The 98,288-nt window shown below is 64.7% G+C and carries 83 protein-coding genes and 1 pseudogene (1 of these 84 only partly in view); 66 read left to right on the top strand and 18 right to left on the bottom strand.

Translation table 11 applies throughout. The features are described 5' to 3' along the window. Window positions 1-693 precede the first annotated feature (693 nt). The 4 genes and pseudogenes from QZ634_RS19185 (at window position 694) to mscL (ending at window position 5,989) form a co-directional block, all read left to right on the top strand. Window positions 694-849: a hypothetical protein gene (locus QZ634_RS19185; protein WP_291991086.1), complete on the top strand. Its 156-nt coding sequence runs from the start codon at window positions 694-696 to the stop codon at window positions 847-849. Window positions 850-4,488: 3,639 nt separating this feature from the next. Next, the gene (locus QZ634_RS19180) at window positions 4,489-4,683 is read left to right on the top strand and encodes a hypothetical protein (protein WP_291991085.1); all 195 of its coding nucleotides are present in this window, start codon (window positions 4,489-4,491) and stop codon (window positions 4,681-4,683) included. Window positions 4,684-5,169: 486 nt separating this feature from the next. Further along, window positions 5,170-5,487: an aminotransferase class I/II-fold pyridoxal phosphate-dependent enzyme gene (locus QZ634_RS19175; protein WP_291991084.1), complete on the top strand. Its 318-nt coding sequence runs from the start codon at window positions 5,170-5,172 to the stop codon at window positions 5,485-5,487. A 70-nt stretch (window positions 5,488-5,557) separates the two neighbouring features. Continuing rightward, window positions 5,558-5,989, top strand: a pseudogene (gene mscL / locus QZ634_RS19170) (large conductance mechanosensitive channel protein MscL). A gap of 521 nt (window positions 5,990-6,510) precedes the next feature. Here mscL and QZ634_RS19165 read toward each other — a convergent pair. Both QZ634_RS19165 and QZ634_RS19160 read right to left on the bottom strand, forming a co-directional pair. After that, window positions 6,511-6,783 (bottom strand): insulinase family protein, encoded by a 273-nt coding sequence (locus QZ634_RS19165; RefSeq protein WP_291991083.1) that lies wholly within the window; start codon window positions 6,781-6,783, stop codon window positions 6,511-6,513. Continuing rightward, window positions 6,783-8,795: a M16 family metallopeptidase gene (locus tag QZ634_RS19160; RefSeq protein WP_291991082.1), complete on the bottom strand. Its 2,013-nt coding sequence runs from the start codon at window positions 8,793-8,795 to the stop codon at window positions 6,783-6,785. Before QZ634_RS19160 ends, QZ634_RS19165 begins: the two co-directional genes overlap by 1 nt. A 429-nt stretch (window positions 8,796-9,224) precedes the next feature. Between QZ634_RS19160 and QZ634_RS19155 the strand changes: the two genes are divergently transcribed. Next, complete coding sequence (locus QZ634_RS19155) at window positions 9,225-9,503, top strand: hypothetical protein (protein WP_291991081.1); 279 nt, start codon at window positions 9,225-9,227, stop codon at window positions 9,501-9,503. A 35-nt stretch (window positions 9,504-9,538) separates the two neighbouring features. Here the strand turns inward: QZ634_RS19155 and QZ634_RS19150 are convergent, their stop codons facing one another. Further along, complete coding sequence (locus QZ634_RS19150) at window positions 9,539-11,332, bottom strand: SulP family inorganic anion transporter (protein ID WP_291991080.1); 1,794 nt, start codon at window positions 11,330-11,332, stop codon at window positions 9,539-9,541. A 260-nt stretch (window positions 11,333-11,592) separates the two neighbouring features. On the opposite strand from QZ634_RS19150, the gene QZ634_RS19145 reads away from it, so the two are divergent. The 7 genes from QZ634_RS19145 to QZ634_RS19115 all read left to right on the top strand — a co-directional run bounded on the left by QZ634_RS19145 (window position 11,593) and on the right by QZ634_RS19115 (window position 19,152). Next, window positions 11,593-12,357, top strand: a complete 765-nt coding sequence (locus tag QZ634_RS19145; RefSeq protein WP_291991079.1) for a FadR/GntR family transcriptional regulator — start codon at window positions 11,593-11,595, stop codon at window positions 12,355-12,357. 70 nt (window positions 12,358-12,427) lie between these two features. Further along, entirely contained in the window at window positions 12,428-13,906 is a 1,479-nt protein-coding gene (locus QZ634_RS19140) for an FAD-linked oxidase C-terminal domain-containing protein (protein ID WP_291991078.1), read from the top strand. Next, window positions 13,906-14,976: a glycolate oxidase subunit GlcE gene (gene glcE, locus QZ634_RS19135; RefSeq protein WP_291991077.1), complete on the top strand. Its 1,071-nt coding sequence runs from the start codon at window positions 13,906-13,908 to the stop codon at window positions 14,974-14,976. The genes QZ634_RS19140 and glcE overlap by 1 nt, the downstream gene beginning before the upstream one ends. A 13-nt stretch (window positions 14,977-14,989) precedes the next feature. After that, window positions 14,990-16,243, top strand: coding sequence for a glycolate oxidase subunit GlcF (gene glcF / locus QZ634_RS19130; RefSeq protein ID WP_291991076.1), 1,254 nt, complete (start codon window positions 14,990-14,992; stop codon window positions 16,241-16,243). 50 nt (window positions 16,244-16,293) lie between these two features. Continuing rightward, on the top strand, window positions 16,294-17,964 hold the full coding sequence (locus QZ634_RS19125) for an AMP-binding protein (RefSeq protein ID WP_291991075.1): 1,671 nt from the start codon (window positions 16,294-16,296) through the stop codon (window positions 17,962-17,964). A 1-nt stretch (window position 17,965) separates the two neighbouring features. After that, window positions 17,966-18,268, top strand: a complete 303-nt coding sequence (locus tag QZ634_RS19120; protein ID WP_291991074.1) for a hypothetical protein — start codon at window positions 17,966-17,968, stop codon at window positions 18,266-18,268. A 104-nt stretch (window positions 18,269-18,372) separates the two neighbouring features. Further along, a complete protein-coding gene (locus QZ634_RS19115) occupies window positions 18,373-19,152 on the top strand; it encodes a protein phosphatase 2C domain-containing protein (protein WP_291991073.1) in 780 nt (259 codons plus the stop codon). Between the two features lie 29 nt (window positions 19,153-19,181). Here QZ634_RS19115 and QZ634_RS19110 read toward each other — a convergent pair whose 3' ends face one another. Beyond that, window positions 19,182-20,660 (bottom strand): DEAD/DEAH box helicase, encoded by a 1,479-nt coding sequence (locus QZ634_RS19110; protein ID WP_291991100.1) that lies wholly within the window; start codon window positions 20,658-20,660, stop codon window positions 19,182-19,184. 144 nt (window positions 20,661-20,804) lie between these two features. Continuing rightward, a complete protein-coding gene (locus QZ634_RS19105) occupies window positions 20,805-22,748 on the bottom strand; it encodes a DUF1631 family protein (protein WP_291991072.1) in 1,944 nt (647 codons plus the stop codon). Between the two features lie 3 nt (window positions 22,749-22,751). On the opposite strand from QZ634_RS19105, the gene QZ634_RS19100 reads away from it, so the two are divergent. Both QZ634_RS19100 and QZ634_RS19095 read left to right on the top strand, forming a co-directional pair. After that, a complete protein-coding gene (locus QZ634_RS19100) occupies window positions 22,752-23,147 on the top strand; it encodes a hypothetical protein (protein WP_291991071.1) in 396 nt (131 codons plus the stop codon). Further along, complete coding sequence (locus QZ634_RS19095; RefSeq protein WP_291991070.1) at window positions 23,144-24,181, top strand: aldo/keto reductase; 1,038 nt, start codon at window positions 23,144-23,146, stop codon at window positions 24,179-24,181. The genes QZ634_RS19100 and QZ634_RS19095 overlap by 4 nt, the downstream gene beginning before the upstream one ends. Window positions 24,182-24,199: 18 nt before the next feature. Here QZ634_RS19095 and QZ634_RS19090 read toward each other — a convergent pair whose 3' ends face one another. Next, window positions 24,200-24,634 (bottom strand): hypothetical protein, encoded by a 435-nt coding sequence (locus QZ634_RS19090; RefSeq protein ID WP_291991069.1) that lies wholly within the window; start codon window positions 24,632-24,634, stop codon window positions 24,200-24,202. A gap of 128 nt (window positions 24,635-24,762) precedes the next feature. Then, complete coding sequence (locus QZ634_RS19085) at window positions 24,763-26,067, bottom strand: tetratricopeptide repeat protein (protein ID WP_291991068.1); 1,305 nt, start codon at window positions 26,065-26,067, stop codon at window positions 24,763-24,765. A gap of 325 nt (window positions 26,068-26,392) precedes the next feature. On the opposite strand from QZ634_RS19085, the gene QZ634_RS19080 reads away from it, so the two are divergent. Both QZ634_RS19080 and QZ634_RS19075 read left to right on the top strand, forming a co-directional pair. Continuing rightward, complete coding sequence (locus QZ634_RS19080; RefSeq protein ID WP_291991067.1) at window positions 26,393-26,788, top strand: MAPEG family protein; 396 nt, start codon at window positions 26,393-26,395, stop codon at window positions 26,786-26,788. A 98-nt stretch (window positions 26,789-26,886) separates the two neighbouring features. Further along, the gene (locus tag QZ634_RS19075; RefSeq protein ID WP_291991066.1) at window positions 26,887-28,611 is read left to right on the top strand and encodes an ABC transporter transmembrane domain-containing protein; all 1,725 of its coding nucleotides are present in this window, start codon (window positions 26,887-26,889) and stop codon (window positions 28,609-28,611) included. A 25-nt stretch (window positions 28,612-28,636) separates the two neighbouring features. Here QZ634_RS19075 and QZ634_RS19070 read toward each other — a convergent pair whose 3' ends face one another. Further along, window positions 28,637-30,247 carry a Na+/H+ antiporter gene (locus QZ634_RS19070; protein WP_291991065.1) on the bottom strand — a complete coding sequence of 537 codons (1,611 nt, stop codon included), beginning with the start codon at window positions 30,245-30,247 and terminating at the stop codon, window positions 28,637-28,639. 259 nt (window positions 30,248-30,506) lie between these two features. Next, on the bottom strand, window positions 30,507-31,925 hold the full coding sequence (locus tag QZ634_RS19065; RefSeq protein WP_291991064.1) for a PLP-dependent aminotransferase family protein: 1,419 nt from the start codon (window positions 31,923-31,925) through the stop codon (window positions 30,507-30,509). 153 nt (window positions 31,926-32,078) lie between these two features. On the opposite strand from QZ634_RS19065, the gene QZ634_RS19060 reads away from it, so the two are divergent. Then, window positions 32,079-32,438 carry a DUF2917 domain-containing protein gene (locus QZ634_RS19060; protein ID WP_291991063.1) on the top strand — a complete coding sequence of 120 codons (360 nt, stop codon included), beginning with the start codon at window positions 32,079-32,081 and terminating at the stop codon, window positions 32,436-32,438. 102 nt (window positions 32,439-32,540) lie between these two features. Then, window positions 32,541-33,608, top strand: a complete 1,068-nt coding sequence (locus QZ634_RS19055; protein WP_291991062.1) for a type IV toxin-antitoxin system AbiEi family antitoxin — start codon at window positions 32,541-32,543, stop codon at window positions 33,606-33,608. 52 nt (window positions 33,609-33,660) lie between these two features. Here QZ634_RS19055 and QZ634_RS19050 read toward each other — a convergent pair whose 3' ends face one another. Continuing rightward, entirely contained in the window at window positions 33,661-34,236 is a 576-nt protein-coding gene (locus QZ634_RS19050) for a YaeQ family protein (RefSeq protein ID WP_291991061.1), read from the bottom strand. Between the two features lie 257 nt (window positions 34,237-34,493). Between QZ634_RS19050 and QZ634_RS19045 the strand changes: the two genes are divergently transcribed. From QZ634_RS19045 to QZ634_RS18995, 11 genes are all read left to right on the top strand, one after another. After that, entirely contained in the window at window positions 34,494-37,487 is a 2,994-nt protein-coding gene (locus QZ634_RS19045) for a CHASE domain-containing protein (protein ID WP_291991060.1), read from the top strand. Beyond that, the gene (locus QZ634_RS19040) at window positions 37,477-37,866 is read left to right on the top strand and encodes a response regulator (protein ID WP_291991099.1); all 390 of its coding nucleotides are present in this window, start codon (window positions 37,477-37,479) and stop codon (window positions 37,864-37,866) included. The genes QZ634_RS19045 and QZ634_RS19040 overlap by 11 nt, the downstream gene beginning before the upstream one ends. Continuing rightward, entirely contained in the window at window positions 37,859-38,272 is a 414-nt protein-coding gene (locus QZ634_RS19035) for an Hpt domain-containing protein (RefSeq protein WP_291991059.1), read from the top strand. The genes QZ634_RS19040 and QZ634_RS19035 overlap by 8 nt, the downstream gene beginning before the upstream one ends. Beyond that, window positions 38,269-40,299, top strand: a complete 2,031-nt coding sequence (locus QZ634_RS19030; protein WP_291991058.1) for a GAF domain-containing protein — start codon at window positions 38,269-38,271, stop codon at window positions 40,297-40,299. Before QZ634_RS19035 ends, QZ634_RS19030 begins: the two co-directional genes overlap by 4 nt. Further along, the gene (locus tag QZ634_RS19025) at window positions 40,299-40,955 is read left to right on the top strand and encodes a response regulator transcription factor (RefSeq protein ID WP_291991057.1); all 657 of its coding nucleotides are present in this window, start codon (window positions 40,299-40,301) and stop codon (window positions 40,953-40,955) included. The genes QZ634_RS19030 and QZ634_RS19025 overlap by 1 nt, the downstream gene beginning before the upstream one ends. A 128-nt stretch (window positions 40,956-41,083) precedes the next feature. Beyond that, window positions 41,084-41,449, top strand: coding sequence for a response regulator (locus QZ634_RS19020; RefSeq protein ID WP_291991056.1), 366 nt, complete (start codon window positions 41,084-41,086; stop codon window positions 41,447-41,449). After that, entirely contained in the window at window positions 41,446-44,538 is a 3,093-nt protein-coding gene (locus QZ634_RS19015) for an EAL domain-containing protein (RefSeq protein WP_291991055.1), read from the top strand. The genes QZ634_RS19020 and QZ634_RS19015 overlap by 4 nt, the downstream gene beginning before the upstream one ends. 124 nt (window positions 44,539-44,662) lie before the next feature. Further along, window positions 44,663-45,478: an amino acid ABC transporter substrate-binding protein gene (locus QZ634_RS19010; RefSeq protein ID WP_291991054.1), complete on the top strand. Its 816-nt coding sequence runs from the start codon at window positions 44,663-44,665 to the stop codon at window positions 45,476-45,478. 309 nt (window positions 45,479-45,787) lie between these two features. Further along, window positions 45,788-46,441 (top strand): amino acid ABC transporter permease, encoded by a 654-nt coding sequence (locus QZ634_RS19005; RefSeq protein ID WP_291991053.1) that lies wholly within the window; start codon window positions 45,788-45,790, stop codon window positions 46,439-46,441. A 4-nt stretch (window positions 46,442-46,445) separates the two neighbouring features. After that, on the top strand, window positions 46,446-47,198 hold the full coding sequence (locus QZ634_RS19000) for an amino acid ABC transporter ATP-binding protein (protein WP_291991098.1): 753 nt from the start codon (window positions 46,446-46,448) through the stop codon (window positions 47,196-47,198). Between the two features lie 164 nt (window positions 47,199-47,362). Further along, window positions 47,363-48,724: a sodium-dependent transporter gene (locus QZ634_RS18995; RefSeq protein ID WP_291991097.1), complete on the top strand. Its 1,362-nt coding sequence runs from the start codon at window positions 47,363-47,365 to the stop codon at window positions 48,722-48,724. Between the two features lie 32 nt (window positions 48,725-48,756). Here QZ634_RS18995 and QZ634_RS18990 read toward each other — a convergent pair whose 3' ends face one another. Beyond that, complete coding sequence (locus tag QZ634_RS18990; RefSeq protein WP_291991052.1) at window positions 48,757-49,593, bottom strand: DMT family transporter; 837 nt, start codon at window positions 49,591-49,593, stop codon at window positions 48,757-48,759. A gap of 266 nt (window positions 49,594-49,859) precedes the next feature. On the opposite strand from QZ634_RS18990, the gene QZ634_RS18985 reads away from it, so the two are divergent. The 9 genes from QZ634_RS18985 (at window position 49,860) to QZ634_RS18945 (ending at window position 61,263) form a co-directional block, all read left to right on the top strand. Further along, window positions 49,860-53,315: a PAS domain S-box protein gene (locus tag QZ634_RS18985; protein ID WP_291991051.1), complete on the top strand. Its 3,456-nt coding sequence runs from the start codon at window positions 49,860-49,862 to the stop codon at window positions 53,313-53,315. Between the two features lie 206 nt (window positions 53,316-53,521). After that, a complete protein-coding gene (locus QZ634_RS18980; protein ID WP_043567319.1) occupies window positions 53,522-53,707 on the top strand; it encodes a prepilin-type N-terminal cleavage/methylation domain-containing protein in 186 nt (61 codons plus the stop codon). A 26-nt stretch (window positions 53,708-53,733) separates the two neighbouring features. Beyond that, complete coding sequence (locus QZ634_RS18975; protein WP_291991050.1) at window positions 53,734-54,135, top strand: hypothetical protein; 402 nt, start codon at window positions 53,734-53,736, stop codon at window positions 54,133-54,135. 44 nt (window positions 54,136-54,179) lie between these two features. Next, entirely contained in the window at window positions 54,180-55,013 is an 834-nt protein-coding gene (locus QZ634_RS18970) for an ABC-2 transporter permease (RefSeq protein ID WP_291991049.1), read from the top strand. A gap of 1 nt (window position 55,014) precedes the next feature. Beyond that, window positions 55,015-55,866, top strand: a complete 852-nt coding sequence (locus tag QZ634_RS18965; RefSeq protein WP_291991048.1) for a hypothetical protein — start codon at window positions 55,015-55,017, stop codon at window positions 55,864-55,866. After that, a complete protein-coding gene (locus QZ634_RS18960; RefSeq protein ID WP_291991047.1) occupies window positions 55,863-56,774 on the top strand; it encodes an ABC transporter ATP-binding protein in 912 nt (303 codons plus the stop codon). Before QZ634_RS18965 ends, QZ634_RS18960 begins: the two co-directional genes overlap by 4 nt. A 318-nt stretch (window positions 56,775-57,092) precedes the next feature. Continuing rightward, entirely contained in the window at window positions 57,093-58,958 is a 1,866-nt protein-coding gene (locus QZ634_RS18955) for a hypothetical protein (RefSeq protein ID WP_291991046.1), read from the top strand. A 4-nt stretch (window positions 58,959-58,962) separates the two neighbouring features. Further along, window positions 58,963-59,382 carry a GtrA family protein gene (locus tag QZ634_RS18950; protein ID WP_291991045.1) on the top strand — a complete coding sequence of 140 codons (420 nt, stop codon included), beginning with the start codon at window positions 58,963-58,965 and terminating at the stop codon, window positions 59,380-59,382. A gap of 345 nt (window positions 59,383-59,727) precedes the next feature. Next, window positions 59,728-61,263, top strand: coding sequence for an NAD(P)/FAD-dependent oxidoreductase (locus QZ634_RS18945; RefSeq protein ID WP_291991044.1), 1,536 nt, complete (start codon window positions 59,728-59,730; stop codon window positions 61,261-61,263). A 441-nt stretch (window positions 61,264-61,704) separates the two neighbouring features. Here the strand turns inward: QZ634_RS18945 and QZ634_RS18940 are convergent, their stop codons facing one another. The 4 genes from QZ634_RS18940 to QZ634_RS18925 form a co-directional block, all read right to left on the bottom strand. Further along, on the bottom strand, window positions 61,705-62,166 hold the full coding sequence (locus QZ634_RS18940) for a hypothetical protein (RefSeq protein ID WP_291991043.1): 462 nt from the start codon (window positions 62,164-62,166) through the stop codon (window positions 61,705-61,707). A 76-nt stretch (window positions 62,167-62,242) separates the two neighbouring features. Continuing rightward, entirely contained in the window at window positions 62,243-64,813 is a 2,571-nt protein-coding gene (locus QZ634_RS18935) for a DEAD/DEAH box helicase (RefSeq protein ID WP_291991042.1), read from the bottom strand. An 89-nt stretch (window positions 64,814-64,902) separates the two neighbouring features. After that, window positions 64,903-65,553, bottom strand: a complete 651-nt coding sequence (locus QZ634_RS18930; RefSeq protein ID WP_291991041.1) for an HAD hydrolase-like protein — start codon at window positions 65,551-65,553, stop codon at window positions 64,903-64,905. 42 nt (window positions 65,554-65,595) lie between these two features. After that, a complete protein-coding gene (locus QZ634_RS18925) occupies window positions 65,596-67,926 on the bottom strand; it encodes a Tex family protein (RefSeq protein WP_291991040.1) in 2,331 nt (776 codons plus the stop codon). A gap of 191 nt (window positions 67,927-68,117) precedes the next feature. Here QZ634_RS18925 and fliW point away from each other — a divergent pair, with 191 nt between their 5' ends. The 17 genes from fliW (at window position 68,118) to motD (ending at window position 86,817) form a co-directional block, all read left to right on the top strand. After that, a complete protein-coding gene (fliW, locus tag QZ634_RS18920; protein WP_291991039.1) occupies window positions 68,118-68,546 on the top strand; it encodes a flagellar assembly protein FliW in 429 nt (142 codons plus the stop codon). Further along, the gene (locus QZ634_RS18915) at window positions 68,546-69,046 is read left to right on the top strand and encodes a FecR domain-containing protein (protein ID WP_291867008.1); all 501 of its coding nucleotides are present in this window, start codon (window positions 68,546-68,548) and stop codon (window positions 69,044-69,046) included. Before fliW ends, QZ634_RS18915 begins: the two co-directional genes overlap by 1 nt. Then, on the top strand, window positions 69,043-69,636 hold the full coding sequence (locus QZ634_RS18910; RefSeq protein WP_291991038.1) for an OmpA family protein: 594 nt from the start codon (window positions 69,043-69,045) through the stop codon (window positions 69,634-69,636). Before QZ634_RS18915 ends, QZ634_RS18910 begins: the two co-directional genes overlap by 4 nt. Then, complete coding sequence (locus tag QZ634_RS18905; RefSeq protein ID WP_291991037.1) at window positions 69,614-71,674, top strand: adenylate/guanylate cyclase domain-containing protein; 2,061 nt, start codon at window positions 69,614-69,616, stop codon at window positions 71,672-71,674. The genes QZ634_RS18910 and QZ634_RS18905 overlap by 23 nt, the downstream gene beginning before the upstream one ends. Window positions 71,675-71,798: 124 nt before the next feature. Continuing rightward, complete coding sequence (locus QZ634_RS18900; protein WP_291991036.1) at window positions 71,799-73,496, top strand: methyl-accepting chemotaxis protein; 1,698 nt, start codon at window positions 71,799-71,801, stop codon at window positions 73,494-73,496. A gap of 111 nt (window positions 73,497-73,607) precedes the next feature. Beyond that, entirely contained in the window at window positions 73,608-74,579 is a 972-nt protein-coding gene (locus QZ634_RS18895; RefSeq protein ID WP_291991035.1) for a chemotaxis protein, read from the top strand. A gap of 38 nt (window positions 74,580-74,617) precedes the next feature. Then, the gene (locus QZ634_RS18890) at window positions 74,618-75,556 is read left to right on the top strand and encodes a chemotaxis protein (RefSeq protein ID WP_291991096.1); all 939 of its coding nucleotides are present in this window, start codon (window positions 74,618-74,620) and stop codon (window positions 75,554-75,556) included. 21 nt (window positions 75,557-75,577) lie between these two features. After that, window positions 75,578-75,967, top strand: a complete 390-nt coding sequence (gene cheY / locus QZ634_RS18885) for a chemotaxis response regulator CheY (protein WP_291991034.1) — start codon at window positions 75,578-75,580, stop codon at window positions 75,965-75,967. A 1-nt stretch (window position 75,968) separates the two neighbouring features. Then, entirely contained in the window at window positions 75,969-76,832 is an 864-nt protein-coding gene (gene cheZ / locus QZ634_RS18880) for a protein phosphatase CheZ (protein ID WP_291991033.1), read from the top strand. 10 nt (window positions 76,833-76,842) lie between these two features. Continuing rightward, window positions 76,843-78,795 (top strand): chemotaxis protein CheA, encoded by a 1,953-nt coding sequence (locus tag QZ634_RS18875; protein ID WP_291991032.1) that lies wholly within the window; start codon window positions 76,843-76,845, stop codon window positions 78,793-78,795. 177 nt (window positions 78,796-78,972) lie between these two features. Beyond that, a complete protein-coding gene (gene flhB / locus QZ634_RS18870) occupies window positions 78,973-80,112 on the top strand; it encodes a flagellar biosynthesis protein FlhB (RefSeq protein ID WP_291991031.1) in 1,140 nt (379 codons plus the stop codon). Beyond that, window positions 80,105-82,192: a flagellar biosynthesis protein FlhA gene (gene flhA, locus QZ634_RS18865; RefSeq protein WP_291991030.1), complete on the top strand. Its 2,088-nt coding sequence runs from the start codon at window positions 80,105-80,107 to the stop codon at window positions 82,190-82,192. The genes flhB and flhA overlap by 8 nt, the downstream gene beginning before the upstream one ends. Then, on the top strand, window positions 82,189-83,583 hold the full coding sequence (gene flhF / locus QZ634_RS18860; protein WP_291991029.1) for a flagellar biosynthesis protein FlhF: 1,395 nt from the start codon (window positions 82,189-82,191) through the stop codon (window positions 83,581-83,583). Before flhA ends, flhF begins: the two co-directional genes overlap by 4 nt. Further along, window positions 83,576-84,460: an AAA family ATPase gene (locus QZ634_RS18855; RefSeq protein ID WP_291991028.1), complete on the top strand. Its 885-nt coding sequence runs from the start codon at window positions 83,576-83,578 to the stop codon at window positions 84,458-84,460. The genes flhF and QZ634_RS18855 overlap by 8 nt, the downstream gene beginning before the upstream one ends. A 19-nt stretch (window positions 84,461-84,479) precedes the next feature. Beyond that, on the top strand, window positions 84,480-85,226 hold the full coding sequence (locus tag QZ634_RS18850) for an RNA polymerase sigma factor FliA (RefSeq protein WP_291991027.1): 747 nt from the start codon (window positions 84,480-84,482) through the stop codon (window positions 85,224-85,226). Further along, window positions 85,219-85,959, top strand: a complete 741-nt coding sequence (locus QZ634_RS18845) for a flagellar motor protein (RefSeq protein ID WP_291991026.1) — start codon at window positions 85,219-85,221, stop codon at window positions 85,957-85,959. Before QZ634_RS18850 ends, QZ634_RS18845 begins: the two co-directional genes overlap by 8 nt. Window positions 85,960-85,962: 3 nt before the next feature. Then, the gene (gene motD, locus QZ634_RS18840; RefSeq protein ID WP_291991025.1) at window positions 85,963-86,817 is read left to right on the top strand and encodes a flagellar motor protein MotD; all 855 of its coding nucleotides are present in this window, start codon (window positions 85,963-85,965) and stop codon (window positions 86,815-86,817) included. A 15-nt stretch (window positions 86,818-86,832) separates the two neighbouring features. On the opposite strand, the gene QZ634_RS18835 is transcribed toward motD, so the two are convergent. From QZ634_RS18835 to flgA, 3 genes are all read right to left on the bottom strand, one after another. Further along, the gene (locus tag QZ634_RS18835; RefSeq protein WP_291991024.1) at window positions 86,833-87,303 is read right to left on the bottom strand and encodes a flagella synthesis protein FlgN; all 471 of its coding nucleotides are present in this window, start codon (window positions 87,301-87,303) and stop codon (window positions 86,833-86,835) included. A 29-nt stretch (window positions 87,304-87,332) separates the two neighbouring features. Beyond that, window positions 87,333-87,620 (bottom strand): flagellar biosynthesis anti-sigma factor FlgM, encoded by a 288-nt coding sequence (gene flgM / locus QZ634_RS18830; protein ID WP_291991023.1) that lies wholly within the window; start codon window positions 87,618-87,620, stop codon window positions 87,333-87,335. A gap of 92 nt (window positions 87,621-87,712) precedes the next feature. Further along, a complete protein-coding gene (flgA, locus tag QZ634_RS18825; protein WP_291991022.1) occupies window positions 87,713-88,417 on the bottom strand; it encodes a flagellar basal body P-ring formation chaperone FlgA in 705 nt (234 codons plus the stop codon). 214 nt (window positions 88,418-88,631) lie between these two features. On the opposite strand from flgA, the gene flgB reads away from it, so the two are divergent. From flgB to flgL, 11 genes are all read left to right on the top strand, one after another. Then, window positions 88,632-89,036, top strand: a complete 405-nt coding sequence (flgB, locus tag QZ634_RS18820) for a flagellar basal body rod protein FlgB (protein ID WP_291991095.1) — start codon at window positions 88,632-88,634, stop codon at window positions 89,034-89,036. Between the two features lie 2 nt (window positions 89,037-89,038). Continuing rightward, window positions 89,039-89,443: a flagellar basal body rod protein FlgC gene (gene flgC / locus QZ634_RS18815; RefSeq protein WP_291991021.1), complete on the top strand. Its 405-nt coding sequence runs from the start codon at window positions 89,039-89,041 to the stop codon at window positions 89,441-89,443. A gap of 28 nt (window positions 89,444-89,471) precedes the next feature. After that, window positions 89,472-90,155: a flagellar hook assembly protein FlgD gene (locus QZ634_RS18810; protein ID WP_291991020.1), complete on the top strand. Its 684-nt coding sequence runs from the start codon at window positions 89,472-89,474 to the stop codon at window positions 90,153-90,155. A 15-nt stretch (window positions 90,156-90,170) separates the two neighbouring features. Continuing rightward, window positions 90,171-91,427, top strand: coding sequence for a flagellar hook protein FlgE (gene flgE / locus QZ634_RS18805; RefSeq protein ID WP_291991019.1), 1,257 nt, complete (start codon window positions 90,171-90,173; stop codon window positions 91,425-91,427). A 34-nt stretch (window positions 91,428-91,461) separates the two neighbouring features. Continuing rightward, window positions 91,462-92,211: a flagellar basal body rod protein FlgF gene (locus QZ634_RS18800; protein WP_291991018.1), complete on the top strand. Its 750-nt coding sequence runs from the start codon at window positions 91,462-91,464 to the stop codon at window positions 92,209-92,211. A 10-nt stretch (window positions 92,212-92,221) separates the two neighbouring features. Continuing rightward, window positions 92,222-93,004: a flagellar basal-body rod protein FlgG gene (flgG, locus tag QZ634_RS18795; RefSeq protein ID WP_043565056.1), complete on the top strand. Its 783-nt coding sequence runs from the start codon at window positions 92,222-92,224 to the stop codon at window positions 93,002-93,004. Window positions 93,005-93,014: 10 nt separating this feature from the next. Next, window positions 93,015-93,707, top strand: coding sequence for a flagellar basal body L-ring protein FlgH (locus tag QZ634_RS18790; protein WP_291991017.1), 693 nt, complete (start codon window positions 93,015-93,017; stop codon window positions 93,705-93,707). 98 nt (window positions 93,708-93,805) lie between these two features. Then, window positions 93,806-94,867, top strand: coding sequence for a flagellar basal body P-ring protein FlgI (locus QZ634_RS18785; protein ID WP_291991094.1), 1,062 nt, complete (start codon window positions 93,806-93,808; stop codon window positions 94,865-94,867). Window positions 94,868-94,907: 40 nt separating this feature from the next. After that, a complete protein-coding gene (gene flgJ / locus QZ634_RS18780; protein WP_291991016.1) occupies window positions 94,908-95,858 on the top strand; it encodes a flagellar assembly peptidoglycan hydrolase FlgJ in 951 nt (316 codons plus the stop codon). A gap of 82 nt (window positions 95,859-95,940) precedes the next feature. After that, a complete protein-coding gene (gene flgK / locus QZ634_RS18775) occupies window positions 95,941-97,989 on the top strand; it encodes a flagellar hook-associated protein FlgK (protein ID WP_291991015.1) in 2,049 nt (682 codons plus the stop codon). A 10-nt stretch (window positions 97,990-97,999) separates the two neighbouring features. Beyond that, a protein-coding gene (gene flgL / locus QZ634_RS18770; protein ID WP_291991014.1) for a flagellar hook-associated protein FlgL crosses the window boundary here: on the top strand, window positions 98,000-98,288 show its start. It continues 1,049 nt past the right edge of the window; the window shows 289 of its 1,338 coding nt (coding positions 1-289); it begins with the start codon at window positions 98,000-98,002; its stop codon lies off the right edge, out of view.

Here is a 98,288-nt window from a genome sequence, read left to right as displayed (position 1 = left end):
GCTGGCGAGACCGCAACCGATCATGTTCACCGCGCGGTGTTCTTCACACGCCCGGTCCTGCCGCAAAGCTTCTTTTGACCAGACCATGGCCTTGTCGTCTGCACACCTTTATTCGTCTGTCGCCGCGACCCCAGTCGGGCATCGCCGAGGAGGTCCCGTTCGGTATCGCTCTGGTTCCTCATCTGGACTGGTGTTGCTGATTAACTCGCGTTCGTATCGCGTTTCGCGGTGCTCCAGGGGAAGAAGAAATGGTAAGTCAAAAGCGCTTCTCGAACGATGGCGTGCTACCGGTCAGGGACGGTGCCGCTTCCCGCGGCTCGCGGATCAAGCTGGCGCCAAGTACCTACCATCAGTTACTGGCAATGCAGTGCGTTGAAGGACGTCAACCTGGAGATTCGCGAGCACGAGATCTTCGGCATCATTGTCCCCGCCAACGCCCGGCAAGAACCTCGTTCCTCCTTAAAAACACGGCTGGGTCCACCGCATGGACCCGGTTCAACACGGAATGCACGTCTGGTCGGCGAAATCCGCTTCAACGGCCTCGATAGATACCCGCCTACCTGAAAAATTCGATGCGCTGCGCAGTATCGCATCGGTGTCGTCTTCCGCTTCACGGTCGGCCTGCGATGACGGTCTCTGAGAACTTGCCCTTCGCCGCGCCTGCTGGGGATCAAGAACGAGGCCGGTTGGACGATGATCTTGCCAGTGCGCTGTCTGACCGTGCGGCCCCTCTGGGACTATGTCAAGATCGTCTGCATGCGCTTGGCAGCCTGCTTTTCGGCGGCCAGCAGCACGCCTGACGCCTTGACGATCGCCCGGGCCTTGTCGCCGGAGCCCGATCTGTTTTGATCTCATGACGATTCTCGATCGCCGTCGACCACCGGTGACCACGATGCCATCGAAGATGTGCTCAAGGAGCTGCGCCGGGAGGGGACCATCACTCCTGGTCACCAACCTCGTGCAGCAGCGCGGCGTCGCCTGGCCGAACCGCACTGCGTTCTTGCCTGAATGTCGAGTGCGTCGAGGGCTCACCGAGCATCTGTTCCCGTGAGTGAAGGAGCAGCGACCCTCGACTACGTAGAGGACGATTTTCGTCTGAGCCCGGTTTGCCTAGCTGCGACCAGTTGCCGCGGCAGCATGGCGCCAGCTTTCGCGCGCCGGGCGACGCGGCTTGCCACGACCTGACGTTTGTAATGCCAACGAAGGACCAACGAGATGACCGCCGTCCAAGGCCGCTTCTCTGCGCAGCCAGCTCCAGATACGCGATCGATACCAAAAAACGGACCCTGGTACGGAACCTTTCCAGGCTCTGTCCGACGTGGATCTGCGCATCCGCCCTGAGATGATCCCATCGATGATCGTGCCCTCGAGATGGGGCAGATAACCTCTCTGTCGCATCGCAGCGTCAACGCATCACCGAGCGTCTCGGCTACGTGCGCATCGGTGCATATCGACGTCATGTGCCCAGAAATATCTACGACCCGGCCTTCGAACTGATCCATGTGCGCACGCAGTGGGTTATGGTTTTCCAGCGTCCCAATCCGCTCCCGTTCGAGCTTCGCGTACAAGTAGTCCTTTTCGTCACTCGCTGCCGCCGAAGGGCGGCGGTACGTGCACCAGGGCACTGCGGACGATCGTCGAGGAGTCCCTGGGGGGCCCCCCGCCCCCCCACCGTGCTGCTTGGGACAGGTCAAGGATCGACCCTGTCAAGCGCCACGTGCGCCCGAACTGTCGCTGGAAGAGCGCAGAAGCTGTGTATCGCTCGTCTGCTACCCGTGAACCGAAGCTGTTTGCTGATGTAGAGCCCTGTGATCCCCCTCGAACCACCCTCGAAGGTTGACCGAAGTCGTTTCGAGTGAGTTTGCTCTGGGCACTGCCGGCCATCTCCCAATATCCAGCGTCCACCCACAACATGGCGCAGGCCTTCGTGCCAGCGCGGAATGCATCTTCATGTTGATGGGCAAGTTGGGTCGAGCAGCGCTTAACCGAGCAAATGTTCTGCTCCGGTACAACACAAGGAGGACCATCTGACTATATCTAAGGCCGTTACGGTTGAGCCTCGGTTTTTTGCGCGCACGGGGCAACGCCCGCCGCCGGGCGTTGTGCCTTGCGGGCTCTTGCCACTGGCTTGCCAAGCCTGGAGAAACTGCTAGACTCTCTGCCGTTTGCCGACCCTCGTCAAACCACCGCCAAGTCACTTCCCGGCGCCACGGGCGTCCGCTCAACCGTAGGTAAATCAGCATTGGCCTTTTCGATTATCGTTCAATGAAGCAGTGAGAAGCTTTTCGCTCCCAAAGGCGCAGTCGCGTTCTGATCTGTGACCATGCGCCCCAACGACGATGCTGCCAAGCCAGACTGACCAATGAACCGTGCGCTGGCGAATGCCCTTAGAGGCTATATCGGTCAGCACGCAGGGCTTGACCGTAACCGGGCTGACCGTGACCTTGAAGGCGGCAGTGGGGCGGCGACCGTTTTTCGGTGTCGGCCGCGATCTACCAGCAAGGATACAATCCTCCTTTGCTGTGGCATACGTCACGGCGTCGCCGGTTCAACGTCATGCTTTCGGGCATGAAGTACCCAGACGCGCGCCGGAAGCGCCTCTTCTACAACCGTGTCGTCCCGCGACTTAACCATGTGCAGCTAGAGTTCCTCTGAAGCCTGCAACATACTACAAATCCGAAACACGATAACAAATGCCTGCCATTCGATGCCACCAGCCAAACTGCTCGGTCACCTACCGACAGGATCGTATCCCGGCCAGATGTGCTGCGCATTCCTCCCCTCGTGATCCGGACCCGCGGCGCGCTGGCGGCTCAGGGCTGGCGTGCGCCGCCGTGTCGCCTGTGGCTGGCGGTGCGCTCGCCAGTCGTTTCGAGCATGGCCGTCACAAGACCTTTATAGCGTGGCACGACCACCGCTGTCGTGGCGTAGTCGCTATTGCCCGGAATAGCACCCCACCAGGTCACCCGCAGCCGAATGGGTTTGTTAGCCACCGCCGGACGGGTCCTAAGATTCACCCCAGCCAGGAAGCCATAGCGTGGTCCCCTGGCCGAATAGAGGAACGATGATGGATATAGTCTGTCCGCAAAAACACAGCGGGGAATTGTAGGCCGGCGCCATCGACGAAGCGGCGGCCGATTCTGGCGCCGTCTCTGACGACAACCCTGGAATACGACATTCACCCCGGCAGGCATATGCTGTTGGCAGGCTCTGCGGCAACGAAAATCGTAGACGGGCGTCTGCCAGTCCGGCTGGTTCGAATCGTCTTTGCCACGAGCCGACGAATGAGGCTACCGTGATCAAAGCGCAGCATTTCCGCCGCTGAATGTTGGTCTTCGCCGCCGGCCGTACTCGCCTCAGCAGATGGTTGAGCAATTCTTTCGCCGTGCGTGCATCGAAGTCGCCGCAGCGCCAAGTTGATGAACTGCTATGTTTTGCCTCTGCCTGCTGGCAGGGGATTTGGCCCCGGTCGCGACGACCAAATCATGGCGTGCGCCTCCGTCCGCTTGACGAAGCGAATTCGGCCAAGTCGTATTCACGATCCTTGGCCCAGAGCAGCCAGCCTCTCCATCACCGTGTGTAACGATGCTGTCCTTGCCAGGCTGATAACAGCCACACCGATCGTCAGCTAATCAGCTGTCCAGGCGGAATTCTAATGCTGCCCGGGCGTTGGCCGGCAAGTGCTTTTCCGCCCTTTGGCGCGCCATTTTTTCCCATCCCAGCCGACGGCCAGCGGCTGTGGCCCTCCACACCACGAGTAGCGCCATGCAATGCTGAGTGGACGCTCGCCAGAATCGGATCCTAATCGGCTCAGTAAAATACGGGCCTGCCCGCTGTCGACAGGAACCTGTCCTTGTCTCCGGAGAAGGCCGCCCAACCAGCCTGTCGCGGTTGGCTACAATGAAACTGCAACCCGCCATGAACGCCCCCGACGAGTGACCTGGAGACGTCAGGCCGCTCAACTCGTGCGCGGCCAGCGCCGTCAACGGCGGCGGGTCTCCTTCCGCGGCGCGTCTTGGCCGTGCTCAGAATGAGGACGAGAGTCCGTGGCGGCAAAGGCTGCGCCGGAGGGTCTTCGGGGGCCAGGTGGTTGCCGGCAAGAACGATGAAACGGCGACCGTCGCAAATGCTAGCAGATCCCTTTACGACTACCAGGGCGGCTGGCTTCGACCGCCCTTCGATGCTTCTCGCCGACCTGAAGCGGCTGTGCCTTGTTTATTCGCCAGGGCCCCTAAACTACGCCCTTCTCACTTCTCCACCGCGGCTGTCGTCTTATCGCCATGCGCCAGTCCCCAGTCCCATCGACCTCCGAAACTTCCCCCGCTGTTGGGAACCCACCAGCTTCACGGGTGATGTCGAGCTCTCCCAGCCGACTGCGGCGCGATCACCTGGCGCAGGGGTTTTGCCCTATTTCATGTCCGAAGCGCGCTTTGTTCCCGAGCGCCACCCTGCGGGCCCCGATAGCGCGGTGCGCAACCATTATCGCCAATGGCCGGTGTGGCCGAACTGCGCACGGCGATCCGCCGACAAGTCGCGGCGCTCTATGGCGCCGACTACGACGCCGAATACAATCACGTGACCGCCGGTGGCCACGCAGTCGACTCTTCCCCACGCGATATTGCCGCCTTCGTGCTAGTGGCGACTGAGGTGATCGTCTTCGAGCCGGTCTTATACGACAGCTAAGTGCCGGCGAGTCGAACGGTTGGCGGGAATGCCGTTTACCGCGGCGCTGCGCTTCCCCGATTAACCGGCCGTGATGTCAGCAGGTTCGTTTCGCTGCTCACCCGCGCACTAGCGGATGATCATCATCAATTTTCGCGCTGCAGCAACCCCAACCATTTGCCTTTTCGTAGACGCTGACGATACTCGCGGCTCCTGGCCGAACTGACACGCGATACGACATCGTGCTTCTGTCTAAACGCCTACGAGGTCTATGAACACATCGTTTTCCGACGGTGCCCCGGCACGAGAGCGTCGCTGCGCATCCGGAACTGTCCGCCCGCAGCATCGTCGTCGTCTTTTGGCACGACCTATCCCCATTCACCGCTGGAAGATCGGCTACGTGCTGGTCCTGTTCGCGAACTGATGCGCAGTTCCCCGCACGGTCCCATCATTCAACGTTGTTTTACAGGTCAATACGCCCTGCCAGCTGGGGATTGCCGAGTCACATTGCGCGACGCCTCGCGGCATCTCGGCCTGGCCGCGTTCTACGAAGGGAAGCGCGAGTTTTTCCGCCGCCAGCTCGGCGCTTCGCGCTTCGAGCTGCTGCCCTGCCGCGGCACCTACTTTCAACTGGCGCGTTACAGCGCCATTTCCGACCTCCCCGACCAGGAGTTTGCCCGCTGGCTGACCCGCGACGTCGGTGTGGCGGTGATTCCGGTGTCCGTTTTCAATCACGACGGTCACGACGAGCGCGTCGTCCGTTTCTGTTTCGCCAAGCAGGAGGCGACGCTGGCCGCCGCCGGCGAAAGACTGCGCGGCGTTTGACAAGCGTTCGCCGATGACCCCACAGTGGCCACACGATGCGCTTTCCCTGGCCCAAGACAAAGGAGAAATGATGAGCATGATGCAGGAGTTCAAAGAGTTTCGCAATGAAGGGCAACGTCATGGATCTCGCCGTCGGCTGTGATCATCGGCGGTGCCTTCGGCAAGATCGTCGAATCTGTCGTTCGCCGATCTGATCATGCCGGTGGTGGCCCTCATCATGGGCGGCAAGCTCGATTTTCGGGCATGTTCCTGGTCCTGGGCACGGTGCCGGAAGGTCGTCGCGACGACGCTGGACGCGCTGAGGACGGCGCAGGTTCCCGTCTTCGCCTAACGGCAATTTCCTGACCATTCTGGTTCAACTTCGTCATCTTGCCTTCATCATCTTCATGATGATCAAGCAGGTGAATCGCCTGAAGCGCAACGAGCCGCCGGCATCCCCCGCCGCGCCAGCGGAGGAGGTGCTGCTTCCCTGCGCGAGATTCGTGACAGTCTGAAGAAATAGTCAGCGGGTCCTCAGGCGCAGCCATCTTGGCAGCCTGGCCCGGTGAGCCGCGGTCGCCCGCGTCAGTTGCCTTTCCCTTGCGGCGTCGCCGGCGACGACCAGCGTCAGCTGCACGGGGTCGATGTACTGCGGAAGGCGGTGTTTGACCTGCTCCCGGAGTCAGCGCCATCACCCGCGTCTCGAAGTCCTTCGAGTACAGCCAGTCATGACCGAGGTCGAGCAGTGAAATCCAGCGTGCAGCCCACCGCGCTGTCCTGCGAGCGAGCGACCCGCGCGTGCTTCGAGGATTCCCTTCTTCGCCTCGGCGACCTCGTCAGCCGTGAAGCCGTCGCGGCGGGCGAGAGTCAGCTCCTCGAGGAAGGCCTGCTCGGCGCGAGCCAGGTTCTGTGGAGCGGCCATGGCGGGCAAAGGACCAGGTCGACAGATTCTCCCGCATTCCCATCGACAGCGACGAGCCCGCGCTGTAGCTGAGGCCGTCTTTCTGGCGCAAGCGATCCATCAGCCGGCTCGACAGTCCGCTGCTAGCCGCCAAATATGTTGTTCGCCACGTAGAGCGCGGGTGCGTCTTCGTCGTCGAAGCGCAGCGGCAGATCGAGACGCGCGCGCACGAAGCCGTTTTCCTTGTCGGGGGTGTCGATGGCGATGCGCTGCGCCGCCACTTCGCGAAACTCCCGATCGACGCGGGCGTAGGGTGATCGCGAGACGTAATCCGGAAAGAGCTGCCTGAGTTCCGCGGTGATCGCCGCTTCATCGAAGTCGCCGACGATGGCGATCTCACCGCGCGCAGTGCCCATCAGCTCGCGGTGATAGGCGACGACATCGGCGAGCGTCGTCGCCTGCAGCTGTTCGATTCGCTCGGCGAGTTGCGCGTGGTAGCGCGGGTCGCCAGGCGGGTAGGTGTTGAAATGAGCGGCCAGTGCGTCACTGGAGAGCATCTGCGGATCGTCGAGCTGAGCTTCAGTGCGGTCAGCGTCTGCCGTTTCAGTTCGTCGAACTCGCTCGCCGGGAAGGTCGGGTGTCTGAGCAGCTGCGCGGCCAGCCTGAGCGCTTCGGGTAACTCGTCGCGTCTGGTCTCGAATTGCGTCAGGCCACCGCGGATTTTCAGGCGGGTGAACTCGTCGGCGATTTGCTTGCGGGTCAGTTGCTCGCTGCCGCGGCTGAGCATGGCCATGGTCAGTGCGCCCGCCATGTCGCGATTGCGCAGCGAGTTTTCATCGCCCCAGCGGAAGCCCATCGCCACGTTGACCGTCTGGCCCCGATTCTTTTTCGCCAGCAGCGCAACTTGCAACTCGCCGACGCTCGGCCGCCGCGAGCGTTGGTTGATGTTCTCGTGCGAAGCGTCGAAGGCCTCGCCGGCGTCGCCCTTTTCGCTGGCCTTGTAGTTGGCCAGCAGCTTTGCCGCAGTTGGCGCCGATGGGATCTCGGCGCGCTGCGGCGAATCTTCGGGGATGAAGCTGCCAAGCACGCGATTGTCACGTACGAAGTACTTCGCGGCGGCCACATCGACCTGCGCCGGCCTGATCTGGTCGAGCTGGTCACGGGAGTAGAAGAACAGTCGCCAGTCACCGAGCGCGATGTACTCCGAAAGCATGACGGCGAATACCTCCGGGTTGGCCAGCGCGCGCTCGTAAGCGGTGCGCGCCTGTTCGACGGCGCGGCCGAGCTCGCTCTCGGTCGCCGGCTGGCGAGCGAAGCCGCCTTCGATGGCTTCGATCATCTTTTCGCGGACGCGGTCCAGCGATTCGCCCTTGTTGACCAGCGCGCCGAAAACCACGAAACCGGGCTCGCGAGCGTCGATGGTATAGGCGAAAACCTGCGCCGCCAGGCCCGGCTGAACCAGCGCCTGGTAGAGGCGACCATTCGGCGTGTCGCCAAGAATCTCGCCGGCCATGCTCACTGCGTCGGAGTCGGCGTGCAGGCTGGATGGCGTGCGATAGGCCAGGGTCAGCAGTTGCACCTCACCCTTGCGGCGGACGACGAATTCGCGCTCGCCGTCCGCCGTCGGCTCGACGGTCCATTGCTTGGCCAGCTTGCGCGTCGGCTTTGCCAGCTTGCCGAAGCTGGCGACAATCCATTTCATCGCCTGTTGTTCGTCGAATTTTCCGGCCACCGTCAGGACCGCGTTGTCGGGCTGATAGAAGTTCCGATAGAAGGTCTGCAGGTTCTCGATGCGGACGTTCTCGATGTCGCTGCGTGCGCCGATGGTGTTGTTGCCGTAGTTGTGCCAGTCGAAGAGAAGCGATTGCAGGCGTTTCATCATTACCCGGCTCGGACTGTTTTCCCCCATCTCGAACTCGTTGCGCACGACGCTCATCTCGCTATCGAGATCCTTCCTGGCGATGAACGAGTTGACCATCGCGTCGGCGCTCCAGCCAAGCGCCCATTTGAGGTTATCGTCGCTGGCCGGGAAGGTGACATAGTAGTTGGTGCGGTCGAGCCAGGTCGTGCCGTTGATCTGGAAACCGCGCGCCTTGAACTCCCTGGTGGGATCCGGAAAATTCTTCGATCCCTTGAAGATCAGGTGTTCGAGCAGGTGGGCCATGCCGGTCTCGCCGTAGTTCTCGTCGTGCGAACCGACCAGATAGGTCACATTGACCGTAGCCGTTGGTTTGGCGGTGTCCGGAAAGAGGATGAAACGCAGGCCGTTGGTCAGGCGATACTCGCTGATCCCTTCGACGGTACTCAGCTTTTCGACGCCCGCCGGCAGTTTCTCTGCCGTCGCTTGTCGGGCGGCGGCGCCCGCCGGTGCGAAGGCCAGTACCAGTGAAGACAGCAGGCACGCGGCTGCGCTTGTCCATCGGTTCATCATCATCACTCCACGACGTTTGCAGGGGGCTGCGTCAGATTGCGTGCACCGTCCGGCGACGTCGCCGTCGCTGGCCAGGCAGCTCAATTGCCGCACAGCTTGCCAGAAAGGGAACGGCCCGCACAGAGGGAGAGTCTGGGCGGGCCGGGTGCTGCGATCACTGCCGCGCGGGGAGGGGGAGGGGAGCGCAGCAGCGACAGGACGAAGAGTAGCGAATCGCCCGCCGACGATCTGTTGGAGCTCTGTCACTGTTGTGTAACGGCGTGTGATCCGCGCCGTTGCCGGCAAGGCATTTCGCGGCGACGGGCCGTGTCCTGCCGCCCTGTCTGCCGACGGCTCGTGCCAGCGCTTGCCTTGGGTTCGCCAAAGCTGGCATTATCCACGGCGACAGTGGCCGCATTGGCGCCACCACCGGAGAAGGAGAAGGCGATGAATCAGGAAGCGGAAGATCGGGGTCTGGCGGCAGTGGTTCTGGAACGTCTGGAAAAGGAACGCCTGCCTCGTGCCATCGATCTGAAAGAGAAGGTCGATGCGGGGGCGCGGCTTGACGACATGGACATCGCCTTTCTCGAGCGCGTTTTCGCCGACACGCAGGACCTCAAGCCGATGGTCGCGAGGCATCCGGAATATCACGCGCTGGCCGCACGACTGATCGATCTTTACGAACACATCACGGCGAAGGCCCTGGAAAACGAGAAGGCCGGCTGACCCACCGCTCGGCCGGCGTGGCGACTGCCGGCCGCTTATCGTGTGCTCGGCGCGACCGGCGGCTCGCCTGCCGACTCGCGCTCTTCCCCGCCCGCCGTTACCCCGCCGGTGTCTTCAGCCTCGTCGGCGACGCCGCGGCTGCCATCGCGCCCGCGCCAATGGCGAACGGCCTGGCGCATGGTCGGGAACGCGCGCTGCTGCAGTGCCTCGTCGGGGTGTTTGGTGGCCTTCAGCCATTGCTCGAATTCGACCTGTCTTCCCGCCAGAACCAGCGTGATGTCCTTCGCTGCCAGTTCGCTATCGAGTCGCCCCAGGGTGTCGATGCCGGTGATGTCGACGTCGGTCATGGCAATCATGTCCAGGACCACGCGTTCGACGGGTACCCGCTGGCGGGCGATCGCGCGATGCACTTCGGCACGGAAATGATTGGCATTGAAGAAGACCAGCGGGCCACAGAAGCGCAGCAGCAGCAGGCCGTCGATCGTCGCCGCGTCGGGAAACAGCTTGTGGTTGTAGAGCCCCGCCCGGCCGCGCACATTGACCAGTTCCTCGCAGTCCGGGCGCGCGACGCGACGGATGAACATCAGCAGGGCCAGGGTCACGGCGAGCATGATGGCCTTGATCGCCCCGAAAGCAAGTACGCCGAGCATGGTGATCACGCCGAGGAGCACTGCCGAGCGCTCGATCAACTGGTAGCGCTTGAAGACCTGGAAGTCGAGCAGGTGCCACGAGGCGAAGAGCAGGACGACCCCCAGTGCGGGTATCGGCAACCAGGCCAGCGATCCCGTTCCGACCAGCAGGAGCAGGGAAATGGCCAGCGCGGCGACGATGCTGACCATCTGCGTGCGACCGCCGTTGGCGTCACTGACCGCGGTGCGCGAATCGGCGCCGGTGACGGCAAAGCCCTGCGACAGCGCCGAGACAATGTTGGCCAGGCCGAAGGCAGCGAATTCGCGGTCCACGTCGATGTCGTAGCCGTTGCGCTCGGCGAAGCTGCGCGCGGTGAGCATGCCGCTGGTAAACAACACCAGGGCCAGTCCGGCCGCCGAGGCAGCCAGCTCGCCGACGACGTCGAGGTGCAGCTCCGGGATGACCAGCTCCGGCAAGCCGGCGGCCACCGGGCCGATCAGCGCGACGCCGAAGTTGTCGAGCCCGAACGCGAACGCCGCCAGGCCGGCAAGGGCCATGGTCACCAGAGACGCTGGAATGAGCTTCGTGTAGCGCGGCAGGAAGAACATCACTGCGGCGCAGCAGATTGACAGGACGACTGTCGGCCAGTGGGCGGTGAGAACCAGATGCGGGATTTCCATCAGCTGTTTGAAGAAGCGCGTGGCCTCCGGCTTGCTGCCGAGGACCTTGCCCACCTGACCGATCATGATCGACAGCGAGACGCCGTTGAGCAGACCGATGATGATCGGTCGGGCGAGGAAATCGGCGAGGCCGCCAAGGCGAAGAAAGCTTGCCGAAAGGCAGAAAATGCCGGTGAGCAGGGTGAGCGCGATGCTGTACGAGAGGTAATGGCCGCTGTTGCCCGCGGCCAGTGGCGCGATCACCGCCGCGAGCATCGCGCAGGTCGCCGCGTCGGGGCCGATGATCAGCTGCCGCGAGGTGCCGGCGAAGGCGTAAACGACCATCGGCAGGATCGAGGCATAGAGGCCGGTCGACGGGCTGAAACCGGCCAGTTGCGCGTAGGCGATGGCGATCGGGATGGCCACCGCGGCCACCGACAGGCCGGCGCGAATGTCATGTGGCCAGTCGGCGGCACGATACCTGACCAGAGGCATCAGTCCGGGCAAGAGGCGATTCAGATGATGAACGATGGCGGACATTCGGTTACCTCGGCGGTTCGTTTGCCTCCGCCAGCGGTGGCTTGCAGAGGGGCCCGGCACGGGCGCAGCGAGCGGGCGATTGTAGCAGAAAGGCCGAAACGGTCGAGCCGCCCCGCAACTCGGACCGGTACGCCGGCTACGCTCGGCGCCTGTTGCCGACCGTGCAGTCAATGTGCGGAAGTACTGGCGCCAGCCGCAGGTATTGCATCGGCCGCCGCTTGTAGTATTCTGCTGCAAAGTTGTCAGACAACTGGATTGCCATGCTCACCAATGAACTAAAGCGCATCGAGACGAAGAGAATTGTCCGCCGGCCTCGCCTCAGCGAGGAAGTGTCGATTGCCCTTGAAGGGCAGATCGCGCGCGGCGAGCTCAAGCCGGGTGAGCAGTTGCCGGTCGAGAAAGCGCTGGCCGAAACCTTTGGCGTCAGCCGTGCCGTGATTCGTGAGGCAGTGGCGCGCCTCAAGGCCGACGGTCGCGTCGAGACGCGGCAGGGCGCGGGCGCCTTCGTCGCCCTGGTGCCGAAAAGCCTGAATTTCAGGTTCTGGCAGGGAGACGGCCCGGCGCTGGTCGAATTGCGAGAGATCTTCGAGTTGCGGGCGATGATCGAAAGTTCGATTGCCGAACTTGCTGCCCGTCGTCGCCTGCCCGCCGACGTTGTCGCCATCGAGTGTTTCCTGCACGCCATGGACGACGCGCTGGCCAGCGGCAGCGATGGTTCCGAAGCCGACGACGATTTCCACCTGGCGATCGCCGCCGCCACCCACAACAGCTATACGCGTCGCCTGGTGGAATTCCTTGGCCGGCATTTTTCCGAGTCGCGTCGCCTGGCCTGGACCATGCCGGGTCGCAATGGCGTCTTGCCGGAGGAGGCACAGGCCGAGCATCGCCTGATTTTCGCGGCGGTTGCCGCCGGCGAGCCCGCACGCGCGCGCCGTCATTCCCACGAACACGTACGTTGCGCTGCCCGGCGCGTCGGTATTGTGTTGGCCGACGATCTGGTCAGCGGGCGAGCCGCCGAGCGCTGATGGGGCCTGCCCTCTGCGTGAGCACCGTGGCCTCGGCACATTTCTTCCCTTCTTGCTGCGAGGACTGCAGATGAGCATCGAGAGTAGCGTCGCCGATCGGCGTTTCACGGTTGACCGGCAGGCCTTGATCGCCAGCCTGCGCGCGGTACTGCCAGCGCAGGCGCTGCTGGTCGAGGAAGAAGAGATGCGCCCTTACGAGTGTGACGGCCTCACCGCCTATCGGCAGCTGCCGTTGATCGTTGCCCTGCCGGCCGACGAGGCGCAGGTGCAGGCGATCCTCAAGGTCTGTCATGCCTTGAAAGTGCCGGTGGTGGCACGTGGTGCCGCGACCGGCCTTTCCGGAGGGGCGACGCCGCACCGGGACGGGGTTGTCGTCTCGCTGGCCAAGCTCAAGAAGATCATCAGCGTCGACCCGGTGGCGCGTACGGCGGTCGTCCAGCCCGGCGTGCGCAATCTGTCGGTCTCCGAAGCGGCTGCGCCGTACGCGCTCTACTACGCGCCCGATCCCTCCTCGCAGATCGCGTGCACGATTGGCGGCAACGTGGCCGAGAACGCGGGTGGCGTGCATTGCCTGAAGTATGGCCTGACCGTGCACAACGTCATGCGTGTGCGCGGGCTGACCATCGACGGCGAGATCGTCGAGTTCGGCAATGCCGCCCTGGACGCCCCCGGCTACGACCTGCTGGCGCTCATCAACGGCTCCGAGGGCCTGCTGGCGGTGATCACCGAGGTGACCGTCAAGCTGACGCCGAAGCCGGAACTGGCGCAGGTGGTGATTGCGTCGTTTGGCGACGTGCGGCAGGCGGGCGACGCGGTCGCCGGCATCATTGCCGCCGGCATCATCCCGGCCGGGCTGGAAATGATGGACAGGAAGGCGATCCACGCCGTCGAACCCTACGTCAATGCGGGTTACGACATGGACGCCGCGGCAATTCTGCTCTGCGAGTCGGATGGGACTCCCGAAGAGGTTGCCGAAGAGATCGGCCGGATGACGGCGGTTCTCGAGAAAAGCGGCGCCTCGGGGATTCGCGTTTCGCAGGATGAAGCCGAGCGCCTGCGCTTCTGGGCCGGGCGCAAGGCGGCGTTTCCGGCGGTCGGGCGGATGACGCCCGACTACCTGTGCATGGACGGGACGATTCCGCGCAAGCGTCTGGCCGAGATGCTCGACGCCATCAACAGCCTGTCGGAGAAATATGCCTTGCGTTGTGCCAACGTTTTTCACGCCGGCGACGGCAATCTGCATCCGCTGATCATGTACGACGCCAACCAGCCGGGCGAACTCGATCGAGCGCTGGCCTTCGGCGCCGCGATCCTCGAACTGTCGGTGAAGTTCGGCGGCACGATCACCGGCGAGCACGGCGTCGGTATCGAAAAGGTCGACGTCATGGCCGAGCAGTTCAGTCTGGCCGAAATCGCTGCCTTTCACCGTCTGAAAGCGGCCTTCGACGAGCACGGGCTGCTCAACCCCGGCAAGGGCGTTCCGACGCTCGCCCGCTGCCGCGAGTACACCCTGGCCCGCGTCGGCAGCACCACTTCACCGAGGTCGTGATGGAAGGATTGATCGACAACTGGATCGGTCGCGTCGCCGACGCGGCGAGTGCCGGCCGCAGCCTGGCCATTCGTGGCGGTGGCAGCAAGGCCTTCTACGCCTGCCCGGAGCAGGGCGAAGTCCTCGAAGTCAGCGGCCACCGTGGCATCGTGGCCTACGAACCGACCGAGTTGGTGGTCACCGCGCGTGCCGGCACGCCGCTGCGCGAACTGGCGGCGGCGCTTGCCGAGAAAGGGCAGTGGCTGCCCTTCGAGCCGCCGCACTTCGGCCCCTCGGCGACCGTTGGCGGGATGTTCGCCGCTGGCCTCTCCGGACCTCGTCGGCAGGCCGTCGGTGCGCTGCGCGACTATGTTCTTGGCGTCAAGGTTCTGAATGGTTCTGGCGAAGTGCTCTCCTTCGGCGGGCAGGTGATGAAGAATGTTGCCGGCTACGACGTCGCCCGCCTGTTCGCCGGCAGCCTCGGCACGCTCGGCATCGTGCTCGAGGTATCGCTCAAGGTGCTGCCGCTACCCGTTGCCGAGAAGAGCCTGCGTTTTTCCATCGACGAGGCGTCGGCACTGGGCAAACTCAACGCTTGGGGTGGCCGGCCATTGCCGATTTCGGCATCGGCCTGGCACCAGGGGGTGCTGACGCTGCGTCTTTCGGGGGCCGCTGCTGCGGTCGCCGCCGCGCAGCGACATCTCGGCGGTGAGGAACTGGCCGCTGGCCTGGCGACAGCGTTCTGGGAGTCGCTGCGCGAGCAGACCTACGCCTTCTTTGCCGGAGAAGAGCCGTTGTGGCGTTTGTCATTGCCGTCTGTCGCGCCAGCGCAGCCGCTTCCCGGCTCGACGCTGATCGAGTGGGGCGGCGCACAACGCTGGTTGCGCGAGGGCGACGGACGGGCGATCCGGGTTGCGGCGGCAAAGGCCGGTGGGCATGCGACGCTGTTTCGCGCTGACGATGCCCTGAAGGCTTCGGAAGGCGTTTTCCAGCCGCTGCCGGCGCCGCTGCTGCGGATTCATCGCCAGCTCAAGCGCGCCTTCGATCCGCAAGGCGTTTTCAACCGCGGCCGGATGTATCCGGGATTATGAGAGTGCGCTGACCATGCAAACCAATCTTGCCGATTTCATCAAGGACACGCCGGCCGGGCGCGAGGCCGACGCGATTCTGCGCTCCTGCGTGCACTGCGGATTCTGTACCGCGACCTGCCCGACCTTCCAGTTGCTCGGCGACGAGCTCGACGGGCCGCGCGGGCGGATCTATCTGATCAAGCAGATGCTCGAAGGGCAGGCGGTCAGCGAAACGACACAGCTTCATCTCGATCGCTGCCTGGGTTGCCGCGCGTGCGAGACAACCTGCCCGTCGGGCGTTCGCTATCACCGCCTGCTCGAAATCGGCCGCGAGGTCATGGAAGAGCGCGTGCCGCGGCCGCTGGCCGTACGCGCGACGCGCTTCCTGCTCTGCGAAGCCTTGCCGCGGCGCTGGATCTTCAGGCCGGCGGTGGCCATCGGCCAGTTGATGCGCCCCCTGCTGCCCGCGGCGCTGGCCGAAAAGGTGCCGATGGCCGCGGGCGGGGCTGCCAGGCCGTGGCCGCGGCGCGCCGGGCACAAGCGCCGGATGATTGCCCTGGCCGGTTGCGTGCAGCCGATCCTGACGCCGAACACCAACGCCGCGACGGCACGCGTTCTCGACCGCCTGGGGATCGAGTTGATCGAGGCGCCGGCGGCCAACTGTTGCGGCGCGCTGCGCTACCACCTGCACGCGCAGGAGAAGGCGCTCGACGACATGCGGCAGGTGATCGACGCCTGGTGGCCGGACGTCGAGAGCGGTCGTGTCGAGGGCTTCGTGATGACCGCCTCGGGTTGTGGCGAGCACGTGCGCGAGTACGGCAAGCTGCTGAAAGGCGATCCGGTCTACGCCGACAAGGCCGCCCGGATCGCCGCCATGACGCGCGACGCCTCCGAAGTGCTGGCCGCCGAGCAGGAGCCGTTGGCCGCCTTGCTGCGCCAGGCCGGTGCCGATACCGGCGAGCGTGTCGCCTTCCACTCGCCCTGTACGCTGCAACACGCGCAAAAGATTCGCGGCGTCGTCGAGGCCTTGCTCACGGCTGCCGGCTATCGGCTTTCGCCGGTCGCCGATCCGCACCTGTGCTGCGGGTCGGCGGGGACCTATTCGATCAGTCAGCCGGTGCTTGCCGGGCAGTTGCGCGACAACAAGCTGGCGGCCATGAACGCCGCTTCGCCGGCGCTCCTGGTGACCGCCAATATCGGCTGTCAGACGCATCTGCAGAGTGGCAGCAAGATGCCGGTGCGGCACTGGATCGAACTGATCGATGAGCGTTTGAACGTCGGCGCCTGAAACGGTCACTCGGACACTCGGGCCGGCGGCTCTGCCGAAATGGGGAAGCCATGGAAATCAATAGTCTGAGCGGCGGCTACGCGGCGCTTTGCGAGAACTTTCGCTGGCAGGTTCCGGAGACCTTCAATATCGCGGTCGATGTCTGTGGCCGCTGGGCTGCCGAGCGCAGTCGCTTCGCGCTGTACTACGAGGATGAAAGCGGCTTCACTTCGGCGCACACCTTCTGGGACATTCAAGGCCAGGCCAACCGGCTGGCCAATGTCCTCGCCGCACTCGGCACGCTGGCCGGTGATCGCGTCGCCATCGTCCTGCCGCAATGCCCGGAAACGGCGATCGCACATGTCGCCACTTACCAGATGGGCGCGCTGGCGGTTCCGCTGTCGCATCTGTTCGGACCGGACGCCCTCGAATACCGGCTTGGCGACTCGGGTGCGCACGTGGCCATCGTCGATGCAGACTCGCTGCCGAAATTGCTCGCCCTGCGCGACCGCCTGCCGCAGTTGCGGCACGTGATCGGCATTGGTGCGGCGCTCGGCAACGGCGTAAAGCCGTGGGCAGAAGTCCTCGAGCACGCCTCTCCGCGTTACACGCCGACGCTTACCGCCGCCGACGACCCGGCGATGATCATCTACACCAGCGGCACCACCGGCAAGCCGAAGGGCGCGTTGATGGCGCACCGGACGCTACTCGGCAACCTCAGCGGTTACGCCTGCTCGCATGACTTCTTCCCGCAACCGGGCGACATGTTCTGGTCGCCGGCCGACTGGGCGTGGACCGGCGGTCTGTGGGACGTGCTCTTGCCGACCTGGCACTTCGGAATGCCCTTGCTCGCCTACAAGGGCCGTTTCGACGCCGGCAAGGCGTTTTCGCTGATCGAGAAGTACGGCATCCGCAACACCTTCCTTTTTCCCACCGCGCTGAAGATGATGATGAAGGCCGTTCCCGAGCCGCGAGCGCATTACGATCTCGATCTGCGCAGCATCATGAGCGCCGGCGAGCCGGTCGGCGAAGCGGTCTTCCACTGGGCCAGTGAAAAGCTCGGGGTGACGATCAACGAGATGTTCGGGCAGACCGAAATGAACTACGTCGTCGGCAATTGTGCGTCGCGCTGGCCAGCCAGGCCCGGCGCCATGGGCCGCGCTTATCCGGGGCACCGCGTGGCCGTCGTCGATGCGCAGGGCACCGTACTGCCGGCGGGCGAACTCGGCGAGGTCGCCGTGCATCGCCAGTGCAACGGCGAGGCCGATCCGGTGATCATGCTCGGCTATTGGCAGAATCCGCAGGCGACGGCGGAGAAGTTTGTCGGCGACGGCTGGGGGTTGACCGGCGATCTGGCGAAAATCGACGAAGCCGGCGACCTGTGGTACCAGGGACGCGCCGACGATGTCTTCAACAGCGGCGGCTATCGCATTGGCCCGGCTGAAATCGAGAACTGCCTGCTCAAGCATGCGGCGGTTGCCAATTGCGCGGTCATCGGTATCCCGGACGCGCTGCGGGGAACGCTGGTCAAGGCCTTCGTCGTCCTGCAGCCGGGTGTAATGGGATCGCCGACCCTGGTCGACGAACTGCAGCGGCAGGTGCGGCAGCATCTGGCTCCCTACGAGACGCCGAAAGCGATAGAATTCGTCGAAGCGCTGCCGATGACCACCACCGGCAAAGTGCAACGGTGCGTGCTGCGGGCTCGCGAAGCGGAAGACAGGAGCAGACGGGAAGGGCAATGACTTGAGCGAAGGGCTGGAACGAACGGCGGCAACCGAGCAGGAGCGGCGGCGCCAGCTCGACTTGCGGACGGCGTTCGACGCGGCCTTCGTGATGATCGAGCCATTTTTTGATCCGCAACAGGGCTGGGCCGGACAGTCGCTCGAACTGCTGGCCTATCGTGTCCTGCGCGAAAACTTCCCGGCGCTGAGCAGTGACGAGGTGCATACCCTGGTGGTTGCTGCCCACCGCGTATTTATCGAGCGCCATCCAGAGCACAGCAGTCACTTGCCTCGCCCGAGCGAGCTTCGACGGGTGAATTTCTAGAACAACAAGGCCGACCGCCGTTTGCTGTGCCGGCCTCCGCGTGCCTCGTCAGGCACTCCGGCCAACGATGGTGTCGCGTGTGACCGTACGGAAAGTCCTAGTCAATGGCAATTTCTATCGATGCCTGCGTTGCCCAGCATCAGGGTGACCGCCGCGAGCAGCAGGACCGCGTAGCGATCCTGCCGCATCCGCGTGGGGGTGGCGTGGCGTTGGCCGTCGTCGCCGACGGGATGGGTGGGCATACCGGGGGTGTGCTCGCCGCGCAGCAGGTGGTGCACACGGCGCGCGACAATCTCGAGCGTTTTTCCGCACGTTCAGAATCGGCGCGCGTACTGCTTGAATCGAGTATCAACGAAGCGCATATGCTGATCAAGGCGTCGCGCTTCATCAACGAGAAAGATCCGCACAGCACGGCAGTCATGCTGCTGCTGCAACCCGGAAAGGTCAGCTGGGCGCACTGCGGCGACAGTCGCTTCTACCGTTTTCGCGGCGACAGCCTGATCTTTCGCAGCACTGACCACTCCTACGTCGCACAACTGGTGGTGCAGGGAAGGGTGACCCCTGAACAGGCGCTCGTCCATCCCCACCGGAACATCCTGCTGACTTCGCTGGGTGGCGTCGATGCCCCCAAGATCGCTTTCGGCGAAGCCGACGATCTGCAGGGCGGCGACACCTTCCTGCTCTGCTCCGACGGCCTGTGGGGCTATTTCACCGACCAGGAACTGGCGTGGGTGATTGACGGCGCGTCGTCGGCGCGGGAAGCGTCCGAATTGCTGATTGGCCGTGCGCGCGCGATGGGCAACGGCGACGGCGACAATATCTCGCTGGCCATTCTTAAATTGGTCGAAGCGCCGCCTGCCCTGTCTGGTGGCGGGGACGGCTGAGCGTGTTCAACCGGCTCGGCGGCGGGGCTTCACTCGCGCCCGAGTCCGCCCAGTAGCGCGGCCACCGCGCGGCGTCGTTTGTGCGGATGCTCGCCGCGGCCCAATGCTTTCGCGGCCTCGCCATCGACCGCTGCGGCGACCGGACGCGGTTCGGCGCTTTCGTAGGGCTTGCTGAAGTCGAAACCGTCGGCAGCGATATGGCTGGGGCGTCGGCTGGCGCCGGGCTTGCCGACGCCCTTGCGTGGCGCATTCCGGTCGCTCGCTCGCTCGCTGCGCGCTGCCTCTGGTGAAGCCGGCGCAGGTGCGGGTGGGGCAGGATTGCGGCGATGGCGATGTTTGTCGCCGGGCGGGTAGGTGTAGTCGTATTCAGGTTCGAAGCCGGCGATGATCACCTGCTCGACCTTGATCTTGATCAGTCTTTCAATATCGACCAGATACGGCACTTCACTGGCCGAGACCAGCGAAATCGCCGTGCCGGCCTTGCCAGCGCGGCCCGTGCGGCCAATGCGATGGATGTAGTCTTCCGGCGTTCGCGGCAGTTCGAAGTTGATCACGTGCGGCAACTCGTCGATATCGAGTCCGCGGGCGGCGACGTCGGTCGCCACCAGGACCAGCACAGAACCGTCCTTGAACGCTTCCAGCGCCTTCAGTCGCTCCAGTTGGCTCTTGTCGCCGTGGATCGAGTCGGCGGCAATTCCGGCGCGCTGCAACTCGCGTGCGAGACGGTTGGTTTCAACCTTGGTGCGCGTGAACACCAGAACCTGGTTGAAATCCGACGAGCGCAGAAGCTTGACCAGCAGCGCACGTTTGGCTTCGCTGGCCACCGGATGGACGCGGTGAGTGATGGTCTCGGAGACGGTGTTGCGCTTGGCAACCTCGATCAGTTCCGGCGACTTGAGCATCTTGTCGGCCAGCTTCTTGATCTCTTCCGAAAAAGTCGCCGAGAAGAGCAGGCTCTGGCGTTGCTGCGGCAACATGTTGATGATGCGGGTGACATCGGGGATGAAACCCATGTCCAGCATGCGGTCGGCTTCGTCGAGGACCAGCGCCTGGACGCTGTTGAAGTGCAGGCACTTCTGCTCGACGAGATCGAGCAGGCGGCCAGGCGTGGCGACCAGTACTTCGACGCCGCAGCGAATTTCGGCGATCTGTGCCTTGATGTCGACGCCGCCGTAAACGCAGCAACTCCTGATCGGTACATGCCTGCTGTACGTTTGCACCGATTCATGGACCTGGATCGCCAGTTCGCGCGTCGGTGCCAGCATCAGTACGCGCACCGGGTGCCGGGCAGGCGAAGGGCTCGGGCTGGCGAAGGGGAGAATGCGCTGCAGCAGGGGCAGGGTGAAAGCGGCGGTCTTGCCGGTCCCCGTCTGGGCGCCGCCCATCAGGTCTCGTCCGGCGAGAACGACGGGTATCGCCTGCGCCTGGATCGGTGTTGGCTCGCTGTAGCCCTGGTCGGCAATGGCGCGCAGCAACTCGGGCGCCAGGCCGAGGTCAGTGAAGCGGATGGGTGAAGCCTTCGGATCAGTCAAGTCAGTCAACGCTCGAACACAGAAAAACGAAATTATACATTGATCTGCGGCGGGCCCCGAGGTGACGGTGGCGGCTGCGGGGAGCGAACGACTGGCCGGGTTGCGCGGCGCGGTGCTCAGTCAGTCGAGAAGACGCAGGGCGTGTTCGGCAGCGCTGTCGAAGGTGGCCACCCCGGAGACGACTTGCGCGCGGCCCGCGCGCACCTGCTGTTCGAGGAGCGCGCTCGGTAGGGCGACGGCGTAGCCCCAGACGGGGTTGAAAAGGAGCACCGTGTGCGACGACGGACTCTGCCAGCAGCACAGACCACAAAGTGGCTCCTGCTCCCGATCGGGCAGCGAGAAGCGCAGCCAGTCGCCAACCTGGCAGCTACTGCTGGCGGTGGCGGCGCGGGCCGTGGCCTCGTGTTCGTCCGCCTGGGCGAGGTAGTGAACCTGCAACTCGCCGCTGCCGAGCGTGCACGCCCCACCCTTGGCCGCCGGGCCGCTCTCCGGCCTGCTCTGGCTTCGCCGCTCCAGCGCCAGCCCTGCCTCCCTGGTCTTTTCCTGCGCCTGGCCGCGCAGCGCGGCCGTTTGCAGGTCGAACAGGCGGTTGAGGAAAGGAAGCCTTTCGGGGCCGGAAATCCCGATTCCATCGAGCCCGCTGCCGATGCGCTTGATCAGCGACGAGGCCATGCCGGCAAGGTGCTTGCGTTCTTCGTTGGTCTGCTTCGGCTGCACGCTCCAGATCAGCTCTCCTCCCGTCGCGCTGTCCTGTTGCCAGCGTGCACCCTCGGTGCCACCCTCCTGGGCCGCAGCCACCATCACGCGCACCCAGTAACGTTCGAGAAAGGCGGCAATTTCGGGTGAGCGTGTGCGCGTCAGGCTGGCGCGCAGCCATGTCTCGGCGGCCTGCTGGGCGGCGATTGCCTGTTCATGCGCGACGACCAGCCGAATAGGGCCGGCCGCGGCCGCGCGCACCGCCTGGTCACCTTCGTTGACCAGCGCGTCGAGTTCGGCGAGTGCCTTGCCAAGTCCATCGCCGCTTCCCTCGCGCGAGTCGCGGAGCGCACTGGCGATGGCGGCGATCCGCTTGCACAGCGGATGATCCACGCCCGTATTCAGGGGAAGCCCGACGGCCGCGCGGGCCATGCGATTGATCAGCAGGCGGGCCGGATGCTGGTTGTTGGCAAATAGGGTCGGATCGACGATGGCCTGCTTCAGGAGGGGAATCTGCAGGCGTCCGATAATTCCCTTGACCGCGTCGGGGATGTCCGCGGATTCGAAAATGGCTTCGAAGATCAGCGCCATGGTGTCGAGCGTGAGGGCCTCGGTCCTGCCCAGCGGTACGTCGAAATCGCTCGACTTCAGAGGGCGCGGCGCGGATGGCGACGATTCGTCGTGGCCGGCGGCGGGTGCCGATGCCGAGCGCAGTTCGAGGGCCGTCAGCCGTTCGAGCAGGTCCTTCAACATGTACGCCGCGGCGGCGTCGTCGAGCAAGGGATTCGCCGCCTCTGCCTGGCCATCGGCGGCGACGAAGTGGCCGCCAGCTCCCGCTTGCAGCAGGCCGCTGCGGTGGCGCAGCACGTCCTGGAGCAGCAGCAGCGCATTCGTGGCGGGCTGCGTGCTGGCGCTTGCCGCTTGCCCGCCCGCCGGCCTGACCGGTGACGCGACGTTGGCTGCGTAGTGCGCCTGCGCCGGCTCGACGCCCAGTTTTGTCAGCAGCTCGTTGATCTCGGCATACAGCGCCGGCAAACCGTGGCACAGGAGATCCTCGACCCGGTCGAGCATGGCGAAGGTCTGCTCGATGCTGCCGTCGTACTGCGCACAGAGCGCCGCGAGGCCTTCGCAAATGGCTTCCGGGCCCACCGGATTGTTATCCGGTCCCATCGTCGTGCGATCCAGCAAAGTCAGGTAGAGCGAACGGCTGCGCCATAGCTCGCGGCCGCCGGCATCACGCAGGTGGGTGGCGATTTCACGTAGCCGAATGCCCACTTCGAGGTCATCGTCGCCCATCAGCGTCAGACGCGAGGCGGTCAGGCTTGCAACCTGATCGAAGCCATCAAGCGGGTTGGCCGATGCCAGCACATCGTGAGCGTCGCCGACTTCGCGGCTGAAGGCGTCCAGGCTCGCCGAGATATTGCCGCCTGCTTCACTGACTATTTTTCTGAGCCGCTGCTGGAAAAGGTTCCTGCTGGCGAGCAGAACCTGCGCACGATAGTCGTTTGCAGGCGTTGGCGGAGGCGGCGGGTGTTGATCTGGCATATATTGCTGGGCCGTTCGGTCGCTGTTCCGGTGGAAATCAGTGGGCGGTGGCGATTGAGTGTATCGTATCCGGCGCGCCACGACCGCGAATGGCGCAGGTTTTATGGCGGGATTATAGACGAGGATGACCGAGGTCTGGTGCTCGCGGCTGCCGGCGGTGGTGGTCGCGGCGTTGACCTCGTCGTCCTGGCGATGGGTACACCGCAAAGGGAGGAAGCATGAACAACAGGCAGCTTGGCAATAGTGCTCTGCAGGTGTCCGAGATCTGTCTCGGGACAATGACCTTCGGGGAGCAGAACAGCGAGCCCGAAGCGCATGCGCAGCTCGACCGCGCCTTTGCTGCCGGGGTCAACTTCATTGATACCGCCGAAATGTATCCGGTGCCCCCGCGGGCCGCTACCTGTGGCAGGACCGAAGAGATCGTCGGCAACTGGCTGGCCGGGCAGTCGCGGCAGCAGGTGATCGTTGCCAGCAAGGCCGCCGGACCGTCGCGCGGCCTGAACTGGATTCGTGGCGGCCAGTTGGCTTTCGACCTGACCAGCCTGCGTGCCGGGGTCGAAGCTTCGTTGCGCCGTTTGCGTACCGACTACGTCGATCTCTACCAGTTGCACTGGCCGGCGCGCAATCAGCCGATGTTCGGCCAGTGGCAGTACGATCCCGCCAAGGAGTACGAGTCGACGCCGATTCTGGAAACCTTGCAGGCGCTGGCGACGCTGGTGCGGGAAGGCAAGATTCGCTACTTCGGTCTTTCCAACGAGCACCCCTGGGGGGTCATGGAGTTCGTCCGCCTGGCGCGTGAGCACGATTTGCCACGGCCGGTCTCGCTGCAGAATGCGTACAACCTGCTCAACCGGGTTTATGAGAGCGGGCTGGCCGAGGTCTGCCAGCGGGAAAACATCGGCCTGCTGCCGTACTCGCCGCTCGCCTTTGGCACGCTTTCCGGAAAGTATCTGGTCGACGCGAACGCGGCAGGCCGGATCACGCAGTTCGCCGGCTTCGGTCAGCGCTACGCAAAAATCAACGTCGTACCGGCGGTCGCTGCCTACGCCGACCTTGCCCGCCGGCACGGGCTGACGCCGAGCCAGCTGGCCCTGGCTTTCGTTTACTCACGCTGGTTTTCGGCCAGCACGATCATCGGTGCGACGAGCATCGCGCAGCTCGACGAGAATCTCGGCGCCCTGGCGGTGCACTTGTCGGCACCGTTGTTGGCCGAGATCAACGAGCTTCATCTGCGCTACACCAATCCCGCGCCTTGAGGCGGCGGCAGCCGGCGCTCAACGGGGACTGCCGGCCTGCCGCTCGCTGCCGGGGTCGGCGTCGCTCTTGTCGCTCGCTGCGGCTTTCGCTTCGTCGCCAGCATCCGTTGCGGGCGGCCTTCTCTTCTTCCTGCCGGGAGGCTGTGGCGGCGGCAGTTGCGGCTCGACGGTATCCAGCTTGTTCTCGCGCATGTAGCTGTCCATGTCACGCCAGCCCTGATAGATGGCGGCCTTTGGCAGCCACGAATAGATCGAGTAGCAATCCTCGATGGCGCGCCCCGACTGGCGGCAGCCGCCTCCGACCGCCTGCCCCTCGGCAGCGAGCCGGGCAGCCTTGGCGACAGGTTCTTCCAGCCCCAGTTTTTCCTTGACCATGTCACAACCGCTGCTGCCGAAAAGCAGCGGGCCGGCGAGCAGTAGGATGCGTAGCGGGCTGCGCAGCGGATCGAACACGGAACTCCCTGAATGATGGCTTGGCAATGGCACATTCTACCCATAAACGCGCGTGCCCGTATTCCGCCAGCGTGAGGCTGCCGGCAAGCGTCGGCCAGGCCTGGCTCGGCCTGGCCGCGGTGGCGAGTTCAGGGAATGAGGCGAGCGAGCATCCTGGTGCGCTTCTTGTGTTTGAGCTCCCTGGCCAGGCTGGCGATCAACTCGAGTCGCTGCGGACCGAGATCGCCGGCAAAGGGGTTGATCCGGGCGCGCACATCCTCCATCTTCACTGCATCCCGCCGCAGGCGGAGCTGCCGGTAGATGGCGGCCAGCTGGCTGGCCGCGGGAAGGGCCGCCTCGGCCGTCACGCCGGGAGAGCTCAGCGCGCGCAGGAAGCAGGTCGCTGCCCCGACAAGGTCGCCGTCATTGAGCATCGCCTCGCCGCGCAGACTCCACGCGCCCGCTTCGAAGGTGGGCGTCAGTCCGACCGCGATAGCCTCGCCGAAAACCGCGTTCGCCCGCTCCCAGTCGCCCAGTCGGAGTGCAGCCATGGCGTCATGGAACTGCAGGTGGCCGGCGCCCGCTTCGGGTTCGACGCTGGCAAAGCGTGTTGGCTGGTGTGCTGCACTTACCCGCGGGATGTCCAGCGCCGACGAGCTGTCCGCGTGGCTGCCGCTGCGTGTGCCGTTTGCCAGGCGGTGGCGGCGCCATAGCCGTTGCAAGGCGACGCCGCCGACCAGGGCCAGCGCAGCCAGGACCAGCGCGGTCCACAGCAGTGGCGAGGAAATCGCCCGTCGCCAGAGCGGCGGCACTGACAGCGAAGGCGCGAGTGATGCGGCGGAGTCAAGCGGGTCGCTGGCCGCCGCTTCGGATTCGGTAGGGGGCCTGGTGCCGACGGCGAGCGGAATCGTCCGTTCCGCGAAGCGCCAGCGCAATGGTGCCGGCGGCGTATCCGGCAACTCGAACACCATGCACAGCTCGAGACTGGGGGCTCGCGTTCTGAGAAACAGGGGGCCATTGGCATCGCTCTCGCGCAGAATGGCGATTTCGCTGCCGGCGCCCAGCTTGGCGAAGGTCTCGTTGCCGGCGCCGATCGGGGCCCGCAGGTAGAGGCAATTCGTCCTGACCACGCCGACAGCCAGCAATTCTGCCCCTATCGGCACGTCGCCGGGTCCGGCCAGGAGGCCGGCAGTTGCCAGGCTGCTTGGTCCGAACGAGCCGTCACCCGCGACCTTGAGGGTGGCGCGTACTTCAAGGAAAGTACCTCGGTTGCGCGGCCTGCGCTCAAACCACTGGCCGTCTATCAGTTGCTTGAAAAACGGCACCTCGGTAACCGTCGCGTTGTCGATTTGCCAATCGTTCTCGGCTTGCTCCTGCTCCGCGGGCAGTGCGGCAATGCTTGCCAGCAGTAGCAGTGCTGTCACGGCGTGGCGAAGGAGATGCTTGGTTTTCATGCTCATTGGGTCCGTGGGTATGCTGTCGTCGGAGTACATGAGGAGTCAGTGATAAATGCCTCCAGGTGCGTCTGATTTTTGCCAGAACGCTCGCCCAGACGGCGCAAGGTCCAATGCTGCGCTGGCCGGGCAAGGCGGGAAGCCGCCATTTTCAGGCCAATTCACCTAGCGTAACGTGACGCAGTTTACGCGAAAGCGGATACCCTTGGTCGCAGAATCAGGTTGCGCAGGCCAGCGAACGGCTCGCACGAGCGCGCACAGCGGCCCGGGAACGATGCTCACGGGGTATAGTGTGCGTCGCGCTGCTGCTGATCGATAAAAAACCATGACTGCCTACCCCGGACCCAGCCTCCTTACTCTCGCCTGCTCGCTGCTGCTCTTCGCCTGCACTGCCTACGTCGGTCGCTGCCGGATCAAGTTTGCCATCAAGGCGCCGGCGACCAGCGGTCACCCGCAGTTCGAGATCGCCTATCGTATTCAGATGAACACGCTCGAGAATACGGTCGCCTTTCTGCCTGTGCTGTGGGTCTTTGCCCTGAACACCTCTGAGTTCTGGGCAACCCTGCTCGGCAGCGCCTGGTGGCTGGCCCGGGTCTGGTATGCGCTGGCCTACGCGCGCGACCCGAAGACGCGCGGCGCGGGCTTCGGACTGTCGATGCTCTGCTTCGCGGCGCTCGGGCTGGGCGGCGCCTGGGGAGTTCTGCGCGGGCTGCTCGGCTGAAGCCGGACGCCTCCGGCGAGCGCTCCGCGGCCACTCCAGACGGCGCGCAGCCTGCGGCAGGGCCGAGGCTGCGGCCGCTACGCGCGCTGCTGCCCTACGTGGCACCGTATGGTCGGCAGATCGCTGTCGCCCTGCTGCTCCTGCTGCTCGCGGCCGCGGCGACCCTGACCCTGCCGTTTGCCGTGAAGCTGCTGGTCGACGGCGGCTTGGCGGCGCCACCCGGCAGCGAGCCTGGCCAACGCATGGCGGCGATTGGCGAGCATTTCCTGTGGCTGTTCGCGGTGGCCGTGGTGCTCGGCGTGGCCACCGCGGCGCGCTACTACATGGTCAGCTGGATCGGCGAGCGGGTAACCACCGACCTGCGCCAGGCCGTCTATGCGCACGTGCTGCGGCAGAGCCCGCAATTTTTCGAGACGCTGAAATCGGGCGAAGTGCTCTCGCGCCTGACCACCGACACCACGGTGATTCACAGCGCCGTCGGTTCGAGCATCAGCATGGGGCTGCGCAACGTCGTGCTCCTGGCCGGCGGCCTGACCATGCTGGTCAGCACGACGCCGCGGCTGATGCTCACCGTCGCCGGGATCATCGTGCTCTTCGTGCTCCCGGCGGTGCTCATCGGCCGGCGCGTGCGCAAACTGTCGCGTGCCAGTCAGGATCGCATTGCCGATACCAGTGGCATTGCCGGCGAGATTCTTAACGCCATTTCGATTGTCCAGAGCTACACCCAGGAGGAGGCCGAAGCGGCGCGCTTCTCGGCCGCCAACGAGAAGGCCTTCGTGACCTCGATCCGGCGTACCGCGATGCGTTCGGCATTCACCGCCTTTGTCATCATCGGCGTTTTCGGCTCGCTGCTCTACGGCTTGTACGGTGGCGTTCAGGCTGTACTCGCCGGCCAGATGAGCGCCGGTCAGCTGAGTCAGACGGCGCTCTACGTGATGCTTGTCGCCGGCAGCGTGGCGGTGCTCGCCGAGGTCTGGGGAGATCTGCTGCGCGCCTCGGGGGCGACCGAGCGGCTGATGGAATTGCTCAGCCTGCGCTCGCCGATTGCCGAGCCGGCGGCGCCGGTCGCGTTGCCAGCGCCCGCCGGCGGACTGTGCGTCACCTTCGAACAGCTGCGCTTCGCCTATCCATCACGGCCGGGCCAGCCCGTTCTGCAGGGCCTCGACCTGAGCATAGCGGCCGGCCAGACGGTGGCCCTGGTGGGTCCGTCCGGCGCCGGAAAAACGACCGTCTTCCAGTTGCTGCAGCGTTTCTACGACGTCAGCGAGGGCGCCATTCGCATCGACGGCATCGACCTGCGCTGCGCGCGCCTGGACGAACTGCGCCGGCGCATCGCGGTGGTGGCGCAGGAAGCGGTGATTTTCTCGGGCAGCGTCGCCGAGAATATTCGCTACGGTCGGCCGCAGGCCAGCGACGAGGAAACCCGGGCTGCCGCGGCTGCCGCCTTCGTCGACGAATTCGTGCAGCGGCTGCCCGAGGGCTACGCCACCTTCGTCGGCGAGCGCGGCGTTCGCCTGTCGGGCGGGCAGCGGCAAAGGATCGCCATCGCGCGTGCCATTCTGAAGAACGCGCCGCTGCTCTTGCTCGACGAAGCGACGAGCAGCCTTGACGCGGCAAGCGAGCGCGTCGTGCAGGCAGCGCTGGAAGCGGCGATGAGCGGCCGGACGACGATCGTCATCGCCCACCGCCTGGCCACCGTGCAACGCGCCGACCGCATCATCGTCCTCGATCACGGGCAGGTGATAGACGCCGGCACGCACCTCGAACTGGTCGAGCGCGGCGGCCTCTACGCACGGCTGGCGGCGCTGCAGTTCGCCGTCTGAAAGGGTTGTTCGGGGCTGCCTCTGGCTAGCCGCGGTCGACGCTGATCATGGACACCAGTTCGCGTTCGTCGAGTTCCGCTTCGATGATGCGCAGGGTTTCGTCGTTGATCGCGTCGACGGCGTGCAGCTCGTGCAGGCGCTGCCGTTCGGCACTGATGGCTGCCAGTCGCAGTCGTCGGCGCAGGGCGATGTGCGTCGCGCGCAGCGAAGCGTGCCCGGGGTCTCCTTCGTGCAGCTCGAGCTTGCCACGGTAGCGGCTGAGGAGCTGCTCGACGAAGGCAATATCCTCGCGGTCGGTGAGCTCGCTGGCAACGTCGGCGACGGCAGCGAGCGCTGCCCGCGCGATTTCGGCGCGGGCGGTGCGTTCCTCGTTGGGGCTGTCTTCGTCGCTGTTCAGAGCGAGCTTGCGGATCAGCCAGGGTAGCGGCACGCCGTTGAACGCCAGGGTCAGGATGATCGTCGCCGCCGCCAGAAAGACGACCAGGTCGCGCTCGGGAAAGGGCGTTCCGGCGGCCACCACGGTCGGTATCGAAAGCGCCGTGGCCAGCGTGATCGAGCCGCGTACCGCCGCCCAGCTGACCAGCAGCAGGCGTTTCGGGTCGGGCCCCATCGTGCTGCCGGTCCACCCCCAGCTTAGACGATAGCGCAGGTGCGCAGAGGTCCACACCCAGGCGATGCGCAGCGCCATCAACAGCGCCCACAGAACCAGGGCATAGAGCACCAGATCGAGGGGCGCGAAATCATCGACGCCGCTCAGCATGCGGCGCAACTGCAGACCGAGCAGAACAAACACCACGCCGTTGAGGACGTAGGACAGCATCCGCCAGACCTCACGGGCGTGCTGGCGGGCGTCGGCGGTCAGACCTTTCACTTCCTGGCCGCTGGCCCACAGTCCGGCGGCCACCACCGCTAGGATTCCGGAAACGTGCAGCGCCTCGGCGGCAAGGTAGGCCCCGTAGGGTATCAATATCGTCAGCAGCGTCTGCAGCACGGGGTCGCCGGCGTGCAGACGAATCAGCCGCTGCCGTAATTCGCGCCCGACCCACTCGACGGCGATGCCGATGATGATGCCGCCGCCGGCCAGGTGTACGAAGTTGCCGGCTACCGCCGTCGACGAGAACAGCCCGGTCGCTGCCGCGGCGACGGCGAGCTTGAAAGCCACCAGTCCCGACGCGTCGTTGAGCAGGCTTTCGGCATTGACGATATGCACGATGCGCGCCGGCAAGGGGAGCAGCTGGGTGGTCGCCACGGTGGCCACGGCGTCGGTCGGCGAAACGATCGCCCCGAGCGTGAAGGCCACGGCCAGTGGCATCGCCGGGATCAGCCAGTGCATCACGTAGCCGACGACGACGACGGTCAGAACGACCAGGCCCAGCGCCAGCAGCAGCACCGGCTTGAGCGTATGCACGAAGTCGCGACGCGGCAAGACCCAGGCATCGGCAAAGAGAATCGGCGGGATGAACAGGAGCAGGAACAGCTCCGGATCGACTTCGACGCTGCCGAGTCCGGGCAGGAACGAGGCCACCACGCCGACGACCACCAGCAGGATCGGCAAGGGCAGTGGTGTCCAATGGACGAGCGCACCGCCGACGGCGATGGCCAGGAGAAGAAGCAGGCTGAGTTCAATCAGAGGCATGCGCGATTGTAGCCCACCTCTATGACAAAGGCGAGCATGCGAATGCTCCCGGACGTGAGCGCTCGCGACCACTCGACGCGGGCGGATTGCGGCCCTTATCCGGTCGCGCTTGCGCTCGCGGAAGATGCCGTTGTCGCTGGCTTCCCGGTATCTGCCGCCGGCCACTCAGGGCAGCGCTGCGCGTGGCGGTGCCGTCGCTGGGCAGGCCATCGGCACTCCCGGCCTTCCTTGTCGAGCGGTAACGCGTTTGTGGGTGGCCTCACGACGCCAGTAACTCGCCGAGGCGGCGAACGGCGTCCTCGATCGCCGGCGTATGCGGGTTGCCGCAGTTGAGACGCAGGCAGTTGCGGTACATGCCGCTGGCCGAGAACAGTTCGCCCGGCACATAGGCGACGCCGGCAGCAATGGCGCGGTCGTAGAGGGCGGTGGTATCGACCTTGTCGGGCAGTTCGACCCACAGCACGAAACCGCCGAGCGGCTGCGTCATCCGCGTTGCCGGCGGGAAATGCCTGGCCACCGCCGCGCGCATGGCGTCGACCTGGCGCTCGTAGATGCGGCGCAGGCTACGCAGGTGTCGATCGTAGGACCCCGATTCGAGGTACTCGGCGACGACCAGCTGGGTGATCGGATTGGTGCCACCGCTACTCACCGTCTTGTGCAGCGCGACCTGTCGCCGATAGCGGCCGGCAGCGACGAAACCGAGGCGCAGCGCGGGTGACAGAGACTTGGAAAACGACGAGCAGAGGAGCACGTTGCCGGCTTTGTCGAAGGCCTTGATCGGGCGCGGCGGCTTGCTGCCAAAGTACAGGTCGCCGTAGATGTCGTCTTCGATCACCGCCACGCCGCGTTCGGCTGTCAGCTTCGCCAGTCGGCGCTTGTGTTCGTCGGGCATCATGCTGCCGAGCGGGTTGCTGGCGTTGGGCACCAGCAGACAGGCGCTTACCTGGCCGTCGCGGGTGGCCAGATCGAGCGCCTCGATCGACAGGCCGGTGCGCGGATCGGTCGGGATCTCCAGCGCTTTCAGGTCCAGTGTTTCGAGCAACTGAAGCATCAGGTGGTAGGTCGGAGACTCGACGACCACCGTGTCTCCGCGCTGGGTCACCGCGCGCAGGCACAGTCCCAGTGCTTCGGTGCACGAGTTGGTGATGACGAACTCGTCGGCCGCCAGTGGTCCGGCCCAGCCGACCGAGCGCAGCACCAGCTGACGGATCAGCGCCGCTTCATCCATATTGATGTGGCTGGCGCCTTCGAGCAGCCGCGGGTGACGCCGCGCGACGCTGCCGTAGAGCCGCTGCAGCGCCCCCAGGGGCAGCAGGGTGGACGCGGGCAGGGCGGCGCCCAGCGGCGCCACGCCCGGCCTGCCGCCCGTCTGCAGTACGCGTATCAGGCGTTGGCTGACATCTACCGGGACGGCTTCTTCGGGGGTCGAGCGTGCGTTCGGCTGCTCGTGTGGCGCGGGTGCATGGCGGACGAAATAGCCGGATTGCGGTCGTGCCTCGACGAGCCCGCGGTCTTCGAGCTGATGCAGTGCCTGCAGCACCGTCGACACCGACAGCTGCCGCTCGCGCGACAGGCGCCGTACCGACGGCAGGCGTTCGCCAGGGCGCAGATTGCCACCGGCGATGATGCTGCTCAGATCCTCGGCCAGTCGTTCGTAGCGCAGAAGTTCGTGTTCCATCGGCCCCACCAATACAGTTGTTGCTGATCTCGATCGGTACAGTTTGCAAGGTAGAAAATTGTGCTGGTCACAATTTTGCCTTTTTGTAACTGTATTATCAAGGCCGGCCGGCCTACACTGTGTCGCATCGGAACAGAAACACGGGAGCTGGCCATGGACTTCGATTTGTACAACAGCGAGTTGTATCTCGCTCACAACGCACCGATCAGGCTGATGTCGGCCAGAGGCGTGCGCGTCATCTGCACCGCAGGCCGGGTCTGGCTGACCGTCGAAGGTGAAGCCGGCGATATCCTGCTCGCCGCCGGCGAGAGCCACCTGGTGCGCGGCAGCGGACTCGCCCTGCTCGAGGCCATTGGCAAGGGGCGCGTTCGCTTCGAGCCGGCGGCGAAGCCGTGGCAGCGGCTGTTGCTCGCTCCCGTGCACGGAATCTGGCAGCGGCTTCGTGGCTCGCCACTCCTCGACCGCCACCCGGGAAGCCCGCTGCCTCTTTGTTCGCGGCAGGTCGGAGCCTGAGGTCTGCGCGCACTGCCAGTCATGAACAAGCAGGAATATTGAACGCTGGCGGCTCTGCGTTCATAATCGCGACTTGTTCATGACTTGCGGTGGTGGCCAGGAATGAGCGAGTACGAGCAGGAGACCCTTCTCGACACCGTCGTACAAGCGCTGCGCGGGCATGGCTTGACGGTCGAGGTGCATAGCCCGGCCGGCGACGAGCGGCAAGCGTCGGCGACTTGCCTGACGATCAGCAAGGGGAGGAGCGGCCATGACTTCATGGCCCTGGTCAAGGGCCGGCTGACGCCCGAGTCCCTCGGCGCCGTGCTGGCGCAACTACGCCACGCGAGCGGCGGCGGCCGGCCTTCGCCACTGTTGCTCACCCCCTGCGTGACGGCGCCACTGGCCGATCAACTGCGTGAACAGGAGCAGCCATTCGCCGATGGCGCGGGCAACGCCTACCTCGAGGGGGGTGGCCTTTTTGTCTTTGTCAGCGGGCGCAAGCTGCGCTCCAGGGACTTCGCCGCGCGAGCCAGCCGCCGCTTCCCCATTGCCCGGCTGAAGGTGCTCTTCGCCTTGCTCTGCGATCCGCAGTTGGCCACGGCGCCGTATCGCAGGATTGCCGCTGCTGCCGACGTCGCCCTTGGCTCACTGCCGGCGGTCGTCGCCGACCTGCAGCAGCACGGCGCCCTGGTGGTCACCGGCAAACAGCGTTGCCTTGTCGCCAGCAAGCGTCTGCTCGACGAGTGGGCGCAGGGGTATGCGCTCGGCCTGCGCGGCAAGACGCTCAGCGACCGCTATCTGGCACAGCACTTCGACGACTGGCGTGCATGGTCACTGAACCCCGCGCACGCGCGCTGGGGTGGTGAGGCGGCGGCCGCTCTGCTGCTCGGCGAGCTGATGCCGAATGGGCGGATACCCGGCGTGCTGACCCTCTACGGTGACAAGCTGCCTGCGCGCCTGCTTGCCGAGCAGGGGATCGAAGCCGCCGGTCCGGCGGCGTACGAGCACCTGGTCGAGTTGCGCAAGCCTTTCTGGGGCGCCTCGCTGCTCGCCGGCGACGAGGCCGCTGCCACGGTACCACTGGCACTGACCTATGCCGACCTGCTGGCGACCGGCAACGCGCGCTGTATCGAAGCGGCCGAAATGATCTATAACATGCGCCTCGCCGGACGCTTTCCGCCGCACTGAGCGCCGCTGTGCGCCCTTCCTGTGCGCTTGTGACCAGTGCGCACCTGCGCGCTCAGCGCCCGTTTGCTGATGCCTGCTTGCCCGGGCGGGAATTCATCCACGCTGCCGGCTCGACGCTGACGTTGTTGCCGGCAGCGCTCAGCCAGATGCCGCCATCGCCGACCATGCAGGTGATGCTCATGCCGCGTTGGCTGAGGGCGGCAAGTTCGCCGGTCGTGGCGCGCGTCAGCTCGAAGACGCTGAGGTTGTCGAAGCGCTCGAGCGCCTGGCCGACCCTGGCCCACCAGAGGCCTGCCTTGCTGCCACCATAGGCATAGACGACCACTTGCCGCGCGCGGCCGCAGGCCTTGCGCAGATGTCTTTCGTCGGGCAGGCCGACGTCGATCCACAGGTCAATTTCGTTGGTCGCTGATTTTTGCCAGAGATCGGGTTCGCCTTCGGTGGACAGCCCGGTGGTGAACTGCAGGCTTTCGCTGGCATTCAGGGCGAACGCCAGGAGGCGCACCATCATGCGTTCGTCGGTTTCCGAGGGGTGGCGGGCGATGGTCAGGGCGTGCGTCGCGTAGTAGCCGCGATCGGTGTCGGAGACGGTGAGTTCAGCTTTGAAAATGGTCGCTTTCAGTGGCATGTGCGGGCTCCCTTGAAGGCCGCCAGTGTGCGCGAAAGGCGGCACTCGAACAAGCTGCCGATCGATCAGGCGGCGGCAGACGACGATTGCCGGAGGAGGCGCCGCGCGGCGGGCCAGGACCTTGATTGACCGTGGTTCACTGTCACACCTATACTGGCAACGCGGTTATTGAACGATTGCCACCCGGGAGGGTGCTGTGCGTCGGGCCGGCGGTGTCGCCGTGCGGCGATTGATCGGGCAAGCGGCGGAGGGCATTGATGGCATTGTTCAGCATTCAACGCAGCGCACTGCTTTCGCTCTTCGCTGGTCTGGCGCTTACCGTCTGGGCGGCGCAGTGGGCCGCCGGCGTTGCCGAAAGCGAGGCCAGGCACGAATTCCAGCAGGCGGCGGCGATCCGCACCCTCCAGCTCAAGGAACGACTCGATGCCTACGAAGGTGTCCTGCGTGGCCTGCAGGGCTTCTTCGCGGGCTCCGAGGAGGTCGACCGTGGCGAGTTCCATCGCTATATCGTGCGTCTCGAACTCAAGCAGGACCTTCCCGGCGTCCAGGTGGTCGGTTTCGCGCGGTGGGTGCCACTTGCGGAACGCGAGGCCTTCATCACTGCGGTTCGTTCCGATCGGCGGCTGCTCGCCGAGGGCTATCCGACGTTTGCGATTCGCCCGCCAGGCGAGCGGCCGGAGTACCTGGTCATCGATTACACCGAGCCGCCGCAGGGCAACGAAGCTGCTTTCGGCCTTGATCTACTCAGCGAAAGCGAGCGTCGGAGCGCCGCCGAGAGGGCGCGCGCGAGTGGTGCAGCCGCTGCAACCGCGCCAATCACCCTGGTCCAGGAGACCGGGCGTCAGAGCAGCTTCCTGCTGCTCCTGCCGATCTATCGCAACGGGGCCTCGCTGCTGACCATCGAAGAGCGCTGGGCGGCCTTTGTCGGCGTCGTCTATGCCGCCTTCCGGGTGGGGGATCTGGCCCGTGGCGTGTTCGGCGAGGATGCCGAGCGTCTCGACCTGAGGATCGATGACGTCGGCCTGGTTGGCGTGGCCGGCGGTGCCGTCGCCGACGCGCAGCCCCTCCTGCGCCTGATGCCGTCGGCGATCCGCTCGTCGCCGGCGCCCTTCAGCAGCGAAACGCTATTCGACTTTGCCGGCCGACAGTGGCGATTGCGCATCGACGCCGTCGACGCGCCGGCGGCGGTCAAGCGCACCGCCACTGCCGTACTCGCCGGCGGTGCGCTGATCAGCGCCCTCGTTTTCGCGCTCCTGCAGTCGTTTTCCGGGTCGCGGGCGCGCGCGCTCACGCTGGCCGACGCCATGACCCACGAGCTGCGCGAATCCGAGGCACGCACGCGCGCGGTGCTCGACAACACGCTCGATGCGATCATTACGATCGACGAGCAAGGACTTGTCGAAAGCTTCAACCTGGCCGCCGAGAACCTGTTCCGCTACCGCACGGAGGAGGTGCTCGGGCGCAACGTCAGGATGCTGATGCCCGCGCCCTACGCCGGCGAGCATGACGGCTACCTCAGTGCCTATCGGCGAACCGGGGTGCGCAAGATCATCGGCATCGGCCGCGAAGTCGTCGGCAAGCGTTCCGACGGCAGTTGTTTTCCGATGGAACTGGCGGTCACCGAGGTGATCGTGAACGACCGCCGGCGCTTCATCGGGCTGGTACGCGACATCTCCGAGCGCAAGAAGATGGAGCAGCTCAAAAACGAGTTCGTATCCACGGTCAGCCATGAGTTGCGCACGCCGCTGACGTCGATTCGCGGCTCCCTCGGTCTGCTCGAGGGCGGCATTGCGGGTGAGTTGCCGACGCAGGCGAAAGCGCTGATCGGAATCGCGGCGACCAACTGCGATCGGCTGGTCGACCTGATCAACGATATTCTCGATGTGGAAAGGATCGCTTCGGGCCGGATGAGCTTCCAGTTTGCGACGCAGCCGCTGCTGCCCCTGATCGAGCAGGCGGTCGCGGCCAACCAGGGCTTTGCCGTACAACACGACGTGAAGCTGGCCATCGTCGCCCGCCTCGCCGAGGGCAGCGTGCACATCGACGCCGATCGCCTTCTGCAGGTGCTCGCCAATCTGCTCTCCAACGCCGCCAAGTTCTCGCCGCCCGGCGAGACGGTCGATGTCTCGCTGCGCCGCCGCGGCGATCGCCTGCGCATCGAAGTCGCCGATCGTGGCCCGGGGATCCCGGAGGAGTTTCGTGCGCGAATTTTCGACAAGTTTTCACAGGCCGACGGATCGACGACGCGTGCCAAGGGCGGTTCGGGTCTCGGCCTGTCGATCTCGCGGGCGCTGGTCGAGCGCATGGGCGGCGAGATCGGTTTCAGCAGCGAGCCAGGTCACGGCGCCTGCTTCTGGTTCGAGTTGCCGGAGGTCGCGCCGCTGTCGGGCACAGTACTGGCTGATGAGGGCGGCGTCGGCGGCGAGGCGAGCGCCGACACGCCACGGGTGCTCGTTTGCGAGGACGATACCGACGTCGCGCAGCTTCTGGCGATCTTGTTGCAGCGTGCCGGCTATCAGGTCGATCATGCACCGAGCGCAGCGATGGCTCGCGAGCTTCTCGCCAGCCGTCAGTACGCGGCGATGACCCTGGAGCTCGGCCTGCCCGATGAGACGGGCATCGAGTTGCTGACCAGCCTGCGCGCGTCCAAGGGGGGGTTCGAGGTGCCGGTGGTCGTCGTGTCGGGGTCGCCGGATCTGGTGACCCCGGGGCTCGGCGGCGCGCTGGCGGTGGTCGACTGGCTCGACAAGCCGGTCGACGCGCAGCGGCTCTCGGCCGCGCTGAAGCGCGCCATCCGCGGCACAGCGTCGCAACCGACGCGCATCCTGCACGTCGAGGACGATGTCGATCTGGTGCACATCGTTGCCGCCCAGTTCGGATCTCGGGCAGAAATCATCGAAGCGCGTACGCTGTCCACTGCCAAGGCCGAGTTGGCCACGCGGACCTTCGATGTCGTGATCCTCGATCTTGGCCTGCCCGACGGCTCCGGGCTGGAACTGCTGCCGCTGATCCAGGGTTTGGCGCATCCGCCGCCGGTGGTCGTCTTTTCCGCCAGCGACGCCGCGACGCCACTCGCTGCGCAGCAGGCGGTCGCCGCCAGCCTCGTCAAGTCGCGTACCTCCAACGAGCGGCTGGTGCAGATCGTGCGCGGGTTGACGCCGTCGGCGGCGTCGGCTGAACCGGGCCGGCGTGCTCGGTTGGCAGGCGAAGACGTGACGAAGAACGAGAAGGAGAACGATGATGAGTGCTAGCCTGCAACGGATTCTCTACGTCGAGGACGAGGTCGACATTCGCACGGTCGCCAAGCTGGCGCTCGAAGCGGTCGGCGGCTTTGCGGTCGAGGTCGCTTCCTCCGGCGACGAGGCGCTGCTGCGGGTGCGCGAATTCGTCCCTGATCTGCTGTTGCTCGACGTCATGATGCCGGGCATGGACGGGCCGGCGACCTTGCGTGCCGTACGCGCGCTGTCCGAAACCGAGGCCGTGCCGGCGATCTTCATGACCGCGCGAGCGCTGCCCGGCGAGATCGCCGCGCTCAAGGCCGAGGGTGCCCTGGGCGTGATCACCAAGCCCTTCGATCCGATGGCTCTGGCCGATCAGGTGCGTGCGCTCTGGGAGGCTCGCGATGGCTGAACTGCCCGCCGCTGCCGCCGCCCAGCTGGCGGCGCAACTGGCCGCGCTTGGCGAGGAGTTCCAGCGCTCGCTGCCGGCGCGCCTGCGCCAGCTTGAGGCTGCGTCGATGGCGCTGGGGAAGGACTGGCAGGCCTGGGACGAGAGCGACGAGGCGGCGCTGCGCGAACTGAGTGCCGCCGCGCATGGCCTCGCCGGGGCGGCGGGAACCTTCGGTCACCCCGTCCTTGGCGCCACGGCGCTGGCGATCGAGGAACTGGCGCGGCAGCTGGACGCCAACCCGGCGGCGCGCGTGGACAGCGCCAGGGACGCGTTGTATCGCCTTCTGACCACGCTGAGGGCGGCGGCGGACAGCTCGCCGCCTGCCGTTACGGCGCCGGCCGGAGCACTCTCGGGAGCCAGGAAATGAACACGAGCATGCCGGCGGGCAAACGCATCCTGGTCGTCGAGGACGACCCCCTCGTCGCCCGGGCGCTGGCGCTGCGACTCGCCGCGCTGGGTTACCTCATTGCCGGGCCGGTGGCCTCCGGCGAAGAGGCAGTGGCCGTGGCGGCGCGTGAACGGCCTGACCTGGTATTGATGGACATTGTCCTGCCCGGCGGCGTAGATGGCATCGATGCGGCGCGGGTGATCCTCGACGAGCAGCGGGTGCCGCTGCTCTATCTGACCGCGTATTCGGACGAGGAGCGCTTCGCGCGCGCCCGCATCACTGCGCCGCATGCCTATCTGATCAAACCCTGCAACGATCGCGAGTTGCAATTGGCGATCGAGCTGGCGCTGCAGCGGCACCAGCACGAGGCCTTGTTGCGTGTCGAAGCCGAGCGCCAGGAGCGGCGCATCGATGAACTGGCGGCGACGCTCTCGGCGCTGGTCGAGGGATCGACCGACTGCATCTTCGCCAAGGCTGCCGATGGCCGCTACCTCCTCTGCAACCGCGCGTTCGAGCGCTTGCTCGGGCGACAGCGCAAGGACATTCTCGGCCACGGCGACGCGGATTTCTTTCCCGCCGAGACGGCGGCGCGCCGGCGCGCCGACGACCAGCGTCTGATGGCGGCGGCGGTGACCGAGACCTGCGAGGAAATCATCCGCGCTGCCGACGGCGGCGAGCGCACCTATCTGACCACCAAGGGCTGTCTGCAGATTGCTGGCCAGACGGTTGGCGTCTTTGCCATTGCCCGCGACATCAGCGAACGCAAGGAGGCAGAAAGGCGCCTGCGGCGGCTGAGCGGTTTCTTCAACGCCGTTGCGCAGACCAATCAGGCGGTCATGCACGCCGAGTCGGCCGGGACGCTGCTCGTCGATGCCTGCCGGATCGTCGTTCGCCACGGCGAAGTCGATGGTGCCTGGATCGGCCTGCTCGACACCGATGGCTGGATCGGCGTCGTTGCCGATTCCGGCATCGCCGGCGAATATCTGCGCGGCCTGCGCATTTCGATCGACGCCCAGCAGGAGCAGGGGCATGGCCCGGACGGTGCCGCCATGCGCGCTGGTCGGCCGGCGATCTGCAATGACTTCGTCAGCGACCCGCGCACCGGCCCCTGGCAGGAACGCGCCCGGGCGGCGGGAATCGCCGCCTCGGCGGCGTTTCCGCTCCAGCGCGCTGGCGCCGTGGTCGGCGTCTTCAGCCTCTACGCCGGCGAAGTCGGTTATTTTGACGAGGAGTTGATCGAGCTGCTCGCGGAGTTGGCCAGCGACATTTCGTTCGCCCTCGAAAAATTCAGCGCCGACGAGCACCGGCGGCGCGCCGAGGCCGACTTGCGCAGCGCTCTCGCGCGCCTGCACGAGGTCTCGGCTCGGCTCATCGGCGTGCAGGAAGACGAGCGGCGGCGTCTGGCCCGCGACCTGCACGACGATATCGGGCAGAACCTGACGATGATCAAGATCGTGCTCCTGGGCATGCGCCGCTGGTCTGCCGCTGGCGAGCAGGACGAAATCCACGAGGCTGCCGATATTGCCGACCGGACCCTGCAGCGCGTACGCGCCCTGTCGGTCGAGCTGCGCCCGCCGCAGCTCGACGACCTGGGCCTGGTGCCGGCGCTGCGTGCACACCTCGGCAATACCTGCCGCCATGCCGGAATCCAGGCCAGCTTCATCGCCGACGACGGCCTGCCGTCGCCGCCGGAGGATATTGCCATCACCTGCTTCCGCATTGCCCAGGAAGCGCTGAACAACGTCATCCGCCATGCCGGCGCGAGTGCGGTGGTGCTCGAGTTGCGCCTTGCGCAAGGCGCGCTGATCCTCTCCTTGCGTGACGATGGCTGTGGCTTTGATGCCGCGGCGGCATTTGCCGGCGCGGCGCGTGGCACGAGCCTCGGCCTGCTCTCGATGCAGGAGCGCGCCACGCTTGCCGGCGGCCAGCTCGAGGTGCGCTCGCAGCCCGCGCAGCATGCCGGCAGCGAGGTGCGTGTGACGCTGCCGCTGCCCGGAGCGACTTGATGAGCGACTGTATACGCGTCGTTCTCGCCGACGATCACCACCTGGTCCGTGCCGGCATCCGTTCGCTGCTCGGCGCCTTCAGCGGCGTCGAAGTGGTCGGTGAAGCCGACGATGGCGCTACGGCCATCGCTCGCGTCGGCGAGTGCCTGCCCGATTTGTTGCTCATCGACATCGCCATGAAGGGCATGAGCGGACTGGTGGCGAGCGCCGAAATCCATCGTCTCTATCCGGCCGTGCGGGTGATGGTGCTGTCGATGCACGCCGACGCCGAGTACGTCATGGAGGCGCTGCAGGTCGGCGCTGTCGGCTACCTGATCAAGGACGCCGCGCCGGTCGAGCTCGAACTCGCGCTGCGCGCGGTGATGCGCGGTGAGACGTGGCTGTCGCCGAGCGTCTCGCGACAGGTCGTCGACGGCTACCTTGCCCGCGGCAAAGGCGAGCCACCGGCCGCCGACGCCCTGACGCCGCGCCAAAGCGAGATCCTGTGCCGTATCGCCGCCGGTCACGGGGCCAAGGAAATCGCTTTCGACCTCGGCATCAGCGCCAAGACCGTCGAGTCGCACCGTGCCCAGATCATGGAGCGGCTGGACATTCACGATGTGGCGGGGCTGACCCGCTATGCGATCCGCAACGGACTTGTGTCCGCCGCCGACTAGGCTCGCCGGCACCCGAGCGCCCCGGCGCCGGGCGGGATTTTTCTGGTCGCCTCTAGGGGATCGCCCGATGGCGCCAGGCCACCACTTCCACCAGACTGAGCACATGTTCAGACGAAGGGGTGATGGTCATGAGTGTGGTCCGGGTGCTGTTGGTCGATGATTGTCCCGAGTTCCGCAAGTTGCTGGCGCGCATGCTGCGCGGGCTGGGTTTCGAAATAGCCGCCAGCGTCGGCTCCGGCGAGGAAGCGCTGCAGGTCCTGGGCAGCGAGCGCCCGGATGTCGTCATTCTCGATATCGCGATGCCCGGCCTGAACGGTCTCGAGACCGCACAGCGCATCCGCGAGGTGGACGCGGACATCAAGTTGCTGGTCGTTTCCCTGCACTCGACGCCGGAGTATCGGGCTGCGGCCGCAGCGGTCGGCGTCGACGCCTACGTCTGCAAGGCCAATCTGGTGCCTGAATTGCCGCGCGTGCTGGCGGAGCTAAGCGCATGAAGGCCGATGTCCTTCCGATCTCGCCCGAGCATCGCGACGGGCCGCCGGACGCCGGCCAGGAAACGCGCACTCTGACTGCGTTGGCGGCCGCCGAGGCGCGCTACCGCGGCGTACTCGAAACCGCCGCTGACGCTCTGTTTCTGGTCGATTCGGCCGGCAGCATCCTGCTCGCCAATAGCAGCGCAGAACTGATGTTCGGCTATCGTCCTGGCGCCCTGAACGGACTTTGCATCGACCTGCTGGTTCCCGAAGGCAAGCGCGCGGCGCACCGTGGTCACCGCGCCCGCTTCGACGCGCAGCCGCGACACGGCAGCGTGCGCGTTGCGCATCTCCAGGGACAGCGCGGCGATGGCAGCGTGTTCCCCGTCGAGATCAGCCTGAGCCACATCGACGAGGCGTCGGGAAGGATTATCACCTGCGCCGTCCGCGACGTCAGCGAGCGCGACCGCCAGTCGCTGGCGCTGCGCCGGCTGAATGCTACGCTGCGTCTGATCCATGATTGCAATGCGGCGCTGGTGCGCGCCGGTAGCGAGAGCGAGATGATCGCCGGCATCGTTGATCGCCTGCATCGCCAGGGCGGCTATTCGGCGGTGTGGGTCGACCTGGTGGATCGCAGCAGTAGCGATGCGCGACTGGCAGCGGAACCGGCCGCGCTGGTCGCCGCTTCTTCCCTGGCGTCACTGGATGGCGATCTCTGGCGCAGCGGCTTTCGCCAGCAGCTGACGCTGCCTGCCCTGGAGCAGGGGCAGGCGCTGACCTGCCTGTTCGGTTCGGCCGACGGCCCTGACGACTGGAGCAGCGACCTCGCCGACCGCGGCCAGTGCGCCGCAATTGCTCTGCCGCTGGTCGGACGCGGCGTGTCGATCGGTGTGCTCAACCTGCTGACGTCCGATCCGCAAGGCTTCGATGACGACGCCTGTGAGGTGCTCGAAGAGCTCGCCGACGACCTCGCCTACGGAATCTTCGCGCAGCGCGCCGAAGCCGGCATGCTGCTCCTCAAGCGCGCCGTCGAAGCGTCGGCCAACGGCGTCATGATTACCGATGCGGTCGACCCCGCTCACCCGATTACCTATGTCAATCCCGGTTTCGAAGCGATCACCGGCTATGGCGCCGGCGAAGTGCTGGGCAGCAGTGGCCGCTTTCTGCTCGCCGGCGAACTCGATCAGCTGGAGCTCAACGAGTTGCGTCAGGCGCTGCGCGAGCGATGCGGCACGCAGGTGACGCTGCGCTGTCGTCGCAAGGACGGTTCGCCGCTGTGGGCCGAACTGAACGTGGCGCCGGTCTGTTCGCCGGACGGCACGCTCGGCCACTTTGTCAGCGTCTTCCACGATATCAGTGAGCGCCGCCGTTACGAAGAGGAACTCGAACACCAGACCAACCACGATTCGCTGACCGGCCTGGCCAACCGCAACCTGCTGCGCGACCGCGGGCAGCAGGCGATCGCCTATGCCGAACGCCACGATGCCAGGCTGGCTCTGCTGGCGGTCGATATCGACCAGTTCAAGTGGGTCAACAACAGCCTCGGGCACGGTCATGGCGACGAATTGCTGCGTATCGTCGCCGGGCGGCTCGCCGACAGCGTGCGCGAAGGGGACACCGTCGCCCGCCTTGGCGGCGACGAGTTCGTGCTGATCCTTGCCGATCCGCTCGGCGACGGTGAAGTGGCGCGGGTCATCGCGCGCATCCTGGAGAGTGTTGCCCGGCCTGTGGAAATCGACGGCCACGAACTGGCGATCACCTGCAGCGTCGGCGCCAGTCTCTTCCCGCGTGACGGTCGCGATGCGGAGACGCTGCTCAAGAACGCCGACGCGGCGATGCATCGCGCCAAGGCCAGAGGTCGCGGCTCGTTCCACTTCTACCAGGCCGAGATGAACGAGCGTGTTGCCGGGCAGTTGGCCATCGAAGCCGACCTCGGGCGAGCGCTCGAGCGTGGCGAGTTCGAGCTCCACTACCAGCCGCAGGTCGATCTGATCAGCGGCGAAATCGTTGGTGCGGAAGCCCTGCTGCGCTGGCGGCATCCGCTGCGCGGGATGATTTCGCCCAAGGACTTCATCACCCTTGCCGAGGACAGCGGCCTGATCGTGCCGATCGGCCAGTGGGTGATCGAAACCGCCTGCCAGCAGTCACGTGCCTGGCGGGACGCCGGCCTGACGCCACTGCGGCTGGCGGTCAACCTGTCGGCGCGACAGTTCGAGAGTGACGACCTGGCCGAACAGCTGGCTGCGGCAATCGATCGCGCCGGACTGGGCAGCGGTGCGCTGGAAGTCGAACTGACCGAAAGTCTGGCCTTGCAGGACATCGGACGGGTGACCGCAATCCTGAAAAAGATTCGTGCCGCCGGCGTGACGACGGCGATGGACGACTTCGGTACCGGCTTCTCGTCGCTCGCCCATCTGTTGCGCATTACCGTCGACCGCATCAAGATCGACCGCTGCTTCGTGCGTGACATTCTCGGCGACCGGACCGCTGCTGCCGTCGCGCTGGCCGTCATCGCCATGGCCAAGAGCCTGGGAGTGAAGGTCATCGCCGAGGGCGTCGAGAGCGAGGCGCAGCTGAAGTTCCTGCGCGAACGGGGCTGCGACGAAATGCAGGGTTTCTACTTCAACCAGCCCTTGCCGGGCCACGACTTCGAGGTCCTGCTGCGCGAGGCGCGCTGCCTGAGCTTTGCCGCGGCCGGCGCCGCGGATGAGGAGGATGAGGCGTCGCGGACGCTGCTGCTGGTCGACGACGAGACGAACATCACCAACTCGCTGCGCCGGCTGTTGCGCGCCGACCGCTACCGCATCTTCACGGCGAGCAGTGGCATCGAGGGCCTGGAGATCCTCGCCCGCCACCGCGTCGGCGTGATCATCACCGACCAGCGCATGCCGGCGATGTCGGGCAGCGAGTTCATCGCCCGTGCCAGGGCGCTGTTTCCGGATACGGTGCGCATGATCCTCTCCGGATATACCGATCTGCAGTCGGTCACCGACGCGGTGAATCACGGCGAGATCTACCGTTTCATGACCAAGCCCTGGGACGACGCCGAACTGCGTGAAACCGTGCGCGGCGCCTTCGAGCGCTATCGCCGCGACCACGAGCGGAATTGAACTGCCGACGCCGCCGCACGCCAGGGGCGTGGCCGGGGGTTCGGCAGCGACGCGCAGCGCAGGCGGCGCTGGAGTCAGAGCCTGTTATCATGCCGCCCTTTCAACGCATAGCTAGAGAAGAGACATGAAGAAACAGACCTCGCTGGTGATCGTCGCCGTTCTCGCCGCAGCCCTGCTCGCGGCGTGCGGCAAGAAGGAAGCGCCTGCGGCCAGCGCCGCGGCGGCGCCGGCCCCGGCCCCGGCCCCGGTGGCCGCGATCGTCGTCGGACTGGACGACAATTTCCCGCCGATGGGCTTTCGTGACGAGAGCAACACGCTGGTCGGCTTCGACATCGATCTGGCGACCGAGGCCGGCAAGCGCCTTGGCGCCGAGGTGACGTTCAAACCGATCGACTGGAATGCCAAGGAAGCCGAGTTGAGCAGCAAGCGGGTGGATGTGCTGTGGAACGGACTGACGATCACCGAGGCGCGCAAGGAGAAGATCCTGTTCACCACGCCGTACCTCGAAAACCGGCAGATCATCATCGTCACCGACAAGTCGGCGGTGAACAGCAAGGCCGACCTGGCTGGCAAGGTGGTCGGCGTCCAGGACGGCAGCAGCGCCATCGAGGCCATCGAGAAGGATGGCGCGACCGCCAAATCGCTGAAGGAACTCAAGAAGTTCGGCGACAACGTAACGGCGCTGATGGATCTCAGCATTGGTCGACTCGACGCGCTGGTGGTCGACGAGGTCGTCGGGCGTTACTACACGGCCAAAAAACCGGGTGAGTATCGCGTGCTCGAGGAAAACTTCGGCACCGAAGACTACGGCGTGGGGACGCGCAAGGACGATACCGAGCTGATGGCCAGGCTGCAGAAGGCGATGGACGAAATGAAGAGCGATGGTTCCGCCGCTGCGATTTCGAACAAATGGTTCGGCAAGGACATCGTCAAGAAATAGCCCGGCCGCGCACGCTGCGAACAGACCCGGGCCGTGCCGCCGGGCGGTCGCGGCGCTGGTAGACTTGTGGACGGTTTCGTCGCGAAGGCGGCGCCACAGCGAATCCGCACGTCATTGCGAGGAGGAGAAGCCGACGCGGCAATCCAGAGGTTTTACCCTGGGCGTTGTCGATGCGGTGGAAGCGTCGCGAGAGAGTGGCACCGGATTGCCGCCAGGTGGAGCGAAGAGGGGCTTGCTGAAAGTCTTGCCAAGAACGCGACACCTCGACACCTCGCTATCTGCCCCACAGCGGGTGTTGAGAAATAGCGCATGAACTATGTAATCGAAATAATGGGCCCCCTGCTCGAAGGAACGGGGGTCACCCTGCAGGTGTTCATCATCACCTTCGTTCTGGCGGTGCCGCTCGGCCTGTTGCTGGCCTTGCTGCGCGTTTCGCGTTTCACCGTCGTCAGCGCTCTGGTCAACGGCTACATCTGGCTGATGCGTGGCACGCCGTTGATGCTGCAGATGCTGTTCATCTATTTCGCCCTGCCTTTCGTGCCGGTGATCGGAATTCGCCTGCCCGACTTCACGGCGGCGATCGTCGCTTTCGTGCTCAACTACGCGGCGTATTTTGCCGAGATCTTTCGCGCCGGCATCCAGTCGATCGACCGCGGCCAGTACGAAGGTGCGCGCGTGCTCGGTTTGAGCTACACGCAAACCATGCGCCGCATCGTCCTGCCGCAGGTCTTCAAGCGCATCCTGCCGCCGATGAGCAACGAGACGATCACCCTGGTCAAGGACACCTCGCTGATTTACGTGCTGGCCATGAACGACCTGCTGCGCGCCGCGCGCGGCATCGTTCAGCGCGATTTCACGACCACCCCTTTCATCGTCGCCGCGGCTTTCTACCTGGTGATGACACTGGTGCTGACGCTCGCCTTCCAGCGTCTGGAAAGGAAGTACGCGGTGTACGATGAATAGCCCGATGATCCACGCGCTCGACGTGCATAAGCGCTTCGCTGCGGTGGAAGTGCTGCGCGGCGTTTCGCTGGATGTCGGCAAGGGCGAGGTGCTGGCGATCATCGGCCCCTCGGGGTCCGGCAAGAGCACCTTTCTGCGCTGCCTCAACCATCTCGAAACGATCGATCGCGGGCGCATCGACATCGAAGGCGAAACGCTGGTCGGTGCGGACGAAAAGGGGCATTGCCGCTACGTCGCCGACGCCGGGCTGCGGCGCATCTGCCGCAGGATGGGCATGGTCTTTCAGCACTTCAATCTGTTTCCGCATCTGACCGTGCTCGAGAACATCGTCGAGGCGCCGTTGACCGTCAAGGGATTGCGCCGGCAGGAGGTCCTGCCCAAAGCCGACGCGCTGTTGCGCAAGGTCGGCCTGCTCGACAAGCGCGACAGCTATCCGGCGCGGCTTTCGGGGGGCCAGAAGCAGCGCGTGGCGATTGCCCGGGCGCTGGCCATGGAGCCGGACATCATGCTCTTCGACGAGCCGACTTCGGCGCTCGACCCGGAACTCACCGGTGAAGTCCTGCGCACCATCCGCGAGTTGGCCGAAGAGCGGATGACGATGCTGGTGGTGACGCACGAGATGGCCTTTGCCCGCGAGGTGGCCAGCCGCGTCGTCTTCATGGACGGCGGCGAAATCGTCGAAGCGCGTCCGGCGAAGGAGCTCTTTGCCGCTCCCGAACATCCGCGGACGCGGGCGTTTCTGGAGAACATGCTCTAAGTCCGGGAACCGCCTGCGCAGGGCTCAGAAACGAATGGCCAGCAAGGGGCATCGCCCCGGCGGCCCCATTTTCCCCTTGCACGTCGACCGTCGGAGCGGACCATGCGCCCCTCCGACGAGCGCTCACGTGCATGAATATTCAGCATCAGAAAGCACTCGGAGACATGATGAATCAAACTTACCGCGACGGTTTCACCAGCTCCTTCGGCGTCCTGGTGGCGACGCTGGGCTCAGCCGTCGGACTTGGCAATATCTGGAAATTTCCTTCGCTGACCGGTGCCAACGGCGGTGCCGGTTTTCTCCTCGTCTATCTGCTGGCGACGCTGCTCGTCGGCCTGCCGGTGATGATCGTCGAGACCATGCTCGGACGAGCGGCGCGGGCCAACGCGGTGAGCGCTTTCGATCGCGTCGCGCCGTGCGGCCAGTGGTGGTGGAAGAGCATCGGCTGGATGGGTTTCGCGGCGGCGCTGCTGATTCTCGCTTTCTATTCCGAAGTCGCCGGCTGGGTCTACGCCTACGTCTTCAAGGCCATGGCCGGGCAGATCGCCACCACCGATCCGCAGGTGGCCGGCGCCGTGTTCGCCGAGCTGGTGGCCGATCCGCTGAGTTCGCTGCTCTGGCAGTGGGTGGTGCTGGCGGTGACCGGCAGCATCATCATGTTCGGCGTTGCCAGGGGCATCGAGGCGGTGACCCGCAAGTTGATGCCCCTGCTCTTCATCCTGCTGCTCGTGCTCTGCGCGCGCAGCCTGACGCTGCCGGGGGCGAGCGCCGGGCTGAGTTTCCTGTTCAGCCCGGATCTGGCGAAGATCACCCCGGCCGTCGTGCTCACCGCGCTCGGCCTGGCCTTCTTCAAACTGTCCATCGGCATGGGCTGCATGCTCACCTACGGCAGCTATTTTCGCGACAATCAGAACATCCCGCTGACCGCGACGCGGGTCATGTTTGCCGATCTCTCGGTATCGCTGCTCGCCGGCATGGCCATCTTTCCGGCGGTGTTTGCCTTCGGCTTCGAACCCGCCGCCGGGCCATCGCTGGTCTTCATGACCATTCCCGCCGTGTTTACCGCCATGCCCGGCGGAACGCTGTTCATGACCCTCTTCTTCATCCTGACCGCGATCGCCAGCGTCGGCGCCATGCTCTCGCTGCTCGAGGTGCCGGTGGCCATCCTCTCGGAACGTTTTGGCCTGGGTCGCAAGCGCGCCTCGTTGGGCACCATCGCCGCGGTTGCCGCCCTCGGCGTTCCGGCCGCCCTCTCGTCAAGCCTGACCAGCGACCTCAAGGTCTTTGCCATGAATCCCTTCGAACTCTTCGACTTCCTCAGTTCCAATGTCCTCCTGCCGCTCGGCGGGATCATGGTCTGTCTCTTCGTCGGCTGGGTCTATGGACTGCCGGAGATGGCCCGGCAACTGAGTAACGACGGCGCGCTGCGCAACACGCGGCTGGTGAGCGTGCTCTTCCTTCTCGTTCGTTTCGTCGCCCCGCTGTCGATTGCCGCCGTCCTGCTGCATGGATTGAAGCTGTTCTGAGCGCGGCGAGACGCTCCTGGCAGGAGGCCGATTCAGCGGGCGACGGGTTGCTGCGTCGCCGCCAGTCCCGAGACGACGATCAGCGTGATCGCCAGCCACGACCAGCCGTCGTGCGTCTCGTTCCACAGGATGACTCCGAAGAGGCTGGCAAAAACCACCGTGCTGTAGGCCAGGGCCGCGGCGGTCAGCGTCCTCTCCGTGGCGTAGGCGCGCGTCATGGCCAGCTGCGCGGCGGTGGCAAAGGAGGCGACGCCGAGCAGCAGCGCGCCGCTGCGCATGTCGACCGCGTGCCGTTCCGAGAACAGCAGCCACAGCCCGGCGGCGAGCGACGAGAGCAGCGTGAAATAGAAGACGGTGCGCGTTTCCGGCTCGCCGCGCGCGCCGAGTTCCCGGACGCTGAAGTAGGCCATAGCGGCGAGTGCGCCGGAGAGCAGCCCGAGCAGACCGCCGAGCAACTGCTCGGCGTGCAGCGTCGGCTTGAGGAGCAGGGCGACCCCGCTCAGTCCGAGAAGCAAGGCGGCGACGATTCCTGACGTCATGCGCAGTCCGGCGAGCGCCAGATAGCCGGCCAGGAAGATCGCCGAGGTGTAGTTGAGGGTCACTGCGGTGGCCAGCGGCAGCAGGCTGATCGCCGAAAAGTAGGTCACCACCGCCGCGAAGCCGAAGGCGCTGCGGCCGAGCTGCCAGCGCCAGTGCGGCGTGTGCAGCGAAACGCCGCGCAGCCGGGCCAGGGCGAGCATCGGCAAGAGGGCGAGAAAGCTGCGGTAGAAGACGATTTCGACCGCCGAATGGCTTTCTGCGACCAGCTTGACGCAGACCCCCATGGACGCGAAGAGGAGGCTGGCGACGATCATCCAGAGCGACTGCATGGTGCATTTTCCGCGCACGACAAGCGTCCGATTCTACTCCAGGCCGCTCCCCGAGGCGTTTCGCCGCAGCGCCTGGGGTGGCTGGCGAGCGCGCGGCCCGGCAGCTTTCCGTCGATGGCGTTAGACTGTCTTCCTTTGTGAACCGTCGTCCGCTTGCCGCGCGCACGACTTCCACCCCATGAGTCTCCCGATCGAACCGCTGCGCAAAGACGCGACGCGCGCAGTCTGGACGCCGCCGCAGCGTTGCTTCACGCGAGGTGCGTCCCTTGCGCCCTGAACCCCCCCCGGCCCCGCTTTCTGCCCAGGCCGCCGCGTCGGGGCGGCCGCTCTGGCTGTGGCTGGCTTCGCGCTTCGTCCTCGCTGGCGTGCTGCCGCTGCTGCTGGTTGGCGCGCTCCTGCTGGCCGTCTATCTGCCGCAGGCACGGGTGGACATCGACAGTCGTCAGCAGGTGCTTGCCAGCGCCATTTCCGGCCAGGTCGAGCTGCACCTGCTTGGCGCCGAGCGTGAACTGTCGACCATAGCCGCGCACCTTCGCCGGCCAGGCGGTCAGCCGCCGTCGCCGTCGCCGCGTTCGTCGTGGCCGGATGCCCTGGACGCACACCTGGCCGACGGCGACGTATTCACGGCGATCTACGTCGCCGACGCGGATGACGTGGTGCACGCCGTTGGACTTGCCGACGGGCAGGGCCGACAGCGACACCTGTCGAGCACCGATCCAGCGCTCAACGCGGTCATACGCGCGGCGCACGCGCGCGGCGCCGCCGTGTGGTCGGAGGTGCTCAGCGCGTCTGCCAGTGACCCCCCGGCAGCGGTTCTCGCCATTCCGGTCGGCGACGGGACCTTGCTCGGCGAAGTGTCGATCGATCGGCTGGGCGAGCTTCTCGCCCGTCTGCCCGATGCCGCCGGGATGGAGACGATGATTGTGGACCGCCGCGGGCAGTTGGTCGCCGGCGCACAAGCCGGTTCTGGCGCCCGGCAGCGCGAGGTTGCTCCGCTGCCCGGCGTCAGTGGCGGGCAGCCGGAGCTTCCCGCGACGCGGGAGTTCGTGGCCCACGGCGAGCGCTTCATTGGCACCCTGGCGGGCGTTTCGCAACTCGGCTGGTCGGTGCTCGTCGTGCAAGAGCGAAGCGAGGCCCTCGAGCCGTTCATGAGCACTTTCCGGGCGGTGGCAGCCGGCCTGTTGGCGGCGCTGCTGCTGGCCGTCAGTGCGACCTGGATCGCCGCGCGCGGCCTTGCCCGGCGCGTCAGTGGCTACGCGGCGCAAGCGCAGGCGATTGCCGGCGGCGACTACGAGCGCCCCTGGCCAGTGGCGCAGGTCAAGGAACTGGACAGCCTGGCGACGCATCTCGATCGTATGTCAGCGGCCATTCGTCAGCGTGAGCGCGATCTGGCGATCAGCGAAGCGCGCTATCGCTCGCTGATCGGCAATCTTCCCCTGGTCATTTTCCAGTTCGACGCGCAGGGGGTGCTTACGCTCAGCGACGGCAAGGGTCTGCCGAAAGCCGGCCTGATACCCGGCAAAGCGGTCGGCCAGTCGATCTTTTCGCTCTTCCGTGATTACCCCGAGGTCTGCGAGAACGCCCGCCGCGCGCTCGCCGGTGAGACGCTGCATTTCACCCTGCGCGTTCAGGACACCGTTTTCGAGACCTATTTCAATCCCCTGCGCGCTGGCGACGGCGAGCTGGAAGTGATCGGCGTGGCGGTGGATATCAGCGAGCGCGTGCGCGTCGAGGAGCAGCTGCAGCAAGCCAATCTGGTCGTGGAGCACAGCCCGGCGATGCTCTTCCGCTGGCGTGCCGACGAGGGTTGGCCGGCCGTATTCGTTTCCGACAACGTCAGCCAGCTCGGTTATTCGTCGGCAGAGCTGCTCGCTGGACCGATTCGCTTCGCCGCGCTGATCCACCCCGACGACCTGCAACGCGTCGGCGCCGAGGTGCAGGCATTCACGGACCAGGGCGCCGACCACTTTCGGCAGGAATACCGCGTCGTCTGCAGGGACGGGACGATGCGCTGGGTTGACGACCGGACCGCCGTCGAACGCAACGCTGCCGGGCAGGTCACCCATTACCTGGGCGTGGTCATCGACGTCAGCGAAAGCAGGAACGTCGAACAGGCGCTGCGCGAGAGCGAGGCGCGCTACCGGCTGCTCTTCGACAGCAATCCGCATCCGATGTGGGTCTATGACGTGGACACGCTCGCCTTCATGACCGTCAATGATGCTGCCCTGCGCAAGTACGGTTATTCTCGTGAGCAATTCCTGGGCATCACCGTGAGCGACATAAACCTGACCGACGACACCCCGATTCTGCCCGAGGATATCGTCTCGGTCGACGAGATGGGCGACGCTGCGGGGGTGTGGAAACACGTCACCCGGGACGGAGCGATCATCGATGTCGAAATCGTTGCCCATGCGATCACCTATCAGGGGCGTCCGGCGCAACTCGTTCTCGCCGAGGATATCACCGATCGCAGACGTGCCGAGCAGGCGTTGCTGGAGAGCGAGGTGCAATATCGCGAACTGGTCGAAAACGCCAACAGCATCATCCTGCGCTGGAGCCCGGCAGGGCAGATCAATTTCATCAACGACTTCGGTCTGAAGTTCTTCGGCTATTCGGAAGACGAGCTGTTCGGCCAGCACGTGATCGGGACCATCGTTCCGGAGTTTGCCAGCGGTGGCGAGGATCTGCGCGCGCAGATGCAGGACATCTGCCGCAACCCGGAGAGGTTCGAGCGCAATATCAACGAGAACATGCGCCGTGGCGGTGAGCGGGTCTGGGTTTCGTGGACCAACCGGGCGGTAGCCGACGCACACGGCCAGGTCGTCGAGGTGTTCAGCGTCGGTTCCGACATTACCGAGCATCGGCGAGTGGACGAGGAGCTACGCCAGTATCGCGAACACCTCGAGGAACTGGTCGCCGAACGAACCGCCGAGTTGCGCCAGGCAATGGCCCAACTGGTGCAGACGGAAAAACTCGCCGCGCTGGGTCACCTGGTTGCCGGGGTGGCGCACGAACTGAACACCCCGCTGGGCAACGCGCGCGTCGTCGCCGGCGTCCTCGGCGAGCAGTTTCGCGAGTTCTCGGAGGCCATTGCCAGCGGCCGCCTGCGCCGGTCGCAGGTGGACGGATTGCTCAGCCGCGGTCTGGAGGCGGTGGACCTGCTCGAACGCAATACGGCCCGCGCTGCTGAACTGATCGGCTACTTCAAGGAGGTGGCGGTGGATCAGAGCAGCGCCCGCCGGCGCTCGTTCGACCTGCGCAAAACCGTCGCGGCGATGCTCGTCACCCTGCGTCCCGGTTTCAAGCACACGCGTCACCGCATCGACCTGGAAATCCCCGCGTACCTGGAAATGGACAGCTACCCGGGTCCGCTCGAACAGGTCATCGCCAACCTCGTCGGAAACTCGCTGGCGCACGGTTTCGCCGGCATCGACGAGGGGCGCATCGAAATCATGGCGCATACCGTCGCTCCGGATCGGGTCGTTCTGCGCTACGTCGACAACGGCCGGGGAATTCCCGCCGAGGCGCTCAACCGGGTCTTCGAACCCTTCTTCACGACCGGTCTCGGCCAGGGCGGCAGCGGCCTCGGGCTGTACATCGCCTACAACCTGGTGACTGCCGTACTCGGCGGCAGCATCGCCGTCGATAGCCCGCCCGGACACGGCACCCGATTCACGCTGACCCTGCCGCGCTCGGCGCCCGAGCGCGCCGCCGGCAGCTGAGGCGCGCCGGCGCGTTCGCTGGCTGAACTCGTGCCGAGCGGGAGATTGTGACAATTTGCGTCAGTCGAGTGACGCAAGGTGACCGAGTCGATCGCTGCCGTGTGCGGAAAGTCACGCTTTTGCGGGCTTTTTGAGTCCTGGCACGGAACTTGATACTGCTTATATCAACGGATTGTCCGTTGCACTCACTGGAAGGGGTTCCCACCATGAAGAAGCTGCAAAAAGGCTTTACCTTGATCGAGCTGATGATCGTCGTCGCGATCATCGGTATTCTCGCCGCCATCGCGATTCCCCAGTTCTCGGATTACACCCGCAAGGGCGAAGACAAGGCTGCGCAGTCGGATGCCCGGAATATTCTCACGGCAGCCGTCGTTGCCTCGTCCCCGGATTGATTCATTTACGCGCTCTTGGAGGTCTCATGAAAAAGATTCTTGCTTCTACTGCCCTGATTGCGGGCTTGCTTGGCAGCGGTACCGCGTTTGCGGTCGCCACGGTCATTTGTCCATTGACCGTTGGTAGCACGGCGGCCGGGGTGGGCGCGGTGCCCGCGAACGGAACGGCGGGTACGCACTACATGACGCGGGCGATTGCACCCAAGTGCTCGGCGAATACGAACGTCGCCGGCGAGGACGGCACCTCGGGCGCGTGGTACGCCGTCGGCGCCAACTCGGTCAAGGGCAAGACCAATTTCGGCGGTCACACCAACGGTGGCGCGGTCGCCAAGACCGTTGACTGCACGATTGCCGGCGGTTGCACCGCTGCCGAGGCGGTGACGGCCAGGGGCGTTGCCAACACGGCGGCGGGTGGTAGCGGTACTTAACTGCGCGGCGGTCCCTCGTCGAAATCAAGAAAGAGGCGCGCTGTTTGCGCGCCTTTCGTTTGTTGGGCCTGCAAATGCTGCAGTTCTTCCTGTCTTCGTGGCGCTCGGGTTTTCGTAATCGGGTGTTTTTTGCCGTGCTCCTGCTCGGCGTGGCGCTGGTGGGCGTGGCCTACCTTTCGGCGTCGTTTTCTCCCCGTCAGCCCTTGACGGTGGCGCTCGACGTCGGCCTCTCCGGCTTGCGCGTCAGTCTCGTGCTGTTCGCCATCACCCTCGTCCAGGACCTTGTCGGGCGCGAGATCGAACAGCGTTCGGTGGTCCTCACCCTGAGCTATCCGACCCACCGCTCGGCGTATCTGATCGGGCGCTACTGCGGTGTCCTGGCGCTGGCCGGCGTCGCCGCGCTGATCCTCGGGCTGCTGCTGTGGATCGCGGTGATGATGTCCGGCGCCAACTACGACCAGCAGTTTCGCGTCCAACTCGGCCTGCCCTTCTGGGTCGCCATTTTCGGCGTGTGGCTGGACATCGCCGTCGTCGCCGCGTTCACGCTGTGGATCGCGACGCTGTCGACGGTGACCATGTTGCCCCTGGCGCTCGGCGCGGTGTTCGCCATTGGCGGCCGGGCCCTGGGCGCCGTCTTCGATTTCGTCTCCAGGGGTGCCGAGGGGCAGGTCGACCTTGCCGCTCGCTATGGCCCCTTGCTCGACGTCATCCGCTGGCTGTTACCCGACCTCTCCCGGCTCGACTGGCGGGCATGGCCGATGTACGGCCTGCCCCCCGACCTCCCGACCATGGGACTGGCAGCGGCGATGGCCGTCGCCTACGCCATGCTGATGATCGGGCTGGCCATCCATGCCTTTTCGCGGCGCGAGTTTTCCTGACATGAACCGCCTGCGTGCCCACTTCGGACTGCTCCTGGCGCTTCTCGGCGTGCTCGCCTACACGCTGCTGGTGCCCGCGCTCTACGCGCGTCCGCGGCCGCCGGTCTCGCCCGAGATGGAAGTGGCCATGCCCCGCTTCGTGCAGGTTGTGATGGCTGCCGGCGACCGCTTCCTCGCCGCCAATCTGGCCGCCTTCCGCGCGCTGGTGGTGTCGACGGCAACGATGAGTGCCGAGAACTACCGCATTCTCGGCATCGTCCAGTCGGACGCCGCGTGGCTCAATCCGGCGCAGGAGGACAACTATTACATTGCCGCGGCCATCCTGCCGTGGGCCGGCGAGGTGGCTGCCGCGCAGTACATTCTGGGATTGGCGACGGAAGCCCGCCCCTTCGATTCCAGTCCACCCTTCTACTACGCCTTCAACGAGCTGCACTTCCTGAAGAATCCGGTAGAGGGCGCCAAGTGGATGCGCATCGCCGCGCGCAACACCAGGGACGAGATGGAGCAGCTCCAGCTGCAGCAGGTCGCCGCGCTGTGGGTGAGCAAGGGAGAGGACATGGAATTCTCGATTCGCCTGCATCGGGCAATGGCCAGGGAAACGCGTCACAAGGCCTTTGCGGGTTTCCTCGAGAAGCGGGCGGTCCGGCTCGAGAACCTGTTGTTGCTCGATCGCGCCATCGCGCGTTTCCGCGAACGGACGGGCAGGCCGCCAACCCGCCTGCAGCAGCTGGTGGACCAGTCGCTGCTGGCGGCGATTCCGGCCGACCCCTTTGCCGTGCCCTATGGCATCGACAAGGAGGGCAAGGCCGAGCTTGTTGAACAGGGCGCAGCCGCGTCGGGGAGTGCGCCGTGAGTGTGGCCATTGCTGTCGATGCCATCCGCAAGAGCTATGCCGGCGCCTGGCGCAGGCCCGCGCGGGAGGCGCTGAAGGGGATCTCGCTGAGCATAGCGGCGGGTGAAACCTTCGGTTTCATCGGTCCCAACGGAGCCGGCAAGAGCACGCTGATCAAGATCCTCGTCGGCGCGCTGCGGCCAAGCGCGGGCAGCGCGAGCATCTTCGGCCGCGACGTGCGCGAGCCGGAGGCCCGCCGCGGGCTGGGATTCGTTCCCGAGAACCCCAGTCTGCAGGATTTCCTCAGCCCCTATGAAGTCCTGTTGATGGGCTTGCGCCTGCACGGGCTTCGTTTCAGCGACGAACGCAAGCACTGCATGCACTGGCTGGAACGTTTCGATCTCGCGGCGGTTGCCGACAACCGTCTGCGAGGTTTTTCCAAGGGTATGCTGCAGCGAACGGCGTTGGCACATGCCTTGGCCATCCAGCCAAGACTATTGATTCTGGATGAGCCGCTTTCCGGTCTTGATCCGGTCGGGCGAAAGGATGTCGTCGATATTCTCGATGAATACCGTGGCCAGGGTGGCACGCTGTTCTTTTCGTCGCACGTGCTGCACGACGTCGAGCGGATTGCCGACCGCTTCGGGCTGATCCACCGCGGGCAGTTGCTTACCATACGTTCGCCACAGGAACTCGTCGCCGACCAGGCCGACCGGTACCTGCTGCGCTATCGGGGTGGTACGCCGATAGCGCACTGTGTCGAACTGCGGCCGGGTTTGTATGGGGGGCACGCCCGCGCGGCCGAGTTGCCCGCTCTGATCGCCGAGGTTCTCGCCTGTGGCGGCGTTCTGCAGGAGGTCGAAGCCAGTGTTTCGCTCGAGACCGCTTTTTTCCGGACAATCGCGTCGACTGATGAAGAAAATAGCTAGGAAAGCCGTTTCCCTGTCGGCAGGGCACAAGAAAGGAAGCTTTGAACTTGCCCCAGACGATGCATGCCTTTGTTCTCGGACCTTTCCCGCGGGCGCTCTCATCACACTCAGGAAGGCGTCGGATTTGCCACGGCTGGCCATTGGTTTCCAGCGATGTGCGGTCCGACCCTGGGTCGCCGCCAAGCCTCCCAGTGAACGCCAATGCAGCAGTGCCTGCGAGCGAGTAGTCCATTGACCTCTCGATCGCTGCATCGAGGCGCTGAGACCATCTTTCTCTCGCTCACTCGATCTGGGGCAGGTCGGTACATCGACTCCGTGGTGCTCGGGCTACTCGTCGCGGTAAGCTGGCTCGCCTTTCATCGCTACCAGGGAATATGGCACGACGGCGTGCTGTACGCGGGGCAGGCGATCTTTCGGCGGGATCCCCTTCCGTTTGCAAAGGACCTGTTTTTCGCCTACGGATCGCAGGATAGCTTTACGGCGTTTACCGGGATTTATGCGCTTGCGATTGAGAAACTTGGATTGCCAATCGCTTCCATGGCGCTGCTCGCGGTGGCGCACCTGGCCTGGGTTGCAGCTGCCGCTTTCATGTTGCGGGGAATCCTCAGCGGGCTAGCCTTCTGGCAGGCGCTGATCCTTCTCGCCGTGCTTCCAGCAACCTATGGATCCATGGGTATTTTCTCGTACGGCGAAACCTTTGTTACCGCGCGTATCTGGGCCGAGCCCGCGGCTCTCCTGGCCGTTGCCAGCATTTTGCGCGGCTACCGCATCGTGGCGATCGTCAGTCTGGCGTTCGCCGCTGCCATGCATCCGGTGATCGCGTTTCCCGCCGTACTCTTCGTGTTCTTTTTCGGATTTCCGGGTCGCCAACAGCTGCTCGCTATCGCGGTTGGCCTTGCCGGATGGGCGATGCTTGATGCGCTGGAGATTTCGCCGTTCGTCTATTTGATGAAGGCAATGGATCCCTTGTGGTTAAGCCTCTCGATAGAACGCAGCCCCTTTGTGTTTCTCGACCACTGGACATGGAAAGAATACCTAGAACCCAGCTTTTTTGCTCTGCTACTTGGCACTGCTGCTCTTGTCTCCGTCCGAGAAAGCCGTCACTTGTGGTGGTCTGCTTTCGGCGTATTAATTGTTGGCATGGGTCTGGCGCTGATGGTGGTATTTTTGCCGAGTGTGCTCTTGATTCAAATGCAGCCTTGGCGCGTTCTGTGGTTAACAAAAATACTCGCCTTGGCCGCTGGAATGAGTTTGTTTAAGGACATGTGGTCGGCCTCGCCTTACAGCCGCTTCCTCCTTGGCGCTTTTGCCGTCTGTGCATTTACTCTTGACGCAACAAGGCTGGTTTGCGTGGTCCTCTTGTCTGTGCTAATCATAGCTCGCTATCGATTTCGAATTGATCCGCAATTGCCGCCCTGGCTTTTCCGGTTAGCCTGGGCTGCAATTTTCGTTGTGGTAGGCGAGAACGTCTTTTGGGCGATCTGGCTCTCTTGGTTTCCGATTGATTTCAACTCACCAAGTCTATCGAACAATGAAATTGTCTACCGTGTTTTCCTCGTTGCACACGAGACGGGTTGGTTCGTCTTCCCGCTCGCTATGTTGGGCACTTGGTGGTTCCTCCAGCGTCGTGACTCAAGCAGTGTCCGGCTGATGTTGTTGCTGCTCTTCAGTATCTCTCTAATCTTCTTCGCTGGCTATTGGCACCGAACCAGCCGCTTGCAAGCGGCGGAAGACGAGCTCCGCGAAATCGGGCACGCGGAGCTGGCCAAAATTATTCAGCCACACCATTTGACCTACTGGGGCTCGGGTCTTAAAAACCTCTGGTTTGTTCTCCACCGCGGAAGCTATGCATCGTCTCAGCAGGCTGCCGGCGTGATATTTTCGCGACAGACGGCGATCGAGGCCGATCGCCGCCTGGCACGGTTGGAGATTCTTGGATTGCCGGATTCACGCTTTGATTGGGTGAGCAGGGCGAGCGGTGAGGCGCCGGAGCTGTTGCCCACCCTCAATGGTATCGTTCATGTCTGTCAGGATCCGATCCTGGATTTCGTCGTACTATCGCAGCAGGTGGCGGGAGCGACCCCGATGATGACGGTACGCCTGCTTTCTTCATACGGTGAATACTATCTCTACGCCTGCGAATATCTGCGTACCTTCCCAGATCTCTCGTCCCCTGGCCGTTGACGTGATGCCCATAACGCCAATCATGCGGCAATTTGCCCAATATGTATGCGTCGGTGGGGTAGCTTTTGTCGTTGATATCGCCGCGCTTTTCCTGTTAACAGAAAAAGTTGGTTTGCATTATATTTCTTCTGCCTCAGTCGCATTTGTATTAGGGTTGGCGACCAATTATATATTGTGTGTCGCGGTGGTTTTTGATTATCGAGCCTTGCAGAATAAGGCTCACGAGTTCGCGATATTTTCGCTGATCGGCGTCGCGGGTCTGCTGCTCAACAATCTGCTGATCTTCTTGTTTACCGAGTTTCTTGGATTTTACTACCTAGTGTCCAAGGCGGGAGCCGCAATCCTCATATTGTTCTTCAATTTCTTTCTCAGGCGATTATTGTTGTTTTCGGAAAGAAAAAAAGCGCAGCTCGACTCGCCATGAGGCATGTTATTGTGCTGGCGAAGCCTCCTCTTTCGGGGCTGTCTGTTGAAGTTGGAATTTCCTCCGGCTTGCGTTCGCGATTATGTTTGTTCTCGTTTTATTTTCTGGTGTTTGTCCAGCGGCATTGGCGGAAATGCCTTCACTGCACTTCGCTTAGGCAGTGCTCTACCTTTGGCTCTGAATCATTTGCGTGGTGTGGGTAGGCTTCATCTCTGTTGAGGGCTTTGCCTCGCGCCGGCATTAGGCGATCGACCTTCCTGCGGGTTTGGTCATTGTTTGCGTAGGGATTTTTCTGGCCAATCTTCTTGTTCTTTCACAACCAGTCTCTCCACAAATATCGATACTATGAGCAAAACTGTACTAATTATTGGTGCCGGGCCGGCTGGCCTTACCGCTGCTCGGGAGCTCCTGCGCCGCTCGACCGATTACACGCCGATCGTCGTCGAGTCGCTTGATGACGTCGGAGGTATTTCCCGCACCATCAATCACAACGGGAACCGCATGGACATCGGCGGCCACCGGTTCTTCTCGAAGTCGGATTGGGTGATGAGTTGGTGGCGAGAAATTCTCCCTGTGGCACCTGAAAAGACGGCCGATGGATTGAGCGTGATACCGCCAGCCGATCGGTATTTGCTGATCAGGCCGAGGTTGTCGCGTATTTATTTCCTTCGCAAGTTTTTCGACTACCCGATTTCGCTTAGTGCAAACACAATGCGCAATCTTGGTTTCATGCGCTTGCTTAAAATCGGTTGCAGTTACACTTTTTCATCTGTCTTCCAACGCAAGCCAGAACGGAACCTGGAAGATTTCTTCGTCAATCGTTTCGGGAACGAGCTTTACAGCACATTCTTCAAGGACTATACGGAGAAGGTATGGGGTGTTCCTTGTCGGGAAATCAGTCCGGAGTGGGGGGCGCAACGTATAAAGGGCCTCTCGGTCGTAAAGGCGATCAGCCATTCCTTGCGCAAGTTGGTTCGCGGGTCGGGCAGCGGTGTCGCTCAAAAGGGTGTTAATACCAGTCTGATCGAGCGCTTTCTGTATCCGAAGTTCGGTCCGGGTCAGATGTGGCAGGTCGTGGCCGAAATGGTTCGCGCTGGGGGCGGCGAGATTCACCATGGAGTGAGGGTAAAGGAACTGCGTGAGGAATCCGGGCGGATAGTTGCCGTGGTCGCCGAGGACAAGCAGGGACAGGGCGTAGAGTATCGCTGTGACTTCGTGATTTCCACGATGCCTGTCAGGGACATGGTGCTCGGCCTTTCGCCGCCGGCACCAGAAGTGGTGCGGGAGGTGGCGGCGGGACTCTGCTACCGTGACTTTATCACCGTGGGGGTGCTGGTAAAAAAGCTGCGGCCGACCAGAGGAAGCCTGCGCGGTCACAAAGGCAACCTGGTGCCGGATACATGGATCTACATCCAAGAGCCAGACGTCAAACTGGGTCGGCTGCAGCTGTTCAACAACTGGAGTCCGGCCATGGTGCGAGACGCCGATACGATTTGGCTTGGCCTGGAGTATTTCTGTCAGGAAGGTGACGAACTTTGGTGCCTAAGCGATGAGGAAATGGGGCGCTTTGCGGTAGACGAACTCGCGAGAATCGACCTAATCGACGCTGCGGATGCGCTCGATTTCAATGTCGTTCGAGTGCCCAAGGCCTACCCTGCATACTTCGGCACCTACGATCAATTTGAGGTGCTGCGTCGGCACACGGATACGATCGAAAATCTGTTTCTGGTCGGGCGAAACGGCATGCACCGGTACAACAATCAGGACCATTCCATGCTTACGGCCCGCTTGGCTGTCGAAGCGATCTTGTCTGGCTCGTGCTGTAAGGACGACATCTGGGGCATCAACGTCGATGACGAGTACCATGAGGAGAAAAAGTAGCCTGTTGAGGAGAAGGTCGCCTTGCCTGCTCTGACGCTCGATGCAGACGATCGTCGTCTGCCGTGACGGGGCTCGGCCGACGTGGGTCTATCGTCATTCATCCCTGCCGTGACCGGAAGCAGCGCGTGGGTTGTTGTCAACTCGCCGCTCTGAGGCTTCCTTGGTGCTGCGCTTGTACCTTGGCAGCTATGGGGGGATGCGTGTTCTATTTGCGATTGCCCAGCAGACCCAGCAAGCCCTCGGCAAGGCGATGTATGGTCTGCGGGTCGGGCACCGGCAACCTGAGATAGCGCTCGCCGCTGGCGGGATCGGTTTTCACCAGCCGCAGGCGGGTGCCGCCTCGTCAGGTGGGTCGAAGGCGGCTTCGGCTGTGGTTACTCGCCTTCGACCAGCTCGTCTGCCGCTGTGTGGTCAAGTGCGGACTCGACCTCCAGAGGCTTGTCAGTTCCGTGTCGGGGTGAACACGGAGGCGACGTCCGGCGCGGTAATGGCGGCATCGAACCAGGCTTCGATCTGTTCGAGGTCGGCCGCGGCTATCCGCGCGACAATGTCCATCGGGATCGCGCCAAAGCGCCGGGAAAGCAGGTGTTGCAGGGCGCGAGCCTCGCCTTCGATTTTGCCTTCGAGTTTCCCTTCGAGCTTCCCTTCGAGTTTCCCAATCTGCAGGCCTTCCGCGACCGCCTTGGCTTTCCATTGATCAATATTCGTTTCCAGCATTTCGGTTCCTTTCAGCATGTCATCGAGTTCCGGCAGTGGCAGTCCGGGCATCTTGCGACTGAGACGGTACTGCATCCACTGCATCACCGCGCGGTCTATCGTCTGCTTGAATGGCGATTGGGCGACGGCCTGGCCAAGATAGCGGATCGCCCGTTTCGCGTCGTCCGTGTCGTGAGTGTGCTCCATCCGGAATATCGCTGCCGAGTCTTGCTGGCGCCTGCTTTTCGCGTTCGTGCGGCCGGCGCCGAGCTGGCCGGCGACCCTATTTGGGCCTGCCAAACAGCGCCAGCAGTCCTTCGGCGAGGCTGTGTACGGTCTGCGGATCCGGTACCGGCAGTCTGAGATAGCGCTGGCCGGTCGCCGGGTCGGTGTGCACCAAGGTCGATTGCCGCTCGCCTTGCGACGCTGCCGCCAGTTCGCCGAGCAACTGGGCGCCGGCTGCCAGCAGCGGTGCCCAGGGATCGGCGGTTTCGGGCGCCGTTGCGGCTGCCTGCTCCGTCGGGACTTCGCGGTCGGCGGCGGGCGCGGCTTCGGCCTCGGCTTCGCCTGACGCTGGCGGCGGCTCGGTGGCCCGTGCGCTCGCTGCACTTTCATCCGCTTCGTCGGACGCGTCGGACTCGTCGGCTGCGCCGGCGCTACCCGCGTCATCCGCGTCGCCGGTCGCCGCAAGCGGCGGCGTATCCTGGCCGTCGTCTTCGCTGGCGGCCTGGCCTTCGACGGCGTTGGTGGCTTTTTCGACCGCCTCCATGAACTTCGACAGTCGCGTCCCCTGCAGGACGACTTCGCTTTCGCCGCCGTCGAGAACGCCCGCAAACAGCGATTGCTTGAAGGCGAGTACGGAAAGCATGCCTTCCTCGATCGTTCCACGGGCGACGAAGTTGATCACCTGCACGCCGCGCGTCTGGCCGAGGCGGTGCACGCGACCGATGCGTTGTTCGAGTACCGCCGGATTCCACGGCAGGTCCATGTTTACGATCACCGCCGCGGCGTGTTGCAGGTTGAGGCCGACGCCGCCGGCGTCGGTACTGAGAAAGACGCGGCAGTCGGGATCGCTGTTGAAGCGGTCGATCAGCGCACCGCGCTTTTCGCTGGGCACGCCGCCGTGGAAGAGCACGTGTTGCCAGCCGCGCTCGTTGAGGCGGCGGACGATCAACTCGTGCGTACGCAGCCACTGGCTGAAGACAACCACCTTGGCTTGCGGGTCGTCGAGGATGTCGTCGAGTAGCGCGGCCAGTTCGTCGGCCTTGTAGCCATGGTCCGTTTCGTGGTCGAGCAGGAAGGTGCTGTTGCACGACATGCGCATGTTCTGCAGCGCGCAGCGCATGCGCAGCTGGTCCTTCTCGGAGAGGAAGCCGGTGTGTCGCCAGCGGTGCACGATGCGCGCCACCTGGGCGCGGTTTTCCTCGTGATGGTCGGCCTGCTGCGGGGTCATCGGTACGAACAGGGTGTTGTCGACGCGCTCGGGCAGTTGTTCGAGGACCGCCGCCTTGCGTCGCCGCAGCATGATCGGGGCCAGCGTCTCGCCAATCTGTTGCAGCTTGCGGTAGCCGATGACGCGGCCGCGCTCGTCGCGCTCCTGGTGCTCGTCGAGCAGGCGCCAGGTCGGGCCGAGGCGATGCTGGTCGACGAACTGGACGATCGAGATCAGCTCCTCGAGGCGGTTTTCCAGCGGCGTGCCGGTGAGTACCAGGGCGTAGGGGCTGTCGACGCGCTTCAGCGCGCGCGCGGCGATGGTGTTCCAGTTCTTGATGCGCTGCGCTTCGTCGACGATCACCAGGTCCGGTGCCCAGGCCTGGATCAGGTCGAGGTCGCGGCCCAGGGTCTCGTAGTTGGTGATCTTGCAGAAGTCGTCCTGCGCGTAGCGCGCCTCGCGGATCGCGCGCAGACCGCCGATGACCGTCGCCTGGCGTTCGCTGAAACGGGCGATTTCGCGTTCCCACTGGTGCTTGAGCGAAGTCGGGCAGACCACCAGCACGCGCTCGGCAGCGAAGTGGCGCGCGAAAATCTCCATCGCGGCGATGGCCTGCACGGTCTTGCCGAGGCCCATCTCGTCGCCAAGCAACGCGCGTCCGGCACGCGCGGCGAAGAGTGCGCCTTCGCGCTGGTAGGGATAGAGCCCGACCTTGAGCAGGGTCTGCAGTTCGGGGGTGTCGGCGCCGGTGGGATAGAGGAGGGCGAGCGTCTTGCGGCGCGCTTCGCCATCACGAACCTCGGCGACATAGGCCAGCGCATCGTCCTGGCAGCGCAGGTCGTGACCGCTGCTGCGTACCTGATCGATGAAGACGGGGAGGTCGGCAAAGCGCTGCGCCGACAGTTGCCAGCCGCTGCCGGTGTCGAACAGGGCATTCGCCTGCGCCTGCAGGTCGGCAGGAAAGTCGGCGCCGAGCCGCAGGCGGACGCGTCGCTGGCCGGCGTAGTCGAGAAACAGCTCGCTGAACGATTCGCGGAAACCTTGTTCGAGCGCGTGCTTGTCCGCCGCATCGGCGGTGATCCGGGCGAGGGTGAATTCGATGTGCTTGCAGGTGCCGAGGTCGTTGGTCGCGAAATCGGGGCACGAGCAGCGGTTGTCGCCGGGCTGCGCGCCGCGGATTACGACCCGGTAGCGGCGCCGGCTTTCGGGGTTGAAGACGGCGAAATCGGAAAACACGGGATCATCGCCCAGATTCTCGTAAGCAAAAGCCTGCTCGCGGCCGAACTGGCGGCGCAGTCCCCTTTGCCAGGCGTCGGTCGGCAGGTCCGCCGGCTTGCGCTGGCGCGAGAGGCGCGCCTCGCTCGTGCTGCGGGAGGCCGTCTTGCGGCCTTTGGCGGTGCTTTGTCCGGATGTCTTGGTCATGGCGTCGGCGGGCGTGGCGTGGTTGGCATCGGGCTGCTGCCGATTATAGTGCGTTCGTGCCGCGTTTCAAGCGGGGGTGAAGACGCGGATCAGCGCGCGCTTCTTCCCTGGCCGAGAAAGGCGACGAGCTCACGCGGCGTGCTGAAGCGAAGTGTGTCTGTGTTCGGGAACTCGCCGTAGCCCCAGCTCACGGCCGCAAAGGGCAGCCCGTTGGCGCGCGCTGCGGCCTCGTCCTCCGGCGTGTCCCCGACATAGATGCACTTCTTCGCGTCCAGCGCCTGCTCGGCGAGGAGCCGACCGAGCATGCTGCTCTTGTCGGGCAGACGCGGCGTTTCGCGATCGAGCGCGTAGACCCCTGCGAAGTACGGCTCCCATTGCAGGTACTGCACGATCAGGCGCGTCGGTGCGATCCGCTTGTTGGTGGCCAGAAAACAGCGTGCGCCGCTTGCCGTCAGCGCTGCGAGCAGCTCGGGGATGCCGGCGAAGACTTCGCTGGCCCGGTAGCCAGTGCTGTCGTAGTGCGCCTTGAAGTGCTCGGCGAGCGAATCGAGGAGCGCCTCGTCGCTGCTGCCGGTCAGCTCGCGCAAGGTCTCGGTGAGCGGGGGGCCGATGCGTACCGCCGCGAGGGAAATCCGCGGCGCGATGCCTTTTTCTGCCAGCGCCTTGCCGAACGCGTCGAGGATGGCGGCGCGTGAATCGATCAGCGTGCCGTCGAGGTCGAAAATGATGGCCTGGAACATGGTGCGATCCGTCCAAAAATGGTGCCGCAAATCGTTGCGCGTTCAGCGCTTCAGGCGGGCAAAGGCGCTGGCCATCGCGCCGCCCGGTTCGGCCTGGCCTTGCTGGCGTTGGCGGGCCCTGGCGGTGACTGGCGCCGGTGCCGACGGTGAGCCTGCGCCGCCTTTCGGGGCGCCGGGAAGGTCGTCCGCCAGGCGCATGGTCAGCGCGATGCGCTGGCGCGGCAGGTCCACCTCGAGCACCTTGACCTTGACCACGTCGCCGGCCTTGACGACGCTGCGCGGATCCTTGACGAACCTGTTGGCGATCGCCGAGATATGCACCAGTCCGTCCTGATGGACGCCGATGTCGACGAAGGCGCCGAAGTTGGCGACGTTGGTGACCACGCCTTCGAGGATCATCCCCGGCTGCAGGTCCTTGACGCTCTCGACGCCTTCCCTGAAAGCGGCGGTCCTGAATTCCGGGCGCGGGTCGCGGCCGGGTTTTTCGAGTTCCCTGAGAATGTCGCGGACGGTCGGCAGGCCGAACGTGTCGTCGGTGTATTTCTCCGGGACCAGCGCCTTGAGCAGGCCCGTGTCGCCGATGCACTCGCGCAGCCCCTTCCTGATGTCGGCGAGAATGCGCTCGACGAGCGGGTAGGCCTCCGGGTGTACCGCCGAACTGTCGAGGGGGTTGTCGCTGTCGTTGATGCGCAGGAAGCCGGCGGCGAGCTCGAAGGTCTTGTCGCCGAGGCGCGGCACTTCCCGGAGCGCCTGGCGGTTGGCGAAGGCGCCGTGCCGGTCGCGGTGGGCGACGATGTTCGTCGCCAGCGTCGCGCTCAGTCCGGAGACGCGCGTCAGCAGCGGCACCGACGCCGTATTGACGTCGACGCCGACAGCGTTGACGCAGTCCTCGACGACGGCGTCGAGCGCCTTCGCCAGGCGGGTCTGGCTGACGTCGTGCTGGTACTGGCCGACGCCGATCGACTTGGGGTCGATCTTGACCAGTTCGGCCAGCGGGTCCTGCAGGCGGCGGGCGATCGAGACCGCACCGCGCAGACTGACGTCGACGTCGGGAAATTCGCGCGAGGCGTATTCGGACGCCGAATAGACCGAAGCGCCGGCTTCGGAGACGACGATCTTGCGCAGGCGCAGTTCGGGGTGTCGGCTGATCAGTTCGCCGGCCAGGCGGTCGGTTTCGCGCGAGGCCGTGCCGTTGCCGATGCTGACCAGGTCGACACGGTGTTTGCCGGCCAGCATGGCCAGCTGGTGCAGCGCGCCGTCCCAGTCGCGGCGCGGTTCGTGCGGGTAGATGGTGGCTGTGTCGAGGAGCTTGCCGGTGGCGTCCACGACGGCGACCTTGACGCCGGTGCGCAGGCCGGGGTCGAGGCCCATGGTGGCGTGCTTGCCGGCTGGCGCGGCGAGCAGCAGATCGTGCAGGTTGGCGCCGAAGACGCGGATCGCTTCGGCTTCGGCGCGCTCGCGCAGGGCGTTCATCAGTTCCAGTTCGAGGTGCAGCGAGACCTTGACCCGCCAGGTCCAGCGTACCGTATCGACGAGCCATTTGTCGGCCGGGCGGCCGCGGTCGACGATGGCGAAGCGCCCGGCGATGCGTGCCTCGCAGGGGGTGCTGCCGCTGGCCTTGTCCTGCTCCTCGCTGTCGAGGACCAGGGCCAGTTGCAGCATTCCCTCGTTGCGGCCGCGCAAGAGCGCCAGGGCGCGATGCGAGGGAATCGCCAGGATGCCTTCCGAGTAGGCGAAATAGTCGCGGAACTTGGCCGCCTCGTTCTCCTTGCCGGCAACGACACTGGCCCGCAGCACGCCGTGCGCTTCGAGGTGGCTGCGCAGTTCGCCGAGCAGTGCGGCGTCTTCGGAGAAGCGCTCCATCAGGATCTGGCGGGCGCCGTCGAGGACGCTCCTGACGTCGGCGAAGCCGGCCTCGGCGTTGATATAGCGCTCGGCTTCGCTTTCGGGGGTCAGCGTCGGGTCGGCAAACAAGGCGTCGGCGAGCGCTTCGAGGCCGGCTTCGCGGGCGATCTGTGCCTTGCTGCGCCGCTTCGGCTTGTACGGCAGATAGAGGTCTTCGAGGCGTTGCTTGGTTTCCGCGGCCTTGATTTCCGCGCTCAGCGCGGCGGTCAGCTTGCCCTGTTCCTCGATCGACGCGAGGACCGCGCGGCGTCGCCCTTCGAGCTCGCGCAAATAGACCAGGCGCTCGTCGAGCAGGCGCAACTGGATGTCGTCGAGACCGCCGGTCACTTCCTTGCGGTAGCGGGCGATGAACGGAACGCTCGCGCCTTCGTCGAGCAGCGCGGCGGTGGCCTGGACCTGCTCCGGGCGGCAGCCGATTCCTTCGGCGATCTTTGCAGCAATACGTTGTTCGGTGGTTGTTGGTGGCATCGGTGATCGGCTGGGCTTGGCTGGCGGGAAAGACGCGCACTATGCAGAATCGGCCGGCAGAACTCAAGGATGGCAAGGCGATGGTGGCTGCGGGAGCTGCCGGACACGCCGATCGAATTGCCGCTGCCTGGCGAATGGGGTTAAATTGCTGCTCTTGGCTGCGCGCTGCAGCGGCCGTTCAGGGGGACCTCATGAAAATCGATCTCGAACGCTTCGGGCTGAAGGATGTACCCGTCGACCCGGACACCGTATTCACTTTTGCCGAGGGGCTGGCCGGTTTTACCGACTGCACGCGCTTCAAGATTTTTCACGAGGAAGGCAAGGCGACGGTCTTCTGGCTGCAGTCGCTCGACGACGCTGATTTGAGTTTTCCGATCGTGCCGCCGCAGACGCTGGATCTGGAATACCAGATCGAACTCTCCGACGCCGACTGCGCCTTGCTCGGTCTCGATGGTGGCGATGACGCGACCGTGGCGCTGATCGTCTACCGCAACGAGGCCGAGGGCGGCAAGATCGCCGCCAATACGCGCTCGCCGATCATCCTCAACGTGAGGACCCGGCGGGGAATGCAGAAGGTTTTGCAGGACGTTCATCCGACGCTGCTCTACCGCGCGCGTTGATGGCTGCGCGCGCGAGGACCTGTGCCAGGCGGCGGGTAGCCCGCCGTTCCTCCTGGCTGGCCCTCGCGGCCGCCTTGCTGCTGCCGCTGGCCAGCGCTGGCGCGGCGGAAGTCATCCCGCCAGCCGGCACCGTCAAGCGCAGCGCGGGCGGCGTAACGATCGACCACGCTGGCCGGACACAGGCGCTGCAGGTCGGCAGCCCGGTCTTCGTCGGCGACCGCATTCGCACCGCCGGTGACGGTTCGGTCGGCGTCACCCTGGCCGACGATACCTTGCTCACCGCCGGGCCGAACAGCACGCTGCTGATCAACGAGTTCGAGTTCAATACCACCACCGAGGAGGGCAGCCTGCTGGCCACCCTGTTCAAGGGGACGCTGAGCGTGGTGAGCGGCCTGATCGCCAGGCAGGCACCGGAGAAGGTGCGTTTCAAGACACCGAACGTGGTGCTCGGCGTCAGGGGCACCGAGTTCATCATCGAAACGCGTGGAGAAGGCGAATGAGGAAAGCGGGACGCCTTTGCGGACTGGCCTTGTTGCTCAGCCTCTCCGGGTGTGCGCCGCTCTCCGATCGTGTCGTCCTGTTGCCGGGGCCGGATGGCCGCAGTGGCGCCGTGCTGGTCAGCACTGGCCAGGAAGAAAAAGTGCTCAGCGAGGCTTATGCCGACGCCCGGGTCGCTGGCGGCAGGGTGAGCATGCAGAAGACCAGCGCGGGAATGGTGCGCGATGATTACGGTGCGCTGCTCGCCATGCAGCCGGCACGGCCGCGCCTGTTCGTCGTCCATTTCGACGCCGGGACGAGCCGGCTGACGCCGGCATCGAGAGCCCTGCTGGCGGGCATTCGCAGCGAGCTGGCGACGCTGCCCGCGGGTGAGGCGGTGGTCATCGGACACACCGATCGGGTCGGCGCGGTCGACGCCAACGACCGGCTGTCGCTGCAACGCGCTGTCCTGGTGCGTGACCTGCTGGTCAGCGCCGGCATTGCGCCAGCGGCGGTTGTGGTGGTTGGGCGGGGCGAGCGTGCGCCGGCGGTGGTGACCGCCGACGAGGTCGCCGAAGCACGCAACCGCCATGTTGAAATCAAGCTTCGCTAGGCGGCCTGGCGAATTCCGGCGTCGGCTGACGCCCTTCCTCCTGCGCTACCTGCCGGGTGTCCTGCTGCTCGGCGTACTGCTGGGGAACAGCCTGCACTATGTCGAGATTGCGCCCGTTTCCCGGCTGGAAGCGGTCCTCTACGACGCTCGTGTGCGCTTCTTCGCGCAGGCGCCCGTCGACGAAAGGATCGTCATTGTCGATATCGACGAGGCTTCGCTGGCCGAGTTGGGGCGCTGGCCGTGGAGCCGGGCGCGGCTGGCCGATCTGGTCGAGCGGATTTTCGCCGAGTACGATGCCTTGCTGCTGGGCATGGACGTGATCCTGGCCGAGCCGGACGAGAGTTCCGGGCTGGCTTCGCTGCAGGCGCTGGCGAGCGGCCCCCTGCGCGGCAATGGCGGCTTTCTCGCGGCGCTGGAGGACTTGCGACCGACGCTCGATTACGACGCCCGTCTCGCCGACGTCATTCGTCGCCATGCGGTGATTCTCGGTTTTCATCTGTCCAGCGGTGCAGCCGCGGCCAGCAGTGGCGCGCTGCCGGCGCCGGTGCTGCCCAAGCTTGCCCCGGCAGCCGTTGCGTCGCTCAGCCGGTGGACGGGCTACGGGGGCAACCTGCCGCTTTTCCAGCAGGCCGCCATGGGAGCCGGGTTCCTCAACGCGCCGGTGGCTGGCGACGGCGTGACGCGGCGCGCCTGGCTGCTGGCGAACTACCAGGGGCAGGTCTATCCGGCGCTGTCGCTGGCCATGGCGCAGGCCTTGCTGGGCAACGCCACGCTACAGCTGCAATTTGCCGAGCGGCCCCCGTGGTCGTCGGCGGGCGGCGAAGATCGGCCGGTGATCGAGGCGCTGACACTGCTCGGCGCTCGCCGCAGCCTGCGCATCGTGACCGATGGCCAGGCCAGCGTGCTGCTGCCCTTTCGCGGTGCCGAGGGGAGTTTCGCCTACTATTCGGCCGCCGACGTGCTCGCCACCCGCCTGCCCGCCGATCGCCTGCGCGGTCGTGTCGTCCTGCTCGGGACGACCGCCCCGGGGCTTTTCGACCAGCGCGTCACCCCGCTCGGCGAGGCCTACCCGGGTGTCGAGGCGCACGCCAATCTGTTGTCGGCGCTGCTCGACGACCGCCTGCTGCAGTCACCCGCCTGGACGCCTGTCGTCGCTGCAGGTTTGCTGCTCATCGCCGGCGGCGGCCTGCTCTTCGCCCTGCCACGGCTTTCGCCGCTCTGGGCAGGCGGCCTGACCATGGCCACGCTGCTGCTGGTCCTGCTCACCAACCTGGCCGCCTGGGCGCTCGCGCAACTGCTCCTGCCGATCGCCGCGCTTCTGCTGCTCGTCGCCGGCTTGTTCACGCTGCAGCTCTTCGTCGGCTATTTTCTCGAACAGCGCGGCAAACGACGCCTGGCGCAGCTCTTTGGCCAGTATGTGCCGCCGGAGCTGGTCGAGGAAATGAGCCGCGACCCGCAGCACTACAGCATGGCCGGGCGCAACGCCGAGCTGAGCGTCCTGTTTGCCGACGTGCGCGGGTTCACCACCCTTGCCGAAACGCTGCCGCCGGGAGAACTGGCGCAGTTGATGAACGACTACCTGTCGGCGATGACCGACGTCATCCGTGCGCATCGCGGGACGCTCGACAAGTACATCGGCGATGCGGTCGTGGCTTTCTGGGGTGCGCCGGTCGCCGACCCACAACACGCGCAGCATGCCGTCGCCGCCGGCCTGGCCATGCAGGCAGCGCTGCCGCTCGTCAATCAGGAGTTTGCCGCGCGCGGCTGGCCGGCATTGCACATCGGCATCGGCATCAATACCGGCAGCATGGTTGTCGGCGACATGGGGTCGCGCCATCGGCGCGCCTATACGGTGCTCGGCGACGCGGTCAATCTGGCATCACGTCTGCAGGAGCTGTCGAGTGACTACGGGGCTGGCGTGATCATCGGTGAGGCGACTCGTCGGGCTTTGGGCGACTGGCCGTGCCGCGAGCTGGACCGGGTGACTGTGCGCGGGCGCACGGCGCCCGTGGCCATCCACGAACCGCTCGCCGGGTGATCAAGTTTGCCGCTGTGGATCGGCCTTGCGGAGGTTTTTCGCCAGGCCGGCTAAAGAACGCGCAAGTTATGTCGTAGGTACCCGTAATAACGAGACGATCGCCAATAACCAGGAGGAGCAAGATATGGGTGGAGTTGCTTGGAAGATTCGCGCCGTGATGCTGCTTCAGGTGGCTGCGGCAGCCCTGGCAGCCTGGTTGGCGAACGCTGTTCTCGGTGGCGACGTGAACGCCTGGCTGGCGACTTTCGGAGTGCTGGCCGTGTTCACGGTGCTGCTCGGCGTGCTCGTCGAGAAGAGTCTGGTCGGCCGACTGAACGCACTGCGTGCGGTGATCGCCGGAATGTATGGCGACGGCGACCTGACCCGACGCGCAGTGGTCGAGGGCAAGGATGAAATTGCCGGCGTCGCCGACGACTTCAATCGCCTGATCGGCAGCTTTGCGACCATCGTCGGCAAGGTCCTGTTCAATTCGGTCGAAGTGGTCAGCGCTTCCAAGCAGCTGATGGGCGACGCCAATCGTGTCGCGTCGGGTTCCAACCAGCAACGTGACGCCGCCCTGGCGACCACCGGCGCGATGGGCGAGCTGACCGAGAATATGAGCCAGGTCAGTCGGAGCGCCAGCGAAACGGCCGAGATTTCGGAGACTTCGAGCAGCCTGTCGAGCGAAGGAATGAGGATCGTACACCGCGCTTCGGCCGAAATGGAGCAGATCGCCGCTTCGGTCACCGAGTCGGCGCGGGTCGTTTGCGCGCTCGGTGAGCGCTCGAAGGCGATCAGCGGCATTGTTCAGACGATTCGCGAGATCGCCGACCAGACCAATCTGCTGGCGCTCAACGCGGCGATCGAGGCGGCTCGCGCGGGTGATCAGGGACGTGGATTCGCGGTCGTCGCCGACGAGGTACGCAAGCTCGCCGAACGGACATCGAAAGCCACTGGCGAAATCAGCCAGATGATTGCGGCGATTCAGGGCGAGACGCAGAGTGCGATCGCGAGCATCGAAGCCGGTAGCGGGCAGGCGCGCAATGGCGCCGAGCTGGCGCAGCAGGCGGCACAGTCGCTGGAGAGCATCAACAGCGGCGCCCGGGCAACGATGGAGAAGGTGGATTCGATCACCGCTGCCATTGCCCGGCAGAGTCGTACCGGGCAGAGCATCGCCGACCACGTACGGCGGATCAAGGACATGGCCGACGCCAACAACGCGGTCGCCGCCGAGACGCTGGTCGCCGTCGATCATGTCGAATGTCTGGCCGAGAATCTGCGCGAAATCAGCAACGTCTTCAAGCTCGGCCTGGCCGGCGAGGAGGCCTTGGCCACGCACGCCAGAATGCCGCCCATCGTCCGGCAGGCGGCGCTCGGCGTTGCCCGGCTCTTCGACAGGGCGGTCGATGCGGGAAAGATCAAGATCGACGATCTTTTCGACGACCGCTACCAGCCGATTGCCAACACGCGGCCGCAGAAGTTCAAGACGCGCTTCGACGACTTTACCGATCAGAACCTGCCTGCCGTGCAGGAGGGCCTGCTCGAGCAGTGCAAGTCGGCGGTGTACGCGATCTGCATCGACCGCAACGCCTACGTGCCGACTCACAACCGGAAATTCTCGCAGCCACTGACCGGAAACGAGAAAATTGATTTCCTGAACAATCGCAGCAAGCGCCTGTTCGACGATCCGGTGGGCAAGCGCTGCGGGGCGCACGAGCAAGCCTTCCTGCTGCAAACCTATCGTCGCGACACGGGTGAAGTGATGCACGACATCTCGGCGCCGATCTACGTCAAGGGCCGACATTGGGGCGGGTTCCGCATCGGCTACAAGACCGAGGTCTGAGGTGGCAGGCGGCTGCCGCGGGCCCCTGGCCGCGCATGACGTGGCGGCGGCGATTGATTTAAGATGGTTGTGGCCGGGCTGCTGCCCGTCGTCACGCGAGGGAAGAGAACCATGTCTGATCTGTTGAAGAATATCGATGCGCGCACCAAGCTGGCGGGGACCAACAAGCTGGAGATCCTGTTGTTCTCGCTCGGCACGGATGCGCGTACCGGGCGCCGGGAAACCTTCGGCATCAATGTCTTCAAGGTCCGCGAGGTGATGCGTACGCCGCCGATCACGGCGGCACCGGACATGCCGGCAGCGGTCGAGGGGATGGTCAGTCTGCGCGGGGCACTGGTGCCGGTGGTCGATCTGGCCCGCTACGCGCGGGTGGATACGCAGACGCCGCGCTCGATCATGATCGTCACCGAATATGCAGGCCATACGCAGGGATTTCTCGTCGAGGCGGTGGATACCATTCTTCGTCTCGACTGGGGTCAGATGCGCGTACCGCCGGCGATGCTGCTCGCCGAGCTCGGTGGCCTGGTGACCGCGGTCACCGAGTTGCCCGACGGTCGCCTGGTGATGCTCATGGACGTCGAGAAGATTCTTTCCGAAACCACGCGCTACGATGACGAGAGCGTCTATCGCAATATCAAGCCGCTCGACAATCCGCAATTGACGGTCTTTTTTGCCGACGATTCAGCGGTGGCGCGCAGGCAGATCGAGCGCACGCTGCAGGCGATGGGCGTCAAGTACGTGGCCGCGATCAATGGTCGCGAAGCCTGGGACGAGCTTGAGAAAGTGGCCAGGTCGGCGCAGTCGGCCGGTCAGAAAGTGAGCGAGCTGATCAGTCTGGTGTTGACCGATATCGAGATGCCCGAGATGGACGGCTACATTCTGACCAAGAGGATCAAGTCGGACGCACGCTTTGCGGGCGTGCCGGTGATCATGCATTCTTCATTGTCGGGGATGTCCAACCAGCAACTCGGCAAGTCGGTCGGCGTCGATGAATACGTGCCCAAGTTCGAACCGCAGCGCCTCTCGGAGACGCTGGCGCGCAGGTTGCTGGGCGACCTCCCGACGCTGCAGTTGACCTCGTAGTGGACCTCGTCAGGCGATCTCTGGAGCGATCATAGATGATGGATTTGGCAGAAAGAAAGGGCCTCCTCGAGGGGGTGGACGCGAGGACGCTGGTCGCCGGTTCCAACAAGATGGAGATTCTCCTCTTCTCCCTGGGGACGCGCGAGACCTTCGGCATCAACGTCTTCAAGGTACGCGAAGTCGGGCGAACCCCGCACATCACCCGGACCCCGAACATGCCACGCGGCGTCGAGGGTCTGATTTCCCTGCGTGGCAATGTCATTCCGGTGTTGTCACTGATTTCCTTCCTCGAACCCAGGGAGCCATCGCCGGAGCATGGCCGGACGATGATGGTCGCCGAGTATTCGAAGCGCACCCTTGGCTTCCTGGTGCACGAGGTCGATCGCATCATCCGCGTTGACTGGGAGAAAGTGAAGGCACCGGAAAGCGTCCTGGCGACCAATCAGGGATTGATCACGGCGATCACCGAACTCGACGATGGCAAGCTGGTGTCGATTCTCGACGTCGAGCAGATTCTCGCCAATGCCTTTGGCGAGGCGCTGATCGTCGATATCCGGCGCGCCAACGTCGGCGAGGATGTGGGAATATTCTTCGCCGACGATTCGATTGTCGCCCGACGCAAGATCGTCGAGGTGCTCGACCGGCTGGGCGTCAAGCACAAGCATGCGACCAACGGTGCCGAAGCGTGGAGCCGTTTGCAGGCCATCGCCGCACACGCCAGCCAGATCGGGGCCACCGTGCGCGACGAAATCCGGCTGATCCTGGTCGATGCCGAAATGCCCGAGATGGACGGCTACGTGCTGACCAAGAACATCAAGGGCGATGCACGCTTCGCGGGCATCCCGGTAGTGATGCACTCATCGTTGTCGTCGCAGGCCAATCATGCGATGGGCAAGGCGGTGGGCGTGGACGCCTACGTGGCCAAGTTCGACGCAGAAATCCTTGCCGACACCTTGCGCCCCTTGCTCGAACGTTAGAAGAAGATTCAGGAGTAGAGAATGGCTGACCCAAAAATGAGAATTCTGGTGGTGGACGATTTCTCGACGATGCGGCGAATCGTCAGAAATCTTCTCAAGGAACTGGGCTTCTCCAACGTCGACGAGGCAGAGGATGGCGCGATCGCACTTCAGAAGCTGCAAAGCGGTGGCTTCGAGTTTGTGGTGACCGACTGGAACATGCCGAACATGGACGGCCTGCAACTACTGCAGGCGATTCGCAGCTCACCGACGCTGAAGCACTTGCCGGTGATGATGATCACCGCCGAAGCGAAGAAGGAAAACATCATCGCTGCGGCACAAGCGGGGGCCAGCGGCTACATCGTCAAGCCCTTCACCGCAGCAACACTGGCCGAGAAGCTGCAGAAGATTTTTGACAAGATGGGTGGCTGAGATGAGCGACTCCAATGGTTCGGGGGACTCGAGAGAACTCGAAGCCCTGTTTGACAGCATCGCCTCGGGAGCCGCCTCGAGCGGCGCCGAGCCCCCACCGGCGGCGCCTGCCAAGCCGTCGCTGATGCAGCAATTGCGCGAGGTCGAGGCCGAGGTGGACGATAGCGAGGAGTTGCAGGCCTTGTTCGAGGCGGTCGTCGCGGCGCGAGGTCAAGGCAACGCGGCGTCCGCAGTCGAAAGCGGCGAACAAGGCACAGGTGACGACAAGGTGTTTCGCCGCGTTGGCCAGATGGCCAGGCAGTTGCACGACACGCTCGGCGAACTCGGCTATCACGAACTCCTCGGCAGCGCCGCCGCCGCCATCCCCGACACCAGGGAGCGTCTCAACTACGTCGCCACGCTTACCGAAAAGGCGGCTTGTCGGGTATTGAATGCGACCGATATCGCCAATCCTCTGCAGGAGCAACTCGAGGCGAGTTCGGCAGCTCTGGCCGCGAAGTGGGATGCGCTGTATGCCAAGCAGATGAGTGTCGATGCGTTCAAACAGCTGGCCGAAGAAACGCGCTCCTTTCTGAAGCAGGGTCTGCCGCAGAAAACCGAAGCGACCAGGGCGCAGTTGCTGGAAATCATGATGGCGCAGGACTTCCAGGATCTGACCGGACAGGTGATCAAGAAGACCATTGCCGTGGCGCAGGAGCTGGAAGCGCAACTGGTGGGCGTGTTGATCGAAAGCATGCCTGGCGAGCGACGCACCGAATCGGTGATGAGTCTGCTCAACGGGCCGGTGATCAACGCCGAAGGGCGAAGTGACGTGGTGGCCACGCAGCAACAGGTCGACGATCTGCTCGGCAGCCTGGGCTTCTAGGAGACACGAGATGAGTGATTTTGCCGGGATGGAAGATCTGTTGCAGGACTTCCTGCAGGAAGCCGGTGACCTGCTGTCGGATGTGGACAACAAGCTCGTCGATCTTGAAAGGACTCCCGGCGACAGTCGTTTGCTGAACGACATATTCCGCGGCTTTCACACCATCAAGGGCGGCGCCGGCTTTCTCAACGCCGGCGAGCTGGTGAAGCTATGCCACTTGACCGAGAATCTTTTCGACAAGCTGAGAAACGGCGAGCAGACGCTGACCCCGGAGCTGATGGATACCATCATGGCCGCGACACAGGGGGTTCGCAACATGTTTGGCGAGATCGCCCAGGGACGACAACCCGACCCGGCGCCGGCGGCAGTCAGCGGCAGTCTGCGCGCCGCACTGGCAGGGAAAGTCGCCGAGCCGGTTGCGCCTGCGGCGCCCGTTCCCGCCCGGGAAGCGCCGGCGGGCCCTGACTGGCAGCTGCTCTACGAGGCTCTGGTCGGCCCGCAGGATCTGCCCTTTGCGGTCACGCCGCCTGGCGCGTCACTTGCCACGCCGCCGCCGGCCGCCGCCGTCGCAGTGGCGCCAGTGCGGTCGGTACTGTCAGTGCCGCCGCCAGCGAACGCCGTGGACGCCGCCAGGCTGCAGCCACACTTTCCACCGGAAGGCCGCCGCGCGGCAGACAGGCCAGGGGCGATCGCCAGTGCGGCCCCTGCCGGCCGGCGTGCCGACGAAAGGGCTGCCGTTCGCGAGACCACCATTCGTGTCGATACCGCGCGCCTCGACCAGGTCCTCAACCTGTCGGGAGAGATCGGCCTGACCAAGAACCGGCTGACCAGCCTGCGCGCCGACATCATCGCCGGCAGAACCGATGCCGATACGCTGCAGGCACTCGACCAGGCGGTCAGCCAGCTCGATCTGCTGGTCTCCGATTTGCAGAACTCGGTGATGAAGACGCGCATGCAGCCGATTGGTCGCCTGTTCCAGAAATACCCGCGCATTGCCCGTGACCTGGCACGGCAGCTGGGCAAGGATGTCGAGCTGGAGCTGGTCGGTGAAGAGACCGAAGTCGACAAGACGATGATCGAGGACCTGGCCGATCCGCTGGTCCACCTGATTCGCAACGCCGTCGATCACGGCGTCGAGACGGCCGAGCAGCGGCAGGCCGCCGGCAAGCCGGTGAAGAGCGTCGTTCGCCTCGAAGCGCGTCAGGAGGGCGATCACATCGTGCTGATCATTGCCGACGACGGACGCGGCATGAGCCCGGAGAAAATCCGCGCCAAGGCGATCGAGAAAAACATCATCGGCGAAGAAGAAGCCAATACGCTGGACGATCGGCAGAGCCTGAACCTGATTTTCCTGCCCGGCTTTTCGACCATGGCGCAGGCTTCGGCGGTATCGGGCCGGGGCGTCGGAATGGACGTGGTCAAGACCAACATCCAGAAACTCAACGGCTCGATCGAGATTCGCTCCGAGCTTGGCAAGGGGTCGGTGTTCAGCATCTCGCTGCCCCTGACCCTGGCCATTCTGCCGGTGCTCCTGGTGCTGCTCGGTGATCAGCCCTTCGCCCTGCCGCTATCCATGGTCAGGGAGATTCTGCCCATCGACCACGAGAGAATGCAGGAAGTGGGCGGCAAGGAGACGCTTGTCGTCCGCGGCGAGATCCTGCCGGTGATCGCGCTGTCACGCCTGCTCGGCTGGCCGCAGCTTGCGCGCCCCGAGTATGGGGTCCTGATGCAGACGGCAGAGCGCAGCTTCATTCTGGCGGTCGACAATTTTGCCGGCCGTGACGATGCGGTGATCAAGGCGCTTGACGATTTCCGTCCGCGCGGAGTGGCCGGCGTGACGACGCTGTCGAACGGGCAGATCGTGTTGATCCTGGACATGAAGGAGCTACTCAGCGATCTGTCGGCCCATAACGACCGCGATGCGCGTGGCGCACCGACCAGGGCGCTCGAATTTCTCGCGTAAAACCCTGTATCAGCAGGCATTTTTTCGGGGGGCTACGGCCCCCTGTTTTTTTTTGCGCGTCCGCAACAATTGTTGCAGGCGCGCTACTATCCGAGAATCGGTCTAAATAAAACCTCATACCTCTCTATTTATTAATGTTTTTTCCTATAATAGCCACGAGTACACTGGGAACTCGATATGGCAGAGGAAAGCGACCTCGAAAAAACCGAAGCGGCATCGGCACGGCGCCTTGAGCAGGCGCGTGAGGAGGGGCAGGTTCCGCGCTCGCGCGAGATCGGCACGTTCCTCGTACTGATGGTCGGCGCGGCGGGCTTCTGGCTGATGGGGCCGTGGATGGTCGAGCGTGTTGCCGGTTTTTTCCGCCGCGGTCTGGTGCTCGACCACGGTCTGGCCACCGAGCCGACGCTGATGCTGGTTCGCCTCGCGGATATCTCGCTCGACGCGTTGTTGTCCTTCGCGCCGATGTTCGCGGCGCTGATCGTCGCCGCGCTGCTGTCGCCGTTTTTTCTCGGCAGCTGGAACTTCTCGCCGAAAGCGCTGCAACCCGACCTGAGCCGCCTCAATCTGCTCAAGGGCCTGGGGCGTGTGCTGTCATGGAACGGCCTGGTCGAGCTGGTCAAGGCGGTGGTCAAGTCGTCGCTGGTCGGCGGCGTTGCGGTGCTCGTCCTGTGGAGCGAGAGTGGCCAGCTGCTGGCCATGTTCGCGCAATCGATCGAGGTCTCCCTGGCCAGCGCCGGACACCTGCTCAGCTTCAGTTTTCTGGCCATCGTTTCGGCCATGCTGTTGATCGTCGCCGTAGACGTTCCCTTCCAGATCTGGCAGTACCACGACAAGCTCAAGATGACTCGTCAGGAGGTCAAGAAGGAAGGCAAGGAACTGGAGGGCAACCCTGAAGTCAAGAGCCGCATTCGCCAGCTGCAGCGCGAGGCCGCCCGCAAGCGAATGATGTCGGCAGTGCCTGCCGCCGACGTGATCGTCACCAACCCGAGTCACTACGCGGTGGCGCTGGCCTACAAGGCCGGCATGGGGGCGCCGAAACTGCTGGCCAAGGGAATGGGCGAGGTGGCGCTCAGAATCCGCGCGATAGGCGCCGAGAACGCGGTGCCGATGGTCGAGGCTGCGCCCCTGGCGCGGGCGCTCTATCGCCACGCCGAACTCGACGAGGAGATTCCGGCCGCCCTCTATGCGGCCGTCGCCGAGGTGCTGGCCTACGTCTATCAGCTGAGCAGCTGGCGCGCGGCGGGTGGCGTCTATCCGCTGCCGCCGCAAGAAATCGTCGTCCCGGCCGAACTCGTCCCGGAGGCCCTGCATGGCTAACGCCGGGGTCATCGCGGTGCAGGATCTCTTTGCCCGCTTCGCGCAGCGGCAGCTGGCGGGTCCGGTGCTGATCCTGGCGATTCTGGCGATGATGGTCTTGCCACTGCCGCCTTTTGCGCTGGATCTCTTTTTCACCTTCAATATCGCCATTTCGGTGATCGTCATGCTCGTTGCGATGAGCGTGATGAAACCGCTGGACTTCTCCGTTTTCCCGACCGTGCTGCTGGTCACCACCCTCCTGCGCCTGTCACTCAACGTCGCCTCGACGCGCGTCGTGCTGCTCGAAGGGCATACCGGGCCAGGCGCTGCCGGACAGGTCATCGAAGCCTTCGGACATTTCCTGGTCGGCGGCAACTATGCCGTTGGCCTGGTGGTGTTCACGATTCTGGTGATCATCAACTTCGTGGTCATCACCAAGGGCGCCGGTCGCGTCGCCGAAGTGGCGGCGCGCTTCACGCTGGACGCCATGCCCGGCAAGCAGATGGCCATCGATGCCGACCTCAATGCCGGACTGATCGGTGAGGACGAGGCGCGCAAGCGACGCGCGACGATCGCCGAAGAAGCGGACTTCTTCGGGTCCATGGACGGTGCCTCGAAGTTCGTTCGCGGCGACGCCGTGGCCGGCATCCTGATCATGTTGATCAACGTCGTCGGCGGGCTCTTCGTCGGCGTCCTGCAGCACGACATGGACATCGCGGCGGCGGCCAAGACCTATACCTTGCTGACCATCGGCGACGGTCTGGTGGCGCAGATCCCGGCGCTGATCATCTCCATTGCCGCGGGCATGGTGGTGACCCGCGTCGGTGACGACCAGGACGTTTCGCAGCAGTTCATCGCGCAGCTTTTCACGAATCCCAGGCTGATCTTCCTGACCGCCGGAATCATCGGTCTGCTGGGCCTGATTCCGGGTATGCCGAACTTCGTTTTTCTGCTGCTGGCCGTCATTCTGGCAGCCATCGGCTGGCGCCTGGAGAGGGGCGAGCGTGCCGTCGCACCACTACCGGTCGCTGCTGCGCCGCTACCCGCAAGGGAAGCTCAGGAGGCGAGTTGGGCCGACGTCACGGCGCTCGACATTCTTGGCCTCGAGGTCGGCTATCGCCTGATTCCGCTGGTCGACAAGTCACAGGACGGCGAGTTGCTGCGTCGTATCCGTGGCATTCGCAAGAAATTCGCTCAGGAGGTCGGCTTCCTCGTTTCCCCGGTGCACATACGCGACAACCTGGAACTGAAACCGAATGCCTACAAGATCCTGCTCAAGGGCGTCGAAATCGGCGCCGGAGAAGCGTTTCCCGGGAATCTTCTGGCCATCAATCCCGGTCGCGTCGCTGGCCAGGTGCCGGGAACGGCGACCAAGGATCCCGCCTACGGCCTGCCAGCGGTGTGGATCGAGCCTGCCTTGCGGGAGCAGGCGCAGGCCTACGGATACACCGTCGTCGATGCCAGCACGGTCACCGCGACGCATCTCAATCAGCTGATTCTGTCGCACGCCGCCGAGCTTCTCGGGCGCCAGGAAACGCAGGCGCTGCTCGATCACCTGGCCAAGGAAATGCCCAAGCTGGTCGAGGACGTGGTGCCCAAGCTGCTGACCATCGGCGTTTTCCAGAAGGTCTTGCGCAACCTGCTCGAAGAGGGCGTGTCTCTGCGCGACATGCGCACGATCATCGAGACCCTGGCCGAAGTCGCGCCGCGCTCGCAGGACGCCGAGGTGCTCACCGCGCAGGTGCGCATTGCCCTGGGTCGTTCCATTGCCCAGGAACTGTTCCCGGGCGGGGCTGAAATGCAGGTCATGTCGCTCGATCCCCAACTCGAGCGGATTCTTCTCCAGGCGGTTGCCGGTGGCGGTGACGGCGCCAGTATCGAACCGGGCCTGGCCGATACGCTGCTGCGCGAGGCGGTCGCTGCGGCGCAGCGACAGGAAGAGGTGGGATTGCCGACCGTTCTGCTGGTCCCCGGAAATCTTCGTACGCTCCTGTCCCGCTTTCTCCGGCGGAGCATCTCGCAGCTGAAGGTGCTGGCGCACGGCGAAGTGCCTGAAAACAGAATCATCAGAGTTACCTCGATTATTGGAGGCAGGGTATGAACGTCAGGAAATTCATCGCCGCGACCGCGCGAGACGCATTGCGCAAGGTCAAGGAGACCCTCGGGCCAGACGCGATCATTCTCTCCAATCGTGGAATTCCGGGAGGCGTCGAGATCATGGCGGTTGCCGCCCGTGACATGGAGATGATCGTTCCGACGGCGGAGCGCGAGCCAGCGCCACGGCGCCGGGATGCTGCCCCGGGTCCGTCGTCCGAGGCGGCTGTTGGGCGCCCGGCGCCCGCCGTACCGATGCCGGCAGTCTCAGCCGGGCGAGCGCCGGAGAGGGCGCCGGAGAGGGCGCGCGCCGGCCAGCCGCCGCTGCGCCCGTCGCCACCATTGACGGTGCGCGCCAAGCCGCAGCTCGATCTGCCGCGAGCGGCGCCGCGGAATACACCGCCGACGGCGGCCGAAGTCGTTCCGGCGGCGGTCATGGACGAGATTCGCTCGTTGCGGAAAATCGTCGAGCAGCACCTGGCCGGTCTGGCCTGGGGCGAGTCGGCGCGCGCCGAGCCGGTGAAGACCGAAGTCCTCCGCCAACTGCTCGACGCCGGCTTTTCGCCGCAGTTCGCCCGCGACCTGATTGTCGATCTGCCGCGCGACCTCGACGCCGGGCAGGCGCTGGGCTGGGTAAAGGGGGGGGCCGATCGTGGCCTGTTGACCACCGACAGTGAGAGCGACATCGTCGACCGTGGCGGCATCTATGCGCTGGTCGGGCCGACCGGTGTCGGCAAGACGACCACTACCGCCAAACTCGCCGCCCGTTGCGTCCTCCGTCACGGCGCCAGGAAGCTGGCGCTGGTGACCACCGACGGTTATCGGATCGGAGCGCACGAACAGCTGCGTATCTATGGGCGGATTCTCGGCGTGTCGGTTCATCTCGCCAGGGACGCCGCCGACCTGCGCGCGACGCTGCAGGATCTGCAGCACACGCACATGGTGCTGATCGATACCATGGGCATGAGCCAGCGCGATCGCCTGGTCAGCGAGCAGGTGGCGATGTTCGGTGATAACGACGTCAAGTCGCTGTTGCTGCTCTCGGCGACCAGCCGTGGGGATACGCTCGATGACGTGATCAGGGCGTACAACGGACTGCAGAATCTCGCCGGTTGCATTCTCACCAAGGTTGACGAAGCCGCGAGTCTGGCGTCGTCGCTCGATGTCATCATCCGTCATCGCTTGCGCCTGTACTACGTCTCGAACGGACAGAGAGTGCCGGAAGACCTGCACCTGCCCAATCGCCCTTATCTGGTGCACCGTGCGTTCAGGGACTTGCCGGAGACCTCGCCACACCGTCTCGCCGGTCTCGAGCCCGGCCTGATGATGGCCAGCGCTGCGGCCAACGCGGCCAATGCAGCCAACATCGTCTCTGCCGGAGGAACGCAGCGTGGCTAATCTTCGCGGCGACCAGGCGGCCGGGCTGCGGCGCCTCTTCAGCCGCCCGCGGCTACGCATCGTTACCTTTGCTGCGGGTGGCGTCGGCGTTGGCAAGAGCATTGCGGTGGCCAATCTGGCGGCTTGCCTGGCGCGCCAGGGCAAGGAAGTCCTGGTCGTCGACGAGAATACGGACGACAGCGTTGCCGCTTACTACGGCGTCCTGGTGCGGCACGATCTGCAGCAGGTCGTGCATCGGGAAAAGTCGCTCGCCGAGGTGATCCTTTCGGTGGCGCCAGGAGTGCGCGTTCTGCCCGCCGCCAAGGTGGTCAAACGGCTCGCCAGTCTGAGCGCTGCCGAGCAGCGCATCCTGGTCGACAGCCTTGGCCACATCGGCCGGCCTGCCGATGTCGTTCTCGTCGATGCCTCGCTTGATCATCCGCTCGGCTTCTCGCCACTTGGCCTTGCGGCGCACGATACGGTGATCGTCGTCTCGCCGAATGGCGCTGCGATCACCGACGCCTATGCGCTGATCAAGAAAGTCAGCCTGGGTTACTCGCGCAAGAACTTTCGCATCCTGGTGAGCAAGGCGCGGGCAGCGAGCGACGCGCAGGCGGTGTACGACAACATCGCCGAGGTCGCCCACAGCCGCCAGCTTGCCCGCCTCGACTATGCCGGTCACGTACCGCTCGACGAGTCTCTGCGGCAGGCTTCGAGGCTTTGCCAGCCGGTCGCCGGGCTGTTTCCGGATGCCCCCTCGGCGCGGGCCTATCAAAGCCTGGCCAGTGCTCTGCTCAACTGGCCGAACGGCGACGCCGATGTCCGCGGCCTCGAACATTTCGTGCAACAACTGCTACACTTGAGCCAACGTATAGACCCCACAGCTATCTACGCCTGATAGCGCTCTCCCGGAATGCATGTATAACGCTGCTGGTCAGATCAACAAGGAGCAGCTGGTCCAGCGCTTCGCGCCAATGGTCAAGCGCATCGCTTGCCATCTGATGGCGCGCCTGCCGGCCAGCGTTCTGCTCGACGACCTGGTGCAGAACGGCATGCTCGGCCTGCTCGACGCGATTGGCCGTTTCGAGGCCGGCGTGGGAGCGCAGTTCGAAGCCTATGCGGCGCAGCGGGTACGTGGCGCGATGCTCGACGGCCTGCGCGAGAACGACTGGTTGCCGCGCAGCCTGCGCCGCAGCTGTCGCCTCATCGAGGCGGCCATCACGCAGCTTGAACAGGAGACGGGACGGGCGCCAAGCGAAAAGGAGCTTGCCGACTCGCTGGGAATGACGCTGGCCGATTATCAGACGATGTTGCAGGACGCTCGCGGACACCAGCTGGTCTATCTCGAAGACCTCGTCAGCGAGGATGGTGAGGACTTTCTGGAGCGACATCGGGTTGAAGAGAGCAGCGATCCGGCGCAGCTTTTCGAGGAGGAAGGTGTCCGTCAGGCCCTGGTACAAGCCATTGCCGATCTGCCCGAGCGTGAAAAGCTGATGATGGCTCTCTACTACGAACAGGATCTCAATCTGCGCGAAATCGGTGAAGTGATGGGGGTCAGCGAATCACGCGTCTGCCAGCTGCACAGCCAGGCGGTGATGAGGCTGCGCACGCGCCTGGCGGGAGCTGCGGCCACGAAGCGAAAGAGAGCCAGGAAGAATGGATAGGACCAGCGTACTCGGCTTGCTGATCGGCGTGCTGGCGATCGTCGGTGGGCAGATTCTCGAGGGGGGTCACGTCGCTTCCCTGTCGCAGCCGACGGCGCTGCTGATCGTCGTTGGCGGTACGCTGGGCGCGGTCATGTTGCAGAGTCCGTATGCGACATTCGTGCGCGGCATACGCATGGCGAAATGGGTCTTTCGGCCGCCAGTCTCGGATCCGCAGCAATTGATCGAGCAGATTTCGAGCTGGAGCCAGATCTCCCGGCGCGAAGGTCTGCTGGCCCTCGATGCGGTGGTCAACGAACTGCAGGACGAGTTTACGCGCAAGGGACTGCAGCTGCTCGTCGATGGTGCCGAGCCGGAGCGCCTGCGCGAGGTCATGGAAGTGGAGATCAGCACCTTCGAGCAGGAAATGAAGCTCTCGGCAAAAATCTGGGAGGCGGCTGGCGGCTATTCGCCGACCATCGGCATCCTCGGTGCGGTGATGGGCTTGATTCACGTGATGGAGAATCTCTCCGACCCGTCGAAGCTGGGCGCCGGCATCGCCGTCGCCTTCGTGGCGACGATCTATGGCGTTGGCTTGGCCAATCTGGTCTATCTGCCGATGGCCAACAAGTTGAAGGCGCACATCAATCGCCTGCTCACCCAGCGCGAAATGATCGTCGACGGCCTTGTCTGCATCGCCAATGGCGACAATCCCCGCATCATCGAAAGCCGCCTGCGCGGCTACATCTTCTGATCGATGGCGCGTCGAAAGCACGTCGAAGAGCACGAGAACCACGAGCGCTGGCTCGTTTCTTACGCCGATTTCATTACCCTTCTCTTCGCTTTCTTCGTCGTGATGTACGCACTTTCGTCGGTGAACGAGGGCAAGTATCGAATCCTCAGCGATTCGATGGTCAGTGCCTTTCGCAATGTGCCGGTCAACAGCGTCGGCCAGCTGGCGGTGATCCTGCCGACACCGGCGCCGGTGAACAAGCCCAATCTGGCCAGCAAGACGCAGGAGGCGGTTCGCCAGAAACAGCGCGAGAGCATGCGCAGTATTGCCAAGGACATCCTCGAGGTGATGGCGCCACTGGTCGAACAGGGGAAGGTGCGGGTCCTTGAAACCAGTCGCGGCGTGACCATAGAAATCAACGACAGCATCCTGTTCTCGCCAGGCCAGGCCCTGATTCAGCCGCCTTTGGCCAGAGCCATGGAGGCCGTGGCCGCGGTGCTGGTCGGAACCGATTTCCCGATTACCATCGAAGGACACACCGACGATGTGCCGATCAGCAACGCGCAGTTCCCTTCGAACTGGGAGCTTTCGGCCGTGCGCGCGACCACCGTTCTGCGTTTGTTCGCTGCTGCCGGCATTGCGCCGCCACGCCTGACGGCGATTGGCTATGCCGATACGCGTCCGGTCGAGCCGAATGTACTGGCGGACGGGCGGGCACGCAATCGTCGGGTCTCGATTCTGATCGACTCGGCGATCCCCGAAAAAGGCACCGAGGTCAATCTACAGGGGCAGGGGCAGGGCGAGGCCACCGAGGTGGCCGCTGATCCGGCGCCACCGGCAGCAGCAAGCGCGCTGGTGCCGCCGCTGCCGGCGCGCTAGGCGGGTTCCCGGCTTTCAGGCGCTGTCGCTGATGCGCCGGGTGCTGGGCGGCGCGCTTTGTCCGTCCGGACCATACAGATTGCCGGCCGCGGCGTTGCTTCCCAGGAGCACTTCGAGTGCCTGCGCATTGCTCTGCAGGCGTTCCTGGATCAGGTCGCCGTTCACCCGATTCAGTTCGCGTGCCTGCGCGGCGACGGCGAGCAACGACGACCAGGCGTTACGGGTACTTGTTTCCTCGGGGTGCGCTGCGAACCAGGCAGCAATGCCTGCGCGATCGCTGGCTGCGCCGCTGGCGGCGAGCAGACGACTGCGTCTCGCGGCGAGCGCTGCCAGTTCGGCCGCGACCTTGTTTTTCTGGCGCACCAGATCGAGTAGGTCGTCTACTTCACCTTTGACCAGCATCTGCTGCTCGCGCTCGAGGAAGGCGAGAAAGCATTGCGCTGCGGCGATCTCGCTGTCGACGGTCTGTGCAAGTTCGGCTGGCACGGGGTTTTCAGCCATTGGCCTGGCGGTGGTCAGCCTTGCCGTTGCGAACTGATCAGTTCGCTGGCCGACTCGATCAGGCGGTCGGCAACGGCTTCGGCGTTGATCGTGAACCGGCCCTCGGCGATGGCCTGTTTGATTTCGGCAACGCGCGTGGCATCGAAGGCCGGGGTGTCCCCGGACGAATGCAGATGCGTTGCCAATTCACTGAGATGGACCTCGGCTGCCGCGCTGCTGGTCGCTTTGCTGACGCTGCCGCGATTACGGGTGTCATTGCTGACCGTGGTGCTGGCCGTCGTGCTGGTGCTGTCGATCTTCACGGTGTTGCCCCTTGAGCGGTTGTTCTCAATTCATCTATCGGCGCAGAACGACAAAACTTTAACATTATTTTCAGCGACATCCTGCAGATAGCTCAATAGGTCACTTCGACGACGCCGCCGGGACGTGCAACACCGCTGACCACCTGCCCGGAGGCGGTGCGCACCTGGGCGATCTGGCCGTCACTGGCGTTGTTGAGGGCCTTTCCCTCGTTGCTCACGGAGAAGCCGGCGCCGGTCGACTGCAACTTGACGCTTTGTCCCTGCTGCACCGCCCAGGGGGCGGTGAGCAGGTCACTGCGCAGGGGTTGGCCAGCCGCGACGCCGTTCTTGACCGTTTTTCCGATCGCCTGTGCCAGGTCGGTGACGACGCTGGCCGGCAGCGAGCCGAGGTCGCCCCTCTGTGCAAAAACGTCGGCGGCGCTGATCACCTGGCCGCGATTGAGCTGCCGCGCGGTGACCAGGTAGCTTCCGGCGATGCTGATCTGCACCGGCACGTAGATTGTCCATGCGTCGGGGGCCAGGCAGCGCACGCCGACGGTGGTTCTTCCCCAGAGTCGGCTGCCTTGCGGCAGGAAGGGCTCGTAAGCACTGCACGACGCCTCCTGCGCGTGCTGGTCGAGACGGCCGACGCTGTAAGTCACCTTGCCCGGCAAGCCCTGTGTCTGGATGTGCAGATAGTTGACCACAGCAGCGCTCAGTGAGGTCTGTGCGGCCACCCCGTTGCTCGCGGCAACGACTAGAACGAGCAGCAGTTTCGCAAGGCTGGCGGAATGCTTGACGCGGTCAGAGTTAGGCATCCCGCCATTCTGCCTGATTCCGGGCGGCTCGCGAAGCCGGCCGGCTGCGCGTGCCTGCCGGTGCGGGCGGCAAAATTTGCCGACCATCCGGCAAATGCCGCTTGGCCGCTGCGCCGGCGCGAAGGCGATCCTGCTGTCCGCTGGTCGCGAGGCAATATGGCACGGCTATTGCTTGTCGACTGTCCATGAGAACAGCGAAGGGAGTGACACGGTGATGGTCAGCAAAATCCAGGAGGCGCTCTCCTTCCAGCTGCAGGCATTGACCCTGCGCAGCGAACGGCAGCAGGTGCTCGCCGGCAATATCGCCAACGCCGATACGCCGCACTATCTGGCGCGGGACTTCGATTTCGCGACCACCCTGCAGCAGGCGGTCAGCGGCCGTGGTCAGGCGAGCCTGCCCCTGGCGACCACTTCGCCGCGCCATGCGCAGGGCAGCGAAGCCGCCGATCCCTTGCGCCTGCTCTATCGCCAGCCGACACAGGCCAGCGCCGACGGCAACACCGTCGATATGGACGTCGAGCGCGCACAGTTTGCCGAGAATGCGTTCTTCTACGAGGCGGGCCTGACTTTTCTTTCCGGCCGTATCAATGGCCTGCGCACGGCCATCCAGGGACAATAGGGATGAGCGTTTTCAATACCTTCAAGGTGGCCGGTAGCGCGCTGACCGCACAGGCGATGCGCCTCAACGTGGTCGCCAGCAATCTGGCCAACGCCGACAGCGTGGTCGGTTCCGACGGCAAGCCTTATCGCGCCAAGCAGGTGGTGTTCGCGGCGACGCCGATGGGCAGTGCGGCGGCACAGGGCGTACGGGTCACGCAGGTGGTCGAAGACAGCACTCCCGGCCGCCTGCTCTACGACCCGCGCAATCCCGCCGCCGACGAGCGCGGCTACGTGACCATGCCCAATGTCAGCGTGGTTGACGAGATGACCAACATGATTTCGGCCTCGCGCTCCTATCAGACCAACGTCGAGGTCATGAATACCGCCAAACAACTGCTGCTCAAGACGCTGGCGCTTGGCCAGTAGTCACGACGCGGCTCCGGAGAGAGAAGAAATGGCAAGCGTGCAATCGAGCACTTCTAGCAGTGACATCCTGGCTTCGCTCAACACCCAGGCCAGGGCCGGCACCAGCGAACTCGTGTCGACGACCGAGGACGTCCAGAATCGTTTTCTCAAGCTGCTGGTGACGCAGTTGAAGAACCAGGACCCGCTCAACCCGCTCGACAACGCGGCGGTAACCACCCAGATTTCGCAGATCAACACGGTGACCGGCATCGAAAGGCTGAACGCGACCCTCGAGACCCTGCTCAGCACCTACAACGATGGGCAGGCCGTGCAGGCCGCCGCGCTGATCGGCAAGCGCGTTCTGGTGGGGGGGGCCGGGCTGGCGCTGGTCGACGGTCAGGCGCGCGGCGGGGTCAATCTCGCCGGGCCGGCCGACGACGTGACGCTGACGATTCTTGGTGCCGGCGACAACGTCATCCAGAGCGAGCGCCTCGGCGCCCGCGACGCCGGCAGCTTCGCCTTCGTCTGGGACGGCATGACGGCGCAGGGTACGCAGGCGCCAGCCGGCCGTTACCGCTTCGCGGTGAACGCCGTGCGCGGCAATGAAACGGTGGCCGCCGAGGCTCTACAGATTGGCACGGTAAATGCTTTGGTTAGAGGACAGGGTGGTTATCAGCTCGACCTGGGTGCGCTGGGGCGGGTCGCTTTCGACAAGGTTCAGCAAATTCTCTAGGTGTAGGGGGCAGAAATGAGTTTTCAGCAAGGTTTGAGCGGTCTGAACGCGGCTTCGTCGTCGCTCGACGTGATCGGCAACAACATCGCCAACGCCAGCACCGTGGGCTTCAAGAGCGGCGGCACGAACTTCGCGGATGTGTACGCCGCTTCCCTGGGCCTTGGCACCGGCGCCAAGATCGGTATCGGCGTCGGCGTCGGGGCGGTTCAGCAGCAGTTTACCCAGGGCAATCTGACGACCACCAACAATCCACTCGACCTTGCGCTCAACGGCGGCGGTTTCTTCCGCATGAGCCAGGAAGGGGCGATCAGCTATACCCGGAATGGCCAGTTTCACATCGACAACGAAGGCTATATGATCAACGATCTGCGCCTTCGCCTGACCGGTTATCCGGTCGCCGCCAGCGGTGCGATCACGCCTTCCAACCCCGTCGAGCTGCAGATTTCAGCGGGGCAGATCGCCCCGCGCGCGACCAGCGACCCGCTCGCCGGCGAGCTGCGCGCGGTGCTCAATCTCGACTCCCGCGACTCGGTTCCGGCGGTCACGCCCTTCGATTTCACCGACCCGGAAACCTTCAATTTCTCGACCGCGCTGACCGTTTTCGACACCCTCGGCGTGGTGCACAACCTGACCACCTTCTATGTGCTCAATACGCCGGCGGCAGTAGGGGATCCGGGGCAGTGGACCGTGCACGCCACGCTCGACGGCGCGGACCCGCAAGTCGTTCCGGGCGGAAACCTTATCTTCAGTACTTCCGGTGCCCTCGACCCGGCGTCGGCGGTGCATACGCTGCCGGCGTGGGCCCTGACCAGCGGTGCCGTGTCGCCGTGGTCACCGGGGGATATGGATTTCACCGGCACCACCCAGTACGGCAACGGCTCGAACGTCGACCGCCTGACGCAGGGAGGCTTCACGTCGGGCAGCCTGGTCGGCGTGGGTGTCAACGCCGATGGCATCGTCCAGGGGCGCTACAGCAATGGCCAGACGCGCAGCATGGGGCAGGTGGTGCTGGCCAGCTTTGCCAATCCCAACGGGCTCCTGAGCCTGGGCAACAACCAGTGGAGCCTGACCTCGATTTCCGGGCCGGAGCTGATCGGGACGCCGGGGTCGGGAAGTCGCGCGGTCATCCAGGCGGCGGCGGTCGAGGATTCGAACGTCGATCTGACCAAGGCCCTGGTGGAGATGATCACTGCGCAGCGCAACTACCAGGCCAATGCGCAAACCATCAAGACCCAGGATCAGATCATGCAGACGCTGGTCAATCTGCGCTGATGGCCGACGCTGAGCGAAGGATTGCGAAAGCGCCATGGATCGCCTGATCTACACCGCGATGAGCGGGGCCAAGCAGGTCTTCCTGCAGCAGGCGGGCGTCGCCCAGAATCTGGCCAATGCAACGACCATCGGCTATCGGGCCATGGAGCATCGCTTTCGCGCCGTGCCGGTGCTCGGCGAAGGGGCACCGACCAGAGCCTTTGCCGCCGACGCCTCGGTGGCCGACGCCTTCGAGCAGGGGCCGATCACGGTCACCGGTCGGCCGCTCGATGTCGCGGTAGACGGTAACGGCTGGATCACCGTGCAGGCTGCCGACGGTCGCGAGGCCTACACCCGTGCCGGCAATCTCAGGACCGACGCCAACGGCGTGCTGCAGACCACCAGCGGCTTCAATGTCGCGGGCGAAGGCGGAGCGATCTCGCTGCCGCCCGACAACAACATCGCCATCGCCGCCGACGGGACGGTGTCGAGCATTCCGCGTGTGGGTGCCGGGGCCATCAACGGGGTCAACGTGGTCGGCCGGATCAAGCTGGTCAATCCGCCGGAAAACGATCTGGTGCGCGGCGACGACGGACTCTTCCGGACGCGCAACGGCATCGATGCTCTGGCCGACGAAAACGTCAAGCTGGCGCCGGAGGCGCTCGAGGGGAGCAACGTGAACTCGGTTGACGCGATGGTCAGGATGATCAGTCTCGCTCGCCAGTTCGAGATGCAGATCAAGATGTTGCAGACGGCCGACGCCAATGCGCGGACGGCCAGCCAGCTTCTCTCCATGAACCGCTGATAGGACAGGCATGATTCGTTCGCTGTGGACCGCCAGTACCGGCCTCAATGCCCAACAGGTGCAGATTGACGTCATCGCCAACAACCTGGCCAACGTCAGCACCAATGGTTTCAAGCAGGCGCGCGGAATTTTTGCCGATCTGCTCTATCAGACGCTGCGTCAGCCGGGGGCCCAGTCGTCGCAGACAACGCAGATCCCGGATGGTCTGCAGATCGGTCTCGGCGTGACGCCCGTCTCGACGGGGCGAATCTTCACCCAGGGCGCTCTGCAGCAAACCGGCAACAGTCTGGACATGGCCATCGACGGGGCGGGCTTCTTCCAGGTCCTGCTGCCCGACGGGACAACGGCCTATACGCGCGACGGTTCCTTTCAGAAAGACAATCAGGGGCAGATCGTCACCACCAGCGGCTATCCGCTGCAGCCGGCGATCACCATCCCCGAGAACGCCCTGACCCTGACCATCGGCACCGATGGTGTGGTCAGCATCACCCAGCCGGGGACTCCGGCGACGGTGCAGATCGGCACCATCCAGGTGGCCACTTTCATCAACAACGGCGGGCTGCAGAGCGTTGGCGACAACCTCTACCTGGAGACCGCGTCGAGCGGGACGCCAACGCCCAATACTCCCGGAAACAACGGCTCGGGGGTGGTGGTGCAGAACTACGTCGAGGCGTCCAACGTCAATGTCGCGCAGGAACTGGTACTGATGATCCAGACTCAGCGCGCCTACGAACTGAACTCGAAAGTGGTGTCGACCTCGGATCAGATGCTGGCGCGTCTGACGCAGTTGTAAGAGGCGGACGATGAGCACTGGCCGGATGGACAAGAAGACGCTGCTGCTGATCCCCGTCGCGCTGCTGATGGCCGCCTGCACCACCGTGCCGCCGACCAATATCCATCAGCCGATGACGGCGCGTCCGCAGCACCGTACCGATGCTCTGGCGGCCAATCTGGCGGCGACCGGCAGCATCTATCAGGCCGGGTCGTCACGGACGCTGTTCGAAGACCGCCGCGCGCGTTACGTCGGCGACACGATCACGGTGACGATTACCGAGAACACCACGGCGGCGACCAAGTCCAACACCAACGTCAGCAAGACCGGCAGCGTCAGTGCCGCCGCCGGCCCGATCGTTGGCCTGCCCGGCAAGTCGTTTCAGGGCATGGAGCTGAGCGCCAACAGCAGCAATGTCGCTGCCGGCAAGGGCGATGCGGCGGCCAACAATGTGTTCACCGGGACGATTACGGTGACCGTTATCGAAGTCCTGCCGAACGGCAATCTGCTGGTTTCGGGCGAGAAGCAGGTGGCCATTGGTCAGGGACAGGAATACATCCGGCTTTCCGGTATCGTCAATCCGTATTTCGTCAACGCCGCCAATACCATCCCCTCGTCGCAGATTGCCGACGCGCGAATCGAGTACAAGGAGAGCGGGACGATCAGCGAAGCGCAGGTGATGGGTTGGCTGGCACGATTCTTCCTTACCGTCCTGCCATTCTAGGAGAACAGAAAGTGGCCCCGATCATCGCCAGGAAAACCGGCAAAATCGAGCGTCGTCCGGCGGTTTTTGCCGCTCTTGCCGGTTTTGTCGTCCTTGCCCTGCTGAGTTTTCCGGTGGCTGCAGAACGGATCAAGGACCTTGCCTCGGTGCAGGGGGTGCGCAACAACCAGTTGGTTGGCTACGGGCTGGTGGTCGGCCTGGACGGCAGCGGCGACCAGACCACACAGACGCCGTTTACCACCCAGAGCATCATCAACATGCTCGCCCAGCTGGGCACCACTTTGCCGACGACGCAATCCTTGCAGCTGAAGAACGTTGCGGCGGTGATGGTGACCGCCAATCTGCCGCCATTTGCCCGCATCGGGCAGGCCATCGACATCACCGTGTCGTCGATGGGTAACGCCAAGAGCCTGCGCGGCGGGACGCTGGTGATGACGCCGCTGAAGGGCGCCGACGGTCAGATCTACGCGCAGGCGCAAGGCAACCTGCTGGTCGGCGGCGCCGGCGCGTCGGCGGGTGGCAGCAAGGTGGCGGTCAATCACCTGCTTGCCGGGCGTGTGGTCGGTGGAGCAACCGTCGAGCGCGAGGTTCCGACCGCGCTCGGGCAGGGCCCCTTCGTTCATTACGAGATGCGCACGACCGACTTCAGTACCACCCAGCGCGTGGTCGAGGTGATCAACCGGGAGATCGGTCCGGGGACCGCTCAGGCGCTCGACGGCAGGCGGGTGCAGGTGATCGCCCCCGAAGATGCGAACAGCCGGGTGGCCTTCCTGGGACGACTGGAGAGCCTGGAAGTGCGTCCGAGCAAAGGTGTTGCCAAGGTGATCATCAACCCGCGTACCGGCTCGGTGGTGATGAACCAGACGGTGACCATCGAATCCTGCGCGGTCGCGCACGGCAGCCTTTCGGTGGTCATCAATACCGAGCAGAAAGTGAGTCAGCCGAACGCGCTGGCTGCCGGACAGACGGTCACCACGACGCAGAGCGAAATCGACATCAAGCAGGGAGGCGGATCGTTGATGCAGGTGAAGGCCGGGGTCAATCTCGCCGAGGTCGTCAAGGCGATCAATGCGCTCGGTGCCGGGCCACAGGATCTGCTCTCCATACTGCAGTCCATGAAAGCGGCCGGCGCCTTGCGCGCCGAGCTCGAGATCATCTGAGGCGGCGTTCGAGACGCCCACCCACCGCCATTTTTCGCCCATGAAATCAATCGCCCTTGCCAACACCCGCCTGGTTGTCGATCCGGCCGCCGCCGCCGATCTGCGCGCCAAGCTCAATCAGGACCCGCAAGGAGGCCTGAAGCAGGTGGCCCAGCAGTTCGAGGGCATGCTCCTGCAGTTGCTGCTGAAAAGCATGCGCGATGCGACGGCCAGCAGTGGCCTGCTCGATAGCCAGCAAAGCCGTTTCTTTACCGCCATTGGCGATCAGCAAATGGCGTTGAACCTGGCCAGCCAAATGCCCATGGGGCTCGCCGGATTGATCGAGCAGCAATCGGGGCAGGCGGCCAAGGCCGGCAAGACCGACGCCGGCAATGCAGCCCTCGACGCCTTGCAGCAGTCGTTGGCTTCCCTGTCGCCGGCAAGCGAGGCAAGCTATCTGCTTGGCGCTCGCCAGCGCGCTGGCCTGCTTCCCGGGGTTACGGCGGGCAGCAGCGCGGCGACGCTGGCCGCCGGATCGCCATCGGCGCCGCGCGATTTCGTCGAGCGCGTCTGGCCGCACGCTCAGGAAGCAGCGGCGGCTACCGGTGTGCCGGCACGTTTCCTGGTCGCCCACTCGGCGCTGGAAAGTGGCTGGGGAAGGCACGAGATCCGCAATGCCGACGGTTCGCCGAGTTTTAATGTCTTCGGCATCAAGGCCGGGCGCAACTGGTCGGGAGCGACCGTCGAGGTCGATACGACGGAGTTCGTCAATGGCGTGGCGCAGCCCGAGCGCGCGACGTTCCGCGCCTATGCTTCGTACGCCGAGGCGTTTCGCGACTACGCCAGGCTGCTCGCCAGCAAGCCACGTTACGCGGGCGTGGTCGGACAGCAGGATGGCGTGCAGTTCGCCCGTTCATTGCAGCAGGCTGGCTACGCGACCGACCCGATGTACGCTGACAAGCTGGCGCGAATCATTGGCGGCAGCACTCTGCGCCAGGCGCTGGCCGGCTAGGGGCTCGACAGAGCGCGCGGGCGCCGGCTAAACATTCGCGCTGCGCTGCCGTTAACAGAATAATCCAACAGGAGTTCACCTCATGGGCTCAGGAATCATCAGTACCGCGGTTACCGGCCTGAACGTGGCGCAGTATGGTCTGCTGACCACCGAACACAATATCGCCAACGTCAACACGCCGGGCTTCTCGCGGCAGCGGACCATACAGGCGAGCAATCCCGGCTTGCTGACCGGTGCCGGCTTTATTGGCCAGGGTGCGCACGTGGCCACGGTCGAGCGCATGTACAGCCGTTTCCTGAGCGATCAGGTCGATCGTTCGCAGAGCAGCGCCGGTGAACTCGCGACCTACTACGCGCAAATCAGCCAGATCGACAACCTGCTCGCCGATCCGGGCACCGGTCTGTCGCCGGTGCTGCAGGCCTTCTTTGGCAGCGTCCAGCAGCTCGCCAGCAATCCTTCGGACCTGCCCAGCCGCCAGGCAATGGTCTCGGCGGCGCAGTCCCTGAGCGTCCGCTATCAGTCGCTGGGTGATCAACTGGCGCAGATGTACGACGGTATCAACAGCGAAATCACCGCTGCCGTCGCCAGTGTCAATTCCTACGGCGAACAGATCGCCTTGCTGAACGGTCGCATTGCCGTCGCCGAAGCGTCGACCGGCCAACCGCCGAACGATTTGCTCGATACGCGCGACCAGATGGTGCTCGAACTGAATCAGCTGATCCGCACGCGAACGACGACCAACGCCGATGGCAGCTACAACGTTTTCGTCGGCAGCGGCCAGCAACTGGTTGTCGGCACGCAGCTGATCGGCCTGACGACGACGACGGCGGCAGACGATCCCTCACGACTGGTGGTCGGCCTGCGTGCCGCGACCGGGGTCCAGGAGATGCCCGAGTCGCTGGTCAGCGGCGGCAGCCTCAGCGGCCTGCTGGCTTTCCGCCGCGAGTCTCTGGACCGGGCGAGCAACGATCTGGGCAGCAACGCAGCTTCGCTGGCGCTGACCTTCAATGCGCAACATGCTCTCGGGCAGGACTTTTTTGGTCAGTCGCTGCTCGCCTCGACGCCGCCGACCAGTTTTACGCCGCAGTTCTTTTCGCTGGCCCAGCCGGCGGTGGTCAGCAACACCAGAAATCCGTCGGGCAGCCCGCTGGTCAGTGCCAGCTTTGGGCCAACGACGCCGTTCAATGGCAATTTCTATACCGACCTGGGTAACAGCGACTACCGGCTGCGAGCCGACGCCGGCGGCGCTCTTACGCTGACTCGCCTTGCGGACAGCAGGCAGTGGTCGGGCGCCGACCTGGCGGCGGTGAATGCCGAGCTGAGCAGCGATCCGCAGGGTTTCGTCCTCGCCTCAACGGGCACCCTGCCGGCGGGTTCCAGCTACCTGATTCAGCCGACGCGCGGCGCCGCCCGCGGCATCACGGTGAATCCGGCGCTGGTCGCCGATGCGCGCCTGATCGCCGCGGCGGGACCACTGCGCGCGTCGGCTGCGACGGCCAATACGGGCACCGCCACGGTCACCTCGGGTCAGGCCGGACCCGGTTATCAGGGCGCCTTTACTGCACTGCCGATCAGCCTGCAATACAATGCCGGCGAATTGCTGGGTTTCCCGGTCAATACGCGCGTCTCGATCGATGGCGCTACAGCGGTGACCATCACCGCGCTCAACCCGGGCATCGCTTACACCAGCGGCGCGACCGTCACCGTGGTCGGTTCGGTCGCCGCCAGCCCGCCAGCGGGGTTCAGCTTCGTGATGACCGGTTTGCCGAACAACGGCGATCGTTTTTCGATTGAGGTCAATACCGGGGCCACGGCCGATGGGCGCAACGCGCTGACGCTGGCTCAGTTGCAGACGCAACGGACGATGTCCGGGCAGACGGCGTCCTATCAGGACGCCTACGCGCGCCTGGTCAGCGAAACCGGTAACCGGACACGCCAGTTGCAGGTCAGCTCGGAGGCGCAACAGAACCTGTTGGCGCAGGCACAGGCGAGTCGTGACTCGCTCTCGGCGGTCAATCTCGACGAGGAAGCGGCAAATCTCATTCGTTATCAGCAGGCGTACCAGGCCTCGGCGAGGGCATTTCAGATTGGCGCCGCCTTGTTCGATACGATTCTCGAACTGGGACGTTAGGGAGACGCAGATGCGCATCAGTACCAATCAGCTTTATGATGCCGGCGTGCGCGGCATGGAGCGCAATCAGACCCAGCTGCTCAAGCTGCAGGAGCAGATCTCCAGCGGCCGGCGAATCCTCACCCCGGCAGACGACCCGATCGGTGCGGCGCGCGCGCTGACCGTGACGCAGACCCGTGAGGTCGCCGCGCAATACGCGCGCAACCAGGGCACCGCCGCCGATCGTCTGGGACTGGTCGACAGTCGGCTGGCTGCGGTCACCGATCTCCTGCAGAGCGTTCGCGATCGTGTCATTCAGG

It is taken from the genome of Candidatus Accumulibacter sp. ACC007, assembly GCF_907163205.1.
Taxonomy (GTDB): Bacteria; Pseudomonadota; Gammaproteobacteria; order Burkholderiales; family Rhodocyclaceae; genus Accumulibacter; species Accumulibacter regalis.
Note: the sequence above shows the minus strand (reverse complement) of the source record. Positions and strands in the feature narration are given on the sequence as shown.

Bases quoted from the DNA above. Each gene is read 5' to 3' on its own strand.
- QZ634_RS19185 (WP_291991086.1), top strand. From the start codon at position 694: ATGATCTTGCCAGTGCGCTGTCTGACCGTGCGGCCCCTCTGGGACTAT.
- QZ634_RS19180 (WP_291991085.1), top strand. From the start codon at position 4,489: ATGGCCGGTGTGGCCGAACTGCGCACGGCGATCCGCCGACAAGTCGCG.
- QZ634_RS19165 (WP_291991083.1), bottom strand. From the start codon at position 6,783: ATGGGCACTGCGCGCGGTGAGATCGCCATCGTCGGCGACTTCGATGAA.
- QZ634_RS19160 (WP_291991082.1), bottom strand. From the start codon at position 8,795: ATGAACCGATGGACAAGCGCAGCCGCGTGCCTGCTGTCTTCACTGGTA.
- QZ634_RS19155 (WP_291991081.1), top strand. From the start codon at position 9,225: ATGAATCAGGAAGCGGAAGATCGGGGTCTGGCGGCAGTGGTTCTGGAA.
- QZ634_RS19150 (WP_291991080.1), bottom strand. From the start codon at position 11,332: ATGTCCGCCATCGTTCATCATCTGAATCGCCTCTTGCCCGGACTGATG.
- QZ634_RS19145 (WP_291991079.1), top strand. From the start codon at position 11,593: ATGCTCACCAATGAACTAAAGCGCATCGAGACGAAGAGAATTGTCCGC.
- QZ634_RS19140 (WP_291991078.1), top strand. From the start codon at position 12,428: ATGAGCATCGAGAGTAGCGTCGCCGATCGGCGTTTCACGGTTGACCGG.
- glcE (WP_291991077.1), top strand. From the start codon at position 13,906: ATGGAAGGATTGATCGACAACTGGATCGGTCGCGTCGCCGACGCGGCG.
- glcF (WP_291991076.1), top strand. From the start codon at position 14,990: ATGCAAACCAATCTTGCCGATTTCATCAAGGACACGCCGGCCGGGCGC.
- QZ634_RS19125 (WP_291991075.1), top strand. From the start codon at position 16,294: ATGGAAATCAATAGTCTGAGCGGCGGCTACGCGGCGCTTTGCGAGAAC.
- QZ634_RS19115 (WP_291991073.1), top strand. From the start codon at position 18,373: ATGGCAATTTCTATCGATGCCTGCGTTGCCCAGCATCAGGGTGACCGC.
- QZ634_RS19095 (WP_291991070.1), top strand. From the start codon at position 23,144: ATGAACAACAGGCAGCTTGGCAATAGTGCTCTGCAGGTGTCCGAGATC.
- QZ634_RS19085 (WP_291991068.1), bottom strand. From the start codon at position 26,067: ATGAAAACCAAGCATCTCCTTCGCCACGCCGTGACAGCACTGCTACTG.
- QZ634_RS19080 (WP_291991067.1), top strand. From the start codon at position 26,393: ATGACTGCCTACCCCGGACCCAGCCTCCTTACTCTCGCCTGCTCGCTG.
- QZ634_RS19070 (WP_291991065.1), bottom strand. From the start codon at position 30,247: ATGCCTCTGATTGAACTCAGCCTGCTTCTTCTCCTGGCCATCGCCGTC.
- QZ634_RS19065 (WP_291991064.1), bottom strand. From the start codon at position 31,925: ATGGAACACGAACTTCTGCGCTACGAACGACTGGCCGAGGATCTGAGC.
- QZ634_RS19060 (WP_291991063.1), top strand. From the start codon at position 32,079: ATGGACTTCGATTTGTACAACAGCGAGTTGTATCTCGCTCACAACGCA.
- QZ634_RS19055 (WP_291991062.1), top strand. From the start codon at position 32,541: ATGAGCGAGTACGAGCAGGAGACCCTTCTCGACACCGTCGTACAAGCG.
- QZ634_RS19050 (WP_291991061.1), bottom strand. From the start codon at position 34,236: ATGCCACTGAAAGCGACCATTTTCAAAGCTGAACTCACCGTCTCCGAC.
- QZ634_RS19045 (WP_291991060.1), top strand. From the start codon at position 34,494: ATGGCATTGTTCAGCATTCAACGCAGCGCACTGCTTTCGCTCTTCGCT.
- QZ634_RS19040 (WP_291991099.1), top strand. From the start codon at position 37,477: ATGAGTGCTAGCCTGCAACGGATTCTCTACGTCGAGGACGAGGTCGAC.
- QZ634_RS19035 (WP_291991059.1), top strand. From the start codon at position 37,859: ATGGCTGAACTGCCCGCCGCTGCCGCCGCCCAGCTGGCGGCGCAACTG.
- QZ634_RS19030 (WP_291991058.1), top strand. From the start codon at position 38,269: ATGAACACGAGCATGCCGGCGGGCAAACGCATCCTGGTCGTCGAGGAC.
- QZ634_RS19025 (WP_291991057.1), top strand. From the start codon at position 40,299: ATGAGCGACTGTATACGCGTCGTTCTCGCCGACGATCACCACCTGGTC.
- QZ634_RS19020 (WP_291991056.1), top strand. From the start codon at position 41,084: ATGAGTGTGGTCCGGGTGCTGTTGGTCGATGATTGTCCCGAGTTCCGC.
- QZ634_RS19015 (WP_291991055.1), top strand. From the start codon at position 41,446: ATGAAGGCCGATGTCCTTCCGATCTCGCCCGAGCATCGCGACGGGCCG.
- QZ634_RS19010 (WP_291991054.1), top strand. From the start codon at position 44,663: ATGAAGAAACAGACCTCGCTGGTGATCGTCGCCGTTCTCGCCGCAGCC.
- QZ634_RS19005 (WP_291991053.1), top strand. From the start codon at position 45,788: ATGAACTATGTAATCGAAATAATGGGCCCCCTGCTCGAAGGAACGGGG.
- QZ634_RS19000 (WP_291991098.1), top strand. From the start codon at position 46,446: ATGATCCACGCGCTCGACGTGCATAAGCGCTTCGCTGCGGTGGAAGTG.
- QZ634_RS18995 (WP_291991097.1), top strand. From the start codon at position 47,363: ATGATGAATCAAACTTACCGCGACGGTTTCACCAGCTCCTTCGGCGTC.
- QZ634_RS18990 (WP_291991052.1), bottom strand. From the start codon at position 49,593: ATGCAGTCGCTCTGGATGATCGTCGCCAGCCTCCTCTTCGCGTCCATG.
- QZ634_RS18980 (WP_043567319.1), top strand. From the start codon at position 53,522: ATGAAGAAGCTGCAAAAAGGCTTTACCTTGATCGAGCTGATGATCGTC.
- QZ634_RS18975 (WP_291991050.1), top strand. From the start codon at position 53,734: ATGAAAAAGATTCTTGCTTCTACTGCCCTGATTGCGGGCTTGCTTGGC.
- QZ634_RS18965 (WP_291991048.1), top strand. From the start codon at position 55,015: ATGAACCGCCTGCGTGCCCACTTCGGACTGCTCCTGGCGCTTCTCGGC.
- QZ634_RS18950 (WP_291991045.1), top strand. From the start codon at position 58,963: ATGCCCATAACGCCAATCATGCGGCAATTTGCCCAATATGTATGCGTC.
- QZ634_RS18945 (WP_291991044.1), top strand. From the start codon at position 59,728: ATGAGCAAAACTGTACTAATTATTGGTGCCGGGCCGGCTGGCCTTACC.
- QZ634_RS18940 (WP_291991043.1), bottom strand. From the start codon at position 62,166: ATGGAGCACACTCACGACACGGACGACGCGAAACGGGCGATCCGCTAT.
- QZ634_RS18935 (WP_291991042.1), bottom strand. From the start codon at position 64,813: ATGACCAAGACATCCGGACAAAGCACCGCCAAAGGCCGCAAGACGGCC.
- QZ634_RS18930 (WP_291991041.1), bottom strand. From the start codon at position 65,553: ATGTTCCAGGCCATCATTTTCGACCTCGACGGCACGCTGATCGATTCA.
- QZ634_RS18925 (WP_291991040.1), bottom strand. From the start codon at position 67,926: ATGCCACCAACAACCACCGAACAACGTATTGCTGCAAAGATCGCCGAA.
- fliW (WP_291991039.1), top strand. From the start codon at position 68,118: ATGAAAATCGATCTCGAACGCTTCGGGCTGAAGGATGTACCCGTCGAC.
- QZ634_RS18915 (WP_291867008.1), top strand. From the start codon at position 68,546: ATGGCTGCGCGCGCGAGGACCTGTGCCAGGCGGCGGGTAGCCCGCCGT.
- QZ634_RS18910 (WP_291991038.1), top strand. From the start codon at position 69,043: ATGAGGAAAGCGGGACGCCTTTGCGGACTGGCCTTGTTGCTCAGCCTC.
- QZ634_RS18905 (WP_291991037.1), top strand. From the start codon at position 69,614: ATGTTGAAATCAAGCTTCGCTAGGCGGCCTGGCGAATTCCGGCGTCGG.
- QZ634_RS18900 (WP_291991036.1), top strand. From the start codon at position 71,799: ATGGGTGGAGTTGCTTGGAAGATTCGCGCCGTGATGCTGCTTCAGGTG.
- QZ634_RS18895 (WP_291991035.1), top strand. From the start codon at position 73,608: ATGTCTGATCTGTTGAAGAATATCGATGCGCGCACCAAGCTGGCGGGG.
- QZ634_RS18890 (WP_291991096.1), top strand. From the start codon at position 74,618: ATGGATTTGGCAGAAAGAAAGGGCCTCCTCGAGGGGGTGGACGCGAGG.
- cheY (WP_291991034.1), top strand. From the start codon at position 75,578: ATGGCTGACCCAAAAATGAGAATTCTGGTGGTGGACGATTTCTCGACG.
- cheZ (WP_291991033.1), top strand. From the start codon at position 75,969: ATGAGCGACTCCAATGGTTCGGGGGACTCGAGAGAACTCGAAGCCCTG.
- QZ634_RS18875 (WP_291991032.1), top strand. From the start codon at position 76,843: ATGAGTGATTTTGCCGGGATGGAAGATCTGTTGCAGGACTTCCTGCAG.
- flhB (WP_291991031.1), top strand. From the start codon at position 78,973: ATGGCAGAGGAAAGCGACCTCGAAAAAACCGAAGCGGCATCGGCACGG.
- flhA (WP_291991030.1), top strand. From the start codon at position 80,105: ATGGCTAACGCCGGGGTCATCGCGGTGCAGGATCTCTTTGCCCGCTTC.
- flhF (WP_291991029.1), top strand. From the start codon at position 82,189: ATGAACGTCAGGAAATTCATCGCCGCGACCGCGCGAGACGCATTGCGC.
- QZ634_RS18850 (WP_291991027.1), top strand. From the start codon at position 84,480: ATGTATAACGCTGCTGGTCAGATCAACAAGGAGCAGCTGGTCCAGCGC.
- QZ634_RS18845 (WP_291991026.1), top strand. From the start codon at position 85,219: ATGGATAGGACCAGCGTACTCGGCTTGCTGATCGGCGTGCTGGCGATC.
- motD (WP_291991025.1), top strand. From the start codon at position 85,963: ATGGCGCGTCGAAAGCACGTCGAAGAGCACGAGAACCACGAGCGCTGG.
- flgA (WP_291991022.1), bottom strand. From the start codon at position 88,417: ATGCCTAACTCTGACCGCGTCAAGCATTCCGCCAGCCTTGCGAAACTG.
- flgB (WP_291991095.1), top strand. From the start codon at position 88,632: ATGGTCAGCAAAATCCAGGAGGCGCTCTCCTTCCAGCTGCAGGCATTG.
- flgC (WP_291991021.1), top strand. From the start codon at position 89,039: ATGAGCGTTTTCAATACCTTCAAGGTGGCCGGTAGCGCGCTGACCGCA.
- QZ634_RS18810 (WP_291991020.1), top strand. From the start codon at position 89,472: ATGGCAAGCGTGCAATCGAGCACTTCTAGCAGTGACATCCTGGCTTCG.
- flgE (WP_291991019.1), top strand. From the start codon at position 90,171: ATGAGTTTTCAGCAAGGTTTGAGCGGTCTGAACGCGGCTTCGTCGTCG.
- QZ634_RS18800 (WP_291991018.1), top strand. From the start codon at position 91,462: ATGGATCGCCTGATCTACACCGCGATGAGCGGGGCCAAGCAGGTCTTC.
- flgG (WP_043565056.1), top strand. From the start codon at position 92,222: ATGATTCGTTCGCTGTGGACCGCCAGTACCGGCCTCAATGCCCAACAG.
- QZ634_RS18790 (WP_291991017.1), top strand. From the start codon at position 93,015: ATGAGCACTGGCCGGATGGACAAGAAGACGCTGCTGCTGATCCCCGTC.
- flgJ (WP_291991016.1), top strand. From the start codon at position 94,908: ATGAAATCAATCGCCCTTGCCAACACCCGCCTGGTTGTCGATCCGGCC.
- flgK (WP_291991015.1), top strand. From the start codon at position 95,941: ATGGGCTCAGGAATCATCAGTACCGCGGTTACCGGCCTGAACGTGGCG.